Raw genomic sequence first — 115343 nt, forward strand, 5'->3', positions numbered from 1 at the left:
TTAGAATGTTTCCGGTGAGTGCCCTACCCTCCTCCCTCCCCCCCGCCGAACGCCGCCCGATCCGTGAACTCCCCGACGAGCTGATCAGCCAGATCGCCGCCGGTGAAATGGTCGAGCGCCCCGCCTCGGTGGTGCGCGAACTGCTCGACAACGCGCTGGACGCCGGCGCGCGCCAGATCACCGTGCGGCTGGCCTCGGGCGGCGTGCGGCTGATCTCGGTCGAAGACGACGGCCTGGGCATTCCGCGCGAGGAACTCACGGTGGCGCTGCGCCGCCACGCCACCAGCAAGATCGCGAGCCTGAGCGACCTCGAAACGGTCGGCACCATGGGCTTTCGCGGCGAGGCGCTCGCGGCCATCAACGCGATCGCCGAGCTCAGCATCCTCTCGCGCTTCACCGGCGCCGACAGCGCCTTCGTGCTCGATGGCGGCACCGGCGAGCTGCGGCCGGTGGCGCGTTCGGTGGGCACCACGGTCGAGGTGCGCGAGCTGTTCTTTGCCACGCCCGCGCGGCGCAAGTTCCTGAAGACCGACGCCACCGAGCTGGCCCACTGCATCGAGGCGGTGCGCCGCCATGCGCTGGCGCGGCCCGAGGTGGGCTTCTCGGTCTGGCACGACGGCAAGTTGATCGAACAATGGCGCGCCGCCGCCACGCCCGAGCAGCGGCTGGCCGATGCGCTGAGCGACGACTTCGTGTCGCAGAGCGTCTCCGTGCTGCGCGAAGGCGGCCCGGTGCGCGTGGTCGGCCGCGCCGGCATTCCCGATGCGGCGCGCTCGCGCAACGACCAGCAGTTCTTCTACGTCAACGGCCGCTTCGTGCGCGACAAGGTGCTGTCGCACGCAGTGCGCAGCGCCTACGAAGACGTGCTGCACGGCCAGCGCCAGCCGGTGTACGTGCTGTACCTGGAGATCGACCCCGCGCGCGTCGACGTCAACGTGCACCCGACCAAGATCGAGGTGCGCTTCCGCGACGGGCGCGAGGTGCACCAGGCGGTGCGCCACGCCATCGAGGACGCGCTCGCAGCGCCGCGCGCCGGCGATGCCCTGGCACCGGCCGACGTACCGCCGCAGCCCTTCTTCAAGCAGACACCGCTGCCGCCGAGCGCCAGCTGGTCGCAGCCCGCGATCCCGTTCCAGGCGCGCGAGCGCGGCACCGGCGACTTCGAGGCCATGTGGCCGCGGCGCACCGAGGAGCAAGGGCATGCGCCGGTCACGGCCCCGTCGCAGTGGCAGACCGAAGCGCCGGCGATGTCGTTCCGCGCGCCGGTCGGGCTGCCGGAAGACGAAGCGCCCGCTCCCGCCCCCGTCATGAACCAGGACGCCTGGCCGCTGGGCCGCGCGCTGGCCCAGCTGCAGGGCATCTACATCCTGGCCGAGAACAGCCAGGGCCTCGTGATCGTCGACATGCACGCGGCGCACGAGCGCATCGTCTACGAGCGGCTCAAGACCCAACTCGACGGCGCGGCCATCACGAGCCAGCCGCTGCTGATTCCGGCCACCTTCGCGGCCACGCCGCAGGAAGTGGCCACGGCCGAGGCCTGCGCCGAGGTGCTGCCCACGCTGGGGCTGGAGATCACGCCCTTCTCGGCCCGCACGCTGGCGGTGCGCGCCGTGCCCGGCACGCTGGCCGACGGCGACCCGGTGGAGCTGGCGCGCAGCGTGCTCGCCGAGCTGGGCCAGCACGACGCGAGCACCGTGGTGCAGCGCGCGCAGAACGAGCTGCTGTCGACCATGGCCTGCCACGGCGCGGTGCGCGCCAACCGCAAGCTCACCATCGACGAGATGAACGGCCTGCTGCGCCAGATGGAAGCCACCGAGCGCTCCGACCAGTGCAACCACGGCCGGCCGACCTGGCGCCAGCTGTCGATCCGCGAGCTCGATTCGCTGTTCATGCGCGGGCGCTGAGCCTCAAGGTTTCGCGTCATCGGCGGCCACGCCGACATGCCGCAGCGTGACGGCGGCCAGCACCGCCAGGATTGCGATGCTGACGGCGCTGGTGGCTGCGGCGGCATTCAGTCCCGCGAGGAAGGCGGCTTGTGCCTGTTCGAGCACGCCAGCGGGCAATTCATGCGCGACCGCTGTAGCGCCGGCCAGGCTGTCCGATACCGCGCGTTGAAGCGCCACGCTCATGCCGTCGATCGGCTCGCCCATCCGCGTGCGATACACCGCCGTCGTCAGGCTGCCCAGCGTGGCGATGCCCACGGCCAGGCCCAGCTCCTGCACCGTTTCGGACAAGGCCGAAGCCGATCCCGCCTTCTCGGGTGGCGCGGCGCCCACGACCAGGTCGGTGCCCAGCGCGGCGATGGTGCCCAGGCCAAGGTACACGAGCGAGAACGCGGCCGTCACCAGCGCAATGCCATGCGGCGTGCGATCGAGCTGGCTCAGCATCAGGTAGCCCACGACCGACAACCCCAGCGCGCCCGCCATCACATGGCCCGGCCGGATGCGCCGCGCCAGCAGCGGCGCCGTGATGCCGGCCGCCACCATGGCGAGCGCCGGCGGCCCCATCCACAGCCCGGCCGCGAGTGGTGACAGGCCCGCCACCAGCTGCAGGTACTGGGTCACCAGCAGCATCGTGCCGCCGACACCAACGAGCCCCACCAGCAACACCACCAGCGCGATGCTGAAGGCCCGGCTGGCGAACAGGTCGAGGTCGATCAGTGGATGGCGCAGCCGCCGTTGCCGCCGGATGAACCCCAGCGCGAAGGCCAGCCCACCAACGAGCGCCAGCACGGCCCCGACGCCGATCCCGTCCTTCGCGACCTGCTTGATGCCGAAGACCACCGGCAGCAAGGCAAGCAGCGACAGCGCGACGCTGGGCAGATCGAGCCGCCCCTGCTGCGGCGCGCGGTACTCCGGCAGCAGGAACGGCGCCGCCACCAGCAGCAGCCCGACCACCGGCAGCGCGACCAGAAAGGCCGCGCCCCAGCCGTGGTGCGCGAGCAGCAGGCCGCCCACCACCGGCCCGGCCGCCATGCCGAGCGCGAACATGGTCGCCCACAGCCCGATCGCCAGTGCGCGCTGGTGCGGGTGCAGGAACATGTTGCTGATCAGCGCCAGCGTCGACGGCATCAGCGTCGCGCCCGCCACGCCGAGCACGGCACGCGCGGCGATCAGCTGGTTGGCGCTGGTCGAACAGGCCGCGATCACCGACGCCACGCCGAACGCCGCCGCCCCCACCATGAGCAGCTTGCGCCGCCCGATGCGGTCGCCCAGTGTGCCCATCGTGACGAGAAAGCCGGCAATCATGAAACCGTAGGCATCGACGATCCACAGCGCCTGCGCGCTCGTGGGGCGCAGGTCCAGGGCCAGCGCGGGCAATGCGAGGTGCAGCAGCGTGAGGTCGAGGCCGAGCAGGAAGGTCGGCAGCGCCAGCAGCGCAAGCCCGGTCCATTCGCGGGCGCCTGCGCGGCCTTCGCGCCTCGCGGCCGGAAGGCTGTGGGAAAGGGAAAGTGAATCGCAAGGTGCTGTCAAAAGAGGCCTCCAGGTGCACGTTCGGGTTGCGGAAGCCCCATCTTCAGGACAAGATCATCACATTACAATTTAAGCGTTTATCCTATTACTGGAGACAACAGCCTTGATCGAACGCAGCCTCAGCCGCACCAAGAACGAGCTGTCGGAGTTCCTGACCCGGCACCGCCGCAAGCTCACGCCCGCCGATGTCGGCCTGCCCTCCCAGGGGCGGCGCCGCACGCCCGGCCTGCGGCGCGAAGAGGTCGCGGTGATGGCTGGTGTGGGGCTCACCTGGTACACGTGGTTCGAACAGGGGCGCGAGATCCAGGTGTCGCAAAAATTCCTGCTCGGCGTGGCGCATGCCTTGAAGCTCGACGACGCCGAGTGCAGCCACCTGTTCCTGCTGGCCCACAAGCGGCCCCCGCCGCCCGAGGCCTATCAGCCGGTGTCGGTCACGCCCCACATCCAGCAGCTGATGGACGACCTGCCGACCCGCCCTGCCTACGTGTGCAACCTGCGCTGGGATGTCGTGGCCTGGAACGCGGCGGCCGAGGCGCTGTTCGGCTTCAGCGCGCGCGAACCCGAAGTGCGCAACCTGCTGCGCATGGTGTTCGCCGACCCCGAACTGCGGCGCCGCCTGCCCGCCTGGCGCGACGATGCGCCCCGGCTGCTGGCGCAATTCCGTTACGACTTCGCCATCGCCCCCGACGATCCGGCCATGCTCGGCCTGGTCGCAGACCTGAAAGAACTCTCGCCCGACTTCCGCCGCTGGTGGGACACCCCCGACAGCGCGACCGCCCGGCGCGGCCTCGGATGCGTACGGATGGCCGACAGGACCGACACCGGGCCGTTGGAGTTTCACCACGAAACGCTGGTCGTCGACGCGCACCGGCACCTGCGGATGGTGGTGTATTTCGTGCAGCCGGCACCGGGCTGAACCCCGCGGCCTGCGGGGCAGATCGGCGCTGTCAGCGCCCATTTCGAGGGTTTTCGAGGGTTTTGCAGCGTCATCCACGGTGCGGGCACGCACGTTGCATGGTCTCGTGCCAGGCGCCGGCGAGCGCTGCACAGGGGGAATATGACTCGCGATGCCGACGCGTTTCAGAAAGCAAGCAGATGAACTTTCGGCCGACTTTCGCTGTCCCTCCACGCAATGATCAAACGCTGGCCCCTCCTCGCGTCCATCTTTTCGCTCTGTGCCCTGCTGGCCGCCGGCTGTTCGACCCTCGACGAACGCCAGCGCGAATGGATTTTTCAGCCCAGCGACCGCAGTTGGGGCAACTCGGCCCAGATGACCGAAGGCATGCAGGACGTGTGGATCGACTTCCAGTCGTCCATCACCGGTGAACCGGCGCGCCTGCATGGCCTGTGGCTCGGCGGCGCCCCTGAAACCACCGAGACCCCCGTGCTGCTGTACCTGCATGGTGCGCGCTACAACGTGGCCGGCTCGGCGCCGCGCATCCAGCGCATGCACGAGCTGGGCTTCTCGGTGCTGGCCATCGACTACCGCGGCTTCGGCAAGAGTTCCAAGGGCCTGCCTTCGGAAGCCTCGGCCCGCGAAGACGCCCGCGCCGCCTGGACCTGGCTGGCCGCGCGTCATCCGCGCCAACACCGTTACATCTTCGGCCACTCGCTGGGCGGCGCCATCGGCATCGACCTGGCGGCCACGGTGAACGACGAGAGCGGCACCATCGTCGAGAGCACCTTCACCTCCATCGCCGACGTGGTCAGCAGCTTCAAGTGGGGCTGGCTGCCCTTCGGCCCGTTCATCACGCAGCGCTTCGAGGCGATCAACACCGTCAAGGACATCGGCGCGCCGCTGCTGGTGGTGCACGGCACTGCCGACAGCCTGATCAACCCGACGCTCGGGCGCAAGCTGTACGACGCGGCCACGGTGCCCAAGATGTTCGTGCTGGTCGAGGGCGGCTCGCACCACAACACCAACTCGGTGGGCGCGACGCAGTACCGCGCGGCGCTGTCGCAGCTGTTCCGCATGAAGCCCGAAGGCAGCAGCACCGTGGCGGACAACCGGCCGCAGCCGCGGCTGGTGTCGCCGCAGCCTTCGCAGCCGTCTTCACCCTCTGCTGCGCTGTCGCCGCAGAGCGTGCGGGGCGAGGTGCAGACGCCCGCCCCCGCCGCCATCTAGGCGGCCGGCTTTTCCCGCCGGCTCCGTTCCCGCGTCAGGCCGAGGCCAGGTCGAACGGCAGCTGGCGCAAGGGCTTGCCCGTCAGCCGCGCCACGGCATTCGCGAACGCAGGCGCCAGCGGCGGCAGGCCGGGCTCCCCCATCCCCTTGGGCGCATCGGCGCTGGGCACGATGTGCACGTCGAACTCGGGCACCTGCGTGATGCGCGCCACCGTGAAATCGCCGAAGTTGCCCTGCTGCACGACGCCGTCCTTCAGCGTGATGGCGCTGCCCTGCAGGCAGGTCGACAGCCCCATCACCGCCGCGCCCTGCACCTGCGCTTCCACGCTGCGCGGGTTCACCGCCAGGTTGCAGTGCACGCCCGAGGTCACGCGGTGCAGCACCGGCTGGCCGTCCTTCACCGACGCTTCGACCACATAGGCCACCACCGACTCGAAGGACTCGTGCACGGCCACGCCCCAAGCGCGGCCTTCGGCCAGCTTCTTCTTGCCGTAGCCGCTCTTGTCCACGGCCAGCTGCAGCGCGGCGCGGTGGCGCGGGTGCTTGTCGCCGAAGAGGTTCATGCGGTAGGCCACCGGGTCCTGCTTGGTCGTGCGGGCGATCTCGTCGATCAGCGTTTCCATCACGAAGGCGGTGTGCGTGGAGCCCACGCTGCGCCACCACAGCACCGGCACGTTGACCTGCGGGTGGTGCACCGTGAGGCGCATCGGCACGGGGTACGGATCGCGCATGCCCTCGACGGCCGTGGCGTCGATGCCGTCCTTCACCATGGAGCCGGCGAACACCGTGCCGCCGGTGATCGACTGGCCCACGATCACGTGGTCCCACGCCAGGATCTTGCCGCGTTCGTCGAAGCCGATGCGTGCGCGGTGCAGGTGCATGGGGCGGTAGTAGCCGCCCTTGATGTCGTCCTCGCGGCTCCACAGCAGGCGCACGGGTGCGTCTTTCAGGCCGGCGGTGCGCGCGGCCTTGGCGATCTCGCAGGCCTCGACGACGAAGTCGCTCGAGCCCACGAAGCGCCGGCCGAAGCCGCCGCCCGCCATCTGCACGTTCACCTTCACCTGCGTGGGGTCGAGCTTCAGCGTGCGCGCCGCGGCCTGGCCGTCGAGGTCGGCAGACTGCGTGCCGACCCACAGCTCGGCGCGGCCGTCCGACAGCTTCACAGTGCAGTTCTCCGGCTCCATGGGCGCATGGGCCAGGTAGGGAAACACGAACTCGGCCTCGAGCTTGTGCGGCGCGCCGGCCAGCGGCGCCATGTCGGCGTCGAACTTGCGGTTGCCGGGGCGCCCGGCCAGTTCGCGGTACTGCACCAGCTGCTTGTCGCTGTCGACCTTCTCCACCGCATCGGTGTTCCACTGCAGCTTGAGCGCGTCGCGGCCCAGCTTGGCGGGCCAGTAGCCGTCGGCCACCACGGCCACGCCCTCGGCGCCGCGGTCCAGCGGAATGCGCAGCACGGCCTTCACGCCCTTGACGGCGCGCGCCGCGCTGTCGTCCACCGAGGCCAGGCGGGCACCGAACACGGGCGGATGCGCCACCACGGCCGTGAGCAGGCCGGACTGCTTCACGTCGATGCCGAAGTCTTGTCGCCCGCTGCTCTTGGCGCGCGCGTCCAGGCGCGTGGTCGGGCGGCCGATGATCCGGAAGTCCTTCGGGCTCTTCAGCGTGACCTGCTCGGGCACCGGCAGCGCCATGGCCGCTTCGGCCAGCTCGCCGTAGCCCGCCTTGCGCCCGCCGGGGCCGATCACCGTGCCGGCCTGCGTGCGCAGCGTGGCCACGTCGACCTTCCAGCGCTGAGCCGCAGCCGACAGCAGCATGGCCCGCGCACGCGCGCCCAGTTCGCGGTACTGCGTGTAGCTGTTCTTGATCGAGTTGGAGCCGCCGGTCAGGTGCATGCCGAACAGCGGGTCGGCGTAGGCGGCATCGTTGGTGCCGCTGCGGCTGCGCACCAGGGCCCAGTCGGCGTCGAGCTCCTCGGCCAGGATCATCGGCAGGCCGGTCTGCACGCCCTGGCCGAACTCGAGGCGGTTGATGGTCACCGTGACCTCGCCGTTGGGCGCGATCTGCACGAAGGCCGAGGGCTGTTGCGTCGGCTTGAGCGCACCGCCGGCCTTGGCCGGGCCGTCGGCCTGCGCCATGGCCATGTGGGGGAAAGCGCCGAGCACGAGGCCACCGGCGCCGGCCATCTTCAGGAAGCTGCGACGGGGCAGCGTGGCGACCTCGTCAGCTTCATCGGTTGCAGGCGGGGCCATCAGGCGCTGCAGCGCGCGCGGCAGGTCGTTGTAGTCGATGTGGGGCAGCATGTCGTCGGCTCCTTCAGGCGAGGGTCTTGGCCGCATCGGCCACGGCGGCGCGGATGCGGGCGTAGGTGCCGCAGCGGCAGATGTTGCCGGCCATGGCCGAGTCGATCTCGTCGGTGCTGGGCTGCTTGCCCTTGGGCAGCGACTGCAGGAAGGCAGTCGCGCTCATGATCTGGCCGCTCTGGCAGTAGCCGCACTGCGCGACGTCGTGCTCGACCCACGCGGCATGCACGGCCGCGCCCACGCGGTCGTTGCCGCCGGTCACGGCTTCGATGGTGGTGATCTTCTTGCCCTCGGCCGCAGCGATGGGCGTGATGCACGAGCGGATGGCCTGGCCGTCCATGTGCACGGTGCAGGCGCCGCACAACGCCGCGCCGCAGCCGAACTTGGTGCCGGTCATGCCCAGCGTGTCGCGCAGGGCCCAGAGGATGGGGGTGCCGGGGTCGGCGTCGACCGTGTGGTCACGGCCGTTGACGTGGAGCGCGCTCATGTGGGTTTTCTCCGTGGGTGGGTTGAAACGATCTGGTTCACTTGGCGCCGTCGAGCACCCATTGCGCGAGCGCCTGCAGGTCCCCGTCGGGCACCTGGGCTTGCGCGGGCATGGGCATCGCGCCCCACTTGCCCGAGCTGCCGGCCTTCATGCTGGCGGCCAGCTGCGCGGCCGTGCCCTTGCCGTCGCCGTAGCGCGCGCCGATCTCTTTCCAGGAAGGGCCCACCACCTTCACGGCGGGCTGGTGGCAAGCCACGCACGCGTACTTCTGCGCCAGCGCGGTGCTGGCGAAAGCGGGCGCGGACCCGGCCATGCTCGCGCCGACGGCCAGTGCGGCCACGAGCGAGGCGGTGATGCGATGCGGATGTCGTTCGTCGTGGGTCATTTCTTTTTTCATCATCGTGGAGGGGAAGCACGGTCCTCGCGCCACGCGCGGCAGGACTTCGCGGCGGCCAGTGTCCGACGAAGCGCCCGCCGCCACTTGCCCAATCCGCGCGCGTTCTTGCCTGAAACAACGAGACTGCGCCAAAAACGCCAAGCGCATGAGATGCGCCCGCTAGACTTTGCGCAAGCACCCGAAAGGATTCAGATGGAAGTGCTACAGCCGACGCAGCCAGACGATTCGGCCGTCCTCGGTGCCCTGGCCACGGCCGTCGGGCGCATTGCCCGAAACGACGGCGACCACGCCACCGCCATTCCCGAACTCTCGCTGCACCGCCGCAGCGCCGCGACCGAGCCCGTGCATTGCATCTACGGCTTCGGCCTGGGCATCACCGTCGGCGGACAGAAGCGCGCGGCGCTCGGCGACGAGATCTACGAGTACGGCGCCGGCCAGTCGCTGCTGATCACGGCCGACCTGCCCGTGGTGGCGCACGTCACCCGCGCCAGCGCGGCGCAGCCCTTCCTGGGCCTCATGATCCGGCTCGATCCGCGCGCCATCGTGCAGGTGGCGACCGAGATGGCGTTGCCGCCGCCGTCCAGGGAGCCCCACAACCAGCGCGCCCTGTCGCTGGGCGCGCTCGACCCGACGCTGCTGGGCACCGTCACGCGGCTCGTCGAGCTGCTGGCCGAGCCCCGGCTCGTTCCGCAGCTCGCGCCGCTGCTGCAGAAGGAAATCGTCGTACGCCTGCTCGCCGGGCGCCACGGCCCGCAGCTGCAGCGCCTCGTGACCGTCGGCTCGCCCTGCCAGCAGGTGGCGCAGAGCCTGGCGTGGCTCAAGATGAATTTCAGGAAGCCCGTGCAGGCGGACGAGCTGGCCGCGTCCGCGCACATGAGCCCGTCGACCTACCGCCAGCACTTCCGCGCCGTGACGGGCATGAGCCCGATGCAGTACCTGAAGCAGCTGCGCCTGCAGGAAGCGCGGCAGCTGATGCTGAACCAGAACATCGATGCGGGCACCGCCGGCGTGCGCGTGGGCTACGAAAGCGCCTCGCAGTTCAGCCGCGAGTACGCGCGCCTGTTCGGTGCGCCGCCGCTGCGCGACATCCGGCGGATGCGCGACACGACCGCCGTCGCCTGACGCACGGCGTCGCGGGCAAGCCCCGCGCAGCCGTCCGGCGCGTGTCATTTGCTACCCTCGACGCATGCCCCCCGCTTCCCCTGTTCCCCCGCGCTACATCGCGCTCGCCGGCCCCACCGCGTCCGGCAAGACCGCCGTCGCCCTGGCCGTGGCCCGGCTGCAGCCGGTCGAGATCGTCAGCGTCGACTCGGCGCTGGTCTACCGCGGCATGGATATCGGCACCGCCAAGCCCACCGCCGCCGAGCAGGCCGCGGTGCCGCACCACCTGATCGACATCCTCGATGCGCGCGACAGCTACAGCGCCGCCGCCTTCGTGGCCGACGCCACCCGGCTCATCGACGCCATCCGCGCGCGCGGCGCACTGCCGCTGCTCGTGGGCGGCACCATGCTGTACTTCAAGGCGCTGTTCGACGGCATCGACGCCATGCCCGCCGCCGACCCCGCCGTGCGCGCGCGGCTCGATGCCGAAGCCGCCGCGCTCGGCTGGCCCGCCATGCATGCGCGGCTCGCGCAGGTCGACCCCGTCACGGCCGCGCGGCTCGCCCCGCAGGACAGCCAGCGCATCCAGCGCGCGCTCGAGGTGTGGGAGAGCAGCGGCCAGCCGCTGTCGAGCTTTCATGCCAGCGACACCAAGGCCGCCAAGGCCGTCGACGGTGGCGTGCTCGTGTCGCTCGAACCCGAAGACCGCGCCTGGCTGCACGGGCGCATCGCCGAGCGCTTCGACGCCATGCTCGCGGCCGGTTTTCTCGACGAGGTGAAGGCGCTGCGCGCACGCGGCGACCTGTCGCCCGACCTGCCCTCGATGCGCTGCGTCGGCTACCGCCAGGCCTGGGAGATGCTCGACGCCTGCGGCGGCGCACCGCCCGATGCCAAGGCGCTGGGCGAACTGCGCGAGCGCGGCATCGCCGCCACACGCCAGCTCGCCAAGCGGCAGATCACCTGGCTGCGCAGCATGCCGCAGCGCACCGTGATCGCCTGCGACGCGCCCGACGCGGTGCAGGCCGCCGTACAGCACATCGCCCACATCGCACGCGGGGCGACGCCCGCATGACGCTGCACCTCTCCAACCTCGGCAAGCACTACGGCGACGCGCCGGTCTTCGAACACGTGAGCCTGCAGGTTGCGCCCGGCGAGTTCGTCGCCATCGTGGGTGAATCGGGCGTGGGCAAGTCGACGCTGCTCAACTGCATGGCCGGCCTCGACACTTGGGACGAAGGCAGCGTGTCGCACGACGGCACCGACATCGGCGCGCTCGACGGCGAGGCCCGCGCGCTGTGGCGCCGCCAGCACGTGGGCTTCGTGTTCCAGGCCTTCCACGTGCTGCCGCACCTCGACGTGGCGCAGAACGTGTCGCTGCCGCTGATGCTGCTGGGCCGCCCGCGCGAAGACGCGCGCGTGGCCCACATGCTGGAGGCCGTCGGCCTGCCCGGCATGGGCGCACGGCTGCCGCAGACGCTCTCAGGCGGCCAGCTGCAGCGCGTGGCCATCGCCCGCGCGCTGGTGCACCGGCCCGCGCTGCTGCTGGCCGACGAGCCCACCGGCAACCTCGACCCGTCGACCGCCGCGAAGGTGATGGACCTGCTGATCGGCCAGACGCGCGAGCACGGCGCCTCGCTGGTGCTGGTCACGCACTCGGAGAGCGCCGCGGCGCGCGCAGACCGGTTGCTGCACCTGACGGCGAGCGGTATCCGGGCCTGAGAAGAATCAGCCGATCAGCGACGCGTAGCGCGACAGATCGACGTTCCCACCGCTGATCACGATGCCCACGCGCTGGCCTTCGATGGCCTTCGCAGCGGCGATGGCCCCCGCGAACGCGAGGCATCCCGTCGGCTCCACCACCATCTTCATTCGCTCGGCGAAGAAGCGCATCGCCTCGACGAGCTGCTCGTCGGTGACGGTGAAGATGTCGTCCACGTCGCGCTGGATGATCCCGAAGGTGTACTCGCCCAGGTGCTGCGTCTGCGCACCGTCGGCGATGGTCTTGGGCGTGTCGATGTGCACGATCTTCCCGGCGCGCAGCGACTGCTGGCCGTCGTTGCCGGCCTCGGGCTCCACGCCGTAGACCTTGCAGGCGGGCGACAGCGCACGCGCCGACAGCGCCGAGCCCGACAGCAGGCCGCCGCCGCCGAGGCACACGAAGAGGTGATCGAGCGGGCCCGTCTCTTCGATGAGTTCCTTCACCGCCGTGCCCTGCCCCGTCAGCACGTCGGGATGGTCGTAGGGCGGAATCATCGTCATGCCGCGCTCCTGCGCGAGCCGCTTCGTCAGCGCCTCGCGGTCTTCGGTGAAGCGGTCGTACATCACCACTTCGGCGCCGTAGCCCTTGGTGGCCGCGACCTTGGCGGCGGGCGCGTCCTTGGGCATGACGATCACGGCCGGCATCGACAGCAGGCGCGCCGACAGCGCGATGGCCTGCGCGTGGTTGCCCGACGAGAACGCGATCACGCCGCCCTTGCGCTGCGCGGCGTCGAACTTCGACAACGCATTGAACGCACCGCGGAACTTGAACGCGCCCATGCGCTGGAAGTTTTCGCACTTGAAGAAGAACTGCGCGCCCCAGCGTTCATTGGCGGTGGTCGATTGCAGCACCGGCGTGCGGTGGGCATGGCCTTCGAGCCGCGCGGCCGCGGCGATGACGTCGTCGTAGGTAGGGAGTTGCATCACGCAAGCTTAGCGGCTGCCGGCGTGCGGTGCACGCCCGCAGATGCGCCGGCAGCCCCGGGGCTGGCCCACCGCAGGTGAGCAGGGGCAAGACGCTTCCCATGGGTTTCCTGCTATTAGAAAAAGTGATTCTTTGATCGAAGCGTCCTCACTTACGCTTCGGCTCCACGTGGCATCGCACCGATGCATCGAGAGCGATTGGCATCAGGTTTTTCATCTTCCTGCGCGGGATGGCTCGCCCTGCACGGACCACGCGCCCGGCCGCTTCACATCCTGCACAGCCCTGTCTCCCGGAGGTGCCTCCATGGTGAGTCTTTCGGCAATTCAGCCTCCGGCGCCCGCGCCTCGAAGGCCCAGGAACGTCGTGGTGATCGGTGCCAGGATGTGCGGAACCGCCGCGATGGTTCACCTGGTCGATGCGCTGGCACCCGATTCGCGGATCACGATGGTCGATCCGCAGGATGCGGACTACCCCTCGGTGTTCGATGACATCGACCCGATCCTGACGGCCAACACCTCGCACGACATCAACTCCCTCTTTTCAAACCGGCCGATGGACTTCGTCGACTTTCTTTCCGCATCGGAAAGATCGTCCAGCGTTCCGCGTCGAACGGTGGGCCAGTACGGGCGGGTTCGCTTCGAACAAGCCTGCGAAAAAGCGGCGCATCGGGGCATCGAGGTGCGACAGCTCACCGGCCGCGTCAACACCGTGGCCGCGACCGCCGCAGGCTACGTGGCCAGGCTGGACGACGGGCGCAGCATCCAGGCCACCGACGTGATCGTTGCAGTCGGACAAGGAGGTGTGCGCCAACCGCCCGGCATATGCGGTGTGCCGCCGTTTCCATCGACCCGGCTTCGACACATGGCCGGTCGCCACGCGCTGGTGATGGGCCAAGGCCAATCCGGCATCGATGCGGCGCTGGTGCTTCGATCGGCAGGCTCGCGCGTCACGATGTGCTCCCGAACGGGCCGGTTTCCTGCGGTTCGCACGCGCACCCCCTTGCACGCGTACGAAGGCGCCCGGATCACGGATGCGCTCGTCGATTTCCGCCGCCTGGTCGACGAGGACTGCCGAAGCAAGGGCCATCCCCTGTTGGCAGGACAAACGGCCCTCGCCGCAGATCCGATCTCGACGCTGAGAGAGGAAATCCGCCTGGCCGAGCAGGACCGTTGCCCTTGGCAGGATTCGATCATCGGCATCATCGATGCGGTGGTGGATGCGGGCGCTTCGGTGGTCGACGACCGCGAGTTTCTTTGGCGCTACGTGACTTCGATCAACCTGCACATCGCCCGGCAACTCCTGGCGCACATCGACGAAGGCGGCATCGGGTTGGCCGCCGTCGACGCGGTGGACCCGCGCGAATTCGATCTCGTGGTGACGGCAACCGGGTACAACGCGCCGTCGCTGCACCACCAAGGCAGAACGCTCCATTTCGAGAATGGCGGCGCAAGCCATGCGCCGGTCCGGCGTCTGAGCCCCGACCTGCGATTGATCCTGTCCGACACGCAGGGGCCCGAGCGCATCTGGGCAATCGGTCCCGCCTCGGGCATCCGGCTGCCGTTCGCCAACTTCCTGCATACCGCCGTAAGGCAGGCCATGTCGGTGGCGCGGCAGATCGGCCAGGACACCAGCGCCTGCACGCTGTAGCCCTCGCGCACACTGGCTGAGGAGGTGCTGCCGCACGCTCTTTCGCGCGAGCGCGTCGCGCCGCTGCCAGCGCCCTGGCAGCGCGCCGCCGCGTGGGTGAAAACCCTCAGTGCACCCCTGGGCCGAAGTCCGTACTCTGTATACAGAGTTCAGAAAAGGCCCACCATGCCCGCCCAGTTGCTCAGCATCGAAGTCGCCCCCGACCTCGTCGACCAGGTCTACCGCGCCCTGCTCGGCGCCATCAGCAGTGGCGCGCTCGCGCCGGGCGAGCGGCTCACGCAGGAGGACATTGCGGCACGGCTCGCGGTGTCGCGCCAGCCGGTGCTGCAGGCGCTGCGGCTGCTCAAGAAAGACGGTTTCGTGCAGGACGCGCCCGGGCGCGGCGTGCTGGTGGCGCCGCTGGAGGCCGAGGCGATGCGCAAGGTCTACCAGGTGCGCGGCGCGCTCGACGTGCTGGCCGCGCGGCTGGCGGCGCAGCAGCGCTTTCGCATCGACCCCAAGCTCATCGAACGCGGCCGGCGCGCGGCGCGCGGGCGCAATGTCGAAGCCATGATCGATGCCGACGTGGCCTTTCACCAGGCCATCTACGCCGCCTCGGGCAACCCGCTGATCGGCCAGAGCGCCGACCCGCACTGGCGCCACCTGCGCCGCGCGATGGGCGCGGTGCTGCAGGCCGAGCCGCAGCGCGAGTCGCTGTGGGACGAGCACGAAGCCATTGCCGACGCCATTGCCGCCGGCGACGTCGAGCGCGCCGCGCGCCTGAGCGACGAGCACGTCTCGCGCGCCAGCGACGCGCTGGCCGAGCGGCTCGCGCAGCAGCTGGCACGCACGGCATCCGCATCCCCCACGAAAAAAGGAGACAAGGCATGAAGCTGACCCCCGAGCAACGCGCGCAGTTCGAGCGCGAGGGCTACCTGTTCTTCCCCGGCCACTTCTCGCCCGAAGAGACGAAGGTGCTGACCGAGGCGGTGCCCGACCTGTACAGCAAGCGCGCGGCCTTCAACGTGCGCGAGAAGGGCTCCGACGCCGTGCGCACGAACTTCGCGGCGCACCTCATCAGCGAGCCCTTCGCGCGGCTGGCGCGCCACCCGCGCATGGTCGAGCCGGTGATGGACCTGTTCGACGAGGCGGTCTACATGCACCAGTTCAAGATCAACGGCAAGATGGCCTTCGAGGGCGACGTGTGGCAGTGGCACCAGGACTACGGCACCTGGCTCAACGACGACCTGATGCCCACCGAGCGCGCGATGAACGTGGCCATCTTTCTCGATGAAGTGACCGAGCACAACGGCCCGCTGATGTTCATTCCGGGCAGCCACCGCAAGGGCGTGGTGAACGCAAAGCATGACCTCACGACCACCAGCTACCCGCTGTGGACGGTCGACAACGACCTGATCCGCCAGCTCGTCGACCGCGCCGGCGGCACGCAGGGCGGCATCGTCTCGCCCAAGGGCCCGGCCGGTTCGATGATCCTGTTCCACAGCTGCCTCGTGCATGCCTCGGGCAGCAACCTCTCGCCCTTCAATCGCGTGGCGGTGTACCTGAGCCTGTGCGCGGTCAGCAACCACATCCGCCGCCACCAGCGGCCCGAGTACATCGCGCACAGAAACTTCACGCCCATCGAGGTGCTGCCCGACGACTGCCTGCTGACGCCCTACCCCGTCGAGGTGCCGTGGAAAGACGGCCTGCCCGAGAGCGCGCTGCGCACCTCGCCCGACGTCATCGAAACCGTGGAAGCCTGACCGCCATGAGCCTGCACACCCGCCTGCAACAACGCGCCGCCGAAGGCCGCCCCATCCGCATCGGCCTGATCGGCGCCGGCAAGTTCGGCGCCATGTACCTGGCGCAGATCCCGCGCACGCCCGGCGTGCAGCTGGTCGCCATTGCCGACCTCTCGCCCGCTGCCGCGCGCGTCAACCTGGAGCGCGTGGGCTGGCTGGCCGAGCGCAGCAATGCCGGCTCGGTGCAGGAGGCCCTGAAGACCGGCGCCACCTGGATCACCGACGACTGGCAGGCCGTGACGCGCGAGCCCAGCATCGACATCGTGGTGGAGTGCACCGGCAACCCGGTCGCCGCGGTCGACCACTGCCTGGACGCCTTTGCGCACGGCAAGCACGTGGTCAACGTGACGGTCGAGGCCGACGCCTTCTGCGGCCCGCTGCTCGCGCACAAGGCGCAGCAGGCCGGCGTGGTGTATTCGCTGGCCTTCGGCGACCAGCCCGCGCTGATCTGCGACCTGGTGGACTGGGCGCGCACCTGCGGCTTTCCGGTGGTGGCGGCCGGGCGCGGCCACAAGTGGCTGCCGCACTTCACCGAATCGACGCCCGAGACCGTGTGGGGCAACTATGGCCTCACGCCCGAGCAGGCGAAACGCGGCGGGCTCAACCCGAAGATGTTCAACAGTTTTCTCGACGGCTCCAAGCCGTCGATCGAGAGCTCGGCCGTGGCCAACGCCACCGGCCTGGGCGTGCCCTCGGACGGCCTGCTCTACCCGCCCGCGAGCGTGGAAGACATTCCCTTCGTCACGCGTCCGCGCAGCGAAGGCGGCGTGCTGGAGCGCAAGGGCATGGTCGAGGTGATCTCGTCGCTCGAGGCCGACGGCCGCAAGATTCCGTACGACATCCGCATGGGCGTGTGGGTCACGGTCGAAGCCGAGACCGACTACATCAAGAACTGCTTCGAGGAATACAACGCCCACACCGACCCGAGCGGACGCTACTTCACGCTGTACAAGCGCTGGCACCTGATCGGGCTCGAAGTGGGCATGTCGGTCGCCAGCGTGGCGCTGCGCGGCGAGCCCACCGGCGTGGCCACCGGCTGGAACGCCGACGTGGTCGCCACCGCCAAGCGCGACCTCGCCGCGGGCGAGATGCTCGACGGCGAAGGCGGCTACACCGTCTGGGGCAAGCTGCTGCCGGCCGAGCGTTCGCTGCGCCTGGGCGGCCTGCCGCTCGGACTGGCGCACAACGTCAGGCTCGTGCGCCCCGTGAAGAAGGGCCAGAGCCTGAGCTGGGCCGACGTGGCGATGGACACCACCACCGCCGCCTACCGGCTGCGCCAGGAAATGGAAGCGCTGTTCACGCCCGCTGTGCGCGCCCACGCGGCCTGAGCGCGACCTGAACGGCCCCGCGGCAGCGGGGCCTCTCGTTGCGCCAAACGGCGAACAGATCAAGAATCTTCTGCTCGGCGCCGTTCCGGTGTCGAAATGACCGGTGGCGGGCCGTCATTGTGGTGAGCGCTCTTGCTCGGCAAGCTTTTCCTCACGGAGAAACACCATGCAGTACATGTTGATGTTCTACCAACCCGCCGCCGAATTCGAACAACGTGACGACCCCTCCTCGCAGGCCTACCGCGCGAGCTGGGTCGCGTATGCCGATGCGGTGCGCCAGTCGGGCGTCGCACTCGGCGGCCACGGCCTGCTGCCGCCCATGACCGGCACCACGCTGCGCGTGCGCGGCGACAAGCGCCAGGTCCAGGACGGCCCCTTCGCCGACACCAAGGAACAGCTCGGCGGCTACTTCGTGGTCGACGTGCCCGACCTCGACGCCGCGCTCGAATGGGCCGCGCGCGCCCCCTGCGCCGCCAGCGGCGGCGTCGAAGTGCGGCCGGTCTTCACGGCCACCGCGATGGCGGGCGCGAGCCAGACGTGACCACCCCGGCGGCACATCACGCCGCCGAACAGGCGGCACGCGATTCAGCCGAGCGCGCGGCACGCGCGTCGTACGGGCGGCTGCTGGCCATCCTGTCCGCCCGCACGCACGACATCGCGGCCTCCGAAGACGCGCTGGCCGACGCCTTCGCCCGCGCGCTCGAGCGCTGGCCCGCCGATGGCGTGCCGGTGCAGCCCGACGCCTGGCTGCTGAGCGTCGCGCGGCACCGCAAGCTCGACGCCTGGCGCCACAGCCGTGTGCAGGACGACGCCACGCAGACGCTGTTGCTGCTCGCCGGCGAGATGGACGAGGCCGACCCCGATGCCGCCACCGTGCCCGACGAGCGCCTGCGCCTGCTGTTCGTCTGCGCGCACCCCGCCATCGACGCCGCCGCGCGCGCCCCGCTGATGCTGCAGACCGTGCTCGGGCTCGATGCCGCGCGCATGGCCGGCGCCTTCCTCACCTCGCCTTCCGCGCTGGGCCAGCGGCTGGTGCGCGCCAAGGCCCGCATCCGCGCCGCCGGCATTCCTTTCGAGTACCCGCAGGCGCGCGACCTGCCGCACCGGCTGCGCGACGTGCTCGACGGCATCTACGCCGCCTACGGCACCGGCTGGGACGACGTCGACGGTGCCGACGCCCTGCCGCGCGGCCTGACGACCGAGGCCATCGACCTGGGCCGCATCCTGTGCCGCCTGCTGCCCGCCGAGCCCGAGCCGCTGGGCCTGCTGGCGCTGATGCTGTTCTGCGAGGCGCGCACCGCGGCGCGCCGCACCGAGGCCGGTGCCTACGTGCCGCTCGACCAGCAGGACATCACGCGCTGGGACCACGCGCTGCTGGCCGAGGCCGAGCACCACCTGCGCATCGCGTCGGCCATGCAGTCGCTCGGGCCCTACCAGCTCGAGGCCGCGATCCAGTCGGCCCACTGCGAGCGCCGCGCGGGCGCCCCGGTGCCGCCCGAGGTGCTGGTATCGCTGTACGAAGGCCTGCTCGCGCTGCGGCCCAGCATCGGCGCGCAGGTCAGCTTGGCGTGCGCGCTGGCGAATGCGCGCGGGCCCGAAACCGGGCTGCGCGCGCTCGATGCGATTCCGTCGGACGAGGTGGCGAGCTACCAGCCGTTCTGGGCGGCGCGTGCGCACCTGTTGGCGGCCGGTGGCGCGCGCGTGGCAGCACGGCAGGCCTATGACCGGGCGATCGGGTTGAGCAGCAATGGGGCGGTGCGGGCGTACCTGCACGCGATGTCGGAACGGGCCTGAGGCGACCCGCGCCTACCGCGCATTGAACGTGCGCGGAAACAACGCGGCCTGCGAACGGTCTCGCAGCCGGTAGCCCATGGCGGGCCGGCCCAGGCTGCCCGCCACCATGCCCGTTTCTTCCATGAACCCACCATCCAGCATCCGCTTGCGGAAGGCACTCTTGTCGATGTCACGGCCCAGCACGACCTCATAGGCGTGCTGCAACGACGGCAAGGTGAAAGGCTCTTCCAGAAGGAAGGCCGGCAGCGAGGTGTATTCCACCTTGCTGCGCAGACGCGCAACGGCCGCCTCGAGCAGTTCTCCGTGGTCGAACGCCAGACGTTTGCGCATGGCCGCATCGACCTCGAACCACGCCACCTCGGCGGCGTTGGCGCCGCTGCGCAACTGCATGGCCTGCGCCGGAATGAGTGCATAAAAGCAGTGCGTGGCCGACCACCCGCGCGGATCGCGCTGCGCCCCACCCCAGCTCCCAAGCTGCTCGAGATAGGGCGTGACCACGCCGGTCTTCTCGCGCAGCTTGCGCAATGCGCAATCGAGCAGCGAGGCATCTTCATCGGTGTTGATGAAGCCGCCCGGCAATGCCCATTTACCAGGAAACGGCTCGTTGCTGTCGGCCGCCCGTTTCACCAGCAAGACCTGCAGTGCGTCATCGAGCACAGTGAACATCGCCACATCGACAGTGACCAACGGGCGGGGAAAGGTCAAGGCAGGGAACGTTGAAGCGGGCATGGTCACGATCAGCTTGACTCCGGATTTATTAGTTGTACTATACAACCCATCATTAGTTGTACAGAGCAACTCAATGAGATGACGAAAAGAACAACAACGAGAGGAACCCAGAACAATGAACAAGCAGACCACGCCGCTTCCCACCGAGCCCCATCTCGCCCAACGCGAGCGCTGGCCGCAGGACGGAAAGCACATCCTGGCGCATCACGATGCCCGGTCCGTCATCGTCTACCAGGCCTACCGCCCCGCCATCGGCGAATACGCGGTCCGGCACGGCCGTCTCGACGGACCGGACTTCAGCCTTTCACGGATGAGCTGGATCAAACCCAACTTCCTCTGGATGATGTATCGCTCCGGCTGGGGCACCAAGGAAGGCCAGGAGGTCACGCTCGGGCTGCGGCTGCGCCGTGCGTTCTTCGAACGGGTCGTGCGCGAGGCCGTCCCTTCGACCTTCGATGCCGGGCGCTATCCTGATCGCGATGCGTGGCAGGAGGCGGTCAACCGTTCCGAGGTTCGCCTGCAATGGGACCCGGACCACGCACCGGCAGGCAACAAGCTGGAACGCCGCGCGATTCAGTTGGGCCTGCGGGGCCGAACGCTCGCTGCGTTTGCAAATGAAGAACTGCTCGAGGTGATCGACATGCGCGCCTTCGTGGACGCTCAACGCCCGATGGCGCAGAACGACAACCCCGGGCTGCAATTGCCGGTCGAGCATGTGCTCGGCTTCGAATCCTGAGGACCACAAGGAATGACGACGAACAGACCCCACGCGCTGCGCAGCAACGAAGACCTGCTCGCGCACATCGCTCAAGGCCACAAGATCGACTGCCTGTTCTTCTGGGGCCATCAGGTCCCGAAGGACGGCAGCATCGGCAAGAGCTGCTTCAGCCAGTGGTACGAGGCGCCCTTCACTGTCGAAGGCATCACCTACCGTACCGCCGAGCATTTCATGATGGCCGGCAAGGCGCGGCTCTTCGGTGACGCGGCCACCTGCGAAAAGATCATCGCCGCGCGCACGCCCGGCGAAGCAAAGAAGCTGGGGCGCCAGATCGGCAACTTCGATGAAGCGGCGTGGCTCGAAGCGCGCTTCGACCTCGTGACGCGCGGAAACGTTGCGAAGTTCTCGCAGAACGCGGCGCTCGGCGCGTACCTGCTCGGCACCGGCCGGCAGGTGCTGGTCGAGGCGAGCCCCGTCGATGCGATCTGGGGCATCGGCCTCGCTGCGACGGACGCGGCAGCGCAAGACCCGCGCACCTGGAAAGGCCTGAACCTGCTGGGCTATGCGCTGATGGCGGCCCGCGACGAACTGGGGGCGGCCCCATGAACGCGGCGCGCTACCAGGGGTGCCTGCTCGGGCTGGCCAGTGGCGATGCGGTGGGCACCACGCTGGAGTTCCGCACGCGCGGCACGTTCGAGCCCGTCACCGACATGCGCGGCGGCGGCCCGTTCGGCCTGATCCCCGGCGAATGGACCGACGACACCTCGATGGCGCTGTGCCTCGCGGCGAGCCTGATCCATTGCCGGGGCTTCGATGCCACCGACCAGATGAACCGCTACTGCAACTGGCGCAGCGTGGGCTACATGAGCAGCACGGGAAGCTGCTTCGACATCGGCTTCACGGTGTCGGGCGCCCTCACCCGCTACCTCGCATCGGGCGATCCGTTCGCGGGCGACCCCGATCCGCGCACGGCAGGCAACGGCGCGCTGATGCGGCTCGCGCCGGTGCCGATGTTCTACGCGCCGAGCGCCGAAGCCACCTGGCGGCAGGCCGGCGAAAGCACACGCACCACGCACGGCGCGCAGGAGGCCATCGAGTGCTCGCAGCTTTTCGCGTTGCAACTGCGCGCAGCGCTGCAAGGCGAAAGCAAGGCGGCGATCCTTGCCACCGTACCGTTGGCGCCCTTGAGCGAGAAGGTCGCGGCGCTGGCACGCGGCGACTACGCCTCGAAGCCGATCGAACACATCAAGGGTTCGGGCTATTGCGTCGAATCGCTGGAAGCAGCGCTCTGGTGCTTCGCGCACACCGACTCGTTCGAGCAGGCGGTACTCGCGGCCACCAACCTGGGTGACGATGCGGACACCACCGCGGCGATCTGCGGCCAGATCGCAGGCGCCTTCTACGGCGTGGACGGCATTCCCGCCGGCTGGCTGCGCCAGCTCGTGATGCGCGACGAGATCACGCAGATGGCGAACGACCTGCTCGCGCTGGGGCAACGCTGAACGCGTCCGCGCTCACTCCGAGGTCACGGCAGCGGCGGCCCCCACGCGCCGCCCTTCGAGCCGGCTGCCACCCTGCGTCAGCGTGACGCCATTCACCTCACCCCCATCCCCACGCCGGAACACGAACTGCGCGCCGATGGCCGTCACCGCAAAACGATCCGGCCCGGTGGGCGTGAGAAGGTTGTAGCCCTTGCCCGATTCACGCGCCAGCAAACGCCCGTCGCGCACGGTGAAGCCCAGCACCTGTGCCTTGCCGACGCGGAACTCGCCCGCGTAGTCGGGCAGGCGCTTCGGATCGATGGGCACTTCCGTCGTCGGCACCGGGTAGCGGCTCTTGCCGATGGCGAGCATCACGGGCTGCAGCGGCGCGCGCTGGTTGCTGGCCAGCACGATGAGCGCCTCGCCGGTGTCGGGTGCCAGCAGCCAGAGCGTGCGGTAGCCCTCGGTGACGCCCGCGTGGTAGTAGGTGCGCCGGCCGGTCTCGGGGCCGCGCACCATCACGGCGTAGCCGATCTCGGCGCCCTCGTAGCGCGCGAGCGGCGTGAGCAGACGCGCGGCGGCCGGGCCCAGCGGGCCGTGGGCGCCGGCGAGGATGGCGCGGCTGAAGGCCAGCATGTCGGCGGCGGTCGAGCGCAGCGCGCTGGCGGGCGCGTAGGCATGCATGTCGAAGCGGCGCTGGCGCTGGTCGCCCGCGAACGGCGGCGCCATGCGCGAGGCCTTGTCGCCAAGCGGGATCACGGTGTCGTTCATGCCCAGCGGCTCGGTGATGCGCGCACGTACCAGCTCGCCCCACGAGGTGCCGTAGCGCAGCGCCAGCAGCTGCCCGAGCAGCGCCATGCCGAAGTTGCTGTAGCGCGCCTCGCACGGAGCCGCAAGGGCCGTCAGGTGGATGCGCGCAAGCGCGGCCCAGAACATCGGCAGGTCGAAGCTGCGGAACTGCTCGGCCAGCGCGGCGCCACCGGTCACGCCGTCGGCCATCACGGGCAGGCAGCCGGTGTGGGTGACGAGCTGCCGCAGCGTGATTGACGCCACGGCGAGCGGCACGCCCTCGGCATGGCCGGCGAGCAGCTTGCCCACGCTGTCGTCGAGCGCCACGTCGCCGCGCTCCACGGCCTGCGCCAGCAACAGGCCGGTGAAGACCTTGGTGACCGAGCCGATCTCGAACATCGGCTGCTCCGCGCTGGCCGGCGCAATGGCGCGCGCCACCAGCGGCTCGGGGTTGTGGGCGATGCCGTAGGCGGCCTTGTCACCGCGCAGCACGCCGACCACCAGCGTGCCGCGCTCGGCGCCGAGCGCGGTGCGGGCCAGCACAGCAGGGTCGCTGGCGAGCGAGAGCGGTGCGGTGGGCGCGGCCGGCGGTGCGAGTTGCGCGCTCGCCGCGCCCGCCAGCCAGGGCACGAGAAGCCAGGGCGCCAGCCAGCGGCGGCACCAGGCGGAGGGCAGAAGCCGCATCGTCGGAATCCTCGGGCGTGAAGTCGTCATCGTCGAACAGACGCCATCCTGCCACGGCGGCCACAATGACCCCATGCGTGCATTGCTTTCGACCTTCTCCTGGCAGGAACTGCGCCACCACCCCTGGCGCAACGCGGCGGCCGTGCTGGCCGTGATGCTGGGCGTGGCGCTGGCGTTTTCGGTGCAGCTCATCAACGCCTCGGCGCTCGACGAGTTCTCCAGCGCGGTGCGCTCGGTGAACGGCCAGCCCGACCTCGAGCTGCGCGCCGCACAGGGCAGCTTCGACGAGGCCGTGTTCGGCCGGCTCGCGCGCCGGCCCGAGGTGGCGCTGGCGAGCCCGGTGCTCGAGTTCCAGGCCCTGGCCCTGGGCCACGACGGGCGCCAGATGCCGCTGCGCGTGATCGGTGTCGATGCGCTCGCGCTGCCCACCATCGCGCCCGCGCTGATGCCGCAGTCGGCCGCCGGTGCCGACCGCTTCGCGCTGTTCGCGCCCGGCCATGTGTTCCTCAACGCGGCGGCGCGCCAGGCATTGCAGCTGCCGCTGCAGCCCGCGAGCGGTGAAAGCCTGCAGCTGCGCAGCGGCGCCGCGTGGCAGCGCCTCGCGGTCTCTGGCCATGTGACGGCCGGCGGTGCGGCGCTGGCGGTGATGGACATCGCGGTCGCGCAGGAGCTGTTCGGCCCGCTCGGTCAGTTGAGCCGCATCGACCTGCGGCTGGCGCCGGGCACCGACCGCGCGACCTTCGTGGCCGCGCTCGAGAAGTCGCCCGATTGGCCGGCGGGCCTGAAGTTCGCCGAGCCGGGCGACGCGGCCGAGCGCGTGAGCAACCTGTCGCGCGCCTATCGCGTCAACCTCACGGTGCTGGCGCTGGTGGCGCTGTTCACGGGCGCGTTCCTGGTGTTCTCGGTGCTCGCGCTCAGCGTGGCCAAGCGCGCGCAGCAGTTCGCGCTGCTCGGCGTGCTGGGCCTCACGCCGCGCGGACGGTTGCGGCTGGTGCTGGCCGAATCGCTGGTGCTCGGACTGATCGGCAGCGCGGCCGGCCTGGCGCTGGGCACCGCGCTCGCGGCCTTCGCGCTGCGCGTGCTGGGCGGCGACCTGGGCGGCGGCTACTTCGAAGGCGTGGCGCCTCGGTTGCACTGGAGCAGCAGCGCCGCGCTGCTGTACGGCGGGCTCGGCGTGGTGGCCGCGCTGGTGGGCGGCTGGTGGCCCGCGCGCGCCGCGCAGGCATTGCCCGAGGCGCAGACGCTCAAGGGCCTGGGCGCGGCGCCCGCGCAGGGCCACCACCACTGGCTCGCGCTCGGGCTCATCGGCGCGGGCGCGGCGCTGGCCAACCTGCCGGCCATCGGCGGCATTCCGGTGGCGGCGTACCTGTCGGTGGCCTGCCTGCTGGTGGGCGGCATCACCGCCCTGCCCTGGCTCATCGCGCTGCTGTACGACCGCGTGGCGCCGGCGTTTGCGCGGCGCGTGCTGCCGATGCTCGCCGTCGAGCGCGCGCGCCGCATGCGCGGCACGGCGGCCGTGGCGGTGAGCGGCGTGGTCGCGAGCCTGAGCCTGGCGGTGGCGCTCACGGTGATGGTCGCGAGCTTTCGCGAGTCGGTCACGCACTGGCTCGACGTGGTGCTGCCGGCCGACCTGTACGTGCGCGCCACCTCGGGCGGGCGCGGCAGCGGCAACAGCGGCGGCACGAGCAGCACCGACACCGCGACCTTCGCGCCGGCCTTCGTGCAGGCGCTGGCGCAGCTGCCCGGCGTGGCGCGCACCGGCACGCTGCGCACGCAGTCGCTGCAGCTCGACCCCGCGCAGCCCGCCGTGACGCTGATCGCGCGCAGCCTCGAAGGCGGCGTGGTGCGCGGCCTGCCGCTGGTGGGCGAGGCGCTGCCGGTGCCGCCCGGGCAGACCGGCATCTACGTGAGCGAGCCGATGGTCGAGCTGTACGGCGCGAAACCGGGCACCGCGTTTTCGCCACTGGCCGATGCGATGCGCACGGCGACGCCGCAGGTGTTCTTCGTGGCCGGCGTGTGGCGCGACTACGCGCGGCAGTTCGGCGCCATCGCGATGGACGCGCGCGACTTCGAGCGCATCACCGGCGAGCACGACGTGAGCGACGTCGCGCTGTGGCTCGCGCCCGGCGCGTCCGAAACGGAAGTGCAGGCGGCTGTGCGCGCACTCGCCTCGCGCACATCACGCGACGGCGCCGTGGAGCTGGCCTCGGTCGGCCAGATCCGCGCCACCTCGCTGCGCATCTTCGACCGCAGCTTTGCCGTCACCTACTGGCTGCAGGCCGTGGCCATCGCCATCGGCCTGTTCGGCATCGCGGCCAGCTTCAGCGCGCAGGTGCTGGCGCGGCGCAAGGAGTTCGGCCTGCTCGCGCACCTGGGCTTCACGCGGCGGCAGGTGCTGGCCGTGGTGGCCGGCGAAGGCGCGGCCTGGACCGCCATCGGCGCGGTGGCCGGGTTGCTGCTCGGGCTGGCCGTGTCGGTGGTGCTGGTGAAGGTGGTGAACCCGCAGAGCTTCCACTGGAGCATGGACCTGCTGGTGCCGTGGGTGCGGCTGCTGGCGCTGTGCGCGGCCGTGGTGGCGGCCGGCACGTTCACGGCGTGGATGGCGGGGCGCGCCGCGGCGGGGCGCGATGTGGTGCTGGCGGTGAAAGAGGACTGGTAGCGCCTCACTTCTGCGCGCGCGGCGCGCTGGCGCGCAGCGGGGCGACGACCTTCTCCTGCCATCGCCGGGACAGACCCCGTCGGGGCGAAGCGCCTTCCGCCCGCACGGTGTGGCCGGACGCATGCGCGCAGTAGTCCAGGGCCTGGCGAAGTGCCGTGTCCACCCGGCGCAAGGAGATGCAATGCCGGTCTGCCACGTCCTGACGGGTCATCTCCTCGATCTGCAGTGCCACGAGCACCGAACGATGCCGATGCGAAAGCCGCTGCATCGCCTGCTCCACGGCCTCCACGGCCGAACGCGCCTCGGCGATCGCATCGGGGCCGGGCGCGTGATCGACCAGGAGATCGAGGGCCGTATCCCATTCGCCCACGTACTGCCAGGACCGGTCGCTGCGCAGGCGATCCATCGCCAGGTTGCGCGCCGTTCGATAGACATAGGCCCCGGGACTGCGCACGGGCTCCGATGCCGTCATCTCGCCCAGGCGCAGCCAGGCGTCGTGCAAGCACTCGCTGGCCTGGTCGGAGCAGCCGAGATCGCGGGCCAAGCGGCGATGCAGGTACGTGTAGTTCGCCGTCAGGAACGCCCGCAGCACGACGCCGGCGGGCTCGCCGTGACCCGCGTATGGCCCTTGAAAACAAGGACCGGGATCGAACTCAGCCACGGACATCGTCTTACTTGCCGGCATGGCGCAACCTGCTCTTCTCGGCGTCGGTCAGCAGCGACATCACCGACGCGTCGAACTGGTTGCCGTGCCCAAAGACCTGCACGGGATTGGCAGGGTCGTACCGAGGCGCAGCGCCCGCCTGCGCGCCGGGGCGTGGCGGCGACGATGCACCCGCACCGCCCGGCGACAGGCTGTCGTTGCCGAAGCCCAGCACCCGCACCGTGAAGACCGAGGGCAGGTTCTGCCGTGCCGCGGCCCGCTCCTGGCGCAGGGACTCCTGCGCCGCCATGGCCGCCGCCGACGCCGCGGCGCTGGCGGTGGTCAGTGCCCCGATGTTCACCGCGGCCACCACCGGCAGCCCGGTCGTTTCGCCCTTGACCTGGATGTTGTCGGCGTTGCGCACCTGCAGCGCGGCAATGTTGAGGTTGCTCGCGACCCGGATGCCGGCATCGCCCGCATCGATGGTGCCCCTCGGTGCGACCAGGTCCACGTCGCCTTCGCCCACGGTGCCGATGCCGGCGCCGCTCATGTCGCGCTTTTCCTGCACGGTGATGTTGCCGTCCACGTCCGACGTGACTTCCGGCGCCTGCGGGATGCGCACGGTCTTGGCGCCGCGGCCGGCGTCGATGTCGCCCTGGCTGGACCACAACACCTGGTCGCTGCCCAGCGGTTCGGCCTGCGAGACGAAGGACAGGATGCGCGAACGGTTCACGATGATGTCCCGGTCGGTGAACACATTGACCTGCCCCGGCGAGGCCAGCGTCACCAGGCCGTATCCGTCCGGCACCACCGCGCCCAGCCCCGCCACCTGCAGGCCGCCGCCGGGGGTGAAGACGTTGATGTCGCCGCCCTGGTGGGTGCGCGCCGCCATCCGGGTCGCGGCGATGCTGCCCACGCCGGACCAGCTGCTGCGCCAGTTGTCCGGCAGGTCCGCGGCGTAGCGAACGGGCTGGCCTTCGGCCGTCGCACCGCGGAACAGCGTGTCGATGGCCGCGGAGCCGCGACGGTAGCCGCCGTTGATCGGGCCGTTCTGCCCATCGCCGCCGTTCTGGTCGCGCCCTCCTTCGCGCAGTTCGTAGACAAAGACCTGGCGCAGGAACTGCTCGCGCACCAGCGGCGGCAGTTGCCGGTATTGCTCCCACGCCTGTTGCGGGCTCAGCTTGCCGTCCGCGTTGGCGGCCAGGCCGGCGACCTTGTCGGCACCGAGCACGCCTTCCACGAAGGACACCAGGCCCCGGCGCGTGAGCTTGGGCAGGTCGCCGCGGTGGTCCACGCCGTCGGTGAGGTACAGCGGCGCCACCGTCCCGTCGGCCAGGGTGGTCTTCAGGTACTGCGGCATGGCGGCCACGTTGGCCGGGTTCAGGTAGGCCGACTCGAAGGCGTCGTAGCGGGCGGCCTTGTTCATGCCGGCCATCAGGGTGATGTCGGCGCCCTCGGCGGGCAGGGCCTTGATGATGTTCGTTTCCTCGCCGCGCGGCGTGGCCGACACGTAGTCCCAATAGCGGTTGCCATTGGTGTACAGCGAAAAGTTGTTGCCCTGGATGTCGCGCCCGGCCAGCAGCAGCAACTCCCCCGGCCCTTGCAGCGCGGTGCGGCTGCCCCTGTCGTAGTAGTACGACGCCGCGCCTCCGCTGGCTCCCGCATAGGGATGCGACAGGAACCGGTTGGCGACAGCCAGGATGTCGTTGCCCGCCGCCAGCACCGTGCTGTCGGTGGCGCGCAGGTTGCGCGCGCTCAACTCGAAGTTGCGGATGTCGGTGCCGGCCTGCACGCGCACCGATTCCGACGCGATCAGGTTCAGGTCGCTGATGGAACCGGTGGCCGCATAGAGGCGGCTGGGCGCGAAGTCGTGCGCCTGCATCGGCAGCGTGTCCGGGTTGTCGAACAGCTCCGCCCCCCCATTGGCGCTGTTCGTCAGGAAGGGGTTCGTCACCGAGAAGCCGCCATAGACCGACTTCAGCGGCGCTCCGAACGCCGACGCACCGCCCAGCACGGTCGTGAGACCTGTCCATGGCCGGAAGATCGAGGGCCACTTGTCCAGCGTGGTCTGGGTCATCACGATGGCCCCCGTGTTCAGCAGGCTGCTGCCGCGCAGGAAGCGCAGGTCTTTCGCGGCCAGCAAGGAGAGGTCGGTGGTGTTCGCCGGCGCCATCGGCAGCAGGCCCGCGACGTCGATGCTTCCGCTCAGGGCCGACACGCTCAGCTTGGCCGGGTACAGGCCCACCATGTCCGTCTGGAGCTTGGTGTCCGTCATGCCATTCACCAGCTTGGTGGTGTTGCCCGTCTCGTTGCCCGCCACGTATTCCGACTGGTTTTCCAGGCGCACGTTGCCGCCGGTGGACACCAGCGTGACGGCGCTGCGCTCGGTATGGCTGCTCATGAACATCGCATGGCTGGCCCCGCCACTGGTGTCCTTGTCGACCTGGTCGACGTAGGCACGGCGTATCTGCATGGGGTCGATCACGGTCTGCAGGACCAGATCGCCCAGCGTCTGCAGCTTGAGCGTGGCGTCCGACAGCGCCAGCACGGGCGCGATGTCGTAGGCATAGGTGGCGCCGGACCCGTTGCTCACTGTGCCCGTCATGACATAGCCGGCGGCGCTGGTGCCTGCGTCGATCTCGCCGGCGCCGCGGCCCACGTAGTACTGGCCGGCCTTCAAGGCGCCGCCTGCGCTCACCTGCAGCTGCCCGCCGTTGCGCGTCACGATGGAGGCCGCGGCATCGCCGGCGGAACGCCCGCCCGTCACGCGCATGGTGCTGGGCAAGGCCACCACCAGGTTCACCAGGTCGCCGCCCGCCGACAGCTTCACGTTGCCGCCGCCCAGCGCGCCCAGGCCCTGCTGGAAGCTGGCGTGGTTCACCCACCAGCTCGGTTGCTGGCCCCGCGCGGACATGACCGGCGCCCAGGTGTCGCCCATGTTGTAGGGGTCGTAGTAGCCGGTGGGGCTGCTGAACTCGCCGCCGTAGCGTCCCTGGCGGAACAGCCATTCGGTCAGGATCTGGTCCGACCGCACGCCCTGCTGGGTCGGCGCGCGCACGCTGCCCTGGACCGCGACGTCCAGGTGGCCGCCTGCGGTGCCGTACTGGGCATCGACGCTGGCGGTGTCGAAGCCGCCACCCAGGGTGGGATCGGCCTCGGCCCGGCCCGCGGTGTACAGCGCGGACTCCTTGTGGGCGAGCACCAGGTCGCGCCCGGCGCGCACCGTCAGGTCGCCGCTGCCGGTGCGCACCAGCTTGCCGGCGCCCGACTCGGTGCCGGCCGTGCCCACGCGGATCGTGCCGGTGTCGGCTGCAAGCGCGCCCGATGGCCGCGTGGCCAGTGCATCGACCGACCCCAGGTCCGCGCCCGCCACCAGGCGCAGGTTCCAAGAGGCCGCCTGCTGCAGCCGCGCCGCCCGGCCCGCGCCGTTGTCGCGGCCCGCCACGTCGAAGCCGTCGCTCAGATGGCCGTCGATGTTCAGGTTGCCGCCGGCGCGCAGCGTGAGCGTGCCTTCGCGGTGCGCCGCACCGAAGCTGTCGAACAGATTCCAGTCGCGGCCGAGCGTCAGGTCGCCCGGGCTGGTGATCTCGATGCCCGCCGCCAAGGTGTAGGCGGCGGCGTTGCCGCCCAGCCTTGCCAGGATGCCGCTGTGGCCTGCAAAGGCATTGGCCTCGGCGATCGCCTGCGGGGCCACGGATTCCACCGTGCCGTCCGTGCTGGCATGGCGGCGCACGCCTTCGAGCACCGCGGAGCGCGCGCCCTGCACGGCGGCGTTCAGCGCCGTGACGTTCAGGCCGTCGTTGCCTGCGGTGCGCTGCGCCCGCAGCCGCAGCTTGCCGCCTTCGCCGCCGCTCAGGTCCAGCGTGCCACCGGCCAGGTGCAGCTGGCCGTCGACCGCTTCCAGGTCGATGCGGCTGCTGCCCAGGCCATCGATGGCGTCGGTGGCATGGGCCGCCAGCACCGCGCCAGGCTGCATCGTCAGCCCTGCCCCGCCGACCAGGCGGATGCTGCCGCCGTAGGCCGCGTTGGCCTCGACGCGCGCCGTGCCGTCGACAGAGATCACGCCGCGGTCGGTGATGACTTCGAAGTCCGCCACCCGCGTGGTGCCCGCGATCGTCAGGTCGCCCTGGCGGACGCGGAACTGCCGCGAACGGCTGAAGCCCGAATCATTGAGCGTTCGCGCCAGCGCGCCGAAATCGTCCAGCCGATCGATGGCCAGCGCAAAGTTGCCTCCGTTGCCGCCGGCACCGGCCTGCGCTTGCACAGTGCCACCGAAGTGGACCCGGCCGCCGGCCGATGCATCCACCGTCAGGCGGCCGGCGTCGCCACCGCGCGGATGGGCGGACAGGTCCAGCAGGCTGCCTGGGGCCAGGTCGATCAGGCCGCCTCGCGTCGCCAGGCTGATCTGGCCGGCATCCACATGCTGGGCCACGTCGAAGAAGACTTTCTCCAGGCCCCCCGCGTGCAGGCGGCCCGACTCTGCCAGCGTCAGGTTGCCCGTGCCGGCATCGACCGCAATGCTGCCGCCCAGCGCGAGCACCGGCAGCGCCACGGTCACGCCCTGGCCCGACAGGTTGAGGCGCGCGCCCAGGCTGGCGCGGCCCAGTGCCGCCATCTCCTGCGCATCCAGTTGCGCGTCCTGCTTCAACACCAGTTGGCCCTGCGTTCGCAGGGCCTGGTCGGCGCCGGACAACCCTTGCAGCACTGGCGTGCGCAGCGTCAGCGCCGCCGTACCGGCGTCCAGGCCTCCAGTGCCTTCGCCGGCGATGCGCCGGCTGGCCGACAGCAGAACCTGGTCGAAGCCGGACATCGTCTTGTCGCCCACGCCCAGCACCAGTTCGTCTGCCGACAGCGCCAGGCGACCACCGCCGGTTTCCGCGCCGCCGAGCGACGCGCCCGTGTTCTGCAGCGTCAGGTGGGAGGCCTGCACCTGCACGGCATCGGCGCCATGGCCCCGCAGGGCTGCGGCGTCGAACACCACCTGCGCCAGGCCGCGCATGTCCAGCGAGCGATAGAAGTCCAGGCTGCCGTAGCTGTGCAGCGTCAATGACTGCGCGCGCGACAGCTGCGCCAGGGCGTCGGCGTCCAGCACCAGGCCGCCGCTGCCGCCGCCGATGCCGATGCGGCTCGCGGCCACCGACAAGGCCTTGCCCGACAACTGCGCGCCGGCGGCCATCTCGGTGTTGTTGGTGGCGTCGAGCAGCAACGCCTCGCCGCCCTGCAGCAGCGCACCGGCGCCGATGCGCACCTGGCCGCCGACGGTGGTGTCCACGTTCTCGCGCAGCGCCCGCACGGCCTGGCCGCTGCTCACGCGCACCAGCGCACCCCAGTCCCTGGAAGGCGTGACGATGTGGTCGTCGCTGGTGTCGTTGGGCGTGTTGTTGTCGCTCCACACGGCTGCCACCTGCGGCTTGAGCACCAGGTTCGCCTCGTCGCCCGACGCGGCGCCGTGCGCGCGCAGCACGCTGCCCGACTCGATCGACACGGCATTCGCCGCGGCCAGGATCACTTCCGGGCCGCTCAACGCGGTGCCTGCCGTGTTGCGCAGCACCACGTCGCTGGCGGCCACGTCCACCTGCAGGCCGCGCACGTTGCCTGTGCGCGTGCCGCCCACCAGCAGGCTGCCCGCGCCGAAGCGCGTCAGGCTGCCGGCGTCCACGACCAGGTAGCCGTCGGCGCGCAGGTCGCTGCTGTCCTGTCCCGCGCCGACGATGGCGATCTTGGCGGCGGCAATGTCCACCAGGCTGCCGCGCCCGCCCGCATCGGGTTGCGCGCGCAGCTCGCCGTCCAGCGTCAGCGCGCGGTCGGCCTTGAACACCACGGCGCCGCCATCGCGCGCCAGGCGCGGGGTCACGACGTCCTGCCCTGTCAGGCGGTATTGCGTCAGCTTGAACGCATCCGATGAGAAGAAGGCGTTGCCCCGCGCTTCGTTGTATTCACTGACCTTGCGCACCAGGCTGGCGGGCAGCACGCGCCAGCCCGAGGCCGTGGCATCGCGCGCGCCGCTGATCGTGTTCTGCTCCCGTCCGGCCACGATCGTCGAGCCGTCACGCAGGCTCACCACCTCGCCACGGGACGCGGCCCACGCCGGCAAGGCCTGGCCCGTGCTCTGCACCGCAAAGGCGCCGGGCAGCAGCGCATAGCGTGCCGGCAGGAGCGTGTACCAGCCGGCCCCCAGGCCGCCGCCGGCCAGCCAGACCTTCTGGCCCGCCGCACCGCCCGCCACGGGCGACAGGCCCTGGTAGCCCGGCAGCACGGCGTACATGCCGGGCAGCGTCAGCACGTCGTGCGAGCCGCCCGAGCCGGGCACGTGCTCCCACGCATGCAGATCGCCCCCGCCCGCGATGTCCACCACCGCGCCCGCGGCCATCGCCACATCGGGTGCTTGCAGGAGCACGCGCTTTTCCGGCAGGGACGACAGGTAGCGGTTTTCGTCCAGGGACGAGGCATCGCCGGCATTGGCGCGATTGCGGCCCTGCGGGTTGGCCGGGTCCAGCCAGTACTCGGCGTTGCGCAGGCTGCCGTAGAGCACGTCCAGGCCCGCACCGGACACCGAGGTCAGGCTGTTGGTGCCCAGCGTCAGGCGCTCGCCGGCATTCAGCGCGATCTGCCCGAAGGGCGCGCGCAGCACGCCGTCCTGCTCGATGACGGGCGCGTTCAGCGTCAGGCTGCCGCCGGCCGACAGAGGCGCCGCGGCGCTCCCGTTGCCGCGCACGGTGATGGAGTGGTCCGAGTTGATTCGCGCCGTGACGGCCGTGGCCGGATAGATCTGCGCGGCCTTGATCTCCAGCGCGCCCCCCACGTCCAGCGTGGCCCGCAGCTGCGGGTCGTCGTAATCGGTGCCGCCTTCGCTGTAGGCGCCCGCCACGAAGCGCAGGTCGCCGGTGTCCAGCACCGTGCGTTCGAAGCCGCGCAGCTTGACGTCGACGGGCGACGCGGACTCACCCTTCGCACCCCGGCCTGCGATGTCGATGGCCTGGGTGGCCGACAGGATCAGTTCGCCCGCATTGCGGGCCGTGGCGCCGACCGCGCCCACCGCGCCTGTCAGTGGGTTCAGTTGCAGATGGTGGGCATGCAGGCGCACCACGCCGCCCAGCCCGTCGCTCTGGATGACCGGGGCGGTGATGCCCAGGCGACCGGCGACGCTCAGGTCGACACCGCCGTTCAGCTGCACGCCCACTTGCGTGGAGCGCAGATCGACCGCCGAGAAGCCCGTGTCCTGCAGCGCCTTCGCCGACACGTGCAGGGTGCCGTCCGAGGTGGCGATGTTGCCGATGTGGATCTTGTGGCTCAGTGCCGTGCCGGTGCCGCTCCAGAAGTACTTGTTGAGCAGTTCGACCACCCGCTTGTCGATGCTCGCATCGTGCTCCCACGGCGCCCTGTCGGCACCCGGTCCCGCGGCAAGCGCCGCCCCCGCGTCGAGGACGAGCCCCTGGCTGCTGGACACCGACGTCGGCAGCGTGGTGTTGATCGCGGTGCGCATGGCGCTGCTCATCTTGACGTCGCCGGCGTACTCGTCGCGCACGTCGAGGTTGCCGCTGGTGCCGATGATCCGCGCGTACTTTTCGCCGTTGAACGTGTACGTGCCGGTGGGGCTCTTGTAGTAGAGGAAGGAGCCGATGTCCGGCGCCACCAGGTCCCCGGACGAACTCCCGGCCGCGCTGGTGTCCGTGATGGACAAGGACCCGCCCGCCGCCTGCGCATTGCCGCCGTGGGCGCGAAGCCTGGCGTTCATGGCACCACCGGCCGCGGCCTCCATCACGACCGCACCGCCGTCGCTGCCCAGCTCCTGGTCCACGCGCCGCAGGGCGCCGAGCGCCCCCGTGCCGCGGTCCCAATACGCCACCGTGCCCCGCGCGCCCGACACGTCGATCAGCGCACCGGCCTGCGCGTCCAGCGTGCCGGCGCTCAGTGTGACCGTGCCGCCCGGCAGCACCTTGCCCTGGGGCAGGCGCATGGCCGGGTCGTGGAAGATCTGCGCCACGCCGGGCAGCAGCAGCTCGGCCCCGTCGGCCAGCGTCAAGGTTTTCTTGGCGCGGATGTTCAGCGTGCCGGCCGGCGCCTGCAGGCGGCCCGCCACCCGCACGGAGGCCTGCCCGGACCCGTCCGCGTCCAGCGAGATCGCGCCGCCGGGTTCTGTCTGGATGCTGGCGTTCGCGTCGATGCGGATGCCGCCGCCGGTCGCGCCGGTCGCCAGCGACAGGCCGCCGGGCGCGCGCGCGGCACGGCGCTGTTCGCTCAGTTCGTCCAATGCCTTGGGGGCCAGCACGTCGCCCAATGCGCTGCCGCTGGGCAGCGTGCGCAGCGTCGATACCGCGGCGGGCATGTCCCAGCTCGTGGGCTGGATGTGCACCTGTGCGCCTTCCGCGACCACGACGTCCCCGCCGAGCGAACGGATGCCGATCGTGCCGAAGCCGCGCTCGGCGTACAGGGTCTGCGGCAGGTGCAGCGGCTTGGCCGCGCCCGATGCCTTGCCGCCCGTGGCGTCGGCCGCGGGCGCGGCGCCGCCCACCTGCACGTCGCCGATCGCTGTGAGCGTGAGCCGGGACGCATCGCCCCCGGCCCAGCCGCGCAGGTCCAGCGTCTCGAGCGCCGTGTTGTCGAACGCCGTCAGGCTGATGGCCCCGCCGTTGCCCGCCTTCACCTTGCCGGCCTTGCCGCCCGCCGTGACACCGGACAGCCAGCCGCCGCCGGACACGTCCAGCGCCGCGCCGGCGGCCACCTCCACATTGCCGTACACCGTGCCCAGGCCCTCCTTCATCGGGGTCCCCAGTGCGATCGAGCCGCCGTGGATGGCGCGGCCCAGCGTGACGCCACTGCCGGTGTCGTTGACCCACTGGCCCGCGACGCTCAACAGGCTGTTCGCCCCCAGGCGCAGCACGCTGTCCGCCTTGCCGCCGGCGCTCAGCGCAATGGAACCGCCCGGGGCGATGAGCTTGCCCTGGATGTCGAAGTTGCCGGGGATGCCCTGGCCGTCGTAGACCGCGGCCGTGAAGCGCGCCCCCGGCTGCAGAGTCACCACCGCGTTGTCTTCCAGCACGAAGCCGGTGTTGAGGTTCAGCTCGATGGCGCCCAGGCCTGAATGGCTCAGCCCTGCAGCGGACAGCCAGGTGGTGCGGCCCACACCCGCGCCAGCGCCGGGGGATTGCCCTTCCGGCTCGGTCAGGAAGGCATCCTTGCCCAGCGGGCTGTCGATGCTGAAACCCGCCGGCAGCAACGCGGGCTTGTCGCTGATGACGACCTGGCCCAGGGTCCACATGCCCTCTTGCGCCCGGTTGGAACCCACCGTGAGGCGGCCGGCCCGAGGCAGCTCGGCCGCTTCCTGCACCCGGTCGCCGGGCTGCACCGAGCCCCGGAACTCACCCTCCAGGATGAAGGCGCTGCCGGCACGGATGTCGATCGAACCGGCATTGCGGCCTTCTTCGTAGCCCGGCTCCCAGCGCCGCCCCGACAGCATCGGATTGACATAGGTCTGCGTGACGCCCCAGCGCGCATGCGCCTGCAGGTACTGGCCCGCGATGCCCGTGTAGGTCATGTCCGCCGGCGCGGACGACATGGTGTAGGTGCGCCCGTCCACGCCGCGCAGCAGGGTTTCCGTGTTCCAGCCGTCGCTGTAGCGCACCGAGCCGCCGGACACATCCAGGATGGAGCCCGGCCGCGTGATCACCGAGCCGTTGGACTGGATGGTGATGTCGCCACCTCGCGCCGCCAGCTCGGACAGGCCGACCAGGCCGTTGCCCACCCAGCCCGTCACGTCCGCCAGCGGGGTACCGACCCAGACGCCCTTGAGCGCCTTGCCGGACTCGTCGGTGACCCATTCGACGCCCGCCATCAGCCCCTTGAAGGCACCCGACCGGCGGCGATCCACGATGACCTTCCGGCCGTACAGCCAGGTGTTCGCCTGCAGGTGGGAGTCGCGCAGCTCGTTGATGCGCAGTTCGGCCTCGACGAAGTTGCTGGCCATGTCCACCGGCATCTGCATCAGACCCGCGGTGCTGACGGTGGCGTGCTCACCGATGAGGATGCGGCTGCCGTCGCCCACTTGCGTGTTGCGCTGCAGGGCCGCCGGGTTGGCCTGGGCCTGGATATCGATGTGGCCCGCGGCGGCGGTGACCTGGGCACGGGTCTGCACGTCGATCGTCTTGCCGTAGAGCTCGATGCGCCCAGGCTGGTAGCGGTTGGCCAGCGAGCCGCTTTCGATCCGCGTGGTGTCCTGCCAGTCGTTGACGACCTGGGTGATGCTGTCCGGCCCCAGGGTCAGCGTGCCGCCCGACCAGGCCGTCAGGCGCGGGACGTCGGCCGCCAGGTTGATGTCGATGTTGTGCACGCCCTGGCCCCAGGCGCGCAGGCGGATGGAGCCCGTGCGGTTGTTCAGCGCGGTGCTGGCTTGCAGGATGCCGCCCTGGTGGATCTCGCGCGACACCATGGTGATGTCGCCGTGATCGGCCTGGACGATGCCGGTGTTGTGCACGCTGTAGCCGACCTGGGCCGCGCGCTGCTCCATCAGCGGCAGGATGTCGGACACGATGCGCCCGATGAGATAGGGCTGGAAGGCGGGCGCTGTCTGCGGATTGATCAGGAACTTGGCCGGAAAGAGCCAGGGCCGCACCGACGAGGTGACGGCATCGAAGCCACGCACGGTGGGGCTGATTTCCTTGGCTTCCAGCCACACGTTTTCGCCGGCGCCCAGCAGCGTCTGGCCGCTCGGCGTGCGGATGCTGCCCGCGTTGCTGACCTTGGGCGCGAACATCAGCACGTGGCCGCCCTGCCCCGTGATCTGCGCACCGGCCGCCACCTTGACGTCGCCCGGCGGCTTGCCCGGATCGAAGGCCGGGCCCATGTCGGCGAACTGCACGTTCGAATCGGCCGGCATCTGCCTGGAGTTCTCGCCGAAGGTGGGAATCCCGACGCCCACTTCGAGGCCGCTCCAGTAACCGGGGTCACCCGATTTCGCGCCCAGGCGCGTGTTGAGACCGGCCTTGAACTGTTCGTCGCTGAGCTTGAGGCTGGAGGCGACCAGGTTGCGCACGTTGACCTGGCTGCTGCCGGTGAACAGGATGCCGTTGCGATTGATGAGGTAGACGCTGCCCTCGGCCTCGATGCGGCCGGCGATCTGGCTGGGTCGGCCGCTGGGGTCGTTGATGCGGTTGAGCGCGATCCACTCGTTGGCGCCGGTCTTGGCGTGGGTGCCTGCACGCTGGTCGAACTTCACCGTTGTGTTCTTGCCGACGTTGAAGGTCTCCCAGTTCAGGATGGCCTTGTCGGCGGTCTGCTCGATGGTGACCGTGGTCCTGCCGTTCGCCGCGGTCTGAACGGGGTCCCTGGCGTTGAGCCAGCCGGCGGTCAGCGAATTCGTGTCGACCTTCAGGCCGCCGTCGGTAAGACCGTCCGGCGCGGATTCGCCGCTGGCCAGCGCCTCGGCCCGCTTCTGTGTCTGCTGTGCCTGCTGCGCGGCGATTGCGCGCGCGGCAAGGTTCAGGTTGGTGATGGACGTCTGCAACTGCTGGCTCGCCGCCGACGACGGCTGCGTCGGGTGGACCAGGCTGGACGCCGGCGCGCCGTTCGGCAGCTTGCCCGTGGCGATCGCGCCCGCCTGCGCCGCGCCCTTGTCGGCGAACCACGCCGGACTGAACGCCCGCTGGGCATGCGCGCTGCCGAGAACCCCACCGGCGGCCAGCGCCACCGCGATGGCCCGCGCGAGGGGCGCCCTCCTGAAAACCTGCTGCGCCGCGCGCACCGGTCGCTTCTTTTCGTTGCACCCACTGATGGTCATGTCTCGTTCCCGCCGAAGTAAAGCCTGTGCCGAAGGGGCTGTGCGCGTCGCGCAGGCCAGCCCCATTCAAGAAGCCCCTGCGATGGCGATCGAAAGCCAACGCGACAGGAGCCGTCAGTTTCTTGACGGGACGGAAACGTCGAATTCCAGAAGAATATTTTTGGCCTCGTTGCGGGCGCGCGCCTGCCGCTGCGGCCTCGGTCCGGAAAGTCCTTGCAGATCAACGGCAAGGGCGCGCTGCACCTCGGCAAAGTCACGAAAGCTTCACAGTGGCTGCGCACGCCCACCATGGGAAGCTGCGACATCGAGACAGGGTCGCCACCCGATCCCGGGAGAGCCACCTCTAGCTCAGGACCAGCACGCCGGCGGGGAGCAACCGGGCGTTCAAGCCGAAGGACCGCTGCATCTGGAGCAAGGCCAGGTCGAGGCGGTCGAGCTTGAAGGTCGCGGTGACCGTTTTCCCCCGCAGCGCATCCACCATCAGCACCACACGCCCGGGGCGGTAGCGATTGATCTCGTCCAGCACCGCCGACAAGGGTGCCTGCTTGAACACGAGCTCACCGCGCCGCCAGGCGGAAGCCACCTCGGGGTCTGCGGCGGCGATGCCGCTGATGGAATGATCGCGGTAGACCGCTTGCTGGCGTGCCAGCAGCACACGGTCGCCGGCCGGGTGCTCGATGCGCACGCGCCCCGCCAGGCAGGTCACGCACACCCGCCCTTCCAGTCGGCTGATCTCGAAGCGCGCCGATTCGCCAATGCTGCGGCCGGCGCCGGCCACGACGCTGAAGGTGCGCGCACGGGGCAGCATTTCGATCGCCGCTTCGCCGTTCAGCAATTCCAGCCCCTCGACCTGGTCGTCCGAAGCCACCCGGCGGATGCTGGTGCGGGTGTTCATGGTCACGCCGATCTGGTCGGACCACGCGATCGCACGCTGCTCGCCGGCGGCCGTGCGCCAGTCCGCACGCCATTCATTGGCCGCGGGCCACAACCCCAAGGGCGAATAGACCGCCACCCCCGCGACACCGGCCGCGGCGGCAGCGCCGGCCACGCCCAGGAAGGCCCGGCGGCTCGCCGCGGGCTTGCGCAGGGTCTCGCGGTGAAGGCTCGCCGCTTCGGCGTCGGTGCGCACCAGCCTGTTCAGTGCGGGTTGAAGCACGCGCCACTGCTGCCGGGCCTCGATGAACGCCGCCTGATGCAACGGACTCGCGTCGCGCCAGCGGCGGAACGCCTGGGCCTCCCACTGCGTGGCGGCGCCCGAATGCAGCTTGCGCACCCACGCGCGCGCGTCTTCGCGCAGCGTCTCGGGAAGCGTCGGTGGTGGAGGGTGCGTCGTCATGTCGGTTTCAGGAGCCCCGTACTTGATAGACGGTTGCCGACACCGCAATCCGCAAACTATTTCTTCGTGCCGTCATGAAGACCTGCCAGGGCGCGGCTCCAGCCGCGAGAACAGAAGATCCTGCGCGGCCTTCAGTTCGTACTCGACGGTCCGCACAGGAATGCCAAGCCGCGTGGCCACGTCCCGCTGGGACCAGCCCTCCAGGCGAACCAGCAGCAGGATCTCGCGGCGGCGCGGCGGCAGGCGCGACAGCGGGCCGTCCAGCGCCTCCAGCTGCGAACGGGCTTCGGCGACCTCGGCGGGACCGGGCGCCGGGTCCGGCAGCTCATTCATCAGCAGCTCGATGTCGTCGGACAGCAAGACCTGGCTCTGCGCGCGCCGGACGTCGATGGCCAGGTTGACCGCCATGCGCAGCAGGTACGCCTGGGGCGTGGCAATGGGGCCCGCCATGGGCTGGCTGCGCTCCAGCTTCAGCCAGGTTTCGTGCAAGGCGTCTTCCGCCAGTTCGCGATTCCCCAGCCGCACGGCCAGGCGCTGCCTGAGCTGCTCGTAGCGTTGCACCAGGAAGCTGCGCAGCAGCGGGATGACGTTCTCCGTCATGCGTCAGTGCACCGTGGCACAGCGGGGCCCGGGCAACACGTCGTGCGGGAGGATGGCCAGCGTGAGCGGCAGCGCCAGGTCCGCCGGCGGGGGATGGTCCATCTTCAGCGGGGCCAAGGCCGCAAGCATGGCGGCGTCCCGCGCAGGGTCTCCCGAAGACGACACCAGGCGGGCCTGGCTGATGCGGCCCGACGCGGTCACCTGCAGTTGCAGGATCGCGCGGTAGTGGCCGGGGGCCGTGCGCAGATCGGCGCACAACGCATCCCAGACACGGGCCTGGACCAGGGCGTCGTACCCGCGTGGCGAAGCACCAGTCGACGCCACCCCGGGCGCCGCGGCGACGCGCTTCAGGATGAAGGCACCGGAAAGCTGCGTGTCCACGTCATCCGCGGTGAAACCCGTGCCGGCCAGCAAGGCCCGCAAGGCGGCATGCGGCGCATGGCGCCCGCGCACCGGGGCGGACGTTCGCCCCGCCACCCACTCGTCGATGAACATCACCGATCGCCCCGACACCGCAGCGAACTGCGCCAGGGCAGCCGCCAAGGGCTGCGCCGGCAGGTCGAAGTCCAGCATCTGCGATTCGGACGACGCGCGGGTGGCGGCATCTGCCGACGGCACGTCGGTGCCCGCAGCCACGGCCTTCGCTGTCGATCCCCAGGCGATGCAGACGCACACCACGGTGCACGTGAGGCCGGAGACAAAGGCTCGCACGAACCTGTCGTCCCTGCCCCGGCCCAAGCCCCGTCCAACCACTCGCCCACGACCACCATGCGCTGAAGTCAACAAGGAAGAAGTGGATCGTGTCAGCAAGCTTGTGGGCAGTATTTCAACTCCTGCAAGCATCACATCGGCGAATGACGACCGCGTGACGAGCGGCATGGCGGGGCGCGGGCAGCGCCCTCTTGCGTGACCCGCCCTGCTAGCGCCCCGGCGTCAGCTGGATCCGTTCCACCGTTTCCTTCTCGACCGCCCCGCGGCTGTAGACCAGCGGCACGTACTTGCCTTCGAGCCACAGCGGCGCCAGGTCGCGGTAGTTCGGGCTGTCGGGGTTGCCCGACTGGCCCGGCGTGTTGATGACGCGCGAGGCGTCCCAGTTGCCCACGTCGAGCACCATGCGGAACGACGCGCCCGATGTCAGCCGGTAGTCGTTCGCGCGGTAGGTGGCCGCCATCGGCGTGAACGACGAGCCGGACATCGGCCAGTCGCCCACCTCGAGCTTCTTGCGCGTGGCCGCATCGACCACGCCGCCCAGCGGATGCCGGAACTCCGCGCGGTGCAAGGCGCCCCACTTCCACGCCGCCGGGTCGGGCCCGAGCTTGGCGGACAGCTCCTGCATGGCGGCGGGCAAGGTCGTCAGCAGCAGGGCATCGCGCTGCGCGTTGCTGACCCAGCCGGACGGGTTCTCCAGCAGCAGCACCATGCGCGTGTTGTCGCCGGGCGCGGCCAGCGCGGCACCGGCATCGCCCGCCCCCGCCTTGAGCACGGCCTGGCGCAGGAACTTGCTGCTCCACACCTCGTACAGCGCGGCGGCCGCGCTGTCGCGGTCCATGGCGCCGTCCCAGCCTTGCAGCAGGCGCAGCGCCGCCGCGGTCTGGGCGTCGTCGCTGCGCTGGCCGGCCAAGAGCTTCAGCACGCGCTGCGCCGGGGTCGCGACGATGTCGTTCTGCATGCGCTCCGAGTCCTCGATGGTGAAGCGCGAACCCGCCGCGACCTTGGCCGCGAACAGTTCCTTGAGGCGGAGCGCGCGGGCCGCGTCGCTCCACTCGTAGCCCACGCCCTTCTTCGCGGCGGGATGATCGGGCGGGATGTTGTTCTCGTTGGCCGTGACCACGTAGCCGCGCGCGGGGTTGAACTCCGAGGGCAGCTCGTCGCCGTTGCGAAAGCCCGACCATTCATAGCGGCCGTCGCCCGGCACGGGCATGAGGCCGTCCCAGTTCGGGCGGATCGGCGTGAGGCCGCCCGGAATCCAGCCGACGTTGCCGCTGCTGTCGGCATACACCTGGTTCTCGCCCGGCGCGCCCCAGCGGTTCATGGCCGCGCGGAACTGGTCCCAGTTGCGCGCGCGCATGTAGTCCATCGAACCGAAGTACGGCGCCATGCCGGGCTCCAGCCAGGCGGCGCGCAAGGCGAAGGCGCGGCGCTTGCCGGGCTCCGCGACCAGCACGGGGCCGTGGCGCGTGAAGGTGTTGACCACCTCGCGCGGCGCGCTCTCGCCCTTGACCGTGATGCGTTCGGTGACGCGCGTCATCGGCTCCCAGCGGCCCTGGTAGCGGTACTCCTCGGGGTTGGCCGGGTTGAGCTCGTACACGTACAGGTCTTCCTGGTCCATGTAGAAGCGCGTGAGGCCGAAGGCGATGGTGCCGTTGTGGCCGATCGACAGGCCCGGCAGGAAGGGCTCGCCCGCGCCGATGGCGTCCATGCCGGGCGCGCTCAGGTGCGTCATGTAGCGCAGGCTCGGCGCGCCGTGCGCGCGGTGCGGGTCGTTGGCCAGGATCGGCCGGCCCGTGGACGTGAGCTTCGGCGCGATGACCCAGTTGTTGCTGCCGTAGGCGGCGGTGGGATCACCCTGCGCCGCCTCGTCCTGCTCGGCCTTCGCGGCGATCGCCTCGGCGCTGCCCGGCAGCAGCGCGACCGGCGTGGAAGACGCGCCCGCGTTCATGCCCACGCGCGTGTTCTCCTTGGTGAAGCGCGGCGCATCGGTTGCCCGCAGGTAGGCCGCGCGCAGTTCCGCCGCCGGAAGGCTGCAGGGATCGAAGCCCTCGGGCACCTTCGGCGTGACCGGCGGATCGAGTTCGCGGCGCAGCCAGTCGGCCTTGACGCCCGACGCGCCGGCGCAGAAGGCGCGTGCGCGGTCGACCTCCGAGCTGAAGTTGAGCGTGAGCCCGTGGTGCCGGATGCGCACCACGTCCTCGGGCGACCACATGGCCGGCTGGTAGCCCAGCAGCGCGAACTCGGTCGGCAGCAGCGCGGGCTGCGCGCGCACCTGCGCCACGTAGGCATTGACGCCGGCCGTGAAGGCCTCGGCCACGCGCTTGGCGTCGGAGCCGTAGGCCAGCCATTCGCGGTACATGTCGCCGCGGTAGAGCACGGCGCGCGCGGCGCGATCGCTCTCGACCCAGGCGGGGCCGAAGTCCTTCGCCATCTCGCCGAGGCCGCGCTTGCGCCACAGGTCCATCTGCCAGAGCCGGTCGCGCGCGGCGATGAAGCCCTGCGCCACGAAGGCGTCGTAGAGCGTGCCGGCGTACAGGTGCGGCACGCCCCAGCGGTCGACCAGCACTTCGGCGGGCTTCTCCAGACCAGGCACCGCGAAGGATGAGGAGGGTCGCGTGGGCGTGTCGACGCCCGGGGCATTGGACGCACACCCGGCGAGGGCGAGGACCGCCAGCGACACGGCGCCCAGGGAAAGCCGATGGTTCATTCTCTTCATGCAGTTCGTCTCCGGTCTTGTTGTGGATTGGCAGCGGGCAGTATCCCGATTTCTGTCACCCGAGGGGTGACAAGGCATGACTTGTAGACTGGCGCGCTATGCAGCCCACCACCCCTTCAACCTCCTCCTGCGACAGCTGGCTCGCCGGCGCGATCCGCCGCATCGAAGCCGACTACCAGCGCAGCGCCGACACGCACCTCATTCCGCTGCCGCTGCCCGCGCTGGCCGCGCACGGCATCGACCTGTACCTGAAGGACGAATCGACGCACCCCACCGGCAGCCTCAAGCACCGGCTCGCGCGCTCGCTGTTCCTGTACGCGCTGTGCAACGGCTGGGTGCGCGAAGGCACGACCATCGTCGAAGCGTCGAGCGGCTCCACCGCCGTGAGCGAGGCCTACTTCGCGCGGCTGCTGGGCCTGCCCTTCATCGCCGTGATGCCGCGCAGCACCTCGCCCGAGAAGGTCGCGCAGATCGCCTTCTACGGCGCGAGCTGCCACTTCGTGGACCACGCCGCACAGGTGTACGACGAGGCCCGCGCGCTGGCCGAGCGCACCGGCGGCCACTACATGGACCAGTTCACCTACGCCGAGCGCGCGACCGACTGGCGCGGCAACAACAACATCGCCGAGAGCATGTTCCAGCAGATGGCGCGCGAGCGGCATCCGGTGCCCGCGTGGATCGTGGTGGGCGCCGGCACCGGCGGCACCAGCGCCACCATCGGGCGCTACCTGCGCTTTCGCTGCCACGACACGCAGGTGTGCGTGGCCGACCCCGAGGGCTCGGTGTTCTCGGCCTACCACCGCAGCGGCGACGCCACGCTCACGGCGCCCGGCTCGCGCATCGAGGGCATCGGCCGTCCGCGCGTGGAGCCCAGCTTCGTGCGCACGCTGGTCGACCGCATGCTCGAAGTGCCCAACCTCGACTCGGTGGCCGCCATGCATGCGCTGTCGGCGCTGCTGGGGCGCAAGGTCGGCCCGTCGACCGGCACCAACTTCGTCGGCATGCTGGCCGTGGCGCACGAGATGCGCGCGGCCGGCCAGCAGGGCTCGATCCTTTCGCTGCTGTGCGACGCGGGCGAACGCTACCTGCCGAGCTACCACGACGCCGACTGGGTGCGCAACGCCTTCGGCGACATCGCGCCGGCGCAGCAACGCATCGACGCGCTGGTGGCGGGCTGATGGCCATGCGCCCGCCCCGTGGCCTCATCGCGCGGCGGCAGCTGTTGCTGCTGGCCGCGCTGGCCGCCTCGGGCGCGCCGCATGCCGCCTGGGCCCTGCCCGCGAAAGCGCTGCAGTTTCCGCGCGACTTCGGCAGCCACCCCGAGCTGCGCACCGAGTGGTGGTACATCACCGGCCACGGCCAGACCGCCGCGGGGCGCGCGTTCGGTTTCCAGGTGACCTTCTTCCGCTCGCGCGTCGACGCCACGCAGGCCATGCGCTCGGCCTTCGCCGCCAAGCAGCTGGTGTTCGCGCACGCCGCCGTCACCGACCTCGAAGGCCGCGTGCTGCGGCACGACCAGCGCATCGCACGCGCGGGCTTCGACGTGGCCTCGGCCAGCGAGACCGACACCGACGTGCGGCTGCGCGACTGGTCGCTGGTGCGCGACGCCGGCAGCGGCGCCTACACCGCGCGCATCCCCGCCGGCGAATTCATGCTCGACCTGCGCTTCGCACCGTCGCAACCCGTGCTGCTGCAGGGCCGCGAAGGCCTGTCGCGCAAAGGCCCCGACCCCGAGCAGGCGAGCTACTACTACAGCGAGCCGCAGCTGCAGGCGCAGGGCCGCCTCACCTTGCAGGGTCAGGCGCCGTTCGAGATCGTCGGCACCGCCTGGCTCGACCACGAATGGAGCGAGGCGCTGATGCACCCCGAGGCCGTGGGCTGGGACTGGATCGGCATGAACCTCGACGACGGCAGCGCGCTCACCGCCTTCCACCTGCGCCGCCGCGACGGCAGCGCGCTGTGGTCGGGCGGCTCGTTCCGCCCGCGCGGCGGCGCGGCGCGCATCTTCCAGCCCGGCGAGGTGCGCTTCGACGCCCTGCGCAGCTGGACCAGCCCGCGCACGCGCGCGAGCTACCCGACGCACTGGCGCATCGACACGCCCGCGGGCCGCTTCGAGGTTCAGGCCCTGCTCGACGATCAGGAACTGGACAGCCGCGGCTCCACGGGCGGCGTGTACTGGGAAGGGTTGAGCGAGCTGCGCGACGCGCAGCAGGGCCAGCGCGTGGGGCGCGGTTACCTCGAGATGACGGGGTACGCGGCGCCGCTGCGGCTGTGAGCCGAAGCCCAGCGCGGTGGGCTACTTCACACCCTGGCTCAGCGCCTGCGCCGTGTTGCGCGACAGCGCGCGGACGTAGCCGTCGATCGCCGAAGCGACCGGCGCGAACTCGGCCGCGCTCAACCGCTTGAGGTCGCGCGGTTCCTGGAAATCCTTGAGTTGCTGCACCCGTTGCCGCTGCTGGGCGAGCATCGGCTCGTAGGCCGCGAGGTTCAGCGGCGGGTCCATGACGAAGACCTTGGCCTCGATCGCGGGCACCGCGAAGTACCGCGTCGACCCCAGCATGCCGCGCGTGAAGAGGCCCGAGTTCTGCATGAAGCTCTCGCCACAGGGCCCCCCGGTGCACTCCAGGCGCGCCTGCGTTCGCGTCGCCTCGACGAGGACCACCGCGGCGATCTGCTCGTCCTTCAGCTTGCGTGCCGCCCACGCCTGAGCAGGATTCGCGATCCATTGATCGTGCTTGAAGACGGCCAGCGCGTTGACGGAGGTCGTGGCAAAGCTCGTGAGCCGCACCACCTGGAAGCCCGCCTTCTCGAGCTCCGACGTGAAGGCCTCGTAGACCTTGGCCGTGGGGTTCCAGGGGAACGGGTACGTGGTCGAGAAGTTGTTGAAGACGGTCGTTCCCACGTGCATGTGTTCCGCAGAGGCAGTGGGGATGCGGACCAGCAGGCCGACCTTCGCGCCCTTCGCGAGCTGGCCGCCGTTCGGCGGCAGCGGCGGCGGGGTCATGCACCCTGTCAGTGCGAGCGCCATGAAAAGTGCGAGCGGCCGTCTGCGCATGGGGGTCTCCTCCATCTTCTTGTCGGTGTGGGCCTGTGCGGCCGGGTGCGGATGATTGTGCCGAGCGCTGCATGCGGCGTCGCCACTGGAACCGGTGGTTTTGGATAGAGTCGGCCTCACGCCATGCCGCGCAACCCACCGCCCACGAACCCCACACGCCCTCGGAAACTGCGCGCGGCCTTCGTCGCGGTCGCCGTGTTCGCGGCGATCGCCCTCGCGGGCGTGCTGTTCGGCTCCGGCCGCAGTGGCAATTCGACAGGCCTCGCAGGCCGCGAAATCTGCCGGGCGACCTGCATCGCACGCGGCTGGAAAGACGGCACGATGCAACCCCCGTCGCACGCGACGACCGGTTCCACGCAAGGCCCGAACGCGTGTCAATGCCGATGAGGGCCGCGGCTCACGCCGAGACCGTCACCCCATTGCGCTCCAGCACCGCCAGCAGCTTCGGAATGTCGGGCGCCGGCCCGACCGGAATCTCGCGGTCGATGGCGGTGAACATCTGGGCGGCCATCGCGCCCTGCCCCGTGATCTCGAGCATCTGCCCGCCGCCCTTGCCGTAGTGAAAGCCGTGCACCGTGCCGCGCGGCACGTGCACCAGCGTGCCGGGCTGGCACCAGTGAGCCTGGCCATCGCAGAGGAACTCGACCTCGCCGCCGAGCACGTAGAACGACTCGTCCCAGTCGTGGCTGTGCGGTGGCGGGCCCGTGCCTTCGTCGCCGCGCTGGAAGGTGACGCCGTAGCTCTGCGTCGCGGCATTCGACGCCAGCACCGTCACCTGCGTGCCGAGCACGTTGAGCGGCGTCTCGCGCCGATCGGGTGTGAGGACAAAGTACGGAAGGGCCATGGCCGGCTCCTCGAAGTGGGAGCCAAATTCTGCGCCCCGGCCACAGGGGGCACAAGCGGTGGCGCCGCAGGGAGGGTAACCTCCCCGCCGTCACGCCACCGGCATCGCTACTTCGCGCGGCGGCGCTCGATGAAGGCGATGATTTCGCCCATGATGCCCTTGCGGAAGGCCAGCACGCAGATCACGAAGATCAGGCCCGTGACCATGGTCACCGACTCGCCCAGCGTGTTGAACCAGTCGATGGTCGTGATGCGCGCCAGGAAGCTGCCCAGTTCGCCGATCTTGTTCTCGAGCAGCACGACCACCGCCGAGCCCACCAGCGGACCCGACAGCGTGCCCAGGCCACCCACGAGCGTCATCAGGATGACCTGGCCCGAGGCGGTCCAGTGCACGTCGGACAGCGTGGCAAAGCCCAGCACCAGCGTCTTGAGCGAACCGGCCAGGCCCGACAGCGCGGCCGAGATCACGAAGGCCAACAGCTTGAAGCGGCTCACGTCGTAGCCCAGCGAGAGCGCGCGCGGCTCGTTTTCCTTGATGCCCTTGAGCACCTGCCCGAACGGCGAGTGGATGGTGCGCACGATCAGCAAAAAGGCCGCGACCACGATCACCAGCGCCACGTAGTACATGGTGAGGTCGTTGGACAGGTCGACGACGCCGAAGAGCTTGCCGCGCGGCACGCCCTGCAGGCCGTCTTCGCCGCCCGTGAACTTGGCCTGCAGCGCGACGAAGAACATCATCTGCGCGAGCGCCAGCGTGATCATCGCGAAGTAGATGCCCTGGCGGCGGATGGCCAGCACGCCGAACAGCCAGCCCAGCAAGGCGCCGGTGAGCGTGCCCGCGATCAGGCCCAGCTCGGGCGTGAGGCCCCAGACCTTGATCGCATGGCCCGCCACGTACGCGGAGCCGCCCAGGAAGGCCGCGTGGCCGAAGGACAGCAGGCCGGTGTAGCCCAGCAGCAGATTGAAGGCCGCGGCGAACAGCGCGAAGCACATGAGCTTCATCACGAACACCGGGTAGGCGCCGAAGAACGGCGCCAGCACCAGGGCGACCAGCAGCAACGCGTAGACGACAGTGGAGATTTTTTTCATGTTCATGCCGCTCGCCTTATTTCTCTTTGCCGAACAGGCCGGCGGGGCGGATGAGCAGCACGATGACCATGATCACGAACACAACCGTAGACGATGCTTCTGGATAGAAAACCTTGGTGAGCCCTTCGATCACGCCCAGGCCCAGGCCCGTGAGGATGGCGCCCATGATGGAGCCCATGCCGCCGATCACGACCACCGCGAACACCACGATGATGAGGTTCTGCCCCATCAACGGCGACACCTGCATCACCGGCGCCGCCAGCACGCCGGCGAAGGCGGCGAGCGCACAGCCGAAGGCGTAGGTCAGCGTGATCATCAGCGGCACGTTGACGCCGAAGGCCTCCACCAGCCGCGGGTTCTCGGTGCCGGCGCGCAGGTAGGCGCCCAGGCGCGTCTTCTCGATCACGTACCAGGTCGCGAAGCAGATCACCAGCGAGGCCACGACCACCCAGGCACGGTAGTTGGGCAGCACCATGAAGCCCAGGTCGGTGGCGCTCGACAACGCATCGGGTGCGTCGTAAGGCAGACCCGACACGCCGTAGACCGAACGGAACACGCCTTCGATCAGCAACGTGAGGCCCAGCGTGAGCAGCAGGCCGTAGAGGTGATCGAGCTTGTAGATCCAGCGCAGCAGCAGCCGTTCGATGACCACGCCGAACAGGCCGATGAGGATCGGCGCGGCGATCAGCATCACCCAGTAGTTGACGCCCAGGTACTCCATGGCCATCCACGTGAGGACGGCCCCGAGCATGAACAGCGCGCCGTGCGCGAAGTTGATGACGTTGAGCAAACCGAAGATCACCGCCAGCCCGAGGCTCAGGATGGCGTAGAACGAGCCGTTGACCAGCCCCAGTAGGAGCTGGCTCAACAAGGCGGGAAGGGAAATGTTCATAAGCGTTTCAACGAACCCGGGCGCCGCGAGGGCGCCCGCGGGAGGTCACTTCCAGAGGGCGCAGCGGCTTTCGGCCTTGGTCGTGAAGACTTCTTCGCCCTTGAGCTTCTGGACCACCTTGTAGTAGTCCCACGGCTGCTTGGATTCGGCCGGCGACTTGACCTGCATCAGGTACATGTCGTGCACGAAGCGGCCGTCGGGGCGGATGACGCCCTTGCCGTAGAAGTCGTCGATCGGCGTGGACTTGAGCGTGGCCATGACCTTGTCGGCATCGACCGTCTTGGAAGCCTGCACGGCCTTCAGGTAAGTCATGGTGGCCGAGTAGTCGGCGGCCTGGATGTCGGTGGGCATGCGCTTGGTCTTCTCGAAGAAGCGCTTGCCGAAGGCGCGCGTCTTGTCGTCCAGGTTCCAGTCCCAGCTGGTGGTGAGCAGCAGGCCTTCGGTGTTCTTCAGGCCCAGGCTGTGCACGTCGGTCACAAAGACCAGCAGGCCGACCATCTTCATGCTCTTGCTGATGCCGAATTCCTTGGCCGCCTTGATGGCGTTGATGGTGTCGCCGCCCGCGTTGGCCAGCGCCAGCACCTGCGCCTTGGAGTTCTGCGCCTGCAGCAGGAACGACGAGAAGTCGGAGGTGTTGAGCGGATGCTTCACGCTGCCCACCACCGTGCCGCCCTTCTCTTTCACGACCTTGGAGGCATCGGCTTCGAGCGCCTGGCCGAAGGCGTAGTCGGCGGTCAGGAAGAACCAGCTCTTGTCGCCGCGCGCGATGACCGCGCTGCCGGTGCCCTTGGCCAGTGCCACGGTGTCGTAGGCGTAGTGCACGGTGTAGGGCGAGCACTGTTCGTTGGTGAGCGCCGAGCTGCCCGCGCCGTTCACGATGAACACGCGCTTCTTCTCCTGCGCCACCTTGGCCATGGCCAGGCCGGTGCCCGAGCTGGTGCCGCCGAACAGCATGGTCAGGCCCTGCGTGTCGATCCACTCGCGCGCCTTGGAGGCGGCGATGTCGGCCTTGTTCTGGTGGTCGGCCTGCAGCAGCTCGATGGGCATGCCGTTGACCTTGCCGCCGAAGTCGTCGATGGCCATCTGGATGGCCAGCGCGCCGTTCTTGCCTTCGACGTCGGCGTACAGGCTCGACATGTCGGTGATGAAGCCGATCTTGACCTTGTCCTGCGCCTGGGCGGCACCGGCGGCCAGCGCGGCGGCGGCGAAAACGGCGGAGAGAGCGAATGTGGTGGTCTTCATGGATGTGGTTCCTGTGGGGTGTTCGGTGGGTGTCGCGTCACTTCCAGAGCGTGCACTTGGACTCGGCCTTGGTGGTGAACACCGTGTCGCCGGGCAGCTTCTTCACGAGCTTGTAGTAGTCCCACGGCGTCTTCGACTCGGCGGGCGACTTGACCTGCATCAGGTACATGTCGTGCACGTAGCGGCCATCGGGGCGGATCTGGCCGGTGCCGAAGAAGTCGTTGAGCTTCATCTTCTTGAGCTCGGCCATGACCTTGTCCGAATCGTCGGTCTTGGCGGCGTCCACGACCTTGAGGTAGGTCATGGTGGCCGAGTAGTCGGCGGCCTGGATTTCGGTGGGCATGCGCTTGGTCTTGTCGAAGAAGCGCTTGGCGAACTTTCGGGTTTCGTCGTTCAGGTCCCAGTACCAGCTGGTGGTGAACTGCAGGCCCTCGGTGTTCTTCAGGCCCAGGCTGTGCACGTCGCTCAGGAAGATCAGCAGGCCGGCCAGCTTCATGGTCTTGCCGATGCCGAATTCCTTGGCCGCCTTGATGCTGTTGACGGTGTCGCCGCCTGCGTTGGCCAGGCCCAGGATCTGCGCCTTGGAGTTCTGCGCCTGCAGCAGGAACGACGAGAAGTCGGAGGCATTGAGCGGATGGCGCACCGCGCCGACGATCGTGCCGCCCTTGGCCTTCACGACGGTGGAGGTGTCGGCTTCGAGCGCGTGGCCGAAGGCGTAGTCGGCCGTCAGGAAGAACCAGGTCTTGCCGCCGCCGTCGACCACCGCGGCGCCGGTGCCCTTGGCGAGCGCGACGGTGTCATAGGCGTAGTGCACGGTGTAGGGCGTGCACTGTTCGTTGGTGAGTGCCGACGAGGCCGCGCCGTTGTTGAAGTACACGCGCTTCTTCTCGGCCGCGACCTTGGCCAGCGCCAGGCCGACGCCCGAGTTGGTGCCGCCGAAGACCATGCTCAGGCCTTGCGTGTCGATCCACTCGCGCGCCTTCGAAGCGGCAATGTCGGGCTTGTTCTGGTGGTCGACGGTGAGCAGCTCGACCGGCTTGCCGGCCGCCTTGCCGCCGAAGTCGTCGATGGCCATCTGGATCGCCACCGCGCCGTTCTTGCCTTCGAGGTCGGCGTACAGGCTGGACATGTCGGTGATGAAGCCGATCTTGACCTTGTCCTGGCCTTGCGCCTGGGCGGACGCTGCGAGCGCCAGTGCACTGAAAGCCAGGGCGAAAGCGGTGAGCTGATTTTTCATGGATGTCTCCGGCAGTGGCAAGAAGGGGTGAAAGAACTCAGACGCCGAGCAGCTCGGTCAGCACAGGCATCTTGGCTTCGAGCTCGGCGGCGCCGAACTTCAGGGCGATACGGCCGTGCTCCATCACGTAGAAGCGGTCGGCCAACGGTGCGGCGAAGCGGAAGTTCTGCTCGACCATGACGATGGTGTAGCCCTTGGCGCGCAGCGTGGTGATCATGCGGGCCAGCGCCTGCACGATGACGGGCGCCAGGCCTTCGGAGATTTCGTCGAGCAGGAGCAGCTTGGCGCCGGTGCGCAGGATGCGCGCCACGGCCAGCATCTGCTGCTCGCCGCCCGACAGGCGCGTGCCCTGGCTGTGGCGGCGCTCGGCCAGGTTGGGGAACATGGCGTAGATCTCGTCGACCGACATGCCCTGCCCCGCGCCCTTGAGCTCGGGCGGCAGCATCAGGTTTTCTTCGCACGAGAGGCTGGCGAAGATGCCGCGCTCTTCGGGGCAGTAGCCGATGCCCAGGTGGGCGATGCGGTGCGTCGCCATCGAGACGGTCTCGACGCCGTTGACCTTGATGCTGCCCTTGCGGGCGCCGGTGAGCCCCATCACGGCGCGCATCGTCGTCGTGCGGCCCGCACCATTGCGGCCCAGCAGCGTGACGACTTCGCCCGGCTGCACGACCATGTCGACGCCGTGCAGCACATGCGATTCGCCGTACCAGGCCTGCAGGCCCTTGATTTCGAGTGCAGCGGTCATGTCAGTGCGCCCCCTGCATTTCGCCGTCGGTGGTGCCCATGTAGGCCTCCATCACCTGTGGGTTCTTCGAGACTTCGGCGTACGGGCCTTCGGCCAGCACGGCGCCGCGCTGCAGCACCGTGATGGTGTCGGCGATGGTCGAGACCACGCTCATGTTGTGTTCGACCATCAGGATGGTGCGTCCGGCCGACACGCGCTTGATGAGCTCGGCCACGCGGTGCACGTCTTCGTGGCCCATGCCCTGCGTGGGTTCGTCCAGCAGCATCAGCTCGGGCTCCATGGCCAGCGTGGTGGCGATCTCGAGCGCGCGCTTGCGGCCGTAGGGCAGGTTCACGGTCTGTTCGTCGGCCAGGTCTTCGAGGCCCACCTCGGCGAGCAGTTCGCGGGCGCGCGCATCGAGAGGCTTGAGCGACTTCTCGCTCTTCCAGAAGTGGTACGAGGTGCCGAGCTTGCGCTGCAGGCCCAGGCGCACGTTCTCGAGCAGCGTGAGGTGCGGGAACACGGCGGAGATCTGGAACGAGCGGATCACGCCGCGCCGCGCGATCTGCGCCGGGCGTTCGCCCGTGATGTCGTGGCCGTTGAACAGGATCGTGCCGGCCGTGGGTTCGAGGAATTTGGTGAGCAGGTTGAAGCAGGTCGTCTTGCCGGCACCGTTGGGGCCGATGAGCGCGTGGATCGAACCGCGCTTCACCGAGAGGTCGACCTTGCTGACCGCGGTGAATCCCTTGAATTCCTTGGTGAGCTGGCGTGTTTCAAGAATGACGTCGCTCATCTCGCGGCGTCGTCCGTGTGCGGAAAAAAGAAATCGGTCATGCGGTCCATCTCAATGCGCCACCATCGAGCGCGGACCGATTGTTGGTGGCTGCTATGCAATTGCATACTGGGGCAAATGCCTATGCTGCACTGCAACCATTCACAGAGTGCGCACCCTCTGTGCGAGCGACTGTCGTCCCGACGACATTGCGCACTGCAGCACGGCCATGTGCGAACGCGCGATGCATGCACGCGCACCGTCATGAGGCCGTCAAACATGCCTGCACGCTTCGTGAAAAACTTGCGCGCCCGCTGCACTGCAACGATGCGCTTTCACCCGGATTGAATCCACCACCGCCATGCCGAACTTCCGCTCACCCGAATTCCTCGCCGGCCACATCGCCCACACGCTGGCGTTCTACGCGCCGCGCAGCCGCGATGCCTCGGGCGGCTTCTTCCATTTCTTCAAGGACGACGGCACGGTGTACGACCGCCGCACGCGCCACCTCGTGAGCAGCACGCGCTTCGTGTTCAACCACGCGATGGCGTGGCGCCGCTTCGGCCGGCCCGACGACCTCGCGGCGGTGCGCCACAGCCTGGCGTTCCTGCAAACCGCGCATGCGCAGCCGAATGGTGGCTATGCATGGCAGATCGACTGGGATGGCCACCAAGCCACCGTGCAGGACGGCACGCAGCACTGCTACGGCCTGGCCTTCGTGCTGCTGGCGCACGCGCATGCGCTGATGGCCGGCGTCGAGGAGGCACGCGCCGGCCTCGCGCACACCCGCGACCTGATGGAACAGCATTTCTGGGAGCCGGCGCACCAGCTGTACGCCGACGAGGCGACGCCAAGCTGGCAGGTCGGCCCCTACCGCGGCCAGAACGCCAACATGCACGCCTGCGAAGCGATGCTTGCGGCCTACGACGCCACGCGCGAGCCCTTCTACCTCGAGCGTGCGCGCACGCTGGCCGAAAGCATCACGGGCCGGCAGGCCGCGCTCGCCGACGGGCTGGTGTGGGAGCACTACCGCGAGGACTGGTCGGTCGACTGGGACTACAACCGCGGCGACAAGACGAACATCTTCCGGCCCTGGGGCTTCCAGACCGGCCACCTCACCGAATGGGCCAAGCTGCTGTTGCAGCTCGAGGGCCATCTCGGGCCCGACGTGCCCGGCACCGAGTGGCTCGTGCCGCGCGCGCGCCACTTCTTCGACACCGCGATGCAGCGCGGCTGGGACGCCGCGCATGGCGGGCTGGTCTACGGCTTCGGGCCCGACGGCGCGGTGTGCGACGGCGACAAGTACTTCTGGGTGCAGGCCGAAAGCTTCGCCGCCGCCGCCCTGCTCGCAGTGCGCACGGGCGATGCCGGCTACTGGGACTGGTACGACCGGATCTGGGCCTACAGCTGGGACCACTTCGTCGACCACGCGCACGGCGCGTGGTACCGCATCCTCACGCCGCAGAACGCGAAGATCAGCGACGAGAAGAGCCCGGCGGGCAAGACCGATTACCACACGATGGGTGCGTGCCATGACGTGTTGAAGGCGCTGGGGCACGGCGTGAAATAGCCACGCTGATCGTCACGATCCGCACAAATCTTGTGCGGCAACGCATCTACCCCGCAGCGCGCGGGCTGCCTACGCTTCAGGCCTTCTTTCACTCACGCAGAGAACGCATGAAGCACCCCAGCATCCGCAGCCTCACCGGCACCGTGCCGACGAGCCGCCTCGATCCCGCCAGCACGGCGCTGATCGCGATCGATTTCCAGAACGAATATTTCGACGGGCGCATGCCCATTCCCGACGGACTGGCCGCCCTGCGCCAGGCGCGGCGCCTGATCGATGCCGCCGACCGGCATGCGGTGCCGGTGTTCCATGTGCAGCACGTGGCACCCGCCGACAGTCCGATCTTCGCGGACGGCAGCCATGCCTTCGGCATCCACGATGAACTGCGCCCTGCCCCGCAGCACACGGTGTTGCGCAAGGCGACGCCGAGCGCCTTCGCGGGTACTGCGCTCGAGGCCAAGCTGCAGGCGCGCGGCGTCACGACGCTGATCCTCACGGGCCTCATGACGCACATGTGCGTGTCAGCCACCGCCTTCGACGCCGCACCGCGCGGCTACCAGAGCCTCATCGTGGGCGATGCCTGCGCGACGCGCGACCTCGACCTGGAAGAAGGCGGCGTGCTGGGCCACCGCGAACTGCATCGCGCGGCGCTGCGCGGCGTGTCGGATGTGGTGGCCGAGGTGCGCTCGACCGACGAGGTGTTGCGGCTGCTGGAGGCCGGGGCCTGAACAGTCTCAGTCGCCCTGCCCGTCCGCGGGCAGGTAGCGCGCGGCAGCAAAGTCGACAAACGCCCGCACCTTCGGCGACAGGTGCCGGTTCTGCGGATACAGCGCGTACAGGTTCAACGGCTGCTGACGGAACCCGGGCAGCACGCGCACCAGGTCGCCGCGCGCCACAGGGTCGCGCACGAGGAATGCCGGCGACGCCGCCAGCCCTGTGCCCGCCAGCGCGGCGCTGCGCAACACGATCCCGCTGTTGGCCTGCAGCCGCCCGCCGACGTCCACGGTGTGGACGCTGCCGTCCGGCGCGGTGAAGCTGGGCTGGGCGGCCTTCGTGGCCAATGAATAGTTCAGGCAGTCGTGCGCCGTTAGGTCGGCGGGCGTTCGCGGCGTGCCGCGCCGCTGCAGATAGGCGGGCGACGCCACCCACCATTCTTCAAAGCTCGCGAGGCGCTTGACGATCAGCGTCGAATCCGAGAGTGCATACGCCAGTCGCAATCCGACGTCGAAGCCCTCTTCGATCAGGTCGACGAAGCGGTCGTTGCACACGAGGTCCGCCTTGACCTGCGGGTGCGCGTCGAGAAAAGCCGGCAGCCACTGCGCCAGCTCCTCCAGCCCGAAGGACATCGGCGCGTTGATGCGCAGCAGGCCCGTGGGTTCGACCTGGTGCTGCGCCACGACCAGCGCCGCGGTCTCGACCTGGTCGAGGATCTGCCGCGTGTGTTCGTAATAGGTCTGCCCCGCCTGCGTGAGCGCGAAGCGGCGCGTAGTGCGGTTGAGCAGCTGCACGCCCAGCGCCGTTTCCAGCTGCTTGACGTGGCGCGAGACCACCGTGTGCGACACGTCCATCGCGTCGGCCGCGGCGGTGAAGCCGCCGGCCTCCACGACGGCGCGGAACGCCTTCATGGCCGCGAACTGGTCCATGCGCGCGGGCCGTGCGGGGTCAGTGCGCGCCGGCGGCGGCGTCGCCGCCCGCACCGCCCTTTTGCGGCCGCGCCAACCACACCAGCGGAATCAGCAGCAGGAACAGCACCGCCGACGCATAGAAGATGTCGTTCGTCGCGAGCATGAACGACTGCTGGTCGACGAGGCGGTTGATCTGGCCGAGCACCTGCTCGGTGCTGAAGCCGCTGCTCGTCAGCCCCGAGATGGCACTGGTGGCCGCGCTGTTGCCCGGGTTCACCGACTCCACGAGCTGTGCGTGGTGCAGGGCCGCGCGGCTGTCCCACAGCGTGGTGGCGATCGACGTGCCCATGGCGCCCGCCGTGATGCGCAGGAAGTTCGACAGCCCCGACGCGGCCGGGATGCGGTCGGGCGTGAGGCCCGACAGCGTGATGGTCACGAGCGGAATGAAGAAGAACGCCATCGCGATGCCCTGGATGATCGTCGGGATGATGATCGTCACGAAGTCGGCCTGCGTGTTGAAGTTCGAGCGCATCCATAGCACCAGCGCGAACACGAGGAACGAGAAGGTCGCGTAGCGGCGCGGGTCGATCTTGGAGACCGTGAGGCCCACCACCGGCGAGAAGAAGATCGCCAGCAGCCCCACGGGCGCCATGATCATCCCCGCCTGCGTGGCGGTGTAGCCCATCCACTGCTGCAGCCACAGCGGCAACAGCACCACGTTGCCGAAGAACAGGCCGTAGGCGATGGCCGTGGCCACCGCACCCGACCAGAAGTTGCGGCGCTTGAACAGCGACAGGTCGACCACCGGGTGCTTGTCGGTCAGCTCCCAGACCAGGAAGAAGGCGAAGCCGACCGCGGCGACCACGGCCATCGTGACGATCTCGGCCGAGTGGAACCAGTCGAGCTCCTTGCCCTTGTCGAGCATGAGCTGCAGCGAGCCCACCCACAGCACCAGCAGCGCCAGGCCGATGGCGTCGATCGGCACCTTGTGCGTCTTGCTCTCGCGCTTGTGATACAGCGTCCAGGTGATGGCCGCGGCCACGATGCCGACCGGGATGTTGATGTAGAAGATCCACGGCCACGAGATGTTGTCGGTGATCCAGCCGCCGAGCAGCGGCCCCATCACGGGCGCGACCAGCGTCGTCATCGACCACATCGCCATGGCCAGGCCGGCCTTGGCCTTCGGATAGCTCGACAGCAGCAGCGTCTGCGACAGCGGGATCATCGGTCCCGCCACGAAGCCCTGCAGCGCGCGAAACAGGATGAGCGTGGTCATGTTGGGCGCCAGGCCGCACAGCAGCGAAGCGACCATGAACAGGATCACGCTGGCCATGAACAGGCGCACCTGGCCGAAGCGCTGGGTCATGAAACCCGTGAGCGGCACCGCGATGGCGTTGGCCACCGCGAAGCTGGTAATGACCCAGGTGCCTTGCGTGGTGCTCACGCCGAGGTCGCCCGAGATGGCCGGCAGCGACACGTTCGCGATCGACGAGTCGAGCACGTTCATGAAGGTGGCGGCGGACAGCGCGACCGTGCCCCACACGCGGGCGGAGCCCTCGAGCGGGGGGTGCGCGATGTAAGCAGGAGCAGCAGTGGCCATGGCGCGGGCTGTGAGGGTTCAGCGAGTACGCGCTGCGATCAGCCCGGCTGGCCCTGCGTGGCGGCGTGCGCGGCCGGTGCCGCAGTGGCTGCGGCCGGACGGCTCACGGCCGCCGTGGGCGCGCCGCGACCGAGGTTGGCGGCCACGATGCGGTCCACCTCGGCGTCGGCGCCGCGGTCGAGCTGGCTGTAGACCTGCGTCTGCGCGAAGGCGGTGCTGCGCGGCGCGTCGGCCAGCATCTTGCCGGTCTTCTGCGTGATGTCGATCTCGGCGTCCATCGACAGGCCGATGCGCAGCGGGTTGGCCTTGAGCTGCTCGGGGTCGAGCGCGATGCGCACGGGCACGCGCTGCACCACCTTGATCCAGTTGCCGGTGGCGTTCTGCGCCGGCAGCAGCGCAAAGGCGGCGCCGGTGCCCACGCCCAGGCCGGCGACCTTGCCGGTGTACTCGACCTTCTTGCCGTACACGTCGGCGGTGAGCTTCACGGGCTGGTCGATGCGGATGTTGCGCAGCTGCACTTCCTTGAAGTTGGCGTCGACCCACAGCTGGTGCAGCGGCACGATGGACATCATCGGCGTGCCGGCGGCCACGCGCTGGCCCAGCTGCACGGTGCGCTTGGCGACGTAGCCGTCGACCGGTGCGGGCATGGCCACGCGCTGCGTGGCGAGGTAGGCCTCGCGCACCTTGGCGGCGGCGGCCAGCACGCTCGGGTGCTGGGCCACGCTGGTGCCCTCGGTCAGCGACTGGTTGCTGGCCAGCGCCTCGCGCGCGGCGACCACGCCGGCCTGTGCGGCGGCCAGTGCGCTCTTGGCGTTGGCCAGCTGCGTCTCGGCGTGGTTGAGTTCTTCCTTCGACACGGCGCCGTTGCCCGACAGCGCGCGGCGGCGCTGCAGGTCGTCCTGCGCCTTGGCGATGTCGCTCTGGGCCTTGGCGATGTCGCTCTGACGCAGCGTGACCTGCGCGGCCAGCGAGCCGTTGTTGGCGTACAGCGTGCGCACCTGGCGCACGGCCTGCGCGAGCGCTGCCTCGGACTGCTCGAGCGCCACCTTGGCGTCGGCCGGGTCGAGCTGCACCAGCGGCTGGCCGGCTTTCACGAAGTCGGTGTCGTCGGCGCCGATGGCCATGACGGTGCCGCCGATCTGCGGCGTGATCTGGATGACGTTGCCCTGCACGTAGGCGTTGTCGGTGTTCTCGTAATGGCTGGCGACCAGCCATTCGTACAGGCCCCAGCCGCCGCCGGCGACCACCACGACGGTGGCGAGGACGGTGAGTGCGCGGCGGCGCTTGCCGTTGCTGGCAGGCGCCTCGGGCGCTGCGGGGGTGGGCACGGGGGAAGCGGATGTCGGAGTGTTGTTATCGCTCATGATGGAGTTCTTTCCGAAGAAGGCGGATCAGCAAATCAGTTCTGGGTGGCGGCCGTCGGGGCCGCAGCCGTCGCGGTGGCCGGCGGCTGCCAGCCGCCGCCCAGGGCGCGCGCCAGGCCCACCTGCGTGTCGAGGGCGCGGGCCGCCAGGTCGACCGCGAGGCGGCGCTGGGCCAGCACGGCGGTTTCGGCGGTCAGCACGTTGAGGTAGTTGCCCAGGCCCGCGCGGTAGCGCTGCACGGCAATGTCGTAGGCGCCTTCGGCGGCCGTCTGCGCGGCGCGCTGCTCGGTCTGCTGGCGCACGATCGACTGCGCGCTCGACACCTGGTCGGCCGCGTCGCGCACGGCGTCGAGCACGGTGGCGTTGTAGCTTTCGATGGCCACGTCGAGGTCGGCCGACTTGCCGCTCAGGTTGGCGCGCAGGCGCCCGCCTTCGAAGATCGGCAGGTGGATGGCCGGGCCCACGCCCCACTGCTCGCTGCCCGACTTGAGCAGCCTGCCGAAGCCCAGGCTCTGGAAGCCGGCAAAGGCCGTGAGGTTCACGTTGGGATAGAACTGGGTCTTGGCATTGGCGACGTCGCTGGTGGCGGCTTCGACGCGCCAGCGCGCGGCGGCGATGTCGGCGCGGCGGCCCAGCAGGTCGGCCGGGATGTTCGCCTGCAGCGCCATCGGCTTCACGCCCGCGAGCACCGGCGGCTTGAGCGAAGCCGACACGTTGGGCTGGCCCACGAGCGCATCGAGCGCGTGCTGCTGCAGCGCGATCTGCTCGTTGAGCGCTTCGATCTGCTGACGGGCCTCGGGCAGGCCGCCTTCGCTCTGGCGCAGTTCGAGGCGCGTATCGAGGCCGGCCGAGACGCGGTCGCGCACCAGCTTGAAGGTCTCGTCGCGCTGGGCCAGCGTGCGCTTGGCCACCTCGACCTGCTCGTTCAGGCGCGCCCACTGGAAGTAGCTGCGCGCCACGTTGCTCGCGAGCAGCACGCGGGCGGCATCGGCATCGGCTGCGGCTGCGTTGGCCACTCCGAGGGCGGTGTCGAGTGCGCTGCGGTTCTTGCCGAAGAAGTCGAGTTCCCAGCTCGCGCCGAGCTGCAGCAGGCCGATGTTCTGGATCGAGCCACCCAGCGGTGCGGGGTAGATGTAGTTGCTGTTGAACTTCTGGCGGTTCAGGTTGAGGTCGGCACCGACCTTGGGCAGCAGCGCCGCGCCGGCGATGTCCGCCGAAGCCTGGGCACGCACGAGGCGCGCACGCGCAACCTGCAGGTTCGGGTTGCCGGCCACGGCCTGGTCGACCAGCGCATTGAGCTGGCTGTCGCCGAAGGCCTGCCACCACTGGCTGTCCAGGCTGGGCACGGTGGCGCGCGCGGGGTCGGCCGCGATGCCGAGCGTGGTCGCATCGCGCATCTTGGCGTGCGAGCCGATGCCGGCCATGTCGGCACAGCCGGCGAGCGCAACCACCGCCAGCGCGGCGGCCACGACGGGCGTGCGGCGCAGCGCGCGCACGGCGAAAGACTCAGTCATTCTTCTCTCCACGGGCCGCGAGGCCCTGTGCGTTGTCGAGGATGCGGCGCAAGTAGTCCTTGAGCTGCTCCCATTCTTCGGGGCTGAAGCCGGCCAGGTACTCGTTCTGCACCCGGCTCAGCACATAGGGCACTTCCTTCGCGGCCGCACGGCCTTCGTCGGTGAGTTCGATGTTGACCACGCGCCGGTCTTCGAGCGAGCGCACGCGCCGGCACAGGCCCTTGGCCTCGAGGCGGTCGAGCAGGCGCGTCATGGCGCCGGTGTCGAGCTCGCAGGCGCGGGCCAGTTCGGCCACGGTGGTGGCGGCGCCGGCGTGCAGCTTGTACAGCGGCACCCACTGCGGGTAGGTGGGGCTGCCGGGCTCGCACATGCGCGTGCCGACGGTCTGGCCGACGGACGTGACGATGCGGCGCATCAGGTAGCCGATGCTCTCTTCGGCGCGGTAGTCCTCGGCGCGATAGAAGGCGGCCGGCGGGCGCGCAGCCTCGTCGGGCGTCGGAGGGACCGGGGAAATGGGGGCATCGCTCATGCCCGAAATATTAATTGTCATGGCAATTACTGTCAAGGCGACCTTTGTGGGGGCAAGGGCTCGGTAGAATTCGCGCCCATGGCTTCTTCCCCTCCGTCGTCCTCCGCAGCCAAGGGTTCGCCCCGCTCGCTGTCGGGGTTGCGCCCCTTCCTTCGCCCCTATCGCGTGCAGATCGTCCTGGCGGGGGTCTTCCTGGTGATGGCGGCCGTCACGACGCTGGCTTTTCCTATCGCCCTGCGCAGCCTGATTGACGGTGGCTTGGTCAGCGCCGACAAGGGCGCGCAGACCATGGCGCTGCGCGAGCACTTCGGCGCCCTCTTCGCGGTGGCCGTGGCACTGGGCCTGTTTTCGGCGGCGCGCTTCTATACGGTGAGCTGGCTCGGCGAGCGTGTCACGGCCGACCTGCGCAACGCGGTCTACGGGCACGTGCTGCAGCAGAGCCCGGCCTTCTTCGAGACCACGCAGACCGGCGAGGTGCTGTCGCGCCTCACGGCCGACACCACGCTCGTGCAGACGGTCGTCGGCTCGTCGCTGAGCATGGGCCTGCGCAACGCCGTCATGGGCATGGGCGCGCTGGCGGTGCTGGTCTGGACCAACCCTTATGTGATGGTGCAGGTGCTCGGCATCCTGGTGCTGGTGGTGCTGCCGAGCATGTGGTTCGGCCGCCGCGTGCGCAAGCTGTCGCGCGCCAGCCAGGACCGCGTGGCCGACTCGAGCGCGATCGCGGCCGAGGTGCTGAACGCAATTCCGGTGGTGCAGAGCTACACGGCCGAAGGCCGCGAGGCCGACCGCTTCAACAGCTCGACCGAAAACGCCTTCCATACCGCCGTGCGCCGCACGCGCGCGCGCTCGGTGCTCGTGGCCTTCATCATCATCGCCACCTCGGCCGCCCTGCTCTGGGGCCTGTACGAAGGCACGCAGGCCGTGCTGCGCGGCGACATCACGGCCGGCCACCTGGGCCAGACCGTGGTCTACGTGGCGATCCTGGCGAGCGCCACGGCCGTGCTCGGCGAGGTGTACGGCGACCTGCTGCGCGCGGCCGGCGCCACCGAGCGCCTGATGGAACTGCTGCATGCGCCGACGGCCATCGCCTCGCCCACCAGGCCGGCGGTGGCGCCGGTTCCCGCCGCGGGCAGCGCGATCCGCTTCGACGCCATCACCTTCCACTACCCTTCGCGGCCGGGCACGCCGGCGCTGCGCGACTTCAGCCTGGACATCGCACCCGGCGAGACCGTGGCGCTGGTGGGATCGAGCGGCGCGGGCAAGAGCACGGTGTTCCAGCTGCTGCTGCGCTACTACGACCCGCAGTCGGGCCGCATCGTGCTCGACGGTGCGTCGCTCGATGCGCTCGCGCTGCACGACCTGCGCACCCGCATCGGCCTCGTGCCGCAGGACGCGGTGATCTTCTCGGCCAGCGCCTTCGAGAACATCCGCTACGGCCGGCCTGACGCCAGCGCCGAGGAGGTGCACGCCGCGGCGCGCGCCGCCTTCGCGCACGACTTCCTGCAGGCCCTGCCCGAGGGCTACGACACCTTCCTGGGCGAACGCGGCGTGCGGCTGTCGGGCGGCCAGCGCCAGCGCATCGCCATCGCGCGGGCCATCCTGAAGAACCCGCCGCTACTGCTGCTGGACGAAGCCACCAGCGCGCTCGACGCCGAGAGCGAGCGCATGGTGCAGGCCGCGCTCGAATCGGCGATGGAAAACCGCACCACGCTCGTGATCGCCCACCGGCTGGCGACCGTGCAGAAGGCCGACCGCATCATCGTGCTGGACCACGGCGGCATCGTCGAACAGGGAACGCACGCGGCGCTGGTGGCGCAAGGCGGCGTGTACGCGCGGCTGGCCGCGCTGCAGTTCACGGCCTGACCCGATCGGGTCGGTCGCTCAGTTACTGCAGGGTTTCTTTGAGCGCCGCCGGAATCGGCAGCGCCATCACCGGAATGCCTTCGTCGAGCAGCGCCTCGGTCTGCTCCGGCGTGGCCTGGCCGCGGATGCCGCGCTCGGCGGTTTCGCCGTAGTGCATCTTGCGCGCCTCGTCCGCAAAGCGGTCGCCGACGTCTTCGGTCTTGGCCAGCACCTCGCGCACGGCGCGCATCCAGCGGGCTTCGGGTGAAGTCGCGGTTGCGGAGACTTGAGTGGACGGCGATGCAGGTGCCGACGGCGCGTGGGCCGCGTCGCGCCCTTCTTCCTTCGGCGCCTTGGCGTTGCTCAGGTTCAGGCGGGGTGCACTCAGCAGCTTGACGATCGCGGTGTCGCCGCAGACCGGGCACTCGACCAGGCCGCTTGCGAGCTGGCTGTCGAACGCCTCGTTGGACGCGAACCAGCCCTCGAAGCCATGGCCGTGCGTGCAGCGGAGATCGAGGACCTTCATGCGCGGATTATCCCGCGCCGCCTTGCGAGGCTGCGGCCTGCCAATCCAGTGCCCATGCGCCCGACAGGACGTTCTGCAGCCACAGGGCGCAGGTGAGCGTCTTCGCGTCGGTCACGGTGCCGTCGCGGCACCAGCCGATGAGCTCCTGCGGCGTGGCGGTGAACACGTCGAGAAACTCGCCGTGGTCGAGCTGGCGTTCGCCCAGCGAGAGGCCGCGTGCGAAGTAGATGTGGATGATCTCGGTCGAGTACGCCACCGCCAGGTGCGTGGCGCCCGCATGCGCCCATTCGCGCGCGGTGTAGCCGGTTTCCTCGAGCAGTTCGCGCTGGCCGCACAGCAGCGGATCTTCGCCGGCGTCGAGCTTGCCCGCGGGAAACTCGACGATCACCTGGTCCACCGGATAGCGGAACTGGCGCTCCAGCACCACGCGGCCGTCATCGAGCAGCGGAATCACCACCACCGCGCCGGGATGCACCACGTACTCGCGCGTGGCGCTGTGGCCATCGGGCAGGCGGATGGTGTCGCGCTTGGCGTGCAGGAACTTGCCCTTGAAGAGCTCTTCGCTGCTGACGAGCGCTTCCTTCAGATGCGAATCGGGTGCAGGAGAAGTCATGTCGGTCAGTGCCTGTGCTTCATCAGGTAGCGCCAGGTGAACCCCGGGAAGGCCAGCACGACGAACAGCGAAGCCGTCACCGCGTAGAACTCCCAGCCCTGGGCCGAGATCTGCCCTGCCCTGCGTTCGAACAGCAGGCCGATGCCGCCCGCAATGAAGTACAGCACCACCAGTTCGCCGAAGCGGATGGCGAGCGACTTGTGCGCAGTCGACAGCGGCACCGCCCCGAACAGACGCTCATTCAGGAACGGCAGGTTGGCGGCCACCAGGGCCACCATCAGCACCACCCAGACCGACGCGGTTTGCGACACCTGTGCGGGCCGCGTCAGTGGGCCAGCGTGGCCGCGATGGCGTCATAGCACAGCGTCATCAGACCGCCGGGCACCACGCCAAGAATCAGGATCAGCGCGCCGTTGATCGTGAGCACGGTGCGCACGTCGAACGAGGCCGACACGGTGGTCGCCGTGACGGGTGCGTCGAAGTACATGACCTTGACCACGCGCAGGTAGTAGAACGCACCGATCAGCGAGGTGATCACGGCGAACACAGCCAGGCCGATGTAGATGGCAGCGCCCGAGGCGATCAGTGCCTGCAGCACGGCCAGCTTCGCGTAGAAGCCGACCAGCGGCGGCAGACCGGCCAGCGAGAACATCGCGATGGCCATCACGCCGGCGTACAGCGGGCTGCGCTGGTTCAGGCCGGCCAGGTCGGTGATCTCTTCGCTTTCGAAGCCTTCACGCGCCAGCAGCAGGATGATGCCGAAGCTCGCCAGCGTGGTCAGCACGTAGGTGATGACGTAGAACATCGAGGCGCTGTAGGCGGCCTGGGCGTTCTGCGTGCCCTGCTGGTCGGAACCCGCCACCAGGCCCAGCAGCATGAAGCCCATCTGCGCGATGGTCGAGTAGGCCAGCATGCGCTTGAGGTTGCTCTGCGCAATGGCGGCGAGGTTGCCGATCACCAGCGAGGCGATCGCCAGCACGGCGAGCATCTGCTGCCAGTCGATGGCCAAGGGCTGCAGGCCGTCGACCAGCAGGCGGATGATGATGCCGAAGGCAGCCAGCTCGGGCGCGGCGCCGATCAGCAGCGTGATCGCCGTCGGCGCGCCCTGGTAGACGTCGGGCACCCACATGTGGAACGGAGCGGCACCGACCTTGAACGCCAGGCCCGCCACGATGAAGACCAGGCCGAACACCAGCACCTGATGATTCACCTTGCCGGTCGAGATCGCCTTGAACACTTCGTTGAGGTCGAGCGAGCCGGTCGCGCCGTACATCATCGACAGGCCGTACAGCAGGAAACCGCTGGCCATGGCGCCGAGCACGAAGTACTTCATGGCGGCTTCGCTGGCCACTGCGTTGTCGCGGCGCAGGGCCACGAGCGCGTAGCTCGACAGCGTGAGCAGTTCCAGGCCGAGGTAGATCAGCAGGAAGTTGCTGCCGCCGATCATCACGAACATGCCCAGCAGCGCCAGCATGCTGATCGTGAACATTTCGCCGCCGCGCAGCATCTCGCGGTCGGCCGCATAGGGACGGCCGTAGACCAGCGTCACCATCAGGGCGAGCGAGGCGAAGCACTTGAGCCAGTTGCCCATCGAGTCGCTCACCACCATGCCGCCGAAGCCGTAGGAGGTCTTGCCGCCGACAGCAGCCAGGCCCGTGAGCACAGCCACCGCCGCCAGCGTGAGCAGCGTCAGGATGTAGGTGCGGGTGCGGCGCGGGCTCGTGTCCGACAGGTCGACCAGCGCAATGATGCAGGCCATGACCAGCAACACGATTTCGGGGTAGATCGTCACCCAGCTGAGTTTGTCAATCATCTCGTTCTCTTCTTCAGCGTGGCATCAGACGGGCAGCTTCGAAATCGCCACGTGGCGAAGAAGCTCGACGACGGAGGCATCCATCGCGTCGGTGAAAGGCTTCGGGTACAGGCCCATCCACAGCACGGCGATCGCCAGCAGCGAGAGCATCAGGAATTCGCGGGCGTTGATGTCCTTCAGTTCCTTGACGTGATCGTTGCCGACCGGGCCCAGGTACACGCGCTTGTACATCCACAGGGTGTAGGCAGCGCCGAAGATCAGTGCGGTGGCAGCGCCCAGGCCGATCCAGAAGTTGGCCTTCACGGCGCCCAGGATGACCATCCATTCGCCCACGAAACCGGCGGTGCCCGGCAGGCCGCAGTTGGCCATGGCGAACAGCAGCGCGAACGCGGCGAACTTGGGCATGGTGTTGACCACGCCGCCGTAGTCGGCGATCTGGCGCGAGTGCACGCGGTCGTACAGCACGCCGATGCCCAGGAACATGGCGCCCGACACGAAGCCGTGGGCAATCATCTGCACGATGCCGCCGGACACGCCGAGTTCGTTGAAGATGAAGAAGCCCAGTGTCACGAAGCCCATGTGGGCGACCGACGAGTACGCCACCAGCTTCTTCATGTCCTGCTGCACCAGCGCCACCAGGCCCACGTAGATCACGGCGATGAGCGACAGCGCGATCATGAGCCACGCCCATTCGTGCGAGGCGTCAGGCGCGATGGGCATCGAGAAGCGCAGGAAACCGTAGGCACCCAGCTTCAGCATGATCGCAGCCAGCACGGCCGAGCCGCCCGTGGGGGCCTCGACGTGCACGTCGGGCAGCCAGGTGTGGACCGGCCACATCGGCACCTTGACGGCGAAGGCCGCGAAGAAGGCGAAGAACAGGAAGGTCTGCGCGGTCGAACCCAGCGGCAGCTTGTGCCAAGCCAGGATGTCGAAGCTGCCACCCGACTTGTTGTACAGGAAGATCAGTGCGACCAGCATCAGCAGCGAGCCGAGCAGCGTGTACAGGAAGAACTTGAACGCCGCGTAGATCTTGTTCGGGCCGCCCCAGATGCCGATGATCAGGTACATCGGGATCAGCGTGGCTTCGAAGAACACGTAGAACAGGATGCCGTCGAGCGCCGAGAACACGCCGATCATGAAACCCGACAGGATCAGGAACGCGCCCATGTACTGGTTCACGCGCTCGGTGATCACTTCCCAGGCCGAGATCACGACCACGACCGTGATGAACGAGGTCAGCAGCACCAGCCACAGCGACATGCCGTCGATGCCCAGGTGGTAGTTGACGTTGAAGCGCGAGATCCAGCTCGTCTTCTCGACGAACTGCATCGCGGCGGTTCCGTTCTGGAAGCGCGTGAACAGCGGCACCGTGACCAGGAAGCTCACGATGGCACCGACGAGCGCGACCCAGCGCACGCCCTTGGCGTGCTCGTCGCGGCCAAACGCCAGCAGCACGGCGCCGAATGCGATCGGCACCCAGATGGCAAGGCTCAACAAACCCATTTTTCTTTTTCTCCAGCGTTCGGGCTCAACGTTTGAACCAGACGAAGTACGTCATCAGGATGAAGATGCCGAGCAGCATCGCGAAGGCGTAGTGATAGATGAAGCCCGACTGCAGCCAGCGCACGACACCGGCCACACGCCCCACCACTTTCCAGGAACCGTTGACGATCGCGCCGTCGATCAGGGCCTGGTCGCCGCCCTTCCACAGGCCCGTGCCGAGCAGGCGCGCACCGCGGGCGAGGATGTTCTCGTTGATCCAGTCGAGGTAGTACTTGTTCTCGAGCAGGTTGTAGATCGGGCTGAAGGCGCGCTTGATGGCGGCCGGCAGTGCCGGGTTCATCATGTACATGTAGTACGACAGCGCCACGCCGGCCAGCGCCAGCCAGAACGGTGCGGTCTGCAGGCCGTGGATCGCCATGGCGACCGGACCGTGGAAGGCTTCCTTCAGCTCGCCCATCGCGTGGTGCTTGGCACTGTCCACGAAGATCGCGTCCTTGAAGAAGCTGCCGAACAGCATCGGGTCGATCGTCATGAAGCCGATCACCACCGAGGGGATCGCCAGCAGCACCAGCGGCAGCCAGACCACCATCGGCGATTCGTGCGGCTTGTGGGCGTCGTGGCCATGGCCGTGATCGTCGTGACCATGGGCATCGTGCGCATGGTCGTCATGGTGCGCATCGGGGTTCTGGTCGTAGCGTTCCTTGCCGTGGAAGACCAGGAAGTACATGCGGAACGAGTAGAACGCCGTCACGAACACGCCGGCCAGCACCGCGTAGTAGGCGAACTGCGCGCCCCACAGGTGGCTTTCATGCACGGCCTCGATGATGCTGTCCTTCGAGTAGAAGCCCGAGAAGAACGGCGTGCCGATCAGTGCGAGCGAACCCAGCAGCGAGGTGATCCAGGTGATGGGCATGTACTTGCGCACGCCGCCCATCCAGCGGATGTCCTGGTTGTGGTGCATGCCGATGATCACCGAGCCCGCACCGAGGAACAGCAGCGCCTTGAAGAAGGCGTGCGTCATCAGGTGGAACACCGCGACCGAGTAGGCCGAGGCACCGAGCGCCACCGTCATGTAGCCCAGCTGCGAGAGCGTCGAGTACGCGACCACGCGCTTGATGTCGTTCTGGATGATGCCCAGGAAGCCCATGAACAGCGCGGTGATGGCACCGATCACGAGGATGAAGCTCAGGGCCGTGTCGCTCAGCTCGAACAGCGGCGACATGCGCGCCACCATGAAGATGCCGGCCGTCACCATGGTCGCCGCGTGGATCAGCGCCGAGATGGGGGTCGGGCCTTCCATCGAGTCGGGCAGCCACACGTGCAGTGGGAACTGGGCGCTCTTGCCCATCGCGCCGATGAACAGGCAGATGCAGATCACCGTGATGAGCATCCACTCGGTGCCCGGGAAGGTGATGCCGGCCAGCGTGTGCGCCTTGGCGAAGGCTTCGCCGTAGTTCAGCGTGCCGGCGTAGGCGGCGATCAGGCCGATGCCCAGGATGAAGCCGAAGTCACCCACGCGGTTGACCAGGAAGGCCTTCATGTTCGCGAAGATGGCCGTGGGCTTGTTGAACCAGAAGCCGATCAGCAGGTACGACACCAGACCCACCGCTTCCCAGCCGAAGAACAGCTGGAGCATGTTGTTGCTCATGACGAGCATCAGCATCGAGAAGGTGAACAGCGAGATGTACGAGAAGAAGCGGTTGTAGCCGTCGTCTTCTTCCATGTAGCCGATGGTGTAGATGTGGACCATCAGCGACACGAAGGTCACGACGCACATCATCATGGCCGTGAGGCCGTCGACCAGGAAGCCGACCTCCATCTTCAGGCCGCCGACGATCATCCACTCGTAGAGCGTCTGGTTGAAACGGGCACCGTCGACGATGACCGACTTCAGCGTCAGCGCCGAGATCACGAAGGCGACGAACACGCCCAGGATGGTCAGCGAATGCGTGACCTTGCGGCCGATGTGGTTGCCGCCGAACTTCGTGCCGAACAGGCCGGCAAGTGCGGCGCCGACCAGGGGTGCCATCGGCACGGCCAGCAAGGTGGATGCGGAAAGGGTTGCGCTCATACTGCTGTCAACCCTTGAGCGAGTTGAGTTCGTCGACGTTGATGCTCGACTTGTTGCGGAACAACAGGACCAGCAACGCGAGGCCGATGGCCGATTCGGCCGCCGCCACCGTCAGGATGAAGAACACGAAGATCTGGCCGTGCATGTCGCCCAGGTAGTGCGAGAAGGCCACGAAGTTCATGTTGACCGCGAGCAGCATCAGCTCGATGGCCATGAGCAGCACGATCAGATTCTTGCGGTTCAGGAAGATGCCGATCACCGACAGCGCGAAGAGCATCGCGCCGAGCGAGAGAAAGTGTCCGAGCGTGAGCGTCATGCCTTGTTTTCCTTTGCAGCTGCATCCGCTGCCGGGGCCTCGACCACCGGCTCGGCCGCACGCGTGACGGGCATCTGCACGATGCGCACGCGGTCGCGCGCCTTCACGCGCACCTGGTCCGACGGGTTGACGTACTTGCTGTCCTTGCGGGTGCGCAGCGTCAGTGCAATGGCGGCAATGATGGCCACCAGCAGGATGACCGCGGCGATTTCCAGCGGATAGAGGTATTCGGAATACAGCAGCTTGCCCAGCTCGAGCGTGTTCGAGCTGTTGGGCGAGGTCGTCGCCATGGCGCGCGGGCCTTCGCCCAGGCGGAAGCCGCCCATGAGCACGGCGGCCATTTCGAGCGCGATGAGCGCGCCGATGCCTGCGGCCAGCGGGAAGTGTTTCCAGAAGCCCTCTCGCAGGCCGTCGACGTCGATGTCCAGCATCATCACGACGAACAGGAACAGCACCATCACGGCACCGACGTACACCAGCACGAGCGAGATCGCCAGGAACTCGGCGCGCAGCAGCAGCCAGATGGCCGAGGCCTGGAAGAAAGCCAGCACCAGGTACAGCGCGGCGTACACGGGGTTGCGGGAGGTGATGACGCGGAAGGCTGCAAACAGCAGCACCGCGGCAAACAGATAGAACAGACCGGTCTTGACGTCCATTGGAATTCGATTGGTACGGGTTTCGAGCGGAGCCGGCTCAGCGGTACTTGGCGTCGGCCGCCTTGTTCGCCGCGATTTCTTTTTCGTAGCGGTCGCCCACGGCCAGCAGCATGTCCTTGGTGAAGTACAGGTCGCCGCGCTTTTCGCCGTGGTATTCGAAGATGTGCGTCTCGACGATCGAGTCGACTGGGCAGCTCTCTTCGCAGAAGCCGCAGAAAATGCACTTGGTCAGGTCGATGTCGTAGCGCGTGGTGCGGCGCGAGCCATCGTCACGCACGTCGGATTCGATGGTGATGGCCAGTGCAGGGCACACGGCCTCGCACAGCTTGCAGGCGATGCAGCGCTCTTCGCCGTTCTCGTAGCGGCGCAGCGCGTGCAGACCGCGGAAGCGCGGCGACAGCGGCGTCTTCTCTTCGGGGAACTGGACGGTGATCTTGCGCGCGAAGGCGTACTTGCCCGTGATGGCCAGGCCCTTGAACAGTTCGAACAGCATGAAGCTGCCCAGGAAGTCCTTGAGCGAGAACGGTGCGGAGGCCAGCTTGGAGGTGCGTCCAAGCCCTCCGGCGGTGTGTGAAGCAGTCATGATGTCGTCGCTTCCTGCTTATTTCCAGATGTTGAACGGTGTCTGCATCCAGCCACCGACCACGACCAGCCACACCAGGGTGACGGGAATGAAGATCTTCCAGCCCAGACGCATGATCTGGTCGTAACGGAAGCGCGGGAACGTCGAGCGCACCCACAGGAACATGGTGACCACGCAGAAGGTCTTGGCGCCCAGCCAGATCCAGCCCGGAATGAAGCTCAGGAACTCGAACGGCGGCAGCCATCCACCGAGGAACAGCACCACGGTCAGGATCGAGACGAGCCACATGTTGGCGTACTCGGCCAGGAAGAACATCGCGAAGCTCATGCCCGAGTACTCGATCATGTGGCCGGCCACGATTTCGGACTCGCCTTCCACCACGTCGAACGGGTGGCGGTTGGTTTCGGCGAGACCCGAGATGAAGTAGACGACGAAGATCGGCAGCAGCGGCAGCCAGTTCCACGACAGGAAGCCCAGGCCCATGTCATGGAACATGCCCTTGCCCTGCACCGTCACGATGTCGGACATGTTCAGGCTGCCCGTGACCATCAGCACCACGACGAAGCAGAAGCCCATCGCGATTTCGTAGCTCACCATCTGTGCCGAGGCGCGCAGCGCGCCCAGGAAGGCGTACTTCGAGTTCGAGGCCCAGCCGGCGATGATCACGCCGTACACCTCGAGCGAGGTGATGGCCATCACGAACAGCAGGCCGGCGTTGATGTTGGCCAGTGCCACGTCGGGACCGAAGGGAATCACGGCCCATGCGGCCAGCGCCGGCATGATGGTCATGATGGGGCCGAGCAGGAACAGGCCCTTGTTGGCGACCGTCGGAAGAATGATTTCCTTGGTCATCAGCTTGAGCGCGTCGGCGATCGGCTGCAGCAGGCCCAGCGGCCCGATGCGGTTCGGGCCCACGCGGATCTGCGTGAAACCGATGGCCTTGCGTTCCCACAGCGTGAGGTACGCCACGGCGCCCATCAGCGGGATCACGACGACGATGATCTTGATCAGCGTCCAGATCACGGGCCAGACGACGGACGTCCACCAGCCTGCGGCGACCAGCCCCAGGCCGAAGCCATGAATTGCGTCGATCATGCCAGTGCCTCCTCGGCACGCGTCGGTGCACCCTGTGCGGTCGATGCGTTGCGCGCATCGGCGGTCAGCTGCAGCGACGGTGCGCGACGCACGATCGAGTCGAGCTGGTAGATGCTCGCGACCACGGGTGCAGCCACCGCGCCGCTGGCCGCGACGGCCTTGGCGGACGTGGCGTTGCTCAGCGCGTTCGCCGGCACGGAGCCCTTGTCACCGATGGTGGCGAGCACCTCGGCGGTCGATTCGAAGGCGAAGCCCGGCAGGCCGAGCAGGTTCGCCAGCACGCGCAGCACCTTCCAGGCCGGACGCGTTTCGCCTTGCGGCTTCACGACGGCATGGAAACCCTGCAGGCGGCCTTCGGCATTGACGAAGGTGCCGGGCGTTTCGGTGAACGGGGCGATGGGCAGCAGCACGTCGCTGAACTCGAGGTTGGCCTTGAAGGGGCTCAGCGTGACCACCATCTGCGCATTGCCGATGACATCGGCGGCGGCAGCACCGGCGGCCGAGTCGAACACCGGCTCGGTGTTCAGCAGCAGCACGGCCTTGAGGCCGGAGCCGGCGGCGAGCATGCGGCCGGCATCGAGGCCGCCGTTCTGCGGGAAGGCGCCCACGAGTTGTGCGCCCACGGTGTTGCCGGCTTCGGTCAGGTAGCCGACGGTGGCGCCGGTCTGTGCGCCGATCCAGTTCGCGAGGGCCAGCAGGCTGCTGGCTTGTGCGTGGTGCGCGGCGGCATTGCCGAGCAGGATCGCCTTGCGCTCGCCGCTCAGCAGCGAGGCTGCGATGGCTTGCGCGGCAGCGTCGGGCGCGTTCTTCGGTGCCAGCGGCGCGGCGGCGCCGTTGGTCTGGGCGATGGCAGCGGCCACGGCGGCCAGCGCCTCGACCCACTGGTCGGCTTCGACGATCGAGGCTTGCGCCACGTCGATGGCCCAGGCGCCGCGGTCGGCCATGAGGCTGGACGAGGTGATCACCGACAGCGCGGCGCCCTTGCGCACGGCCTGGCGGATGCGCTGTGCGAACAGCGGATGTTCCTTGCGCAGGTTGGAGCCGACGACCAGCGCGCGCTGCACTTGCGTGAGCGAGGCGATCGAGGTGCCGAGCCAACGCACGCCTTCGAAGGCCGTGAATTCGGCGTTGCGCAGGCGGTAGTCGATGTTGTCGCTGCCCAGTTCACGCGTGAGCATGGCGGCGAGCTGCAGCTCTTCGAGCGTGCTGTGCGGGCTGACCAGCGTGCCGATGCTTTGTGCACCGTGGTCGGTCTTGATCTGCTTGAGGCCGTTGGCAACGTACTCGAGCGCCGTCTGCCAGTCGACCTGCTGCCATTGGCCGCCCTGCTTCAGCATGGGCTGCGTCAAGCGTTCCGTGCCGTTGAGCGCTTCGTACGAGAAACGGTCGCGGTCGGCGATCCAGCATTCGTTGACGTCTTCGTTCTCGAGCGGCACCACGCGCATGACGCGGTTGTTCTTGACCTGGACGATCAGGTTGGCACCGGTGGAATCGTGCGGGCTCACCGACTTGCGGCGCGACAGTTCCCAGGTGCGGGCGCTGTAGCGGAAGGGCTTGCTCGTGAGCGCGCCGACCGGGCAGATGTCGATCATGTTGCCCGACAGCTCGGAGTCGACCGAGTCGCCGAGGAAAGTTTCGATTTCGGAGTGCTCGCCGCGGTGCGACATGCCCAGCTCCATCACGCCGGCCACTTCCTGGCCGAAACGGACGCAGCGCGTGCAGTGGATGCAGCGGCTCATTTCTTCCATGCTGATCAGCGGGCCGACGTCCTTGTGGAACACGACACGCTTTTCTTCTTCGTAACGCGAAGAAGAACCGCCGTAGCCCACGGCCAGATCCTGCAGCTGGCATTCACCGCCCTGGTCGCAGATGGGGCAATCCAGCGGGTGGTTGATCAGCAGGAACTCCATGACGGACTGCTGGGCCTTGATGGCCTTGTCGCTCTTGGTGCGAACGATCATGCCCTGCGTGACGGGCGTGGCGCAGGCCGGCATCGGCTTGGGCGCCTTTTCCACGTCGACCAGGCACATGCGGCAGTTGGCCGCGATGCTGAGTTTCTTGTGATAGCAGAAGTGCGGAATGTAGGTGCCCGCCTTTTCGGCCGCATGCATCACCATGCTGCCTTCGGTCACTTCGACCTTCTTGCCGTCGAGTTCGATTTCGATCATGTCTGTGTTTCTTCTCGCACTCAGGCCTTGACGGGCGCCGTCGGGACGTGACCCGGGATCAGGGCCTCGAACTCATGGCGGAAGTGCTTGATCATGGCGCGCACGGGCATCGCTGCCGCATCGCCGAGCGCACAGATGGTGCGGCCCATGATGTCGCCGGCCACGGAGTCCAGCAGCTGCATGTCGCTGGGCTTGCCTTGTCCGTTGTGGATGCGGTCCACCACGCGGTAGAGCCAACCGGTGCCTTCGCGGCAGGGGGTGCACTGGCCGCAGGACTCGTGCATGTAGAAGTACGAGAGGCGCTTGAGCGACTCGACCATCGAGCGGCTGTCGTCCATGACGATCACCGCGCCCGAACCCAGCATGGAGCCGGCCTTGGCGATGGAGTCGTAGTCCATGGTGCAGGCCATCATGATGTCGGCCGGCAGCACCGGCGACGACGAGCCGCCGGGAATCACGGCCTTGAGCGTGCGACCCTTGCGCACGCCACCGGCCAGTTCGAGCAGCTTGGAGAACGGTGTGCCCATCGGCACTTCGTAGTTGCCGGGCAGCTCGACGTCACCGCTCACCGAGTAGATCTTGGTGCCGCCGTTGTTCGGCTTGCCGCACTCGAGGTAGGCCTGGCCGCCGTTGCGGATGATCCAGGGCACCGCCGCGAAGGTCTCGGTGTTGTTGATGGTGGTCGGCTTGCCGTACAGGCCGAAGCTGGCCGGGAACGGCGGCTTGAAGCGCGGCTGGCCCTTCTTGCCTTCGAGCGACTCGAGCAGCGCGGTTTCTTCGCCGCAGATGTAGGCACCGAAGCCGTGGGCGGCGTGCAACTGGAAGTTGTACGTGCTGCCCATGATCTTGTCGCCGAGGTAGCCCGCGGCACGCGCCTCTTCGAGGGCGGCCTCGAAGCGGTCGTAGCTCTGGAAGATCTCGCCGTGGATGTAGTTGTAGCCCACGCTGATGCCCATCGCATACGCGGCGATGGCCATGCCTTCGATCACGATGTGCGGGTTGAACTGCAGGATGTCGCGGTCCTTGCACGTGCCGGGCTCGCCTTCGTCCGAGTTGCAGACGAGGTACTTCTGGCCCGGGAACTGGCGGGGCATGAAGCTCCACTTCAAGCCGGTCGGGAAACCGGCGCCGCCACGGCCGCGCAGGCCCGAGGCCTTCACTTCGGCGATCACCTGGTCGGGCGTGAGGCCCTCGGTGAGGATCTTGCGCAGCGCCTGGTAGCCACCGCGCGCTTCGTAGTCGGCCAGATGCCAGTTGGTGCCATCGAGGCCTGCATAAATCTGAGCGCCGATGTGGCGGTCATGGAAGCAGGTCTGGACACCGGTGGCCTGAAATTGCGAGAGAACCTGTTCGGGCGTCATCACGAAGCTTCCCCTGGCTTGGCACTGCGCAAACCGTCGATGAGCTGGTCGAGCTTGTCGTTGCTCATGAAGCTGCACATGGTGCGGTCGTTGACCAGCATCACGGGCGAATCGGCGCAGGCGCCGAGGCATTCGCTCTGCTGCAGCGTGAACAGGCCGTCGGCCGTGGTCTCACCCATCTTGATGCCGAGCTTCTTCTCGAGATGGACCAGCGCGGTCACGCCGTCGCGCAGCTGGCACGGCAGGTTGGTGCACACGTTGAGCTTGAACTTGCCCACCGGATGCTGGTTGTACATGTTGTAGAAGGTCGTCACTTCGTGCACGGCGATGGGCGCCATGCCGAGGTAGGCGGCGATCTCGCGCTCGCGCTGCACGCTCACGAAGCCCTCGTCCTGCTGGACGATGGCGAGGCAGGCCATCACAGCCGACTGCTTGCCGGCTTCGGGGTACTTCGCGACCTCGCGCGCAAAGCGCTCGAGGATGGCGGCCTTCAGCGGTGCCGAGGGCGCCGCGTCATGGTGATGGGTTGAGGAAGTCGTCATTCGCTCTTTCTCACCTGTCGATTTCGCCGAACACGATGTCCATCGTGCCGATCACCGCGACAGCGTCGGCGATCATGTGGCCGCGCGACATTTCGTCGAGGGCAGCGAGGTGCGGGAAGCCCGGGGCGCGGATCTTCAGGCGGTACGGCTTGTTGGCGCCGTCGCTCACGAGATAGATGCCGAACTCGCCCTTGGGGTGCTCGACGGCGGCGTACGCTTCGCCTTCGGGCACGTGGAAGCCTTCGGTGAAGAGCTTGAAATGGTGGATCAGCTCCTCCATGTTCGCCTTCATCGATTCGCGCGCGGGCGCAGCAACCTTGTGGTTGTCGGTGATGACCGGGCCGGGATTCACGCGCAGCCATGCCGAGCATTGCTGGATGATCTTGTTGGCCTGGCGCATTTCTTCCACGCGCACGAGGTAGCGGTCGTAGCAGTCGCCGGTCTTGCCCACAGGCACGTCGAACTGCATCTGGTCGTAGACGTCGTAGGGCTGCTTCTTGCGCAGGTCCCATTCGACGCCCGAGCCACGCAGCATCGGGCCGGTAAAGCCGAGGTTCAGCGCGCGCTCCGGCGTGACCACGCCGATGCCCACGGTGCGCTGCTTCCAGATGCGGTTGTCGGTGAGCAGCGTTTCGTACTCGTCGACCATCTTCGGGAAGCGCTTGCAGAAGTCGTCGATGAAGTCGAGCAGCGAACCCTGGCGGTTCTCGTTCAGACGCTCGATCGCCTTCGCGTTCTTGATCTTGCTGACCTTGTACTGCGGCATCGAATCCGGCAGGTCGCGGTAGACGCCGCCCGGACGGAAGTACGCCGCGTGCATGCGCGCGCCGGACACGGCTTCGTACATGTCGAACAGGTCTTCACGCTCGCGGAAGCAGTAGATGAGCATGTTCATCGCGCCGCAGTCCAGACCGTGCGCACCGAGCCACAGCAGGTGGTTCAGCAGGCGGGTGATCTCGGCGAACATCACGCGGATGTACTGCGCGCGGATCGGCACGTCCAGGCCCATCATCCGCTCGATGGCGAGGCAGTAGGCGTGCTCGTTGGACATCATCGACACGTAGTCGAGGCGGTCCATGTAGGGCAGCGACTGGATGAAGGTGCGCGATTCGGCGAGCTTCTCGGTCGCACGGTGCAGCAGGCCGATGTGGGGGTCGGCACGCTGGATCACTTCGCCGTCCAGCTCGAGCACCAAGCGCAGCACGCCGTGTGCTGCGGGGTGCTGGGGACCGAAGTTGAGTGTGTAGTTCTTGATTTCGGCCATATCTGTCAGTGCAAACCGCCGCCGTAGTTGTCTTCGCGGATCACGCGCGGCGTGATTTCGCGCGGCTCGATCGAGACCGGCTGGTAGACCACGCGCTTCTGCTCTTCGTCGTAGCGCATTTCGACGTGACCCGACACCGGGAAGTCCTTGCGGAACGGATGGCCGATGAAGCCGTAGTCGGTCAAGATGCGGCGCAGGTCGTCGTGGCCGTCGAACACGATGCCGTACAGGTCGAAGGCTTCGCGCTCGAACCAGGTGGCGGCGCTCCAGACGGGCTGGAGCGAGTCGACCACGGGCAGGTCTTCATTCGGCGCGAACACCTTCAGGCGCACACGCTGGTTGAGACTCACGGAGAGCAGATGCGAGACGACGCAGTAGCGCTCGCCCTGCCACTCGCCTTCGCGGTAGTCGGAATAGTCCATGCCGCAGAGGTCGATCAGCTGCTCGAAGCGGCAGCCGGGCGCATCGCGCAACAGCGTTGCTGCATCGATGTAGTCGGCGGCACTGACCACGACGGTCACTTCTTCGAGCGCGAGCGTCACGCTCTTGGCCTTGGCGCCGAGCGCCTCGGCGATCGTGGCGCGCAGCACCTCCGGCGAAATTGCAAAGTCAGTCATCGTCGGCAATCTCTCAGGCGCGGGCAATGGTGTTGGTGCGGCGAATCTTCTGCTGCAGCTGGATCACGCCGTACAGCAGTGCTTCAGCGGTGGGCGGGCAACCCGGCACATAGACGTCGACCGGCACGATGCGGTCGCAGCCACGCACCACGGAATAGCTGTAGTGGTAGTAACCGCCGCCGTTCGCGCAGGAGCCCATCGAGAGCACCCAGCGCGGCTCGGGCATCTGGTCATAGACCTTGCGCAGCGCCGGCGCCATCTTGTTGCACAGCGTGCCGGCCACGATCATCAGATCGGACTGGCGCGGGCTGGGGCGGAACAACATGCCGAAACGGTCGATGTCGTAGCGAGCAGCGCCCGCGTGCATCATTTCGACCGCACAGCATGCGAGGCCGAACGTCATCGGCCAGAGAGATCCGGTCTTCGCCCAGTTCACGACCGAGTCGTAGGTCGTGGTGACGAAGCCTTCTTTGAGAACGCCTTCAATGGCCATCGTGTTGCCTCCTTGTCATTCCCAGTCGAGCGCGCCTTTTTTCCACTCGTAGACAAAGCCCACGACGAGGATGGCGAGAAAGATCATCATGGCCCAGAAGCCAACAGCGCCGATTTCCTTGAGCGCAATGGCCCACGGAAAGAGAAAGGCAATTTCGAGATCGAAGAGGATGAAGAGAATCGCGACGAGGTAATAGCGCACGTCGAACTTCATGCGCGCATCCTCGAAGGCTTCGAAGCCGCACTCGTAGGGCGCGTTCTTCGCAGCGTCGGGCCGATTGGGCCCGAGGATGTATCCGATGACTTGCGGGGCGACGCCTACGCCGACCCCGACCAAAATGAACAAAAGGACGGGAAGGTAGGAATCGAGGTTCATCGAGAAATTTTCACCGCTTGCCACCGACAGAAGAGCCTCTGGATAGAGATCTTCTGCCGGTGAGATTTGGTGCGGTCGGCGAGACTCGAACTCGCACAGCTTTCGCCACTACCCCCTCAAGATAGCGTGTCTACCAATTTCACCACGACCGCGGTTTTTAACTGTCCAGATGGCATGAGGTGCCGTTGAGGCATTTGGCTTTCTGAACAGATTTAGAGTTTACCCTGAAATGAAGCCGTTTCTCACGAACGGCTGCATGAAAACAACCTGATTACTTGGCCGGAATCTGGCCGGAGCCCGAAACGGGTGCAGCAGGCGCCGAAGCGGCCTTGGCAGGTGCTGCTGCAGCAGGGATTTCGCCCGCAGCGCCCGTCGTCGCAGGAGCGACCGGCACGGCAGGTGCACCCACGGCCGCACGCTCCAGCAGGCTGCCACCGCCCGCAGGGCGTGCGTGGCTGAAGTAGGCCAGCAGCAGCGTGCAGGCGAAGAACACCGCAGCCAGCACGGCCGTGGTGCGCGAGAGGAAGTTGGCACTGCCGCTGGCACCGAACAGGCTGCCTGCACTGCCGCTGCCGAAGGCTGCACCCATGTCGGCACCCTTGCCGTGCTGGATCAGGATCAGGCCGATCATTGCCAGCGCCGCCAGCATTTGCACGCCGACCAGAAGATTGAGGACCACGTTCATTCGTTCTTACTCCTAAGTGATGGCTGCCGTTGCCGCGATCAGCGTGCAGCGGCAGAAATGATCTGCAGAAAGTCGGACGCCTTGAGCGAGGCTCCACCGATGAGGCCGCCGTCGATGTCGGCCTGCGCCAGCAGTTCGGCGGCATTCGCCGCGTTCATGCTGCCGCCGTACAGAATCTTGATGCCCGCGGCGTGCTCGCTCGCGGCATGGTGCAGCTGCGCACGCAGCACGGCATGCACCGCCTGCGCCTGCTCCGGCGAAGCCGTCTTGCCCGTGCCGATGGCCCAGACCGGCTCGTAGGCCACGACGATTTCGCTGATGCAGTGGCCGTTCAGATGGATCACCGCGGCCAGCTGGCGCTTGACGACCTCTTCGGTCTGCCCTGCTTCGCGCTGTGCCAGCGTCTCGCCCACACAGACGATCGGCGTGATGCCATTCGCCAGCGCCGCCGCCGTCTTGGCCGCCACCGCGTCATCGGTCTCGCCGTGATACTGGCGACGCTCCGAATGACCCACGATGGCATAGCGCACGCCGAAGTCCTTCAGCATCGCCGCCGATTGCTCGCCGGTGAATGCGCCTTGCGGGTGCGCCGAAATGTCCTGCGCACCGAGGGCCAGCGACGGCGTGCCCGCCAGCAGCGATTGCAGCTGGGCAAAGTACGGCGCAGGCGCGCACAGTGCAACACCGCAAGCCGCAGGGCTGGTTGCCAGCCCTTGCTGCAGGGCCTTCACCAGCGCCTCGTTGGCGGCCAGGCCGCCATTCATCTTCCAGTTGCCGGCAATCAGTTTCTTGAAGGTTGTCATCGCGTTGTTCGTCTCACCAAGTCAGCACGATCTTGCCGATGTGCTGGTTCGATTCCATCAGGGTGTGAGCCTGGGCTGCGCCGCTGGGCTCACCTGCTGCCGCATAGGTGCTGTGGATCACCGGCTTGACCGCGCCGCTTTCGAGCAGCGGCCAGACCTTTTCGCGCAGCGCCTTGGCAATGGCACCCTTGAACGCCACCGGCCGCGGACGCAGCGTCGAGCCGGTGATCGTGAGCCGACGACGCAGCACGAGGCCCGCGTTGATCTCGCTCTTCACACCGCCCTGCACCGCAATGATCACGAGCCGGCCGTCTTCGGCCAGGCACTCGACCTCGCGCGCCACGTAGTCGCCGGCCACCATGTCGAGCACCACGTCCACGCCCTTGCCGCCCGTGAGCTGCTTCGCCACTTCGACGAAATCGCTCGTGCGGTAGTTGATCGCGTGGTCGGCGCCGAGTTTCAGGCAGGCTTCGCACTTGTCGTCGCTGCCGGCCGTGACGATCACGGTCGCGCCGAGCGCCTTGGCGATCTGGATCGCCGTGACGCCGATGCCGCTCGAGCCGCCCTGGATCAGCAGGGTCTCGCCTTTCTGCAGGCGGCCGCGCTCGAACACATTGCTCCAGACGGTGAAGAAGGTCTCGGGCAGCGAGGCCGCCTCGATGTCGCTCCAGCCCTTGGGCACCGGCAGGCATTGCGCCACAGGCGCCACGCACAGCTCGGCGTAGCCGCCACCGGCGACCAGCGCGCACACGCGGTCGCCGACCCTGAAGCCCGCTTCGGCCAACGCCTTGGCGTCGCCCGACACGATCTCGCCGGCCACTTCGAGGCCCGGCAGGTCGGAAGCGCCAGGCGGCACAGGGTAGTGCCCCATCCGCTGCAGCACGTCCGGGCGATTCACGCCACTGGCCGCCACGCGGATCAGCAGCTCGCCCTCGCCCGCCACCGGGTCGGGACGTGCAGCGACGCGCAGCACCTCGGGGGCGCCGTACGAAGTGATCTCAATGGCTTTCATGGGGTCTCCGAGACTCGGATGCCCGCACAGGGGCGGGCATCAGTGGCTGTCCACGAGAGGCGACGGCACCAGGCCGTCGCGCCTCACTGCTTACTCCTGCGGTTCGCGCGGCGCTTGCTGCTGCGACTCGCCGGCGGGCTGCTGTTGCTGCTCGCCGCGGGGCTGTTGCTGCTGGTCGTTGAAGCGCGGTGCGCGCTCGCCACGATCACCACCACGGTCGCCGCCGCGGTCGCCACGGTCCGAACGCTCACGGCGGTCGCCGCCACGGTCACCGCGATCGCCGCGGTCTTCACGTGGCGGGCGCTCGCTGTATTCCATGCCGGCCGGACGCTCGGTCAGGGCCTTCATGGACAGCTTGACGCGCCCCTTCTCGTCGGTCTCGAGAACCTTGACCTTCACGATCTGGCCTTCGCTCAGGTAGTCGGTCACCTTCTCGACGCGCTCGTGCGCGATCTGGCTGATGTGCAGCAGGCCGTCCTTGCCGGGCAGCAAGTTGACCAGTGCGCCGAAGTCCAGGATCTTGGTGATCGGGCCTTCGTAGACCTTGCCGATTTCGACTTCAGCGGTGATCTGCTCGATGCGCTTCTTGGCGAATTCGGCCTTTTCCGGATCGGTCGAGGCGATGGTGATGGTGCCGTCTTCGTCGATGTTGATCGTCGTGCCGGTTTCTTCCTGCAGGCCACGGATCACGGCGCCGCCCTTGCCGATCACGTCGCGGATCTTCTCGGGGTTGATCTTCAGCGTGGTCAGGCGCGGTGCGAACTGCGACACGTCGGCCTTGGCTTCGCCCATCGCTTCTTGCATCTTGCCCAGGATGTGCATGCGCGCTTCCTTGGCCTGCGCCAGTGCGACCTGCATGATTTCCTTGGTGATGCCCTGGATCTTGATGTCCATCTGCAGCGCGGTGATGCCGTTGGTCGTGCCGGCCACCTTGAAGTCCATGTCACCCAGGTGATCTTCATCGCCCAGGATGTCGGTCAGCACCGCGAAGCGGTTGTCTTCCTTGATCAGGCCCATGGCGATACCGGCCACGTGCGCCTTCATGGGCACGCCAGCGTCCATCATCGAGAGGCAGCCGCCGCAGACCGAAGCCATCGACGAGGAGCCGTTCGACTCGGTGATTTCCGACACCACGCGGATGGTGTACGGGAATTCTTCCTTGGTCGGCAGCACGGCGACAAGCGCGCGCTTGGCCAGGCGGCCGTGGCCCACTTCGCGACGCTTGGTGGAGCCCATGCGGCCCACTTCACCAGTGGCGAAGGGAGGCATGTTGTAGTGGAACAGGAAGCGGTCTTCGTACTCGCCGGCCAGCGCGTCGATGCGCTGTGCGTCGCGCTCGGTGCCGAGCGTGGTGACGACCAGGCCCTGCGTCTCGCCGCGCGTGAACAGCGCCGAGCCGTGGGTGCGGGGCAGCACGGAGTTGCGGATTTCGATGGGGCGCACGGTGCGCGTGTCGCGGCCGTCGATGCGCGGCTCGCCTTGCAGGATCTGGCCGCGCACGATGCGCGATTCGATCGCGAACAGCAGGTCGCTGACCTTGCCGGCGTCGAACTCGGCGCCTTCAGCCTTCAGGGCCGTGAAGACACTGGCATTGGCTTCACGCAGGGCTTGCGTGCGAGCTTGCTTGCTGCGGATCTGGTAGACGGCGCGCAGCTTTTCTTCGGCCAGGCCGTTGATCTTGGCGATGAAGTCTTCGTCCTTGGCTTCAGGCACCCAGGTGCCTTCCTTGAGCCATTCCGGCTTGCCGGCGTCGCGCACGAGGTCATGGATCGCGTTGATCGCGATGTTGGCTTGCTCGTGGCCGAACACCACGCCGCCCAGCATGATTTCTTCGCTGAGTTGCTGGGCTTCGGATTCGACCATCAGCACGGCGGCCTGCGTGCCGGCGACGACGAGGTCCATCTGCGAATCCTTGCGGGCCGTAGGGCCCGGATTCAGCACGTACTGGCCATTGATGTAGCCCACGCGGGCGGCACCGATCGGGCCACTGAACGGGATGCCGGAGATCGACAGGGCGGCGCTCACGCCGATCATGGCGGCGATGTCGGCGTCGACTTCAGGGTTCAGCGACACGGTGTGGATCACCACGTGCACTTCGTTCAGGAAACCTTCGGGGAACAGCGGGCGGATCGGACGGTCGATCAGGCGGCTGGTCAGGGTTTCGTGTTCGCTGGGCTTGGCTTCGCGCTTGAAGAAGCTGCCGGGGATCTTGCCGGCGGCGTAGGTCTTCTCGATGTAGTCGACGGTCAGCGGGAAGAAATCTTGGCCGGGCTTGGCGGTCTTGGAAGCGACCACAGTCGCCAGGATCACGGTGCCGTCGATGTCGACCAGCACGGCGCCGGTCGCCTGGCGGGCGATTTCACCCGTTTCCATGACGACAGTCTTGTCGCCCCATTGGAAGGACTTGGTGATTTTGTTGAAGAGGCTCATTATTGCTCCTATTTTGATAGCGAATCACACAGGATTCGCAAGGGGCGGAGGCTGCTCAGAACACGATGCCATTCCAGCGAAGCTCGGGGCGAACTTCATTGGAATGACACAGCTTCGCTCTGTTGGGCACTCCGAAAGTGGATCGCGAAGTAAAAAACGCCTGAGCTAGCGGACTAACCCAGGCGTTTTTTCATGCGATTCGAATTACTTGCGCAGACCCAGCTTGGCGATCAGCGCGGTGTAACGCTCGGCGTCCTTGGACTTGAGGTAGTCGAGCAGCTTGCGACGGCGGCTGACCATGCGCAGCAGGCCGCGACGACCGTGGTGGTCCTTGGCGTGCGTCTTGAAGTGGGGGGTCAGCTCGTTGATACGGGCGGTCAGCAGTGCGACTTGCACTTCGGGGCTGCCGGTGTCGTTGGCTGCACGGGCGTTGTCCTTGACAACTTCGGCCTTGATGGAGGCTGCGATCATGTTGAATTTCCTTGTTCCGGGATGTTTGACTTGCGGTGAGCACTGGAACTGCCCTCACCGTGCGCCTTGCGGCATGCAAAGCTTTGGGAGTATACATCGGCCGGCTTGACCGCTCCCTCCCGCCGCCTTCCGTCAAGCGAAACCAGCCCCACGGCCCCCAGCACGCAGGCGGCGCCAGCGACCTGGGCCCACCCCACGGCCTCCCCCAGCCACCACGCGGCCAGGACCAGCGCCGACACCGGCATCAGCGCCGTGAACAGCGCCGCCTCGGCGCCCCGCAGCCGGGCGGCGCCCGCGTACCAGAGCAGGAAGCCCGCCACCGTCGGCACCAGCGCGTAGTAGGCCACCCCGGCCAGCGCCTCGGCCGGCACCGGCTGAAGCCAGGCGCGTTCCAGCAGCGCCGGAATCACGGACAGCAGCAGCCCCAGCGCGACCATCGCGGTCGATTGCACGAGCGGCGCCAGCGGCACGCGCAGCCGCTTGTTGAGCAGGATGAACAGCGACTCGAGCGCCACCGCCCCCAGCACCAGCAGGTTGCCAAGCAGCGCGGTCGACGTGCGCTCGCCGCTCCCGTCGCCCGGGCGCAGCGTGATCGCCAGCACGCCCAGGCTCGCGAGCACGATCCCGCCCACCAGATAGCGCCCCGGCCGCTCGCGCAGCGCCAGCACAGCCACCAGCGCGGCCATGGCCGGCAGCGTGCCGGTCACCACGCCCGCATCGGCGGCCGGCGCCCAGCGCACGCCCAGGATCAGCAGCACCGTGTAGCCGACGCTGCCCGCCGCCGCCTGGCACAGCAGCAGCACGGCGTCGTGGCGATCGGGGCGCGGCCAGCGGGCGCGCATGAACCCCATGAGCGCCACGAACACGGGCAGCGCCAGCGCGAAGCGCAGCGCGGTCGCTGTGAACGGCGGCAGGCCGCTGGCGATGAGCTTGCTCGCGACCACCGTGCTGCCGACCGTGACCATCGCGAGCGCGCACAGCCACATTCCCTTGCTTCGTTCCGACATCCTGATCGCCTTCCGTTTTGCAGAAAGCGCGAGCGTCTCCCGCCAGGGGCGCGGCGGTCTTGAACGAAATTGCAGGAATCGAGCTAGCGCGCCGCCGCATACGCCCCGGGCGTGAAGCCCAGGAAGCGCACGAAGGCCCGCGTCATGTGGCTCTGGTCAGAGAAGCCCGCGCCGGCCGCGGCATCGGCCAGCGCCCTGCCCTGCGCGATCAGCCGGCGGGCGCGCGACAGCCGGCACTGCTGCAGCCAGGCATGCGGCGGCAAGCCGAAGGCGGACGCGAAGCCGCGCAACAGCTGGTAGCGGCTCAGGCCCGCCTCGCGCGCCAGCTCGGCGAGTGTGGGCGCATGGACGCAGTCGTCGGCGATGCGTGCACGCGCACGCTCCATCGCTACCGGCGCCACGCGCCGTGGCGATTCAGGAGCCCGCGCGCCAGGCGCATCGCGCAGCAGTTGCAGCACGCCCTGCTCCAGCGCCAGCGCTTCGTCGCCTTCGACGACGGCCGCGAACAGCCGATCGAAACCCAGCCGCAGCGCCGGGTCGCTCAACACCGGCCGCGTCAGCTCGAACCCCGGCGGTGTGCCATCCGACAGCAGCGCAGGCGCCAGATGCAGCATGCGCCAGGCCCGCGCTTCACCGCGCATCGCGACACCGTCGTGCACCTCGCCCGGATTGACTGTGATGACATCGCCGCGCACCGCCTCGACCGCGCCGCGCCCGCTGGCCGAGCGCTGTCCGCCGCGGTCCATCACGCCGATGCCGAACACGTCGTGCATGTGGCGCGGAAAGCTGCGCTTCGATTCGGCTGCGATCGCCTGCAGGCCCGGCAGCGCCGAGCCGCGGATGCGCACGGCATCGACGGGCGCGGACCTCGAGGCCATGCCGGAAAGCCTCAGCCCTGCTGCTTGGCCAGCCAGCCGCGCAGCCGCTCGACGCCCTGCACCAGCCGCTGCGGGTCTTTCGACGCGAAGCACCAGCGCAACCAACCCTGCGCCTCGGGCGCGAAGGCGTTGCCCGGCGCGAGCCCCAGGCCGGCTTCGGCAACGAGGCGCTTGGCGAGTTCGAGCGAATCGCCGAAACCTTCGAGCCGGAAGAAGGCGTACATGCCGCCCTTGGCCGGCGCCACCTGCACGCCCGGCACGGCCGCCAGCAGCGGCACCAGCGTGTCGCGGCACTGCTTCAGGTGTGCGACGACGCGCGGCGTGATGTCGGCCGTGTGCGCCAGCGCAGCGATGGCGGCGCGCTGCGTGAACACGCTGGCGCACGAGGTGTTGAACTCGATCAGCTTGCCGATGCCGTCGACCATCGCCGGCGGCAGCACCAGCCAGCCGAGGCGCCAGCCGGTCATGAGGAAGCTCTTCGAGAAGCTGTGCGTCACGACGAGGCGATCGTCGGGCGTAGAAATGTCGAGGAAGCTCGGCGCACAGCCATTCGGCGTGGGCTCGAAGTACAGGCGCTCATACACCTCGTCGGCCAGGATCCAGGTGCCGGTCTCGCGGCAATGGTCGAGCACGGCCTGCTGCTCGTCGCGCGTCATCGTCCAGCCCGTGGGGTTGTTCGGCGCGTTGACGATCAGCAACTTCGTCTTCGGCGTGACCGCGGCACGCAATGCAGGCAGGTCGAGCGTCCACTGCCCGTTCACCGGCACCAGCGACACCGTGCGCACCTGCGCGCCCATGATCGCCGGCTGCGCCGTGAGGTTGGGCCACACGGGCGTGACGGCGACCACGTCGTCGCCCGCGTCGACCAGCGCCTGCACCGCGAGCATCAGCGCGCTCACGCCGCCCGAGGTGACGGCGATGCGCGAGGCATCGACCGTCGGGTGCAGGCGGCTGGTGTAGCGCGCGATGGCTTCGCGCAGCTCGGGCAGGCCGAGGTTGTGCGCATAGAAGGTTTCGCCGCGCTGCAGCGACTCGATGGCCGCCTGGCGAATCACCTCGGGAGTGACCTCGTCGCTCTCGCCGAACCAGAAGGCGAGCACGTCGTCGCGGCCCATGCCGGCATTGGCGACTTCGCGGATCTTCGAGGCTTCGAGGTGGTGGATGGCTTCACGCATGTCGGGGAGTTCCTGTGCTGTCGGGGTCATGCACCTCAGGGGCGCTTCATCTTGCAAGAGGTGGGCTGCTCGGCACGCTCAGGCGCGATCGTCTTGATCACGCGAAAGCCATAGCCCGAGCCCTCGACGTCGAACTGCACGCCGGGCTTGCCCTGCTTGTCCATCACGCCCACCACCAGCTGCTGCTGGAACTGGTGGTCGGCCGCGCGCATGCGACCGCGCTGGCCGTACAGGTTGACGTCGGCCTGCTCCAGCGCGCGCGCCAGCGGCACGGCCTCGGTGCTGCCCGCGCGCTCCAGCGCCTGCGCGAGCGACTCGACCAGCAGCTGCATGCGCATGTGCACGTAGTCGTCGGCCGGCCGCGGAAAGCGCGTGCGGAAGGCCCGGTAGAAGGCCTCGGACTGCGGCGTCTGCACGTTCGGCAGCCAGTCGGCCACGGCGACCACGCGGCCGATGCCCGCGTCGCCGATGGCGGCGGGCGCGCCCAGCGCGTTGCCGTAGAAGGTGTAGAAGCTGCCGTTGAAGCCGGCTTCGCGCGCGGCCTTCACGAGCAGCGTGAGGTCGTTGCCCCAGTTGCCGGTGACCACGGCCTGCGCGCCACTCGCGAGGATCTTGGTGGCGTAGGGCGCGAAGTCCTTCACCTTGCCCATCGGGTGCAGCTCGTCGCCGACGATCTCCACGTCGGGGCGCTGCACGCCGAGCTGGCGGCGCGATTCGCGCAGCACGGCCTGGCCGAAACTGTAGTCCTGCCCGATCAGGTAGACGCGCTTGAGCGCCGCGTCGTCCTTGACCACGTCCATCAGCGCGGCCACGCGCATGTCGGCGTGGGCGTCGAAGCGGAAGTGCCAGAAGCTGCAGCGCTCGTTGGTCAGCACCGGATCGACGGCCGAGTAGTTCAGGAAGATCACACGCCGCGACGGGTCGCGCTCGTTGTTCTTGTCGATGGCATCGATCAGCGCCGCCGCCGTCACCGACGAATTGCCCTGCAGCACGATGCGGGTGCCGTCGTCCATGGCCGCGCGCAGCGCCGACAGCGCCTCTTCGTTCTGGCCCTTGCTGTCGTAGCGATCGAGCTGCAGCGGCCGTGCGCCGCCCGGCAGCTTCACGCCACCGCGTGCATTCACACGCTCCACGGCCCACAGCAGGTTGCGGAACACGGCCTCGCCGGTGTTGGCAAACGGGCCGCTCATGCTTTCGATGAGCGCCAGTCGGATGGGGGCGGGTTGCGGGGCCTGGGCCAGGCCGGCGAACGGGGTCGCGCATAGCGCCGCCGCTGCGAATTTCAAGGCCTGGCGACGCCAAATAAAGGGGGTTTTCATTGTCTTGAAACGCGTGCCGATGCGCCTAGATGAGGTGTCAAGCGGCACTCACGATGGAAAGGCCGCGCAGTGTAAGGGACACACATTCCATGTCCCCATTGTGTTCATTCACCCTGGAGTTTTCGCCATGTTCTTCACCCCCACCCACCGCGCGCATTTCGCTCCCCGTACCCACGACCGCGCTTTCGAGCGCTTCGTGAACGAGGCCTTTGCCGGCGCCCGCCGCTCGCCCCTGGTCGAGCAGGACGACAAGAGCTGGACCCTGTCGCTGGACGTGCCCGGCCTGTCGCGTGAAGACCTGTCGGTGGCCATCGAAGGCGCCGTGGTCCGCATCGAAAGCAAGGCCGAAGCCAAGCGCCAGATCAAGCTCGCCTACGAGCTGCCGCAGGCCATCGACCTGGCCACCAGCGAAGCCAAGCTGGAGAACGGCGTGCTGACCCTGAAGCTCGGCAAGCTGGCGCCGGCAAGCCAGGTTTCGCACTTGCAGATCAACTAGTCGGACCGATGCCCCCACGAAGAAAATGTTAGTGACAGCTTGTTTTGACTTTAAACAAGCGTCGTATTCACAATAGCGCTGGATAACGTCACATGATGTGACGATTTTTTAGTACTTTCTTCTTCGTGGGCATCTCGTAAACGCATCGAGTTCCCGGGGCGGTGCGGACAGCGGGTGTGCCTCAAGGCACCATGAAAACGCACCTGCAGTCAGCCAATGACAACGAACGGTCCGACACGCTCCTGATCTTCCTGCCGGGGGCCTACCTCAAGCCCGAAGAGTTCGAGCGCGAGGGTTTCATCAGCGCCGTGCGCGAACGCCACCTCGCAGCCGACGCGCTGCTGGTCGATGCGGACGTCTCCTACTACTACGACCAGACCCTCAGCGAGCGGCTGCATGCCGACGTCATCGAGCCCCAACGCGCCAGGGGCTACACCTCGATCTGGCTGGTCGGCATTTCCATCGGCGGTTTCGGCGCGCTGATCCACGAACTGGCGCGGCCGGGCTCGGTGGACGGCATCGTGGCGCTGGCGCCCTACCTCGGGCGCCGCGTGCTCGGCGCGGAAATCAAGAAGGCCGGCGGCCTGCGCACGTGGCAGGCCCCCACCGGGCCGCAGCCCGACGAGGAGCCCGACCGCAAGCTCTGGCCCTTCTTCCAGCAGTACCTGGCGCCGAAGCCTTCCAAAGACCTGCCGCCGCTGTACCTGGGTTTCGGCCTGGCCGACCGCTTTGCCAGCAACCACAAGCTGCTGGCCGACGCCCTGCCGCCGGGACGCGTGTTCACCACCGAAGGCGGCCATGACTGGCCCGAATGGCGCCAGCTCTGGCGCAATGTGCTCGACGTGCTGCCGCTGCCTTCACTGGGGCGCGGCGCACGCGCGCCGGCTACGCGGTTTCCGGCTGCGGCGTCTCGGGCGTCATCAGCGATGCCATCGGCCATCGCGGCTTGACGTCGAAGGCATAGCGCTCGGTGGCCTGCGACAGGCCCGACTGCAGCCGCATGGCGGCGGCCATGGCGATCATGGCGCCGTTGTCGGTGCACAGGTGCAGCTCGGGGTAGTGCACGCGCACCTTGCGCTTGGCGCAGGCCGCGTTCAACTGCTCGCGCAGGTTCCTGTTGGCCCCCACGCCGCCGGCCACCACCAGCCGCTTCAGGCCGGTCTGGTCCAGCGCCGCGAGCGACTTCTTCAGCAGCACCTCGACGATGGCCGCCTGCGTGGAAGCGGCCAGATCGGCCTTGCGCGCCTCGAGCTGGTCGCCGAGCTTCTTGGCCTGCGTGAGCACGGCCGTCTTCAGGCCGGCAAACGAAAAGTCGAGATCGCCGCTGTGCAGCAGCGGGCGCGGCAGCTTGAAGGCCGCGGCGTCGCCCTCTTCGGCCAGCTTCGCGAGCCAGGGGCCGCCGGGGTACGGCAGGCCCATGAGCTTGGCGCTCTTGTCGAAGGCCTCGCCGGCCGCGTCGTCAATGGTCTCGCCGAGCAGTTCGTAGCGGCCCACGCCGTCGACCCGCATCAGCTGCGTGTGGCCGCCCGACACCAGCAGTGCCACGAACGGGAATTCGGGCGGATCGGCGCTCAGGAACGGCGACAGCAGATGCCCCTCGAGGTGATGCACCCCCAGCACCGGCTTGCCCAGCGCCACGCCGAGCGCGCAGGCCACGCCCGCGCCCACGAGCAGCGCGCCGGCCAGGCCCGGGCCGCGCGTGTAGGCCACCACGTCGATCTCGGCCAGCGAGCGCCCGGCCTCGGCCATGACGGCTTCGGTGAGCGGCAGCACGCGGCGGATGTGGTCGCGGCTGGCCAGCTCGGGCACCACGCCGCCGTAGGCCTGGTGCATGGCGATCTGGCTGTGCAGCGCGTGCGAACGCAGCAGCGGCAGCGCGTCGCCGTGCGACTCGACCAGCGCCACGCCGGTCTCGTCGCAGGATGATTCGATTCCCAACAAGAGCATGGCGCCGAGTGTAGGGGCCGCCCGCCGGCGGCGCCCGCGAAGGGGCAAGCGAGGCACGGAAGTTGCACGAGCGGAAGGCGCCCCTTCCGCGCCTCCACGAATGACTTCCGGCCTGAGCTTCCTGATTGCCGCGCGCCGATGCGAGATCGACGCGCTGGACCAGCTCGCGCGCACCAGCGAGCTGGTCGGCGCCATCGGGCGGCTCGTGCATGCGCTGCAGCGCGAGCGCGGCATGTCGAACGTGTTCCTGGCCTCGCACGGCGGGCGCTTCGCCGACCAGCGCGCACCGCAGATCGCCGAATGCCTGGCGCTCGAGCAGCAGGTGCGCGCCGGCTTCGACCGGCTCGAGGCCGAGCACCACCGCGCGGTGGGCGCCGGCCACGGCGCGCGCCTGTTCAGCCGCATCGCCTGGGTGCTGCCCGGCCTGGACGCCCTGCCCGCGCTGCGCCGGCGCATCGACGCGCTCGAACTCCAGCCCGCGCAGGCCGTGGCCGCCTTCGCCAAGCTCGTGGCCGGCCTTCTGGCGGTGGTGTTCGAGGCGGCCGACGGCGCCACCGACCCCGAGATCTCGCGCCTGCTGGTGGCGATGTTCAACTTCATGCAGGGCAAGGAGTTCGCCGGCCAGGAGCGCGCCTTCGGCGCCGCCGCGCTCGCGCTGGGCCGGGGCGACGACGCGCAGCGCCAGCAGTGGCGCCACCTCATCGAGTCGCAGGAGCGCTGCTTCCAGGTCTTCATCGACTTCTCGGGCGACGCGGTGCGCACGCTGTGGCACGACAGCCAGTCTGACGCCGTGCTGGCCGAGCTCGAGCGCCTGCGCCGCAAGGGCGCCACCTCGGTGCCGGCCGACGCGCTGCTGAGCCAGGCCTGGTTCGACTGCTGCACCCGGCGCATCGACGCCATGCAGACGGTCGAGAACCGCCTCTCGGCCGACCTGCGCGCGCTGTGCGACCACAAGACCGCCCAGGCGCGCAGCGAACTGGCGGCCTACCGGCAGCTGCTCGGCACGCTGGCCCCGCAGGCCGGCGGCGCGCTCTTCTTCGACGATGCCCAGCAGGCGCAGGACGCCACGCCGGCGCAGCTCGGGCGCCACCTCGAGCGCTCGGTGCTCGACATGGTCCAGGAGCAGTCGCAGCGCCTGCAGGCCATGAGCGACGAACTCGACACCGTGCGTGCCTCGCTCAACGAACGCAAGATCGTCGAGCGCGCCAAGGGCCTGCTGATGGCGCACCGGCGCCTGAGCGAGGCCGAGGCGCACAAGATGCTGCGCCAGACCGCCATGAACCAGAAGCGCCGCCTCGTCGACGTGGCCGAGTCGATGCTGGCCATGGCCGACTACCTGCCGCTCGAAGCTGCACCGCGGCGCTGACCCGAGCCGCTTGGATTGGTGCAGCGCACAACAGTTGTGCGTCGCCCGGGTTAGCGAGCCAGCAGGAACTTTCTCCCGCACCAGCGCGCCCTGCCAGCTATCTTTTCCATAGCTCCCAACGGCGGGTTCGAGCTGGCACGTCGCTTGCGTAGTCCTTGGCACGGGACCGCAAGGTCTCAAAGGCAGGTTGCACCCAACGGCGGGTGCGGCCCACCGAACCGGACAAAGGCGTCCCCATCCCGCAAGGGCTCGTTCACGAGCAGCCCCTGCGCGGTGCGGACGCCTTTTCGTTTTTGTCTTTCACTTCTGGAGCCCCGCCCATGTCCGATCTGCTGCTGAAAACCAAACTGAGCCGGCGCCGCGTGCTGCAGGCCGCCGCCCTCGGCGCCGTGGGCATCGACCCCGCGCTGCGCGCCGCCGTCTGGGCCCAGGGCTCGGACAAGCCCGAGAAGGAAGAAGTGAAGATCGGCTTCATCCCGCTGACCGACTGCGCCAGCGTGGTGATGGCCTCGGTGCTGGGCATCGACAAGAAGTACGGCGTGAAGATCGTGCCCAGCAAGGAAGCCAGCTGGGCCGGCGTGCGCGACAAGCTGGTGAACGGCGACCTCGACATGGCGCACGTGCTCTACGGCCTCGTGTACGGCATGCACCTGGGCGTGAGCGGCCCGAAGAAGGACATGGCCGTGCTCATGACCCTGAACAACAACGGCCAGGCCATCACGCTGTCCAAGAAGCTGGCCGACAAGGGCGCGGTCGATGCGGCCTCGCTCGCCAAGCTCATCGCCAAGGAAAAGGGCGAATACACCTTCGCCCACACCTTCCCCACCGGCACGCACGCCATGTGGCTCTACTACTGGCTCGCCTCGGCCGGCATCGACCCGTTCAAGGACGTGAAGAACATCACCGTGCCGCCTCCGCAGATGGTGGCCAACATGCGCGTGGGCAACATGGACGGCTACTGCGTGGGCGAGCCCTGGGGCCAACGCGCGATCATGGACGGCATCGGCTTCACCGGCATCACCACCCAGGACATCTGGAAGGACCACCCCGAGAAGGTGCTCGGCACCACCGGCGACTTCGTGAAGAAGTACCCCAACTCCGCGCGCGCGGTGACGGCCGCGATCCTCGAGGCCAGCAAGTGGATCGACACCGGCCTGCAGAACAAGAACAAGATGGCCGAGACCATCGCTGACAAGAGCTACGTCAACACCAGCGTGGACGCCATCAACCAGCGCATCCTGGGCCGCTACACCAACGGCCTGGGCAAGAGCTGGGACGACCCCAACCACATGAAGTTCTACAACGGCGGCGCCGTGAACTTCCCGTACCTGTCGGACGGCATGTGGTTCCTCACGCAGCACAAGCGCTGGGGCCTGCTGAAGGAACACCCCGACTACCTGAAGGTGGCCACCGAGATCAACCGCATCGACATCTACAAGCAGGCCGCCGCCGCCACGCAGACGCCCGTGCCCAAGGACGTGCTGCGCACCAGCAAGCTCTTCGACGGCACGGTCTGGGACGGCAAGGACCCGAAGAAGTACGCCGAGTCTTTCAAGCTCCATGTCTGAGGAGAAACGCACCATGGTCAGCGCTGTCTTCCATTCCCCGCTCGACGCCGTGGCCTCGCAGGTCGCCGCGCCCGTGGTGTCCAGGCCCCTGGCACCCGCCTCCGCTGTTGCAGCGGTTGTTGCAGCACCTGCGCCTCGCACCCGCGCGCCCCTGGACCTGCGCGCCTTCTGGATGCGCGTGCTCCCGCCGTTCCTGGGCTTCGGCCTGCTGGTGCTGGTGTGGGAGATCGTGGCCATGAAGAGCACCACCGGCTTTCCTTCGCCGCTGGCCACCTGGCAGCAGGCGCTCACGGTGTTCAGCGATCCGTTCTACAGCAAGGGGCCGAACGACCAGGGCGTGGGCTGGAACGTGCTCTCGTCGCTGCAGCGCGTGGCGCTGGGCTTCGGTCTCGCGGCGGCGGTCGGCATCCCGGCCGGCTTCGCCATCGGGCGCTTCGAGTTCCTCTCGCGCATGTTCAACCCGCTGATCAGCCTGCTGCGCCCGGTGTCGCCGCTCGCGTGGCTGCCCATCGGCCTGCTGGTGTTCAAGGGCGCCAACCCGGCCGCGATCTGGACCATCTTCATCTGCTCGATCTGGCCGATGGTCATCAACACCGCCGTGGGCGTGCAGCGCGTGCCCAGCGACTACATGAACGTCGCCAAGGTGCTCAACCTCAGCGAATGGAAGATCCTCACCAAGATCCTCTTTCCCGCTGTGCTGCCCTACATGCTCACGGGCGTGCGCCTGGCCGTGGGCACCGCCTGGCTGGTGATCGTCGCGGCCGAGATGCTCACGGGCGGCGTGGGCATCGGCTTCTGGGTGTGGGACGAGTGGAACAACCTCAACGTCGCCAACATCATCATCGCGATCTTCGTGATCGGCATCGTCGGCCTGGTGCTGGAGTTCGCGCTCATCAAGCTCGCTACCGCATTCACGTTCGAAGAGGTGAAGTCATGAACGACGACAGCAAGTACATCGAGATCCACAACGTCGAGCAGGCGTTCAAGACGCCCAAGGGCCGCTTTGTCGCGCTGCGCGACGTGAACCTGAACGTGGCCAAGGGCGAGTTCGTCACGCTCATCGGCCACTCGGGCTGCGGCAAGTCGACGCTGCTGAACCTCATCGCCGGGCTCACCACGCCCACGCAGGGCGTGCTGCTGTGCGCCAACAAGGAGATCAAGGGCCCGGGGCCCGAGCGGGCCGTGGTGTTCCAGAACCATTCGCTGCTGCCCTGGCTCACCTGCTTCGAGAACGTGTACCTCGCTGTCGAGCGCGTGTTCGCGGCCACCGAGAACAAGGCGCAGCTGCGCGAACGCACCGACGCGGCGCTCGCGCTGGTGGGCCTCACGCCCGCGGCGCAGAAGCGCCCCGGCGAAATCTCGGGCGGCATGAAGCAGCGCGTGGGCATCGCGCGGGCGCTGTCGATGGAGCCCAAGGTGCTGCTGATGGACGAGCCCTTCGGCGCGCTCGACGCCCTCACCCGCGCCAAGCTGCAGGACGAGCTGCTCGCCATCGTGCAGAAGACGCGCAGCACGGTCGTCATGGTCACGCACGACGTCGACGAGGCCGTGCTGCTCAGCGACCGCATCGTGATGCTCACCAACGGCCCGGCCGCCACCATCGGCGACGTGCTGGCGGTGGACATCGCGCGTCCGCGCAACCGCGTCGCGCTGACCGAAGACCCGGCCTATGTGCATGCGCGCAAGGCGGTCATCGATTTCCTCTACACGCGCCAGGCGCATGTGGAGAAGGCCGCGGCCTGATCCAGTCGGCGCAGCACAACGGGCGTCAAGACATGATGACCTGCAGGCTGTGCTCGTACCACCCCGTGAGGCGCTCGAAGGTGTCCACGAGCGCTTCGCTGGAACGCACCAGCGTGGCGCGCCCCTCGGGACTGTCGAGCGCCTGCACGCCGCCGACGAGGCGCAGCCACTCGTCGCGCGCGCTCGCCAGCCCGGCGCGGATCTCGGGCGAACTGAGCGGCGCACGCTCCAGTTCCAGCAGCGCGGCTTCGAATTCGTTCATGGTCGGCAACAGCCGCTCGCGCGAGGCGCCGGCCGCGAGCGTCGAGGCCAGCAGCGCGTCCTTGGCGAGACGCTGCGCGCGCATGCGCTGCCGTCCGCAGATGTTGACGATGCGCAGCGCACGCCGCGCACCCGAGGCCTCCAGCGCGTCCGTCAGCGCCTCGGCCGCCGCCAGCAAGGCCTCGCCGCGCGCATCGATCGCAGCCAGCCCTTGCGACGCGGGCTTGGCCGCCAGCAGCGCGGCCAGCGCGAGCCACGCGGCCTGCACCTCGCCGAGCGCCTGCACGCCGGCCGGCCCCAGCTCGAGGGCCGTCAGATGATCCAGCGTCTGCTGCACGCGCTCGGTCGACTGCGTGCGCAGCACGCGCGCACGCTGCGCGTCGATGCCGGCCGCGAGCTGCGCCGCCACGCGCACCAACCGCTGCGAAAGCATGCGCAACTGGCCCGCGCGGTTGATCGCCTCGGCCCACTGCGCGGCCTCGATGACCGAGCGCGACACCTCGCCCAGGCGCAGGTTGGCGTGCATCGCGGCGCCGCGCAGCAGGCCGAAGGCCTCGTCCTCGCCGATGCCGCGCGCGGACATGAGCAGGCCCTTGGCGCGGTCGACCCACTTGCGCTCGTCCATGCGCGTGCGCAGGGCGTCGAGTTCGGTGCGCAGCGCGGCCTCGCGGGTCCAGCGGGCCTGCGCCTGCGCGGTCAGTGCGGCGAGCGCATCAACGCTATCGATGGGTACCCACCCGTGCACGCCCGCGCCCACGAGCGCCGCGTGCTGTGCGCTGTCCAGCGGCGCGCTGATCACGCCCAGTGCACACGGCGGTGCGCCGCCCCAGGGGGCCAGCGCTTCGAGCAGTGCGTCGAGCTGCGGCACCGCCTCGCCCAGATGCACCAGGACCATCGACGGTGCAAGCGCCTGCGTGCACCGCACCAGCGTGTGGCAGCCCGCGCGCCCGAGCACCGAGACGCCCGCGGCATCGATCGATTGCTGCAGCGGCGCCGGCAAGGGCTCGCCGTCAGCGGCTTCAGGGGAAAGGACGACGAGAAGGGACATGGCGGCAAGGTGTGGCAAGGCCCGGGAAGCATAGGCCACGCCAGCCTGCATTCGCAGGCACGCCTCTTGCACTGGATGGGGTGCGGTGTAACGAAGCACCGCTTTGGTGATGAGGCTGCAGGCTCCTGCAACCCGCCCGGCCACGCTCAGGCCGGGCACACCCCCACGCCGACAGCGTCCGCTGCCGGCACCCCGACCTCAACCCCGTCCGTCGACACGGCCTGCCCCAGGCCGCGCCGCGGCTTTTTGCACCTTTGAACGCCATGTCCGGTTTCAGGAATTTCTTGCAGTCAGGCCACAGTCCGACCCTGTTCGCGGCCTTCCTGTACTTCTCGTTCTCCTGCTGCATCTGGGTGCTCAACGGCGCCATGGCGCCCTTCATCGGCGAGACCTTCAACCTCTCGCCCGCGCAGAAGGGCCTGATGCTGTCGGTGCCGATCATCGCGGGCGCGCTGATGCGCTTTCCGCTGGGTCTGCTCTCGCAGTACATCGGCCGCAAGAAGGCCACGCTGGTCGAGATGGGCCTCATCGCCGTGGCGATGCTGTTCGGCTTCTTCTTCGTGAAGAGCTTCAACGACCTGCTCGCCATGGGCGTGCTGCTGGGCATCGCGGGTGCGAGCTTCGGCGTGGCGCTGTCGCTGGGCTCGGGCTGGTTCCCGCCGCAGCACAAGGGCCTGGCGATGGGCCTGGTGGGTGCGGGCAACGTGGGCACGGCCGTGTCGGTGCTGGTGGCCCCGCCGCTGGCCAACTGGCTGGGCTGGCAGGCGGTGTACGGCGTAGCCGCGGTCGCGATCCTGATTCCGATGGTCGTGATGGTGGTCTTCGCCAAGGAGCCGCCGGACGTGGACCCGCACGGCAGCTTCCGCGCCCACATCGCCTGCCTGTTCGAAAAAGACGGCTGGGTCTTCAGCCTGATCTACGGCGTGACCTTCGGCGGCTTCATCGGCCTCACGACCTTCCTGCCCTCGTACTACTACGACCAGTTCGGCGTGAGCAAGGTGCAGGCCGGCCAGCTGACGATGCTCGCGGCCTTCATGGGCGCGGCGGTGCGCATCGTGGGCGGCTGGCTGTCCGACCGCTGGGGCGGCGTGAACACGCTCACGGTGGTGCTGCTGGTGGTGGCCGTGGGCCTCGTGCTGGTGGGCTTCTCGTCGGGCTCGCTCGTGCTCACCACGCTGCTGCTGATCGTGTGCTTCGCGGCGCTGGGCGCGGGCAACGGCGCGCTGTTCCAGCTGGTGCCGCTGCGCTGGCCCACGAGCACGGCCGTGGCCGGCTCGATGATCGGCGAGATCGGCGCCCTCGGCGGCGGCCTGGTGCCCAACGCCATGGGCCTGTCGAAGCAGTACCTGGGCAGCTATGCCTGGGGCTTCGTGTTCTTCGGTGCGCTCTCGCTGGCGATGCTGGGCGTGATGCGCGTGATGCAGATCCGCTGGACGCGCACCTGGGCCGAAAAAGGCGGACGCGCGCGCGTCACGCCGGCCCATTCCGCTGCGAAGCCCTCGCCCGTTCGCAAGGCCGCACGTTCATGAGCCATTTCACCCGCCCCCGCTCAACGTGGCAGGAACAAGAGCCACACGATGAGCAGCACGTTGAACAGCACCGACACGCCGAGCGCGAGCTGGTACAGCGCGAGCGGATCGCGGCGGATCAGCGGCGTGGCGGCGGGCGCGTTCACGGGGCGCGAGGCGCCGCGCTCCAGCGCGAGCAGCATCTCCTCGGCGGTCTCGAAGCGTTCGCGCGGATCGCGGGCCACGGCCTTGCGCACCAAATGGTCGAGCCACACGGGCACGTCGGGCCGCAGGCGCGAGAGCGCGACCGGGTCGCGCCGGTAGCGCGCCACCTGGTAAGGCTCGATCTCGCCGTAGGGCAGGTGCCCGCCGAGCCACTGGTAGAGCGTGGCGCCGAGCGCGAACAGGTCGCTGCCCGCATCGGCCACGCCGCCCTCTTCCCACTGCTCGGGGTTGATGTAGCTCGGCGTGCCCGCGTGCAGCTCGCGCTGCGCCGCGCCCTCGCGGCCCGAAATGGCCACGCCCAGGTCGAGGATGCGCCAGTGCCCGTCGTCGCCCCGGTGCAGGTTGCCGGGCTTGATGTCGCGGTGGACCACGCCGTGGCGGTGCAGCCGCCCGAGTGCGCGGCTCACCTCGATGGCCGCAGCGACCACCTCGGCCACGGTGCCGCGCGCACCGTCCTTGCGCATCTGCTCGAGCGTCCGGCCGCCGTGCCAGTCGAACACGATGTACAGCGCGCTGGCGTCGGGTGCGCGCTCGTGCACGCGCACGAAGCCGCCGCCCTGCCCCACGCGCTGCCCCAGCCAGGCCTCGTGCGCCAGCATCGCGCGCTCCTGCGGGTCGCCGGCGCGCGAGGGGTGCAGGGTCTTGAGCGCGACCAGCTCGCGCGTGACCGGATGGCGCGCCTGGTACAGCAGGTGCACGCCGGTGTCGGCCACCAGGCCGGTGACGACGTAGCCGTCGAGCACGTCGCCCACCTTGAGCCACGGGGGCGGCGCCAGGCGGCGGCCGTCGCCGAGTTCGTCGTCGAGCTGGCGCGCATCGAGCCCCACCACGCGGATCACCAGCGCGGTCGCGTTGTCGCGCGTGCCGGCGTCGAGCGCGGCCTGCACCAGCGCCTCGCTCGCGGCCTCGGCGTCGCCCTGCAGCGCGAGCGCGGCCACCTGCTGCGGCTTGAGCACGCCGTGCACGCCGTCGGTGCTGAGCACGAAGCAGTCACCCACGCGCACGTCGCCCTGCAGGTAGTCGACGCGCACCTGGTCGTCCAGGCCGATGGCGCGCGTGAGCCGGCTGCGCATGTCGGGGTGGTCGAAGGCGTGGTCCTGCGTGAGCAGCTGCGCGGGCTCGCCGTCGGCGCGCACGCGCCAGGCGCGCGTGTCGCCCACGTGGGCCAGCGTGTAGCTCTGGCCGTGCAGCACCAGCGCGGTGAGCGTGGTGAGCGCCGTGCCGGCACCCTCCTGTTTTCCCTGGCGCCGGCGGTTGTGATCGGCCAGCCAGCCGTTCTGCGCGCCGATCAGGCGGTCGAGCGCGGCGGTCGGCTCCCACGTCGCGGGCGTGGCGAAGTAGTCGGCCAGCAAACCCATCACCGTGGTCTGCGCCGCCTCGCGACCGCGTCCGCCGCTCGAGACCCCGTCGGCAATGGCCGCGATGAGCCCACGCGCCTCGTCGCCGGCCGGTGCATGCACCGTGCCGGCGAAGTCTTCGTTCGCGTCGCGCGGCCCGCGCTGGCTGCTGTAGCCGATGTCCACTTCAAAGCTCATGGCGCGATTCTGACCGCGCGCCACGGGCTGTCGTTCGCTTGATTTCCCTGAAAGGTCCAGCCCCATGAAGAAAATGAAACTCGTGATGGTCGGCAACGGCATGGCCGGCGTGCGCACGCTCGAAGAGCTGATCAAGATCGCGCCCGACCTGTACGACATCACCGTCTTCGGCGCCGAGCCGCACCCCAACTACAACCGCATCCTGCTGTCGCCCGTGCTCGCGGGCGAGCAGACGGTGGACGAGATCGTGCTCAACAGCTGGGAGTGGTACAGCGACAACCACATCACGCTGCACGCCGGCAAGAAGGTGGTCGAGGTCGACCGCGTCAAGCGCATCGCGCGCGCCGAAGACGGTACCGAGGCCGCCTACGACCGCCTGCTGATGTGCACCGGCTCCAACCCCTTCATGCTGCCCGTGCCCGGCAAGGACCTGAAGGGCGTGATCGCCTACCGCGACATCGCCGACACCGACTACATGATCGAGACCGCGCGCACCCACAAGAACGCGGTGGTCATCGGCGGCGGCCTGCTGGGCCTGGAAGCCGCCAACGGCCTGATGCTGCGCGGCATGACCGTGACGGTGGTGCACGTGATGCCCTGGCTCATGGAGCGCCAGCTCGACGACGTGGCGGGCAAGCTGCTGCAGAAATCGCTCGAAGACCGCGGCCTGAAGTTCCTCATGGGCGCGCAGACGCAGGACCTGGTCGGTGGCGACGATGGCCGAGTGAAGGCGATCCGCTTCAAGGACGGCACCGAGGTCGCGGCCGACCTCGTGGTCATGGCCGTGGGCATCCGCCCCAATGTCGATCTGGCCGAGAAGATGCGCCTGCACTGCAACCGCGGCATCGTGGTCACCGACACCATGCAGACCGTGACCGATGCGCGCATCTACTCGGTGGGCGAATGCGCGGCGCACCGCGGCATCGCCTACGGCCTGGTCGCGCCGCTGTTCGAGCAGGCCAAGGTGGCGGCCAACCACCTGGCGCAGTTCGGCATCGGCCGCTACCTGGGCTCGCTCACCTCCACCAAGCTGAAGGTGACGGGCATCGATCTGTTCAGCGCCGGCGAGTTCATGGGCGGCGAAGGCACCGAAGAGATCGTGATGAGCGACCCCTTCGGCGGCGTCTACAAGAAGCTGGTGCTCAAGGACGACAAGCTCATCGGCGCCTGCCTGTACGGCGACACGGTGGACGGCAGCTGGTACTTCAAGCTGCTGCGCGACGGGCGCAGCGTGCACGACATCCGCGACAAGCTGATGTTCGGCGAATCGAACATCGGCGACACCGGCCACGAGGGCCACAGCAAGGCCGCGAGCATGCCCGACGACGCCGAGGTCTGCGGCTGCAATGGTGTGAACAAGGGCACCATCTGCAAGGCCATCAAGGAAAAGGGCCTGTTCACGCTCGACGAGGTGAAGAAGCACACCAAGGCCAGCGCCAGCTGCGGCTCGTGCACCGGGCTGGTCGAGCAGATCCTGATGTTCACGGCCGGTGGCGACTACTCGGCCACGCCCAAGAAGAAAGCCGTGTGCGGCTGCACCGACATGAGCCACCAGGACGTGCGCGACGCCATCCGCAAGGAACACTGGCTCACGCACGCCGACGTGTACCGCGGCATGGGCTGGCGCACGCCCAACGGCTGCGCCACCTGCCGCCCGGCCGTCAACTACTACCTCATCAGCACCTGGCCGAAAGAAGCCAAGGACGATCCGCAGAGCCGCTTCATCAACGAGCGCAGCCACGCCAACATCCAGAAGGACGGCACCTACTCCGTCATTCCGCGCATGTGGGGCGGCCACACCACGCCCGACGAACTGCGGCGCATCGCGGATGCAGCGGACAAGTACAAGATCCCGACCGTCAAGGTCACGGGCGGCCAGCGCATCGACCTCTTGGGCGTGAAGAAGGAAGACCTGGAAGGCGTGTGGAAGGACATCGGCATGCCCAGCGGCTTTGCCTATGCCAAGTCGCTGCGCACGGTGAAGACCTGCGTGGGCAGCGAGTGGTGCCGCTTCGGCACGCAGGACAGCACGCAGATGGGCAAGGACCTGGAGCGCGCGCTGTGGGCCATGTACTCGCCGCACAAGGTCAAGCTGGCCGTGTCGGGCTGCCCGCGCAACTGCGCCGAGGCCGGCATCAAGGACGTGGGCGTGATCGGCGTCGACTCGGGCTGGGAGCTGTACGTGGGCGGCAACGGCGGCATCAAGACCGAGGTGGCGCAGTTCCTCGTGAAGGTGAAGACCAGCCAGGAAGTGATGGAGTTCACCGGCGCCTTCCTGCAGCTGTACCGCGAGGAAGGCTGGTACCTGGAGCGCACGGTGCACTACATCGGCCGCGTGGGCCTGGACTACGTGAAGAAGAAGATCCTCGACGACGCCGAAGGCCGCAAGGCGCTGTGGGAGCGGCTGCAGTTCGCGCTCGACGGCGAACCCGATCCGTGGTTCGAGTCGGCCCAGGCCTCGGTGGACGTGCGGCAGTTCGAGCCGGTAGCCATCGCCACCGACCTCGCCCCATCCGCCTGAAAAAGAGAAGAGAGGAAGAACCCCATGAGCGAATGGAAAGCCATCTGCCGCATCGACGACATCCCCGTGCTCGGTGCGCGCCGCGTGACGCGCCCTGAAGGTGTGGACGTTGCCGTGTTCCGCAACGCCGAAGACCAGGTCTTCGCACTGCTCGACCGCTGCCCGCACAAGGGCGGCCCGCTGAGCCAGGGCATCGTGTTCGGCACCAGCGTGGCCTGCCCGCTGCACAACTGGGCCATCGGGCTGGACGACGGCTGCGCCAAGTCGCCCGACGAAGGCTGCACGCCGAAGTTCGCGGTGCAGGTGACGGACGGCGTGGTGCATCTCGATGCACACGAACTGGCAACGCATGCCATCGACCTGCCCCGCCCCGTGGCCGGCCCGGCGCGCACCATCGCGCTCGTTTCCGCTTGAGACCGGCCGCGCCCATGAACGAAACGAAGTCCACCTGCCCCTACTGCGGCGTGGGCTGCGGTGTGATCATCGAATCCGACGGCGCGCAGATCACCGGCGTGCGCGGCGACCCCGACCACCCGGCCAACTTCGGGCGCCTGTGCAGCAAGGGCTCGACGCTGCACCTCACGGCCAGCGCGACCGTCACGCGCCAGACGCGGCTGCTGCAGCCGATGCAGCGTGCGGTGCGCGGCGAAGCGCCCGCGGTCGTCGGCTGGGATGCGGCGCTCGACTTCGCGGCCGGCAAATTCGCGCAAGTGGTGCGCGACCACGGCCCCGACGCGGTCGGCTTCTACGTGTCGGGCCAGCTGCTCACCGAGGACTACTACGTCTTCAACAAGCTGGCCAAGGGCCTGGTCGGCACCAACAACATCGACACCAACTCGCGCCTGTGCATGAGCAGCGCGGTGGCCGGCTACAAGCAGACGCTGGGCGCCGATGCGCCGCCGGCCTGCTACGACGACCTGAAGCATGCCGAGTGCCTGTTCATCGTGGGCAGCAACACGGCGTGGGCGCACCCCATCCTGTTCCGCCGCATCGAGGACGCGAAGGCCGCGAACCCGGCGCTGAAGATCGTCGTGGCCGACCCGCGCCGCACCGACACGGTCGAGATCGCCGACCTGTTCCTGCCGATCCAGCCCGGCACCGACGTGATGCTGTTCCACGGCATGCTGCACCTGATGCTGTGGGAAGGCTGGACCGACACCGCCTACATCGCGACCCGCACGAACGGCTTCGACGCGCTGAAGGCCACGGTGCGCGAGTGCACGCCCGACAAGGTCGCGCAGGTGTGCGGCATTCCGAAGGACGACCTGCTCGCGGCGGCGCGACTGTTCGCCACCTCGCCCGCCACCCTGAGCCTGTATTGCCAGGGCTTGAACCAGTCGTCCAGCGGCACGGCGAAGAACGCGGCGCTCATCAACCTGCACCTGGCCACGGGCCAGATCGGCAAGCCCGGCGCGGGCCCGTTCTCGCTCACCGGCCAGCCCAATGCGATGGGTGGGCGCGAGGTGGGCGGCCTGGCCAACCTGCTGAGCGCGCACCGCGACCTGGCCAACCCCGAGCACCGCGCCGAAGTGGCCGCGCTGTGGGGCGTGCCCTCGGTGCCCGAGAAGCCCGGCAAGACGGCCGTGGAGATGTTCCAGGCCGCGGCCGACGGCGAGATCCGCGCGCTGTGGATCGCCTGCACCAACCCCGCGCAGTCGATGCCCGACCAGGCCACGGTGCGCCGCGCGCTCGAACGCGCCGAGTTCGTCGTGGTGCAGGAAGCCTTCGCCACCACCGCCACCTGCGCCTTCGCCGACCTGCTGCTGCCCGCCACCACCTGGGGCGAGAAGGAAGGCACCGTGACCAACAGCGAGCGCCGCATCTCGCGCGTGCGCCCGGCTGTGCCGGCGCCGGGCGAGGCGCGCAACGACTGGTCGATCGCCGTGGCCTTCGCGCGCCGGCTCGAAGCGCAGCTGGGCCGCACCTTCACGCTGTTCCCGTACGAGAGCGCCGAGTCGGTCTGGAACGAGCACCGCGAATCCACGCGCGGGCGCGACCTGGACATCACCGGCCTGAGCTACGCGATGCTCGAGAGCGCCGGCCCGCAGCAATGGCCGCTGGAGGAAGGCGAGCGCACCGGCCGCGTGCGCCTGTACGAAGATGGCGTGTTCCCCACGCCCGACGGCCGCGCGCGCTTTGTCGACACGCCCTACAAACCCGTGGCCGAGGCGCGCGAGGCGCGCTACCCCTTCTCACTGAACACCGGCCGGCTGCGCGACCAGTGGCACGGCATGAGCCGCACCGGCACGGTCGGCAAGCTGTTCGGCCACGTGGCCGAGCCCGTGGTGCAGATGAACGCGCAGGACATGGCGCGCCGCCAGATCGGCGAGGGCGACCTGGTGCACCTCACGTCGAAGCGCGGCTCGATCCTGCTGCCGGCGCGCGCCAGCGCCGAGATCGGCCTGAGCCAGGCCTTCGTCGCCATGCACTGGGGCGAGGAGTACCTGAGCGGCTGCTCGTCGACCGGCGTGCGGCTCGCGGGCATCAATGCGCTCACCACGCCGGCCTACTGCCCGACTTCGAAGCAACCCGAGCTCAAGCACACGCCCGTGAAGATCCTCAAGGCCGAGCTGCCGTGGTCGCTGCTGGCCATGGCGTGGCTGCCCGCCGGCGACGCGCTCACGGCGCAGCGCGCGCTGCAGCCGCTGATGGCGCTGTTCCCCTTCGCCACCTGCGTGCCGTTCGGCGGCAATGCGCCCGGCGAAGAAGAACGCAGCGGCGTCCTGTTCCGCGCCGCCGCGCACGACGCACCCGACGCCGCGCTGGTCGGCCAGATCGAAGCCCTGCTGGGCCTGCAGACCACCGACACCCTGCGCTACGCCGACCACCGCCGCGGCCAGCGCCGCGCCGCGCGGCTGGTGCGCCGCGCCGACGGCAGCGCCGGGCTCGAGGCCTTCCTGCTGGGCGGCGACACCAGCGCCGAAGCCTGGATCGCCACCCTGCTGCGCGAGGAGCTGCCGGCCCAGAGCTACGGCCGCCTGCTGCTGTCGCCGGGCGCCCGCGCGCCGGTGGCCGTGCAGTCGCGCGGCAAGCCGGTGTGCGCCTGCTTCAACGTGACCGACCGCGCCATCGAGGCCGAGCTGCTGCGCTGCACCGGCAGCGCCGACGAACGGCTGGCAGCGCTGCAGGGGGCGCTGAAGTGCGGCACGAACTGCGGGTCGTGCGTGCCGGAGCTCAAGCGCATGGTGCGGGCCACCCCGGCCGAAGCACTGGCCGTGGGGGCATAAGCCGACTCACATTCCGGCATAAGCGTTGCGGGACAATCCGCCTACCCATGGGAATCAGCCACTACATCAAGGAAATCGGCCGCGGCGCGCGGGGCGCCCGTCCGCTCACGCGCGAGCAGGCCTGCGACCTGTTCGGCCAGGTGCTGGACGGCACGGTCACCGACCTGGAAATCGGCGGCTTCTGCCTGGCCATGCGCATCAAGGGCGAGACGCCCGAAGAGATGGCCGGCTTTCTCGACGCCACGCATGCGCGCCTGAACCCCGTGACGACCCGCAGCGGACCGCTGATCGTGCTGCCCAGCTACAACGGCGCGCGCAAGCTGCCGGTGCTCACGCCGCTCCTGGCGCTGCTGCTGGCGCGCGAGGGCCTGCCGGTGCTGGTGCACGGCAGCGCGAGCGAAACCTCGCGCGTACTGGCATCGAACGTGCTTTCAGCCCTGGACATGCCCCCGATGACCACGCTCACCCCGATCGCCGCCGGCCAGGTGGGCTTTGCCCCGACCGAGCTGCTGAACCCCGCGCTCAAGCGCCTGCTCGACGTGCGCCGCGTGGTGGGCCTGCGCAACCCCGGCCACAGCGTGGTCAAGCTGATGCGCCCGACCACCGGCCCCTGCGTGGTGGTGGCCAGCTACACGCACCCCGAATACGCGCGCACGATGGGCGAGACCTTCGAGCTCACGGGCATGACCGCCCTGCTCTCGCGCGGCCTCGAAGGCGAGGTGGTCTCCGACCCGCGCCGCACCGCGCAGATCGACGGCTTCGTGCGCGGCGTGCGCAGCGAACTCCAGGCCCAGGCCGCCGGCACCGCCGCCGACGTGCCCGGCCTGCCGAAAGAAATCGACGTCGCCACCACGGCCGCCTACACGCGGCGCGTGCTGGCCGGCGAGCTTCCCGTGCCCGAAGCCATCGCGACGCAAGTCAGGCACATCACCGAACTGGCCTCCCACGCATGAACACCCCCTCCACCCTCATCACCGGCCGCTGCACGCTGGTGGGCGCCGGCCCCGGCGACCCCGAGCTGCTGACCGTCAAGGCCGTCAAGGCCGTCAAGGCCGCCACGGTGCTGCTGGTCGACGACCTCGTGAACGACGCCGTGCTCCAGGCCTATGCCCGGCCCGGCGCGCGCATCGTGCACGTGGGCAAGCGCGGCGGCTGCAAGAGCACGCCGCAGGCGTTCATCGAGCGGCTCATGATCACGGCCGTGCGCGAAGGCGAGACGGTGGTGCGCCTGAAGGGCGGCGACCCGTTCATCTTCGGGCGCGGCGGCGAAGAGGTGGAACACCTGCGCGAGGCCGGCATCGAATGCGCGGTGGTCAACGGCATCACCGCCGGCCTGGCCGCCGTGACCTCGCTGGGCGTGCCGCTCACCCACCGCGACCATGCGCAGGGCGTGGTCTTCGTCACCGGCCACGCCAAGACCGGCGCGGGCGCGGCCGAAGACCCGACCGACTGGCGCGCGCTGGCCGCCACGGCGCACAACGCACGCCTCACGCTGGTGATCTACATGGGCGTCTCGGGCGCCGGCCACATCGAGCGCGAACTGCTGCACGGCCTGCCGGGCGACACGCCCGTGGCCGTGGTGCAGCACGCGAGCCTGCCGCACCAGCGCCACCTCGTGACCACGCTGCAGGGCCTGCAGGCGCGCATCGCCGACGCCGGGCTGGCCAGCCCGGCGGTGATCGTGGTGGGCGACGTGCTGCAGGGGTTGGCCGCGGCGGCGCTGCAGCCGGGCGACGCCGGCCGGTTCGGCACCTAGCCAGGCGCCTCTCAGCGCGCAGCTTCGAGGTACGTGACGGTCGGCTTGCCCTTCACCACCTCGACATGAAACCGGACCTTGTCGCCGGGCTTGACCTGTTCAAGCATCGGCTTCTCGGCCACATCGAAACCCATCGTCATCGGCGGCATCGCCAGGTTGGGGATGTCGCCGTGCTTCAACACGATCAGGCCGCGGGCCGGGTCGATCTTCTGGACCACCGCATCGGTCAGCATGCCCGGCGCGGACGCCTTCGCGGGCGGTGGCTCGCTCTTCGGCGCCTGGGCCTGGGCGGCACCGGCCAGGCCGGCGATCAGTGCGAAGGCAAGAGGATGGAGGATGTTCATGAAGTGGCTCCTTGATGGGATGGGGGGTTGGAAACAGCAGGCGACAAAGGGGCGCGGCGGCGCAGCAGATACCAGGCCGCGGGCACGACCAGCATGCTCAGCAGCGGCGCGGTGACCATGCCGCCCACCATGGGCGCGGCAATGCGGGTCATGACCTCCGAGCCGGTGCCGCTGCCCCACAGGATGGGCAGCAGGCCGGCCATCACGACGGCCACGGTCATGGCCTTGGGCCGCACGCGCAGCACGGCGCCTTCGCGGATCGCGGCCAGGAGCGTCTCGTCGTTCATCGGCTCGCCGGCATCGAGGCGCCGTGCCAGCGCGTTCTTCAGATAGACCAGCATCACCACGCCGAACTCGGCCGCCACGCCGGCCAGCGCGATGAAGCCCACCGCCGTCGCCACCGAGATCGAATGGCCCAGCGCCCAGATGAGCCAGAAGCCGCCGACGAGCGAGAACGGCACGGCCGCCATCACCAAGGCCGCATCGGTGAACGAGCGGAACAGCAGGTACAGCAACACGAAGATCACCGCCAGCGTGGCCGGCACGACCAGCTTCAGCCGCTCGGTCGCGCGCGCCAGGTACTCGAACTGGCCGGACCATGACACCGCGTAGCCCGCGGGCATCTTCACGGCCCGGTCGACCGCCGCCTGCATGTCGTGGACGGCGGAGCGCAGGTCGCGCCCGCGCACGTCGACGTAGACCCAGCCCGACAGCCGCGCGTTCTCGCTGCGCAGCATCGGCGGGCCGTCTTCGATGGTGATGCGCGCAACGTCACCCAGCAACAGCTGCGCGCCCTTGTCGGTCACGAAAGGCAGCTGCCGCAGCCGCTCCAGCGAATCGCGGATCTCGCGCGGATAGCGCACGTTGATCGGATAGCGCTCGCGGCCCTGGATCACTTCGCCGACGTTCTCCCCGCCGATGGCCGTGGACACGACGGCCTGCACATCGGCCACCGAGAGGCCGTAGCGCGCGGCCGCGAGCCGGTCGACATCGACGTCGATGTAGCGCCCGCCGGTGAGCCGTTCCGCCAGCGCCGACGACACGCCGGGCACGCCCTTCACCGCCGCCTCGATCTGCGTGGTCAGCGAATCGATCGTGGCCAGGTCCGCCCCCGCCACCTTGATGCCGACCGGGCTCTTGATGCCCGTGGCCAGCATGTCGATGCGGTTGCGGATGGGCGGCACCCACACGTTGCTCAGGCCCGGCACCTTGACGGCGCGGTCCAGTTCCTCGATCAGCCGGTCGGGTGTCATGCCGGCGCGCCACTCGCTCCTCGGCTTGAACTGGACCGTGGTCTCGAACATCTCGAGCGGCGCGGGGTCGGTCGCGGTGTCGGCGCGGCCGGCCTTGCCGAACACGCGCGCGACCTCGGGCACGGTCTTGATGAGGCGGTCGGTCTGCTGCAGCAGCTCGGCGGCCTTCGACACCGACAGCCCGGGCAGCGCCGAAGGCATGTAGAGCAGGTCGCCCTCGTCCAGCGGCGGCATGAACTCGCCGCCCAGGCGCATCAGCGGCACCACGGTCAGCGCCAGCAGCACCGCAGCAACGGCCAGCGTTCCCTTGGGAAAGCGCAGCACCAGCTCCAGCGCAGGCCGGTACACGGCCATCAGGCAGCGGTTCACGGGATTGGCGCCTTCGTGCGGAATGCGGCCGCGCACCAGGTAGCCCATGAGCACGGGGATCAGCGTGACCGACAGCCCCGCCGCAGCCGCCATCGCGTAGGTCTTGGTGAAGGCCAGCGGCGAGAACAGCCGCCCTTCCTGCGCCTCGAGCGAGAACACGGGCACGAAGGACAGCGTGATCACCAGCAGCGAGAAGAACAGCGCCGGCCCGACCTCCACCGACGCGTCGGTGACGAGCCGCCATCGCTCGACCACCGTGGGCTGCCGGCCCTGCTCTGTCTCGAAGGCCTCGATGTGCTTGTGCACGTTCTCGACCATCACGATGGCGCCGTCCACCATCGCCCCGATGGCGATCGCGATGCCGCCCAGCGACATGATGTTGGCGTTGACGCCCTGCCAGTGCATCACGATGAAGGCCGCCAGCACGCCGATCGGCAAGGCCACCACGGCCACCAGCGCCGAGCGCAGGTGGAACAGGAAGACCGCGCAGACCAGCGCCACCACGATGAACTCCTCGATCAGCTTGCCGCGCAGGTTGTCGACGGCGCGGTCGATCAGCAGCGAGCGGTCGTAGGTCGGCACGATCTCGACGCCCGGCGGCAGGCCGGGTTGGAGGGCATCGAGCTTGGCCTTGACGGCCTCGATGGTGGAGCGCGCGTTCTTGCCCGAGCGCATGACGATCACGCCGCCGGCCACTTCGCCTTCGCCGTCGAGTTCGGCGATGCCGCGGCGCATCTCGGGGCCGATCTGCACGGTGGCCACATCGCGCAGCAGCACCGGCGTGGCGCCCGTCACGGCCAGCGGGATGGTGCGGAAGTCGTCCAGCGAACGCAGGTAGCCGCGCGAACGCACCATGTACTCGGCCTCGGCAAGTTCGACGACCGAGCCGCCCGAGGCCTGGTTGGCTTTCTGCAGCGCCGCAACGACCATCGACTGCGTGATGCCCAGCGCGCGCATGCGGTCGGGGTCGAGCACCACCTGGTACTGGCGCACCATGCCGCCGATGCTGGCGACCTCGGCCACGTCGGGCACGGTCTTGAGCTCGAACTTGAGGAACCAGTCGTTCAGCGCGCGCAGCTGCCCGATGTCGCGCGTGCCCGTGCGGTCGACCAGCGCGTACTCGTAGACCCAGCCCACGCCCGTGGCATCGGGGCCCAGCGAGGCGTTCGCGCCCGCGGGCAGCCTGCCCTGCACCTGGTTCAGGTACTCGACGACGCGCGAGCGCGCCCAGTACGGGTCGGTCTTGTCGTCGAACAGCACGTAGACGAACGAGTCGCCGAAGAACGAGTAGCCGCGCACGGTCTTGGCACCGGGCACGCTGAGCATGGTGGTGGTCAGCGGGTAGGTGACGAGGTCTTCGACCACCTGGGGCGCCTTGCCGGGGAAAGGCGTGCGGATGATGACCTGCGTGTCCGACAGATCGGGCAGCGCATCGAGCGGCGTGCGCACCACCGACCACCACCCCGCGGCCACCAGGAACAAGGTCGCGATCAGCACCAGGAAGCGGTTGCCAATCGACCAGCGGATGACGGCGGCGATCATCGCTTGGCGCCCGCTTGCATGCGCTGGACGGAGACCAGCTCGTAGCCGGTGGGGCCGCCTTCCTTGAACTCGAAGCGGACCAGGTCGCCGGGCTGGATGTCCGGGAACGCCTCGGGCGATGCCTTCGCAAAGCCCATCGTCATCGGCGGCCACTTGAGCGTGGCGACGGGGCCGTGCGAGATCGTAAGACCGTCGGGGGCCACGCTTTCGACCTTGCCTTCGGCCTGGTGCAGCACGGCGGCCGGCGCTGCGGCCGTGGCCGTGGCCGCAGGCGATGTCATGCTGCCCAGCGCCGAACGCAGCCGGGCCTCCGAGTCGATGAGGAACTGGCCGCTGGCCACCACCTGCTCGCCTTCATTCAGGCCGGAGATGACTTCGGTGTCGTCGCCCAGGTCCGCACCAGTCGACACGTCGCGCGGCTCGAACGCGCCGTCGGCCTTGCGCACGATGACGACCGCGCGCTTGCCGGTGCGGATGACGGCTTCGGACGGCACGACCAGCCGGGTGCTGGCGGGCCCCGCCACCTGCAGGCGCAGCAGCATGCCGGGCGTGAGCTTTCCGTTCCTGTTGTCGACTTCGAAGCGGGCCTTCAGGGTGCGGGTGGCGGCGTTGACCTCGGGCAGGATCTCGTCGAGCGTGCCGTCGAACGATTGGGCAGCATCGGCCTGGAGGACCGTCTTGACCTTCTGGCCGCGTGCGAGCCGCACGGCCTGCGCTTCCGGGATCTCGGCCACCGCCCAGACCTTCTCCAGGCCCGCGATACGGAACAGCGTCATGCCGGGCGTGACCGCGACGCCTTCGCGCACGCCCAGCTCGGCCACCACGCCGTCGGACGGCGCGGTGAGCACGTAGCGCGCCTGCGCCGTGCCGGTCTCCTCGCTGCGGCGGATGAGCTCGGCGGGGATGGACAGGGCCCGCATGCGATCACGCGCCGCTGCGACGAGGTCGGCGGGAACGCCTGATTTCTTGAGGGCCAGCCATTCGTTCTGCGGGCCCAGCCATTCAGGCGCGAAGACCGTCGCCAGCGCCTGCCCCTTGCGCACGCGCTCCATCGGCGCGCGGACCGACAGGCGCTCGACGTAGCCCGCCACGCGCGTCTGCACGACGACGTTGAGCCGCTCGTCGAACTGCACGGCGCCGACGGCATCGAAAGACGCGGAGACTTCCGCGCGCCGCACGCCGGCATACCGGATACCGAGGTTCTGCTGGACCGTGGGGCTCACCTGCACGCCGCCCGCACTGCCCGTGCCGGTGGCGCTGTCGGCGTACATGGGCACCAGCTGCATGTCCATGAAGGGCGACTTGCCGGGCTTGTCGAAGCGCGGGCCCGGCATCATGGGGTCGTGCCAGTAGAGGACCTTGCGGCCGTCCGGGGTGGACGGCGTGATCGCCGGCGCCTCCGTGGAGGGGGCGGTCGTGCGCCCCAGGTAGAAGGCGCCTGCTGCGAGCAACAGGGCGGCCAGCAGCGCTGCGCCGATCGTGCGTGTGCGGTTCATGGGGCCCCCTCGATGGTGAGCGGCCGGAAGGCCAGTTGGACGTGGGTTCTGGCCAGGTCGCGCTGCAGCGCCAGCAGCTTGCGCTGCGCTTCGACTTCGGCATGGCGCGCCTCGAACAGCGTGACGAGGCTGCCCTGGTTGGAGCGGTAGGCCGCCGTTGCGGCTGCCGTTCTCTGGCCGGCCGGAACGACCACGCCCGTGCGGTAGCGGTCGATGCGTTGCTGCAGGCGTTGCGCATCGCTGCGCAGCGCCTGGTACTCGGCGGTCGCGGCCCGGGTGGCTTCGGCCAGGTCGGCCTCGGCTTTCTCGACCAAGGCCAGCTTGGCGGCGGTGTCCCTGTCCTGCCGCTCACCGGGGGCGATGGGCAGCGGAATGCTCAGGCCCACCGACACCATGTCGGCGTAGCCGGTGCGCTGGCCATAGGCGAGTTCCCAGGTCCAGTTCGGCTTGCGGTTGGACGCGGTGACGGCCGCCGTCTGCCCGGCCACGTCGACATCGCGCTGCAGGGCCGCGACCGTGGGGTGCGCGGCCACGTAGGCGGCTTCGGAGGGCACGGCGATGGCGCCCGGAGACCGCAGTTCGTCGGGCGGCACGCCGACCCAGCGCTGGAAGACGACGCTGGCGGCTTCCTGCTGCTGCAGGAGGTCGGCCGTCTCGTCTTCCGCGATGCCTCTGGCGCCGGCCAGCGCCAGCACGTCCTGGCTGCTCCCCGCGGCCGACGACAGGCGTGCGCGCGAGGCCTCCAGTTCTTCATGCGCATGGTGTTCCATGCGCCGCGCGAGCGTGACGCTCTCGCCGGCGTAGAAGGCGTCCACGTAGGCGAGCGCGGCCTGCCGGCGGGTGTCGGCCACGGCGGCCTGCACCCGCACCGCCTCCAGGCCGACCGACGCCTCGGCGGCGGCCTGCCGCGCGGCGCGCTTGTCGGCGGACAGCCATTCCTGGCTGAGGCCGATGCGCTTCATCGTCATCGCATCGCGCGTGGTGTGGAAACGGTCCGCACCCGTCGCGGGCAGGTTGTCGACGCCGATGCGCAGCGTGGGGTCGGGAAGCTGCGGGGCCGCGGAGGCCGCCGCCGAGGCGCTGGCGACGCCGGCACGGGCGGCGCGGGTGGCTTCGGAGCGTTGCGTCGCCCGCTGAAGCGCGTCCTCCAGGGACAGGGGGGCCGCCGTCGCCAGGTACGGCAGCAGCGCGGCAGCCCATGCGGCCGCGCGCGAAAAGGAAATGAACATGAAAACTCCGCAAACGAACGAGCGAATCGCTGGCAAGCGGACGCGCCGCACCAGCACCGGTCAGTCGACGGAGGGGTCAGACGCGCAGTCGGCGCGTGGCGAGAAAAACGGGGTCGGGTGGTGGATGCTGCCGCTCCGGCACGGCCTGCGGCGGAAGGGCATGGCCTTCCGACACCAGCACCAGGGGCATCACCACGAGCTGCACGATGGCCGGCAGCGAGGGCGTGGTCAGCTTCACCGGCTCGAAGGACAGCGACAGGTCGGCGGCGTGCTGGAAGCAC

93 protein-coding genes and 1 tRNA gene (1 of these 94 running past the window's edge) are annotated in these 115343 nt (G+C 68.8%); 33 read left to right on the forward strand and 61 right to left on the reverse strand.

The features are described 5' to 3' along the window. The first annotated feature begins 5 nt into the window (after positions 1 to 5). Positions 6 to 1904, forward strand: coding sequence for a DNA mismatch repair endonuclease MutL (gene mutL, locus AC07Q9_RS15650; RefSeq protein ID WP_495310588.1), 1899 nt, complete (start codon positions 6 to 8; stop codon positions 1902 to 1904). A gap of 3 nt (positions 1905 to 1907) precedes the next feature. Here mutL and AC07Q9_RS15655 read toward each other — a convergent pair whose 3' ends face one another. Then, positions 1908 to 3473, reverse strand: coding sequence for an MFS transporter (locus AC07Q9_RS15655; protein WP_495310590.1), 1566 nt, complete (start codon positions 3471 to 3473; stop codon positions 1908 to 1910). Positions 3474 to 3576: 103 nt separating this feature from the next. Here AC07Q9_RS15655 and AC07Q9_RS15660 point away from each other — a divergent pair, with 103 nt between their 5' ends. Together AC07Q9_RS15660 and AC07Q9_RS15665 are read left to right on the forward strand one after the other, a co-directional pair. Further along, complete coding sequence (locus AC07Q9_RS15660) at positions 3577 to 4389, forward strand: helix-turn-helix transcriptional regulator (RefSeq protein WP_492682661.1); 813 nt, start codon at positions 3577 to 3579, stop codon at positions 4387 to 4389. A gap of 216 nt (positions 4390 to 4605) precedes the next feature. Continuing rightward, a complete protein-coding gene (locus tag AC07Q9_RS15665; RefSeq protein ID WP_495310591.1) occupies positions 4606 to 5598 on the forward strand; it encodes an alpha/beta hydrolase in 993 nt (330 codons plus the stop codon). Between the two features lie 34 nt (positions 5599 to 5632). Here the strand turns inward: AC07Q9_RS15665 and AC07Q9_RS15670 are convergent, their stop codons facing one another. From AC07Q9_RS15670 to AC07Q9_RS15680, 3 genes are read right to left on the reverse strand one after another with little or no spacing between them, the layout of a single operon-like run. Continuing rightward, on the reverse strand, positions 5633 to 7897 hold the full coding sequence (locus tag AC07Q9_RS15670; protein ID WP_495310593.1) for a xanthine dehydrogenase family protein molybdopterin-binding subunit: 2265 nt from the start codon (positions 7895 to 7897) through the stop codon (positions 5633 to 5635). 13 nt (positions 7898 to 7910) lie between these two features. Next, on the reverse strand, positions 7911 to 8384 hold the full coding sequence (locus AC07Q9_RS15675; RefSeq protein ID WP_495310595.1) for a (2Fe-2S)-binding protein: 474 nt from the start codon (positions 8382 to 8384) through the stop codon (positions 7911 to 7913). 37 nt (positions 8385 to 8421) lie between these two features. Then, entirely contained in the window at positions 8422 to 8769 is a 348-nt protein-coding gene (locus tag AC07Q9_RS15680; RefSeq protein ID WP_495310597.1) for a c-type cytochrome, read from the reverse strand. Positions 8770 to 8973: 204 nt separating this feature from the next. Between AC07Q9_RS15680 and AC07Q9_RS15685 the strand changes: the two genes are divergently transcribed. The 3 genes from AC07Q9_RS15685 to AC07Q9_RS15695 all read left to right on the forward strand — a co-directional run bounded on the left by AC07Q9_RS15685 (position 8974) and on the right by AC07Q9_RS15695 (position 11601). Beyond that, positions 8974 to 9903, forward strand: coding sequence for an AraC family transcriptional regulator (locus AC07Q9_RS15685; protein ID WP_495310599.1), 930 nt, complete (start codon positions 8974 to 8976; stop codon positions 9901 to 9903). Between the two features lie 64 nt (positions 9904 to 9967). Beyond that, a complete protein-coding gene (gene miaA, locus AC07Q9_RS15690) occupies positions 9968 to 10954 on the forward strand; it encodes a tRNA (adenosine(37)-N6)-dimethylallyltransferase MiaA (protein ID WP_495310602.1) in 987 nt (328 codons plus the stop codon). After that, on the forward strand, positions 10951 to 11601 hold the full coding sequence (locus tag AC07Q9_RS15695; protein ID WP_095746026.1) for an ABC transporter ATP-binding protein: 651 nt from the start codon (positions 10951 to 10953) through the stop codon (positions 11599 to 11601). The genes miaA and AC07Q9_RS15695 overlap by 4 nt, the downstream gene beginning before the upstream one ends. Positions 11602 to 11607: 6 nt before the next feature. Here the strand turns inward: AC07Q9_RS15695 and AC07Q9_RS15700 are convergent, their stop codons facing one another. Further along, a complete protein-coding gene (locus AC07Q9_RS15700; protein WP_354345061.1) occupies positions 11608 to 12564 on the reverse strand; it encodes a threo-3-hydroxy-L-aspartate ammonia-lyase in 957 nt (318 codons plus the stop codon). 364 nt (positions 12565 to 12928) lie between these two features. Here AC07Q9_RS15700 and AC07Q9_RS15705 point away from each other — a divergent pair, with 364 nt between their 5' ends. The 6 genes from AC07Q9_RS15705 to AC07Q9_RS15730 all read left to right on the forward strand — a co-directional run bounded on the left by AC07Q9_RS15705 (position 12929) and on the right by AC07Q9_RS15730 (position 19115). Further along, positions 12929 to 14212, forward strand: a complete 1284-nt coding sequence (locus AC07Q9_RS15705; RefSeq protein ID WP_495310604.1) for an FAD/NAD(P)-binding protein — start codon at positions 12929 to 12931, stop codon at positions 14210 to 14212. A 165-nt stretch (positions 14213 to 14377) separates the two neighbouring features. After that, positions 14378 to 15082, forward strand: coding sequence for a GntR family transcriptional regulator (locus tag AC07Q9_RS15710; protein WP_495260207.1), 705 nt, complete (start codon positions 14378 to 14380; stop codon positions 15080 to 15082). Beyond that, complete coding sequence (locus tag AC07Q9_RS15715; protein WP_495310605.1) at positions 15079 to 15954, forward strand: phytanoyl-CoA dioxygenase family protein; 876 nt, start codon at positions 15079 to 15081, stop codon at positions 15952 to 15954. Before AC07Q9_RS15710 ends, AC07Q9_RS15715 begins: the two co-directional genes overlap by 4 nt. Before the next feature lie 5 nt (positions 15955 to 15959). Beyond that, on the forward strand, positions 15960 to 17321 hold the full coding sequence (locus AC07Q9_RS15720) for an NAD(P)H-dependent oxidoreductase (RefSeq protein WP_495310607.1): 1362 nt from the start codon (positions 15960 to 15962) through the stop codon (positions 17319 to 17321). A 166-nt stretch (positions 17322 to 17487) separates the two neighbouring features. Beyond that, positions 17488 to 17862 carry a YciI family protein gene (locus AC07Q9_RS15725; protein ID WP_492682685.1) on the forward strand — a complete coding sequence of 125 codons (375 nt, stop codon included), beginning with the start codon at positions 17488 to 17490 and terminating at the stop codon, positions 17860 to 17862. Continuing rightward, entirely contained in the window at positions 17859 to 19115 is a 1257-nt protein-coding gene (locus AC07Q9_RS15730) for an RNA polymerase sigma factor (RefSeq protein ID WP_495310608.1), read from the forward strand. The genes AC07Q9_RS15725 and AC07Q9_RS15730 overlap by 4 nt, the downstream gene beginning before the upstream one ends. Before the next feature lie 12 nt (positions 19116 to 19127). Here the strand turns inward: AC07Q9_RS15730 and AC07Q9_RS15735 are convergent, their stop codons facing one another. After that, a complete protein-coding gene (locus AC07Q9_RS15735) occupies positions 19128 to 19844 on the reverse strand; it encodes an NUDIX hydrolase (protein ID WP_495310808.1) in 717 nt (238 codons plus the stop codon). Between the two features lie 115 nt (positions 19845 to 19959). On the opposite strand from AC07Q9_RS15735, the gene AC07Q9_RS15740 reads away from it, so the two are divergent. The 3 genes from AC07Q9_RS15740 to AC07Q9_RS15750 are packed head-to-tail and all read left to right on the forward strand — an operon-like array spanning position 19960 to position 22064. Then, positions 19960 to 20580 carry a DUF4291 domain-containing protein gene (locus tag AC07Q9_RS15740; RefSeq protein WP_495310609.1) on the forward strand — a complete coding sequence of 207 codons (621 nt, stop codon included), beginning with the start codon at positions 19960 to 19962 and terminating at the stop codon, positions 20578 to 20580. A 12-nt stretch (positions 20581 to 20592) separates the two neighbouring features. Continuing rightward, positions 20593 to 21168: a riboflavin biosynthesis intermediates N-glycosidase gene (ybiA, locus tag AC07Q9_RS15745; protein WP_495310611.1), complete on the forward strand. Its 576-nt coding sequence runs from the start codon at positions 20593 to 20595 to the stop codon at positions 21166 to 21168. After that, a complete protein-coding gene (locus AC07Q9_RS15750) occupies positions 21165 to 22064 on the forward strand; it encodes an ADP-ribosylglycohydrolase family protein (protein ID WP_495310614.1) in 900 nt (299 codons plus the stop codon). The genes ybiA and AC07Q9_RS15750 overlap by 4 nt, the downstream gene beginning before the upstream one ends. Before the next feature lie 12 nt (positions 22065 to 22076). On the opposite strand, the gene AC07Q9_RS15755 is transcribed toward AC07Q9_RS15750, so the two are convergent. Continuing rightward, complete coding sequence (locus tag AC07Q9_RS15755) at positions 22077 to 23516, reverse strand: serine hydrolase domain-containing protein (protein WP_495310615.1); 1440 nt, start codon at positions 23514 to 23516, stop codon at positions 22077 to 22079. Positions 23517 to 23589: 73 nt separating this feature from the next. On the opposite strand from AC07Q9_RS15755, the gene AC07Q9_RS15760 reads away from it, so the two are divergent. Then, entirely contained in the window at positions 23590 to 26175 is a 2586-nt protein-coding gene (locus AC07Q9_RS15760; protein ID WP_495310616.1) for an FtsX-like permease family protein, read from the forward strand. A gap of 4 nt (positions 26176 to 26179) precedes the next feature. Here the strand turns inward: AC07Q9_RS15760 and AC07Q9_RS15765 are convergent, their stop codons facing one another. From AC07Q9_RS15765 to AC07Q9_RS15790, 6 genes are all read right to left on the reverse strand, one after another. Then, positions 26180 to 26836 carry an RNA polymerase sigma factor gene (locus AC07Q9_RS15765; RefSeq protein WP_495310617.1) on the reverse strand — a complete coding sequence of 219 codons (657 nt, stop codon included), beginning with the start codon at positions 26834 to 26836 and terminating at the stop codon, positions 26180 to 26182. A gap of 10 nt (positions 26837 to 26846) precedes the next feature. Then, positions 26847 to 38591: a filamentous hemagglutinin family protein gene (locus tag AC07Q9_RS15770; RefSeq protein ID WP_495310618.1), complete on the reverse strand. Its 11745-nt coding sequence runs from the start codon at positions 38589 to 38591 to the stop codon at positions 26847 to 26849. 343 nt (positions 38592 to 38934) lie between these two features. After that, the gene (locus AC07Q9_RS15775; protein WP_495310620.1) at positions 38935 to 39927 is read right to left on the reverse strand and encodes a FecR family protein; all 993 of its coding nucleotides are present in this window, start codon (positions 39925 to 39927) and stop codon (positions 38935 to 38937) included. Positions 39928 to 39999: 72 nt separating this feature from the next. Continuing rightward, on the reverse strand, positions 40000 to 40527 hold the full coding sequence (locus tag AC07Q9_RS15780) for an RNA polymerase sigma factor (RefSeq protein ID WP_495310621.1): 528 nt from the start codon (positions 40525 to 40527) through the stop codon (positions 40000 to 40002). A 3-nt stretch (positions 40528 to 40530) separates the two neighbouring features. Beyond that, positions 40531 to 41238 carry an STN domain-containing protein gene (locus tag AC07Q9_RS15785; protein ID WP_495310622.1) on the reverse strand — a complete coding sequence of 236 codons (708 nt, stop codon included), beginning with the start codon at positions 41236 to 41238 and terminating at the stop codon, positions 40531 to 40533. A 208-nt stretch (positions 41239 to 41446) separates the two neighbouring features. Beyond that, positions 41447 to 43954 (reverse strand): penicillin acylase family protein, encoded by a 2508-nt coding sequence (locus tag AC07Q9_RS15790; protein ID WP_495310623.1) that lies wholly within the window; start codon positions 43952 to 43954, stop codon positions 41447 to 41449. A 98-nt stretch (positions 43955 to 44052) separates the two neighbouring features. On the opposite strand from AC07Q9_RS15790, the gene AC07Q9_RS15795 reads away from it, so the two are divergent. Beyond that, the gene (locus tag AC07Q9_RS15795; protein ID WP_070063094.1) at positions 44053 to 45132 is read left to right on the forward strand and encodes a PLP-dependent cysteine synthase family protein; all 1080 of its coding nucleotides are present in this window, start codon (positions 44053 to 44055) and stop codon (positions 45130 to 45132) included. Positions 45133 to 45137: 5 nt separating this feature from the next. Beyond that, positions 45138 to 46229: a lipocalin-like domain-containing protein gene (locus AC07Q9_RS15800; protein WP_495310625.1), complete on the forward strand. Its 1092-nt coding sequence runs from the start codon at positions 45138 to 45140 to the stop codon at positions 46227 to 46229. A gap of 21 nt (positions 46230 to 46250) precedes the next feature. Here the strand turns inward: AC07Q9_RS15800 and AC07Q9_RS15805 are convergent, their stop codons facing one another. From AC07Q9_RS15805 to AC07Q9_RS15840, 8 genes are all read right to left on the reverse strand, one after another. Continuing rightward, on the reverse strand, positions 46251 to 47009 hold the full coding sequence (locus tag AC07Q9_RS15805; RefSeq protein ID WP_495310627.1) for a hypothetical protein: 759 nt from the start codon (positions 47007 to 47009) through the stop codon (positions 46251 to 46253). Between the two features lie 397 nt (positions 47010 to 47406). Continuing rightward, a complete protein-coding gene (locus AC07Q9_RS15810) occupies positions 47407 to 47853 on the reverse strand; it encodes a cupin domain-containing protein (protein ID WP_495310628.1) in 447 nt (148 codons plus the stop codon). Between the two features lie 107 nt (positions 47854 to 47960). Further along, positions 47961 to 48947 carry a branched-chain amino acid ABC transporter permease gene (locus tag AC07Q9_RS15815; RefSeq protein WP_495310629.1) on the reverse strand — a complete coding sequence of 329 codons (987 nt, stop codon included), beginning with the start codon at positions 48945 to 48947 and terminating at the stop codon, positions 47961 to 47963. A gap of 10 nt (positions 48948 to 48957) precedes the next feature. Further along, positions 48958 to 49833, reverse strand: a complete 876-nt coding sequence (locus AC07Q9_RS15820) for a branched-chain amino acid ABC transporter permease (RefSeq protein WP_101489724.1) — start codon at positions 49831 to 49833, stop codon at positions 48958 to 48960. Between the two features lie 45 nt (positions 49834 to 49878). Further along, the gene (locus tag AC07Q9_RS15825; protein ID WP_489058731.1) at positions 49879 to 51075 is read right to left on the reverse strand and encodes an ABC transporter substrate-binding protein; all 1197 of its coding nucleotides are present in this window, start codon (positions 51073 to 51075) and stop codon (positions 49879 to 49881) included. A gap of 37 nt (positions 51076 to 51112) precedes the next feature. Then, positions 51113 to 52312 carry an ABC transporter substrate-binding protein gene (locus AC07Q9_RS15830; protein WP_495310630.1) on the reverse strand — a complete coding sequence of 400 codons (1200 nt, stop codon included), beginning with the start codon at positions 52310 to 52312 and terminating at the stop codon, positions 51113 to 51115. A 37-nt stretch (positions 52313 to 52349) separates the two neighbouring features. Continuing rightward, positions 52350 to 53057 (reverse strand): ABC transporter ATP-binding protein, encoded by a 708-nt coding sequence (locus AC07Q9_RS15835; protein WP_369630389.1) that lies wholly within the window; start codon positions 53055 to 53057, stop codon positions 52350 to 52352. A 1-nt stretch (position 53058) separates the two neighbouring features. Further along, the gene (locus tag AC07Q9_RS15840; RefSeq protein ID WP_307693422.1) at positions 53059 to 53829 is read right to left on the reverse strand and encodes an ABC transporter ATP-binding protein; all 771 of its coding nucleotides are present in this window, start codon (positions 53827 to 53829) and stop codon (positions 53059 to 53061) included. A 340-nt stretch (positions 53830 to 54169) separates the two neighbouring features. On the opposite strand from AC07Q9_RS15840, the gene AC07Q9_RS15845 reads away from it, so the two are divergent. Continuing rightward, a complete protein-coding gene (locus tag AC07Q9_RS15845; protein ID WP_495310631.1) occupies positions 54170 to 55378 on the forward strand; it encodes an AGE family epimerase/isomerase in 1209 nt (402 codons plus the stop codon). Positions 55379 to 55485: 107 nt separating this feature from the next. Then, a complete protein-coding gene (locus AC07Q9_RS15850; RefSeq protein WP_495310632.1) occupies positions 55486 to 56103 on the forward strand; it encodes a cysteine hydrolase family protein in 618 nt (205 codons plus the stop codon). A 6-nt stretch (positions 56104 to 56109) separates the two neighbouring features. Here the strand turns inward: AC07Q9_RS15850 and AC07Q9_RS15855 are convergent, their stop codons facing one another. The 5 genes from AC07Q9_RS15855 to AC07Q9_RS15875 are packed head-to-tail and all read right to left on the reverse strand — an operon-like array spanning position 56110 to position 62007. Continuing rightward, entirely contained in the window at positions 56110 to 57018 is a 909-nt protein-coding gene (locus AC07Q9_RS15855; RefSeq protein ID WP_495310634.1) for a LysR family transcriptional regulator, read from the reverse strand. Between the two features lie 19 nt (positions 57019 to 57037). Beyond that, a complete protein-coding gene (locus AC07Q9_RS15860) occupies positions 57038 to 58600 on the reverse strand; it encodes a DHA2 family efflux MFS transporter permease subunit (RefSeq protein ID WP_492682727.1) in 1563 nt (520 codons plus the stop codon). Positions 58601 to 58638: 38 nt separating this feature from the next. Next, on the reverse strand, positions 58639 to 59964 hold the full coding sequence (locus tag AC07Q9_RS15865) for an HlyD family secretion protein (RefSeq protein ID WP_495310635.1): 1326 nt from the start codon (positions 59962 to 59964) through the stop codon (positions 58639 to 58641). A 35-nt stretch (positions 59965 to 59999) separates the two neighbouring features. After that, a complete protein-coding gene (locus tag AC07Q9_RS15870; RefSeq protein WP_495310637.1) occupies positions 60000 to 61478 on the reverse strand; it encodes an efflux transporter outer membrane subunit in 1479 nt (492 codons plus the stop codon). Beyond that, positions 61471 to 62007 (reverse strand): MarR family winged helix-turn-helix transcriptional regulator, encoded by a 537-nt coding sequence (locus AC07Q9_RS15875; protein ID WP_492682733.1) that lies wholly within the window; start codon positions 62005 to 62007, stop codon positions 61471 to 61473. Before AC07Q9_RS15875 ends, AC07Q9_RS15870 begins: the two co-directional genes overlap by 8 nt. 78 nt (positions 62008 to 62085) lie before the next feature. Between AC07Q9_RS15875 and AC07Q9_RS15880 the strand changes: the two genes are divergently transcribed. After that, positions 62086 to 63873, forward strand: coding sequence for an ABC transporter transmembrane domain-containing protein (locus AC07Q9_RS15880; RefSeq protein WP_495310639.1), 1788 nt, complete (start codon positions 62086 to 62088; stop codon positions 63871 to 63873). A 22-nt stretch (positions 63874 to 63895) separates the two neighbouring features. Here AC07Q9_RS15880 and AC07Q9_RS15885 read toward each other — a convergent pair whose 3' ends face one another. The 27 genes from AC07Q9_RS15885 to AC07Q9_RS16015 form a co-directional block, all read right to left on the reverse strand. After that, entirely contained in the window at positions 63896 to 64378 is a 483-nt protein-coding gene (locus AC07Q9_RS15885) for a DUF1178 family protein (RefSeq protein WP_492682735.1), read from the reverse strand. Positions 64379 to 64385: 7 nt separating this feature from the next. Further along, positions 64386 to 64991, reverse strand: a complete 606-nt coding sequence (locus tag AC07Q9_RS15890) for an NUDIX domain-containing protein (protein WP_307589250.1) — start codon at positions 64989 to 64991, stop codon at positions 64386 to 64388. Positions 64992 to 64996: 5 nt separating this feature from the next. Continuing rightward, positions 64997 to 65302, reverse strand: a complete 306-nt coding sequence (locus tag AC07Q9_RS15895) for a DUF2818 family protein (protein WP_495310641.1) — start codon at positions 65300 to 65302, stop codon at positions 64997 to 64999. Positions 65303 to 65316: 14 nt separating this feature from the next. After that, positions 65317 to 66804: an NADH-quinone oxidoreductase subunit NuoN gene (gene nuoN, locus AC07Q9_RS15900; RefSeq protein ID WP_489058743.1), complete on the reverse strand. Its 1488-nt coding sequence runs from the start codon at positions 66802 to 66804 to the stop codon at positions 65317 to 65319. A gap of 24 nt (positions 66805 to 66828) precedes the next feature. Further along, on the reverse strand, positions 66829 to 68307 hold the full coding sequence (locus AC07Q9_RS15905) for an NADH-quinone oxidoreductase subunit M (RefSeq protein ID WP_487848387.1): 1479 nt from the start codon (positions 68305 to 68307) through the stop codon (positions 66829 to 66831). Positions 68308 to 68332: 25 nt separating this feature from the next. Beyond that, positions 68333 to 70378 carry an NADH-quinone oxidoreductase subunit L gene (gene nuoL / locus AC07Q9_RS15910; RefSeq protein WP_495310643.1) on the reverse strand — a complete coding sequence of 682 codons (2046 nt, stop codon included), beginning with the start codon at positions 70376 to 70378 and terminating at the stop codon, positions 68333 to 68335. A gap of 7 nt (positions 70379 to 70385) precedes the next feature. Then, positions 70386 to 70694, reverse strand: coding sequence for an NADH-quinone oxidoreductase subunit NuoK (gene nuoK, locus AC07Q9_RS15915; protein ID WP_056579591.1), 309 nt, complete (start codon positions 70692 to 70694; stop codon positions 70386 to 70388). Beyond that, entirely contained in the window at positions 70691 to 71350 is a 660-nt protein-coding gene (locus AC07Q9_RS15920) for an NADH-quinone oxidoreductase subunit J (protein ID WP_062475392.1), read from the reverse strand. Before AC07Q9_RS15920 ends, nuoK begins: the two co-directional genes overlap by 4 nt. A 37-nt stretch (positions 71351 to 71387) precedes the next feature. Next, positions 71388 to 71933, reverse strand: a complete 546-nt coding sequence (gene nuoI / locus AC07Q9_RS15925; protein ID WP_062475395.1) for an NADH-quinone oxidoreductase subunit NuoI — start codon at positions 71931 to 71933, stop codon at positions 71388 to 71390. Between the two features lie 18 nt (positions 71934 to 71951). Then, the gene (gene nuoH, locus AC07Q9_RS15930; RefSeq protein ID WP_492682743.1) at positions 71952 to 73028 is read right to left on the reverse strand and encodes an NADH-quinone oxidoreductase subunit NuoH; all 1077 of its coding nucleotides are present in this window, start codon (positions 73026 to 73028) and stop codon (positions 71952 to 71954) included. Beyond that, positions 73025 to 75196, reverse strand: coding sequence for an NADH-quinone oxidoreductase subunit NuoG (nuoG, locus tag AC07Q9_RS15935; RefSeq protein ID WP_495310646.1), 2172 nt, complete (start codon positions 75194 to 75196; stop codon positions 73025 to 73027). The genes nuoH and nuoG overlap by 4 nt, the downstream gene beginning before the upstream one ends. A gap of 20 nt (positions 75197 to 75216) precedes the next feature. Continuing rightward, entirely contained in the window at positions 75217 to 76557 is a 1341-nt protein-coding gene (gene nuoF, locus AC07Q9_RS15940) for an NADH-quinone oxidoreductase subunit NuoF (protein WP_159271073.1), read from the reverse strand. Continuing rightward, on the reverse strand, positions 76557 to 77099 hold the full coding sequence (locus AC07Q9_RS15945) for an NADH-quinone oxidoreductase subunit NuoE family protein (RefSeq protein WP_062475406.1): 543 nt from the start codon (positions 77097 to 77099) through the stop codon (positions 76557 to 76559). Before AC07Q9_RS15945 ends, nuoF begins: the two co-directional genes overlap by 1 nt. Positions 77100 to 77109: 10 nt before the next feature. Beyond that, entirely contained in the window at positions 77110 to 78363 is a 1254-nt protein-coding gene (locus AC07Q9_RS15950; protein ID WP_492682749.1) for an NADH-quinone oxidoreductase subunit D, read from the reverse strand. A gap of 5 nt (positions 78364 to 78368) precedes the next feature. After that, positions 78369 to 78980, reverse strand: a complete 612-nt coding sequence (locus AC07Q9_RS15955; protein ID WP_495310648.1) for an NADH-quinone oxidoreductase subunit C — start codon at positions 78978 to 78980, stop codon at positions 78369 to 78371. Positions 78981 to 78993: 13 nt separating this feature from the next. Further along, positions 78994 to 79473 (reverse strand): NuoB/complex I 20 kDa subunit family protein, encoded by a 480-nt coding sequence (locus tag AC07Q9_RS15960; RefSeq protein WP_007837763.1) that lies wholly within the window; start codon positions 79471 to 79473, stop codon positions 78994 to 78996. A gap of 15 nt (positions 79474 to 79488) precedes the next feature. Beyond that, complete coding sequence (locus AC07Q9_RS15965) at positions 79489 to 79848, reverse strand: NADH-quinone oxidoreductase subunit A (RefSeq protein WP_055805154.1); 360 nt, start codon at positions 79846 to 79848, stop codon at positions 79489 to 79491. 67 nt (positions 79849 to 79915) lie between these two features. Beyond that, a tRNA-Leu gene (locus tag AC07Q9_RS15970) sits at positions 79916 to 80000 on the reverse strand. 119 nt (positions 80001 to 80119) lie between these two features. Further along, entirely contained in the window at positions 80120 to 80533 is a 414-nt protein-coding gene (gene secG, locus AC07Q9_RS15975) for a preprotein translocase subunit SecG (RefSeq protein WP_495300862.1), read from the reverse strand. Between the two features lie 38 nt (positions 80534 to 80571). Continuing rightward, the gene (tpiA, locus tag AC07Q9_RS15980; protein WP_495310651.1) at positions 80572 to 81336 is read right to left on the reverse strand and encodes a triose-phosphate isomerase; all 765 of its coding nucleotides are present in this window, start codon (positions 81334 to 81336) and stop codon (positions 80572 to 80574) included. A gap of 13 nt (positions 81337 to 81349) precedes the next feature. After that, a complete protein-coding gene (locus tag AC07Q9_RS15985) occupies positions 81350 to 82348 on the reverse strand; it encodes an NAD(P)H-quinone oxidoreductase (protein ID WP_495310653.1) in 999 nt (332 codons plus the stop codon). Positions 82349 to 82438: 90 nt separating this feature from the next. Further along, complete coding sequence (pnp, locus tag AC07Q9_RS15990) at positions 82439 to 84778, reverse strand: polyribonucleotide nucleotidyltransferase (RefSeq protein WP_489058752.1); 2340 nt, start codon at positions 84776 to 84778, stop codon at positions 82439 to 82441. 204 nt (positions 84779 to 84982) lie between these two features. Then, complete coding sequence (rpsO, locus tag AC07Q9_RS15995) at positions 84983 to 85249, reverse strand: 30S ribosomal protein S15 (protein ID WP_056579564.1); 267 nt, start codon at positions 85247 to 85249, stop codon at positions 84983 to 84985. Then, the gene (locus AC07Q9_RS16000) at positions 85246 to 86256 is read right to left on the reverse strand and encodes a DMT family transporter (RefSeq protein WP_495310656.1); all 1011 of its coding nucleotides are present in this window, start codon (positions 86254 to 86256) and stop codon (positions 85246 to 85248) included. Before AC07Q9_RS16000 ends, rpsO begins: the two co-directional genes overlap by 4 nt. Positions 86257 to 86339: 83 nt before the next feature. Next, entirely contained in the window at positions 86340 to 87134 is a 795-nt protein-coding gene (locus AC07Q9_RS16005; protein WP_495310658.1) for a helix-turn-helix transcriptional regulator, read from the reverse strand. Between the two features lie 11 nt (positions 87135 to 87145). Next, a complete protein-coding gene (locus tag AC07Q9_RS16010) occupies positions 87146 to 88339 on the reverse strand; it encodes a pyridoxal phosphate-dependent aminotransferase (RefSeq protein WP_495310660.1) in 1194 nt (397 codons plus the stop codon). 5 nt (positions 88340 to 88344) lie between these two features. Then, the gene (locus AC07Q9_RS16015) at positions 88345 to 89628 is read right to left on the reverse strand and encodes a branched-chain amino acid ABC transporter substrate-binding protein (RefSeq protein WP_495310662.1); all 1284 of its coding nucleotides are present in this window, start codon (positions 89626 to 89628) and stop codon (positions 88345 to 88347) included. Positions 89629 to 89755: 127 nt separating this feature from the next. On the opposite strand from AC07Q9_RS16015, the gene AC07Q9_RS16020 reads away from it, so the two are divergent. Both AC07Q9_RS16020 and AC07Q9_RS16025 read left to right on the forward strand, forming a co-directional pair. Continuing rightward, a complete protein-coding gene (locus tag AC07Q9_RS16020; RefSeq protein ID WP_495310664.1) occupies positions 89756 to 90124 on the forward strand; it encodes an Hsp20/alpha crystallin family protein in 369 nt (122 codons plus the stop codon). 191 nt (positions 90125 to 90315) lie between these two features. Next, positions 90316 to 91074, forward strand: a complete 759-nt coding sequence (locus AC07Q9_RS16025; RefSeq protein WP_495310666.1) for an alpha/beta hydrolase — start codon at positions 90316 to 90318, stop codon at positions 91072 to 91074. Here AC07Q9_RS16025 and tsaD read toward each other — a convergent pair. Continuing rightward, the gene (gene tsaD, locus AC07Q9_RS16030) at positions 91010 to 92071 is read right to left on the reverse strand and encodes a tRNA (adenosine(37)-N6)-threonylcarbamoyltransferase complex transferase subunit TsaD (RefSeq protein WP_492682767.1); all 1062 of its coding nucleotides are present in this window, start codon (positions 92069 to 92071) and stop codon (positions 91010 to 91012) included. The two genes, AC07Q9_RS16025 and tsaD, sit on opposite strands and share 65 nt — an antisense overlap. A gap of 100 nt (positions 92072 to 92171) precedes the next feature. Between tsaD and AC07Q9_RS16035 the strand changes: the two genes are divergently transcribed. From AC07Q9_RS16035 to AC07Q9_RS16050, 4 genes are all read left to right on the forward strand, one after another. Then, positions 92172 to 93437: a nitrate- and nitrite sensing domain-containing protein gene (locus AC07Q9_RS16035; protein WP_492682769.1), complete on the forward strand. Its 1266-nt coding sequence runs from the start codon at positions 92172 to 92174 to the stop codon at positions 93435 to 93437. 320 nt (positions 93438 to 93757) lie between these two features. Further along, positions 93758 to 95005 carry a CmpA/NrtA family ABC transporter substrate-binding protein gene (locus tag AC07Q9_RS16040; RefSeq protein WP_495310669.1) on the forward strand — a complete coding sequence of 416 codons (1248 nt, stop codon included), beginning with the start codon at positions 93758 to 93760 and terminating at the stop codon, positions 95003 to 95005. A gap of 13 nt (positions 95006 to 95018) precedes the next feature. Continuing rightward, positions 95019 to 95942, forward strand: coding sequence for a nitrate ABC transporter permease (gene ntrB / locus AC07Q9_RS16045; protein ID WP_307588913.1), 924 nt, complete (start codon positions 95019 to 95021; stop codon positions 95940 to 95942). Further along, entirely contained in the window at positions 95939 to 96748 is an 810-nt protein-coding gene (locus tag AC07Q9_RS16050) for an ABC transporter ATP-binding protein (protein ID WP_495310671.1), read from the forward strand. The genes ntrB and AC07Q9_RS16050 overlap by 4 nt, the downstream gene beginning before the upstream one ends. A 25-nt stretch (positions 96749 to 96773) precedes the next feature. Here the strand turns inward: AC07Q9_RS16050 and AC07Q9_RS16055 are convergent, their stop codons facing one another. Further along, a complete protein-coding gene (locus tag AC07Q9_RS16055; protein WP_495310673.1) occupies positions 96774 to 98057 on the reverse strand; it encodes an ANTAR domain-containing protein in 1284 nt (427 codons plus the stop codon). A gap of 263 nt (positions 98058 to 98320) precedes the next feature. Between AC07Q9_RS16055 and AC07Q9_RS16060 the strand changes: the two genes are divergently transcribed. Then, positions 98321 to 99586 (forward strand): MFS transporter, encoded by a 1266-nt coding sequence (locus AC07Q9_RS16060; RefSeq protein WP_495310675.1) that lies wholly within the window; start codon positions 98321 to 98323, stop codon positions 99584 to 99586. A 20-nt stretch (positions 99587 to 99606) separates the two neighbouring features. On the opposite strand, the gene AC07Q9_RS16065 is transcribed toward AC07Q9_RS16060, so the two are convergent. After that, complete coding sequence (locus AC07Q9_RS16065) at positions 99607 to 101325, reverse strand: bifunctional protein-serine/threonine kinase/phosphatase (RefSeq protein WP_495310678.1); 1719 nt, start codon at positions 101323 to 101325, stop codon at positions 99607 to 99609. A gap of 64 nt (positions 101326 to 101389) precedes the next feature. Here AC07Q9_RS16065 and nirB point away from each other — a divergent pair, with 64 nt between their 5' ends. The 5 genes from nirB to cobA are packed head-to-tail and all read left to right on the forward strand — an operon-like array spanning position 101390 to position 108829. After that, on the forward strand, positions 101390 to 103846 hold the full coding sequence (nirB, locus tag AC07Q9_RS16070; protein WP_495310681.1) for a nitrite reductase large subunit NirB: 2457 nt from the start codon (positions 101390 to 101392) through the stop codon (positions 103844 to 103846). A 24-nt stretch (positions 103847 to 103870) separates the two neighbouring features. After that, complete coding sequence (gene nirD / locus AC07Q9_RS16075; protein ID WP_495300879.1) at positions 103871 to 104260, forward strand: nitrite reductase small subunit NirD; 390 nt, start codon at positions 103871 to 103873, stop codon at positions 104258 to 104260. Positions 104261 to 104274: 14 nt separating this feature from the next. Beyond that, entirely contained in the window at positions 104275 to 107073 is a 2799-nt protein-coding gene (locus AC07Q9_RS16080; protein WP_495310684.1) for a nitrate reductase, read from the forward strand. Positions 107074 to 107120: 47 nt separating this feature from the next. Further along, positions 107121 to 108026, forward strand: coding sequence for a DNA-binding protein YbiB (ybiB, locus tag AC07Q9_RS16085; protein WP_495310686.1), 906 nt, complete (start codon positions 107121 to 107123; stop codon positions 108024 to 108026). Next, positions 108023 to 108829 (forward strand): uroporphyrinogen-III C-methyltransferase, encoded by an 807-nt coding sequence (cobA, locus tag AC07Q9_RS16090; RefSeq protein ID WP_495310688.1) that lies wholly within the window; start codon positions 108023 to 108025, stop codon positions 108827 to 108829. The genes ybiB and cobA overlap by 4 nt, the downstream gene beginning before the upstream one ends. A gap of 11 nt (positions 108830 to 108840) precedes the next feature. Here the strand turns inward: cobA and AC07Q9_RS16095 are convergent, their stop codons facing one another. The 5 genes from AC07Q9_RS16095 to AC07Q9_RS16115 form a co-directional block, all read right to left on the reverse strand. Beyond that, a complete protein-coding gene (locus AC07Q9_RS16095; RefSeq protein WP_495310690.1) occupies positions 108841 to 109173 on the reverse strand; it encodes a copper-binding protein in 333 nt (110 codons plus the stop codon). Further along, positions 109170 to 112337 (reverse strand): efflux RND transporter permease subunit, encoded by a 3168-nt coding sequence (locus AC07Q9_RS16100; protein WP_495310692.1) that lies wholly within the window; start codon positions 112335 to 112337, stop codon positions 109170 to 109172. The genes AC07Q9_RS16095 and AC07Q9_RS16100 overlap by 4 nt, the downstream gene beginning before the upstream one ends. Then, the gene (locus AC07Q9_RS16105) at positions 112334 to 113833 is read right to left on the reverse strand and encodes an efflux RND transporter periplasmic adaptor subunit (RefSeq protein WP_495310694.1); all 1500 of its coding nucleotides are present in this window, start codon (positions 113831 to 113833) and stop codon (positions 112334 to 112336) included. Before AC07Q9_RS16105 ends, AC07Q9_RS16100 begins: the two co-directional genes overlap by 4 nt. After that, positions 113830 to 115062: a TolC family protein gene (locus tag AC07Q9_RS16110; RefSeq protein ID WP_495310696.1), complete on the reverse strand. Its 1233-nt coding sequence runs from the start codon at positions 115060 to 115062 to the stop codon at positions 113830 to 113832. Before AC07Q9_RS16110 ends, AC07Q9_RS16105 begins: the two co-directional genes overlap by 4 nt. 76 nt (positions 115063 to 115138) lie before the next feature. Then, positions 115139 to 115343, reverse strand: partial view of a hypothetical protein gene (locus tag AC07Q9_RS16115; protein ID WP_495310699.1) — the 3' portion only. 155 nt of this gene lie beyond the right edge of the window; the window shows 205 of its 360 coding nt (coding positions 156-360); the start codon falls outside the window, past its right edge — the gene reads right to left on this strand; the stop codon is at positions 115139 to 115141.

Source organism: Variovorax sp. GW821-FHT09A10 (assembly GCF_059418385.1).

Bases quoted from the DNA above. Each gene is read 5' to 3' on its own strand.
- AC07Q9_RS15890 (WP_307589250.1), bottom strand. From the start codon at position 64,991: ATGACTTCTCCTGCACCCGATTCGCATCTGAAGGAAGCGCTCGTCAGC.
- AC07Q9_RS15720 (WP_495310607.1), top strand. From the start codon at position 15,960: ATGAGCCTGCACACCCGCCTGCAACAACGCGCCGCCGAAGGCCGCCCC.
- AC07Q9_RS15820 (WP_101489724.1), bottom strand. From the start codon at position 49,833: ATGAACATTTCCCTTCCCGCCTTGTTGAGCCAGCTCCTACTGGGGCTG.
- AC07Q9_RS15780 (WP_495310621.1), bottom strand. From the start codon at position 40,527: ATGACGGAGAACGTCATCCCGCTGCTGCGCAGCTTCCTGGTGCAACGC.
- ybiB (WP_495310686.1), top strand. From the start codon at position 107,121: ATGGGAATCAGCCACTACATCAAGGAAATCGGCCGCGGCGCGCGGGGC.
- AC07Q9_RS16060 (WP_495310675.1), top strand. From the start codon at position 98,321: ATGTCCGGTTTCAGGAATTTCTTGCAGTCAGGCCACAGTCCGACCCTG.
- AC07Q9_RS15850 (WP_495310632.1), top strand. From the start codon at position 55,486: ATGAAGCACCCCAGCATCCGCAGCCTCACCGGCACCGTGCCGACGAGC.
- AC07Q9_RS15905 (WP_487848387.1), bottom strand. From the start codon at position 68,307: ATGGGTTTGTTGAGCCTTGCCATCTGGGTGCCGATCGCATTCGGCGCC.
- AC07Q9_RS15790 (WP_495310623.1), bottom strand. From the start codon at position 43,954: ATGAAGAGAATGAACCATCGGCTTTCCCTGGGCGCCGTGTCGCTGGCG.
- AC07Q9_RS15670 (WP_495310593.1), bottom strand. From the start codon at position 7,897: ATGCTGCCCCACATCGACTACAACGACCTGCCGCGCGCGCTGCAGCGC.
- AC07Q9_RS15715 (WP_495310605.1), top strand. From the start codon at position 15,079: ATGAAGCTGACCCCCGAGCAACGCGCGCAGTTCGAGCGCGAGGGCTAC.
- secG (WP_495300862.1), bottom strand. From the start codon at position 80,533: ATGAACGTGGTCCTCAATCTTCTGGTCGGCGTGCAAATGCTGGCGGCG.
- AC07Q9_RS15770 (WP_495310618.1), bottom strand. From the start codon at position 38,591: ATGACCATCAGTGGGTGCAACGAAAAGAAGCGACCGGTGCGCGCGGCG.
- tsaD (WP_492682767.1), bottom strand. From the start codon at position 92,071: ATGCTCTTGTTGGGAATCGAATCATCCTGCGACGAGACCGGCGTGGCG.
- nuoI (WP_062475395.1), bottom strand. From the start codon at position 71,933: ATGACTGCTTCACACACCGCCGGAGGGCTTGGACGCACCTCCAAGCTG.
- AC07Q9_RS15775 (WP_495310620.1), bottom strand. From the start codon at position 39,927: ATGACGACGCACCCTCCACCACCGACGCTTCCCGAGACGCTGCGCGAA.
- AC07Q9_RS15740 (WP_495310609.1), top strand. From the start codon at position 19,960: ATGAACAAGCAGACCACGCCGCTTCCCACCGAGCCCCATCTCGCCCAA.
- AC07Q9_RS16015 (WP_495310662.1), bottom strand. From the start codon at position 89,628: ATGAAAACCCCCTTTATTTGGCGTCGCCAGGCCTTGAAATTCGCAGCG.
- AC07Q9_RS15950 (WP_492682749.1), bottom strand. From the start codon at position 78,363: ATGGCCGAAATCAAGAACTACACACTCAACTTCGGTCCCCAGCACCCC.
- AC07Q9_RS15945 (WP_062475406.1), bottom strand. From the start codon at position 77,099: ATGACGACTTCCTCAACCCATCACCATGACGCGGCGCCCTCGGCACCG.
- AC07Q9_RS15675 (WP_495310595.1), bottom strand. From the start codon at position 8,384: ATGAGCGCGCTCCACGTCAACGGCCGTGACCACACGGTCGACGCCGAC.
- AC07Q9_RS15845 (WP_495310631.1), top strand. From the start codon at position 54,170: ATGCCGAACTTCCGCTCACCCGAATTCCTCGCCGGCCACATCGCCCAC.
- AC07Q9_RS15985 (WP_495310653.1), bottom strand. From the start codon at position 82,348: ATGAAAGCCATTGAGATCACTTCGTACGGCGCCCCCGAGGTGCTGCGC.
- AC07Q9_RS15725 (WP_492682685.1), top strand. From the start codon at position 17,488: ATGCAGTACATGTTGATGTTCTACCAACCCGCCGCCGAATTCGAACAA.
- AC07Q9_RS15695 (WP_095746026.1), top strand. From the start codon at position 10,951: ATGACGCTGCACCTCTCCAACCTCGGCAAGCACTACGGCGACGCGCCG.
- ntrB (WP_307588913.1), top strand. From the start codon at position 95,019: ATGGTCAGCGCTGTCTTCCATTCCCCGCTCGACGCCGTGGCCTCGCAG.
- AC07Q9_RS16005 (WP_495310658.1), bottom strand. From the start codon at position 87,134: ATGGCCTCGAGGTCCGCGCCCGTCGATGCCGTGCGCATCCGCGGCTCG.
- AC07Q9_RS16000 (WP_495310656.1), bottom strand. From the start codon at position 86,256: ATGTCGGAACGAAGCAAGGGAATGTGGCTGTGCGCGCTCGCGATGGTC.
- AC07Q9_RS16035 (WP_492682769.1), top strand. From the start codon at position 92,172: ATGACTTCCGGCCTGAGCTTCCTGATTGCCGCGCGCCGATGCGAGATC.
- AC07Q9_RS15885 (WP_492682735.1), bottom strand. From the start codon at position 64,378: ATGAAGGTCCTCGATCTCCGCTGCACGCACGGCCATGGCTTCGAGGGC.
- mutL (WP_495310588.1), top strand. From the start codon at position 6: ATGTTTCCGGTGAGTGCCCTACCCTCCTCCCTCCCCCCCGCCGAACGC.
- AC07Q9_RS15710 (WP_495260207.1), top strand. From the start codon at position 14,378: ATGCCCGCCCAGTTGCTCAGCATCGAAGTCGCCCCCGACCTCGTCGAC.
- AC07Q9_RS16020 (WP_495310664.1), top strand. From the start codon at position 89,756: ATGTTCTTCACCCCCACCCACCGCGCGCATTTCGCTCCCCGTACCCAC.
- AC07Q9_RS16040 (WP_495310669.1), top strand. From the start codon at position 93,758: ATGTCCGATCTGCTGCTGAAAACCAAACTGAGCCGGCGCCGCGTGCTG.
- rpsO (WP_056579564.1), bottom strand. From the start codon at position 85,249: ATGATCGCAGCCTCCATCAAGGCCGAAGTTGTCAAGGACAACGCCCGT.
- AC07Q9_RS15700 (WP_354345061.1), bottom strand. From the start codon at position 12,564: ATGCAACTCCCTACCTACGACGACGTCATCGCCGCGGCCGCGCGGCTC.
- AC07Q9_RS16065 (WP_495310678.1), bottom strand. From the start codon at position 101,325: ATGAGCTTTGAAGTGGACATCGGCTACAGCAGCCAGCGCGGGCCGCGC.
- AC07Q9_RS15795 (WP_070063094.1), top strand. From the start codon at position 44,053: ATGCAGCCCACCACCCCTTCAACCTCCTCCTGCGACAGCTGGCTCGCC.
- AC07Q9_RS15750 (WP_495310614.1), top strand. From the start codon at position 21,165: ATGAACGCGGCGCGCTACCAGGGGTGCCTGCTCGGGCTGGCCAGTGGC.
- miaA (WP_495310602.1), top strand. From the start codon at position 9,968: ATGCCCCCCGCTTCCCCTGTTCCCCCGCGCTACATCGCGCTCGCCGGC.
- AC07Q9_RS16080 (WP_495310684.1), top strand. From the start codon at position 104,275: ATGAACGAAACGAAGTCCACCTGCCCCTACTGCGGCGTGGGCTGCGGT.
- AC07Q9_RS15870 (WP_495310637.1), bottom strand. From the start codon at position 61,478: ATGACTGAGTCTTTCGCCGTGCGCGCGCTGCGCCGCACGCCCGTCGTG.
- tpiA (WP_495310651.1), bottom strand. From the start codon at position 81,336: ATGACAACCTTCAAGAAACTGATTGCCGGCAACTGGAAGATGAATGGC.
- AC07Q9_RS15685 (WP_495310599.1), top strand. From the start codon at position 8,974: ATGGAAGTGCTACAGCCGACGCAGCCAGACGATTCGGCCGTCCTCGGT.
- AC07Q9_RS15805 (WP_495310627.1), bottom strand. From the start codon at position 47,009: ATGCGCAGACGGCCGCTCGCACTTTTCATGGCGCTCGCACTGACAGGG.
- AC07Q9_RS15835 (WP_369630389.1), bottom strand. From the start codon at position 53,057: ATGACCGCTGCACTCGAAATCAAGGGCCTGCAGGCCTGGTACGGCGAA.
- AC07Q9_RS15760 (WP_495310616.1), top strand. From the start codon at position 23,590: ATGCGTGCATTGCTTTCGACCTTCTCCTGGCAGGAACTGCGCCACCAC.
- AC07Q9_RS15830 (WP_495310630.1), bottom strand. From the start codon at position 52,312: ATGAAAAATCAGCTCACCGCTTTCGCCCTGGCTTTCAGTGCACTGGCG.
- AC07Q9_RS15825 (WP_489058731.1), bottom strand. From the start codon at position 51,075: ATGAAGACCACCACATTCGCTCTCTCCGCCGTTTTCGCCGCCGCCGCG.
- AC07Q9_RS15855 (WP_495310634.1), bottom strand. From the start codon at position 57,018: ATGGACCAGTTCGCGGCCATGAAGGCGTTCCGCGCCGTCGTGGAGGCC.
- AC07Q9_RS15955 (WP_495310648.1), bottom strand. From the start codon at position 78,980: ATGACTGACTTTGCAATTTCGCCGGAGGTGCTGCGCGCCACGATCGCC.
- AC07Q9_RS15965 (WP_055805154.1), bottom strand. From the start codon at position 79,848: ATGAACCTCGATTCCTACCTTCCCGTCCTTTTGTTCATTTTGGTCGGG.
- pnp (WP_489058752.1), bottom strand. From the start codon at position 84,778: ATGAGCCTCTTCAACAAAATCACCAAGTCCTTCCAATGGGGCGACAAG.
- AC07Q9_RS15810 (WP_495310628.1), bottom strand. From the start codon at position 47,853: ATGGCCCTTCCGTACTTTGTCCTCACACCCGATCGGCGCGAGACGCCG.
- AC07Q9_RS15920 (WP_062475392.1), bottom strand. From the start codon at position 71,350: ATGGACGTCAAGACCGGTCTGTTCTATCTGTTTGCCGCGGTGCTGCTG.
- AC07Q9_RS15800 (WP_495310625.1), top strand. From the start codon at position 45,138: ATGCGCCCGCCCCGTGGCCTCATCGCGCGGCGGCAGCTGTTGCTGCTG.
- AC07Q9_RS16055 (WP_495310673.1), bottom strand. From the start codon at position 98,057: ATGTCCCTTCTCGTCGTCCTTTCCCCTGAAGCCGCTGACGGCGAGCCC.
- cobA (WP_495310688.1), top strand. From the start codon at position 108,023: ATGAACACCCCCTCCACCCTCATCACCGGCCGCTGCACGCTGGTGGGC.
- AC07Q9_RS15680 (WP_495310597.1), bottom strand. From the start codon at position 8,769: ATGACCCACGACGAACGACATCCGCATCGCATCACCGCCTCGCTCGTG.
- AC07Q9_RS15840 (WP_307693422.1), bottom strand. From the start codon at position 53,829: ATGAGCGACGTCATTCTTGAAACACGCCAGCTCACCAAGGAATTCAAG.
- ybiA (WP_495310611.1), top strand. From the start codon at position 20,593: ATGACGACGAACAGACCCCACGCGCTGCGCAGCAACGAAGACCTGCTC.
- AC07Q9_RS15960 (WP_007837763.1), bottom strand. From the start codon at position 79,473: ATGGCCATTGAAGGCGTTCTCAAAGAAGGCTTCGTCACCACGACCTAC.
- AC07Q9_RS15665 (WP_495310591.1), top strand. From the start codon at position 4,606: ATGATCAAACGCTGGCCCCTCCTCGCGTCCATCTTTTCGCTCTGTGCC.
- nuoG (WP_495310646.1), bottom strand. From the start codon at position 75,196: ATGATCGAAATCGAACTCGACGGCAAGAAGGTCGAAGTGACCGAAGGC.
- nirB (WP_495310681.1), top strand. From the start codon at position 101,390: ATGAAGAAAATGAAACTCGTGATGGTCGGCAACGGCATGGCCGGCGTG.
- AC07Q9_RS16105 (WP_495310694.1), bottom strand. From the start codon at position 113,833: ATGAACCGCACACGCACGATCGGCGCAGCGCTGCTGGCCGCCCTGTTG.
- nuoN (WP_489058743.1), bottom strand. From the start codon at position 66,804: ATGATTGACAAACTCAGCTGGGTGACGATCTACCCCGAAATCGTGTTG.
- AC07Q9_RS16095 (WP_495310690.1), bottom strand. From the start codon at position 109,173: ATGAACATCCTCCATCCTCTTGCCTTCGCACTGATCGCCGGCCTGGCC.
- AC07Q9_RS16110 (WP_495310696.1), bottom strand. From the start codon at position 115,062: ATGTTCATTTCCTTTTCGCGCGCGGCCGCATGGGCTGCCGCGCTGCTG.
- nuoK (WP_056579591.1), bottom strand. From the start codon at position 70,694: ATGACGCTCACGCTCGGACACTTTCTCTCGCTCGGCGCGATGCTCTTC.
- AC07Q9_RS16025 (WP_495310666.1), top strand. From the start codon at position 90,316: ATGAAAACGCACCTGCAGTCAGCCAATGACAACGAACGGTCCGACACG.
- nuoL (WP_495310643.1), bottom strand. From the start codon at position 70,378: ATGAGCGCAACCCTTTCCGCATCCACCTTGCTGGCCGTGCCGATGGCA.
- AC07Q9_RS16050 (WP_495310671.1), top strand. From the start codon at position 95,939: ATGAACGACGACAGCAAGTACATCGAGATCCACAACGTCGAGCAGGCG.
- AC07Q9_RS15755 (WP_495310615.1), bottom strand. From the start codon at position 23,516: ATGCGGCTTCTGCCCTCCGCCTGGTGCCGCCGCTGGCTGGCGCCCTGG.
- nuoH (WP_492682743.1), bottom strand. From the start codon at position 73,028: ATGATCGACGCAATTCATGGCTTCGGCCTGGGGCTGGTCGCCGCAGGC.
- nirD (WP_495300879.1), top strand. From the start codon at position 103,871: ATGAGCGAATGGAAAGCCATCTGCCGCATCGACGACATCCCCGTGCTC.
- AC07Q9_RS15815 (WP_495310629.1), bottom strand. From the start codon at position 48,947: ATGAACATGAAAAAAATCTCCACTGTCGTCTACGCGTTGCTGCTGGTC.
- AC07Q9_RS15865 (WP_495310635.1), bottom strand. From the start codon at position 59,964: ATGAGCGATAACAACACTCCGACATCCGCTTCCCCCGTGCCCACCCCC.
- AC07Q9_RS15735 (WP_495310808.1), bottom strand. From the start codon at position 19,844: ATGCCCGCTTCAACGTTCCCTGCCTTGACCTTTCCCCGCCCGTTGGTC.
- AC07Q9_RS15880 (WP_495310639.1), top strand. From the start codon at position 62,086: ATGGCTTCTTCCCCTCCGTCGTCCTCCGCAGCCAAGGGTTCGCCCCGC.
- AC07Q9_RS15875 (WP_492682733.1), bottom strand. From the start codon at position 62,007: ATGAGCGATGCCCCCATTTCCCCGGTCCCTCCGACGCCCGACGAGGCT.
- nuoF (WP_159271073.1), bottom strand. From the start codon at position 76,557: ATGACGCCCGAACAGGTTCTCTCGCAATTTCAGGCCACCGGTGTCCAG.
- AC07Q9_RS15860 (WP_492682727.1), bottom strand. From the start codon at position 58,600: ATGGCCACTGCTGCTCCTGCTTACATCGCGCACCCCCCGCTCGAGGGC.
- AC07Q9_RS16100 (WP_495310692.1), bottom strand. From the start codon at position 112,337: ATGATCGCCGCCGTCATCCGCTGGTCGATTGGCAACCGCTTCCTGGTG.
- AC07Q9_RS16010 (WP_495310660.1), bottom strand. From the start codon at position 88,339: ATGACCCCGACAGCACAGGAACTCCCCGACATGCGTGAAGCCATCCAC.